72 protein-coding genes and 1 tRNA gene are annotated in these 82611 nt (G+C 65.9%); 38 read left to right on the top strand and 35 right to left on the bottom strand.

Features of this window, described 5'->3' with window-relative positions:
* Positions 1–506 precede the first annotated feature (506 nt).
* Positions 507–3299 (bottom strand): ATP-dependent DNA helicase, encoded by a 2793-nt coding sequence (locus FHS48_RS08730; RefSeq protein ID WP_184263176.1) that lies wholly within the window; start codon positions 3297–3299, stop codon positions 507–509.
* 254 nt (positions 3300–3553) lie between these two features.
* On the opposite strand from FHS48_RS08730, the gene FHS48_RS08735 reads away from it, so the two are divergent.
* Positions 3554–5509 (top strand): methyl-accepting chemotaxis protein, encoded by a 1956-nt coding sequence (locus tag FHS48_RS08735; RefSeq protein ID WP_184263177.1) that lies wholly within the window; start codon positions 3554–3556, stop codon positions 5507–5509.
* Between the two features lie 43 nt (positions 5510–5552).
* Here FHS48_RS08735 and FHS48_RS20430 read toward each other — a convergent pair whose 3' ends face one another.
* Positions 5553–5801, bottom strand: coding sequence for a DUF2798 domain-containing protein (locus FHS48_RS20430; protein ID WP_184263178.1), 249 nt, complete (start codon positions 5799–5801; stop codon positions 5553–5555).
* Between the two features lie 220 nt (positions 5802–6021).
* Here FHS48_RS20430 and FHS48_RS08745 point away from each other — a divergent pair, with 220 nt between their 5' ends.
* The 3 genes from FHS48_RS08745 to FHS48_RS08755 all read left to right on the top strand — a co-directional run bounded on the left by FHS48_RS08745 (position 6022) and on the right by FHS48_RS08755 (position 9409).
* Positions 6022–7122, top strand: coding sequence for a hypothetical protein (locus FHS48_RS08745; RefSeq protein ID WP_184263179.1), 1101 nt, complete (start codon positions 6022–6024; stop codon positions 7120–7122).
* Positions 7123–7176: 54 nt separating this feature from the next.
* Positions 7177–7341: a hypothetical protein gene (locus FHS48_RS08750; RefSeq protein ID WP_221443432.1), complete on the top strand. Its 165-nt coding sequence runs from the start codon at positions 7177–7179 to the stop codon at positions 7339–7341.
* 103 nt (positions 7342–7444) lie between these two features.
* Positions 7445–9409 carry an asparagine synthase-related protein gene (locus FHS48_RS08755; protein WP_184263181.1) on the top strand — a complete coding sequence of 655 codons (1965 nt, stop codon included), beginning with the start codon at positions 7445–7447 and terminating at the stop codon, positions 9407–9409.
* Between the two features lie 38 nt (positions 9410–9447).
* On the opposite strand, the gene FHS48_RS08760 is transcribed toward FHS48_RS08755, so the two are convergent.
* From FHS48_RS08760 to FHS48_RS08770, 3 genes are read right to left on the bottom strand one after another with little or no spacing between them, the layout of a single operon-like run.
* Positions 9448–10362: a sulfotransferase domain-containing protein gene (locus tag FHS48_RS08760; RefSeq protein WP_311769112.1), complete on the bottom strand. Its 915-nt coding sequence runs from the start codon at positions 10360–10362 to the stop codon at positions 9448–9450.
* Positions 10352–11314, bottom strand: coding sequence for a hypothetical protein (locus FHS48_RS08765; RefSeq protein ID WP_184263183.1), 963 nt, complete (start codon positions 11312–11314; stop codon positions 10352–10354). Before FHS48_RS08765 ends, FHS48_RS08760 begins: the two co-directional genes overlap by 11 nt.
* Positions 11311–11607, bottom strand: a complete 297-nt coding sequence (locus FHS48_RS08770) for a PqqD family protein (RefSeq protein WP_184263184.1) — start codon at positions 11605–11607, stop codon at positions 11311–11313. Before FHS48_RS08770 ends, FHS48_RS08765 begins: the two co-directional genes overlap by 4 nt.
* A 174-nt stretch (positions 11608–11781) precedes the next feature.
* On the opposite strand from FHS48_RS08770, the gene FHS48_RS08775 reads away from it, so the two are divergent.
* A complete protein-coding gene (locus FHS48_RS08775; RefSeq protein WP_184263185.1) occupies positions 11782–12264 on the top strand; it encodes a four-helix bundle copper-binding protein in 483 nt (160 codons plus the stop codon).
* A gap of 67 nt (positions 12265–12331) precedes the next feature.
* On the opposite strand, the gene FHS48_RS08780 is transcribed toward FHS48_RS08775, so the two are convergent.
* Complete coding sequence (locus FHS48_RS08780; protein WP_311769113.1) at positions 12332–13264, bottom strand: uracil-DNA glycosylase; 933 nt, start codon at positions 13262–13264, stop codon at positions 12332–12334.
* 284 nt (positions 13265–13548) lie between these two features.
* Here FHS48_RS08780 and FHS48_RS08785 point away from each other — a divergent pair, with 284 nt between their 5' ends.
* The 4 genes from FHS48_RS08785 (at position 13549) to FHS48_RS08800 (ending at position 18961) form a co-directional block, all read left to right on the top strand.
* A complete protein-coding gene (locus tag FHS48_RS08785; RefSeq protein WP_184263186.1) occupies positions 13549–15186 on the top strand; it encodes an electron transfer flavoprotein-ubiquinone oxidoreductase in 1638 nt (545 codons plus the stop codon).
* A 43-nt stretch (positions 15187–15229) separates the two neighbouring features.
* On the top strand, positions 15230–17116 hold the full coding sequence (locus FHS48_RS20435) for a tetratricopeptide repeat protein (protein WP_184263187.1): 1887 nt from the start codon (positions 15230–15232) through the stop codon (positions 17114–17116).
* Between the two features lie 76 nt (positions 17117–17192).
* Complete coding sequence (locus FHS48_RS08795) at positions 17193–18119, top strand: 4-(cytidine 5'-diphospho)-2-C-methyl-D-erythritol kinase (RefSeq protein WP_184263188.1); 927 nt, start codon at positions 17193–17195, stop codon at positions 18117–18119.
* A gap of 134 nt (positions 18120–18253) precedes the next feature.
* Positions 18254–18961, top strand: coding sequence for a hypothetical protein (locus tag FHS48_RS08800; RefSeq protein WP_184263189.1), 708 nt, complete (start codon positions 18254–18256; stop codon positions 18959–18961).
* On the opposite strand, the gene FHS48_RS08805 is transcribed toward FHS48_RS08800, so the two are convergent.
* The gene (locus tag FHS48_RS08805) at positions 18933–19175 is read right to left on the bottom strand and encodes a hypothetical protein (RefSeq protein ID WP_184263190.1); all 243 of its coding nucleotides are present in this window, start codon (positions 19173–19175) and stop codon (positions 18933–18935) included. The genes FHS48_RS08800 and FHS48_RS08805 overlap by 29 nt on opposite strands.
* Positions 19176–19200: 25 nt before the next feature.
* The gene (locus tag FHS48_RS08810; protein ID WP_184263191.1) at positions 19201–20079 is read right to left on the bottom strand and encodes a delta-class carbonic anhydrase; all 879 of its coding nucleotides are present in this window, start codon (positions 20077–20079) and stop codon (positions 19201–19203) included.
* A gap of 361 nt (positions 20080–20440) precedes the next feature.
* On the opposite strand from FHS48_RS08810, the gene FHS48_RS08815 reads away from it, so the two are divergent.
* A complete protein-coding gene (locus tag FHS48_RS08815) occupies positions 20441–20707 on the top strand; it encodes a tail fiber protein (RefSeq protein WP_184263192.1) in 267 nt (88 codons plus the stop codon).
* 43 nt (positions 20708–20750) lie between these two features.
* Here the strand turns inward: FHS48_RS08815 and FHS48_RS08820 are convergent, their stop codons facing one another.
* Positions 20751–21668, bottom strand: coding sequence for a cation diffusion facilitator family transporter (locus FHS48_RS08820; RefSeq protein WP_184263193.1), 918 nt, complete (start codon positions 21666–21668; stop codon positions 20751–20753).
* A gap of 59 nt (positions 21669–21727) precedes the next feature.
* A complete protein-coding gene (gene pdxH, locus FHS48_RS08825; RefSeq protein WP_184263194.1) occupies positions 21728–22330 on the bottom strand; it encodes a pyridoxamine 5'-phosphate oxidase in 603 nt (200 codons plus the stop codon).
* 270 nt (positions 22331–22600) lie between these two features.
* Between pdxH and FHS48_RS08830 the strand changes: the two genes are divergently transcribed.
* The gene (locus FHS48_RS08830) at positions 22601–23116 is read left to right on the top strand and encodes an RT0821/Lpp0805 family surface protein (protein ID WP_184263195.1); all 516 of its coding nucleotides are present in this window, start codon (positions 22601–22603) and stop codon (positions 23114–23116) included.
* 61 nt (positions 23117–23177) lie between these two features.
* Positions 23178–24104 (top strand): DnaJ C-terminal domain-containing protein, encoded by a 927-nt coding sequence (locus FHS48_RS08835; protein ID WP_184263196.1) that lies wholly within the window; start codon positions 23178–23180, stop codon positions 24102–24104.
* A gap of 81 nt (positions 24105–24185) precedes the next feature.
* Here the strand turns inward: FHS48_RS08835 and FHS48_RS08840 are convergent, their stop codons facing one another.
* Positions 24186–24755: a GNAT family N-acetyltransferase gene (locus tag FHS48_RS08840; RefSeq protein WP_184263197.1), complete on the bottom strand. Its 570-nt coding sequence runs from the start codon at positions 24753–24755 to the stop codon at positions 24186–24188.
* Between the two features lie 156 nt (positions 24756–24911).
* On the opposite strand from FHS48_RS08840, the gene FHS48_RS08845 reads away from it, so the two are divergent.
* From FHS48_RS08845 to FHS48_RS08865, 5 genes are all read left to right on the top strand, one after another.
* Positions 24912–24987: transfer RNA gene (locus FHS48_RS08845), tRNA-Glu, on the top strand.
* A gap of 404 nt (positions 24988–25391) precedes the next feature.
* Positions 25392–26498, top strand: a complete 1107-nt coding sequence (locus FHS48_RS08850; protein ID WP_184263198.1) for a hypothetical protein — start codon at positions 25392–25394, stop codon at positions 26496–26498.
* Between the two features lies 1 nt (position 26499).
* Positions 26500–27006: a hypothetical protein gene (locus FHS48_RS08855; RefSeq protein ID WP_184263199.1), complete on the top strand. Its 507-nt coding sequence runs from the start codon at positions 26500–26502 to the stop codon at positions 27004–27006.
* 225 nt (positions 27007–27231) lie between these two features.
* Complete coding sequence (locus tag FHS48_RS08860; protein ID WP_184263200.1) at positions 27232–27474, top strand: hypothetical protein; 243 nt, start codon at positions 27232–27234, stop codon at positions 27472–27474.
* Positions 27459–27725 (top strand): hypothetical protein, encoded by a 267-nt coding sequence (locus tag FHS48_RS08865; protein WP_184263201.1) that lies wholly within the window; start codon positions 27459–27461, stop codon positions 27723–27725. The genes FHS48_RS08860 and FHS48_RS08865 overlap by 16 nt, the downstream gene beginning before the upstream one ends.
* A 15-nt stretch (positions 27726–27740) precedes the next feature.
* On the opposite strand, the gene FHS48_RS08870 is transcribed toward FHS48_RS08865, so the two are convergent.
* Positions 27741–28319, bottom strand: a complete 579-nt coding sequence (locus tag FHS48_RS08870; RefSeq protein WP_184263202.1) for a pyridoxamine 5'-phosphate oxidase family protein — start codon at positions 28317–28319, stop codon at positions 27741–27743.
* A 44-nt stretch (positions 28320–28363) separates the two neighbouring features.
* Positions 28364–29311: a LysR family transcriptional regulator gene (locus FHS48_RS08875; protein WP_184263203.1), complete on the bottom strand. Its 948-nt coding sequence runs from the start codon at positions 29309–29311 to the stop codon at positions 28364–28366.
* 188 nt (positions 29312–29499) lie between these two features.
* On the opposite strand from FHS48_RS08875, the gene FHS48_RS08880 reads away from it, so the two are divergent.
* The 8 genes from FHS48_RS08880 (at position 29500) to FHS48_RS08915 (ending at position 36715) form a co-directional block, all read left to right on the top strand.
* Positions 29500–30486: a 2Fe-2S iron-sulfur cluster-binding protein gene (locus FHS48_RS08880; protein ID WP_184263204.1), complete on the top strand. Its 987-nt coding sequence runs from the start codon at positions 29500–29502 to the stop codon at positions 30484–30486.
* 260 nt (positions 30487–30746) lie between these two features.
* Positions 30747–31982, top strand: a complete 1236-nt coding sequence (locus FHS48_RS08885; protein WP_184263205.1) for an aromatic ring-hydroxylating dioxygenase subunit alpha — start codon at positions 30747–30749, stop codon at positions 31980–31982.
* Positions 31983–31984: 2 nt separating this feature from the next.
* Positions 31985–32470 carry an aromatic-ring-hydroxylating dioxygenase subunit beta gene (locus tag FHS48_RS08890; protein WP_184263206.1) on the top strand — a complete coding sequence of 162 codons (486 nt, stop codon included), beginning with the start codon at positions 31985–31987 and terminating at the stop codon, positions 32468–32470.
* Positions 32471–32480: 10 nt separating this feature from the next.
* A complete protein-coding gene (locus FHS48_RS08895) occupies positions 32481–32804 on the top strand; it encodes a non-heme iron oxygenase ferredoxin subunit (protein WP_184263207.1) in 324 nt (107 codons plus the stop codon).
* 47 nt (positions 32805–32851) lie between these two features.
* Positions 32852–34231 (top strand): MFS transporter, encoded by a 1380-nt coding sequence (locus FHS48_RS08900; protein ID WP_184263208.1) that lies wholly within the window; start codon positions 32852–32854, stop codon positions 34229–34231.
* 37 nt (positions 34232–34268) lie between these two features.
* Positions 34269–34979 (top strand): fumarylacetoacetate hydrolase family protein, encoded by a 711-nt coding sequence (locus FHS48_RS08905; RefSeq protein WP_184263209.1) that lies wholly within the window; start codon positions 34269–34271, stop codon positions 34977–34979.
* Positions 34980–34994: 15 nt separating this feature from the next.
* Positions 34995–35642 carry a maleylacetoacetate isomerase gene (maiA, locus tag FHS48_RS08910; RefSeq protein ID WP_184263210.1) on the top strand — a complete coding sequence of 216 codons (648 nt, stop codon included), beginning with the start codon at positions 34995–34997 and terminating at the stop codon, positions 35640–35642.
* Positions 35643–35671: 29 nt separating this feature from the next.
* Positions 35672–36715 carry a cupin domain-containing protein gene (locus FHS48_RS08915; protein ID WP_184263211.1) on the top strand — a complete coding sequence of 348 codons (1044 nt, stop codon included), beginning with the start codon at positions 35672–35674 and terminating at the stop codon, positions 36713–36715.
* Positions 36716–36748: 33 nt separating this feature from the next.
* Here the strand turns inward: FHS48_RS08915 and FHS48_RS08920 are convergent, their stop codons facing one another.
* Positions 36749–37585, bottom strand: coding sequence for an alpha/beta fold hydrolase (locus FHS48_RS08920; RefSeq protein WP_184263212.1), 837 nt, complete (start codon positions 37583–37585; stop codon positions 36749–36751).
* Positions 37586–37812: 227 nt separating this feature from the next.
* On the opposite strand from FHS48_RS08920, the gene FHS48_RS08925 reads away from it, so the two are divergent.
* Positions 37813–39243 (top strand): DUF945 family protein, encoded by a 1431-nt coding sequence (locus tag FHS48_RS08925; RefSeq protein ID WP_184263213.1) that lies wholly within the window; start codon positions 37813–37815, stop codon positions 39241–39243.
* 85 nt (positions 39244–39328) lie between these two features.
* On the opposite strand, the gene FHS48_RS08930 is transcribed toward FHS48_RS08925, so the two are convergent.
* On the bottom strand, positions 39329–40513 hold the full coding sequence (locus tag FHS48_RS08930; RefSeq protein ID WP_184263214.1) for an arabinose transporter: 1185 nt from the start codon (positions 40511–40513) through the stop codon (positions 39329–39331).
* Between the two features lie 200 nt (positions 40514–40713).
* Here FHS48_RS08930 and FHS48_RS08935 point away from each other — a divergent pair, with 200 nt between their 5' ends.
* From FHS48_RS08935 to FHS48_RS08945, 3 genes are all read left to right on the top strand, one after another.
* Positions 40714–41355: a TetR/AcrR family transcriptional regulator gene (locus FHS48_RS08935; protein WP_184263215.1), complete on the top strand. Its 642-nt coding sequence runs from the start codon at positions 40714–40716 to the stop codon at positions 41353–41355.
* A gap of 69 nt (positions 41356–41424) precedes the next feature.
* Positions 41425–42102: an RluA family pseudouridine synthase gene (locus tag FHS48_RS08940; RefSeq protein WP_184263216.1), complete on the top strand. Its 678-nt coding sequence runs from the start codon at positions 41425–41427 to the stop codon at positions 42100–42102.
* Positions 42103–42427: 325 nt separating this feature from the next.
* Entirely contained in the window at positions 42428–42691 is a 264-nt protein-coding gene (locus tag FHS48_RS08945) for a hypothetical protein (RefSeq protein WP_184263217.1), read from the top strand.
* A gap of 26 nt (positions 42692–42717) precedes the next feature.
* Here FHS48_RS08945 and FHS48_RS08950 read toward each other — a convergent pair whose 3' ends face one another.
* The 7 genes from FHS48_RS08950 to FHS48_RS08980 all read right to left on the bottom strand — a co-directional run bounded on the left by FHS48_RS08950 (position 42718) and on the right by FHS48_RS08980 (position 50819).
* The gene (locus FHS48_RS08950; protein ID WP_260402400.1) at positions 42718–43719 is read right to left on the bottom strand and encodes a lysine-2,3-aminomutase-like protein; all 1002 of its coding nucleotides are present in this window, start codon (positions 43717–43719) and stop codon (positions 42718–42720) included.
* 84 nt (positions 43720–43803) lie between these two features.
* Positions 43804–44214, bottom strand: coding sequence for a GtrA family protein (locus FHS48_RS08955; RefSeq protein WP_184263218.1), 411 nt, complete (start codon positions 44212–44214; stop codon positions 43804–43806).
* 84 nt (positions 44215–44298) lie between these two features.
* A complete protein-coding gene (locus FHS48_RS08960) occupies positions 44299–45291 on the bottom strand; it encodes a glycosyltransferase (protein WP_260402401.1) in 993 nt (330 codons plus the stop codon).
* Positions 45288–46682: a hypothetical protein gene (locus FHS48_RS08965; protein WP_184263219.1), complete on the bottom strand. Its 1395-nt coding sequence runs from the start codon at positions 46680–46682 to the stop codon at positions 45288–45290. Before FHS48_RS08965 ends, FHS48_RS08960 begins: the two co-directional genes overlap by 4 nt.
* A 391-nt stretch (positions 46683–47073) precedes the next feature.
* Positions 47074–49671, bottom strand: coding sequence for a DNA translocase FtsK (locus tag FHS48_RS08970; RefSeq protein ID WP_184263220.1), 2598 nt, complete (start codon positions 49669–49671; stop codon positions 47074–47076).
* Positions 49672–49761: 90 nt separating this feature from the next.
* The gene (locus FHS48_RS08975) at positions 49762–50214 is read right to left on the bottom strand and encodes a PAS domain-containing protein (protein WP_184263221.1); all 453 of its coding nucleotides are present in this window, start codon (positions 50212–50214) and stop codon (positions 49762–49764) included.
* 83 nt (positions 50215–50297) lie between these two features.
* On the bottom strand, positions 50298–50819 hold the full coding sequence (locus FHS48_RS08980) for an iron-sulfur cluster assembly scaffold protein (RefSeq protein WP_184263222.1): 522 nt from the start codon (positions 50817–50819) through the stop codon (positions 50298–50300).
* Positions 50820–50970: 151 nt separating this feature from the next.
* Between FHS48_RS08980 and FHS48_RS08985 the strand changes: the two genes are divergently transcribed.
* Both FHS48_RS08985 and FHS48_RS08990 read left to right on the top strand, forming a co-directional pair.
* Complete coding sequence (locus FHS48_RS08985) at positions 50971–51513, top strand: thioesterase family protein (RefSeq protein ID WP_184263223.1); 543 nt, start codon at positions 50971–50973, stop codon at positions 51511–51513.
* A gap of 276 nt (positions 51514–51789) precedes the next feature.
* Positions 51790–53763 carry a methyl-accepting chemotaxis protein gene (locus tag FHS48_RS08990; protein WP_184263224.1) on the top strand — a complete coding sequence of 658 codons (1974 nt, stop codon included), beginning with the start codon at positions 51790–51792 and terminating at the stop codon, positions 53761–53763.
* A gap of 95 nt (positions 53764–53858) precedes the next feature.
* On the opposite strand, the gene FHS48_RS08995 is transcribed toward FHS48_RS08990, so the two are convergent.
* Both FHS48_RS08995 and FHS48_RS09000 read right to left on the bottom strand, forming a co-directional pair.
* Positions 53859–55277, bottom strand: coding sequence for a malonyl-CoA decarboxylase (locus FHS48_RS08995; RefSeq protein WP_184263225.1), 1419 nt, complete (start codon positions 55275–55277; stop codon positions 53859–53861).
* Between the two features lie 415 nt (positions 55278–55692).
* The gene (locus FHS48_RS09000; protein ID WP_184263226.1) at positions 55693–57198 is read right to left on the bottom strand and encodes an NAD(P)H-hydrate dehydratase; all 1506 of its coding nucleotides are present in this window, start codon (positions 57196–57198) and stop codon (positions 55693–55695) included.
* Positions 57199–57701: 503 nt separating this feature from the next.
* On the opposite strand from FHS48_RS09000, the gene FHS48_RS09005 reads away from it, so the two are divergent.
* Entirely contained in the window at positions 57702–58967 is a 1266-nt protein-coding gene (locus FHS48_RS09005) for a D-amino acid dehydrogenase (RefSeq protein ID WP_184263227.1), read from the top strand.
* Positions 58968–59002: 35 nt separating this feature from the next.
* Entirely contained in the window at positions 59003–59569 is a 567-nt protein-coding gene (locus FHS48_RS09010) for a histidine phosphatase family protein (protein ID WP_184263228.1), read from the top strand.
* Between the two features lie 78 nt (positions 59570–59647).
* Here the strand turns inward: FHS48_RS09010 and FHS48_RS09015 are convergent, their stop codons facing one another.
* Positions 59648–61294, bottom strand: coding sequence for a DUF3369 domain-containing protein (locus FHS48_RS09015; protein ID WP_184263229.1), 1647 nt, complete (start codon positions 61292–61294; stop codon positions 59648–59650).
* Between the two features lie 137 nt (positions 61295–61431).
* Positions 61432–64203, bottom strand: coding sequence for a PAS-domain containing protein (locus tag FHS48_RS09020; protein WP_184263230.1), 2772 nt, complete (start codon positions 64201–64203; stop codon positions 61432–61434).
* A gap of 337 nt (positions 64204–64540) precedes the next feature.
* On the opposite strand from FHS48_RS09020, the gene FHS48_RS09025 reads away from it, so the two are divergent.
* Genes FHS48_RS09025 through FHS48_RS09035 form a run of 3 tightly spaced genes read left to right on the top strand, consistent with a single transcriptional unit; the run spans position 64541 to position 67678 of the window.
* Complete coding sequence (locus FHS48_RS09025; protein ID WP_184263231.1) at positions 64541–65242, top strand: extensin family protein; 702 nt, start codon at positions 64541–64543, stop codon at positions 65240–65242.
* Positions 65230–66741 (top strand): D-alanyl-D-alanine carboxypeptidase, encoded by a 1512-nt coding sequence (locus FHS48_RS09030; protein ID WP_184263232.1) that lies wholly within the window; start codon positions 65230–65232, stop codon positions 66739–66741. The genes FHS48_RS09025 and FHS48_RS09030 overlap by 13 nt, the downstream gene beginning before the upstream one ends.
* A gap of 52 nt (positions 66742–66793) precedes the next feature.
* Entirely contained in the window at positions 66794–67678 is an 885-nt protein-coding gene (locus FHS48_RS09035) for an AraC family transcriptional regulator (RefSeq protein WP_184263233.1), read from the top strand.
* Between the two features lie 72 nt (positions 67679–67750).
* Here FHS48_RS09035 and FHS48_RS09040 read toward each other — a convergent pair whose 3' ends face one another.
* The 8 genes from FHS48_RS09040 to FHS48_RS09075 form a co-directional block, all read right to left on the bottom strand.
* A complete protein-coding gene (locus tag FHS48_RS09040; RefSeq protein ID WP_184263234.1) occupies positions 67751–68104 on the bottom strand; it encodes a NirD/YgiW/YdeI family stress tolerance protein in 354 nt (117 codons plus the stop codon).
* 153 nt (positions 68105–68257) lie between these two features.
* Positions 68258–69466, bottom strand: a complete 1209-nt coding sequence (locus FHS48_RS09045) for a 6-phosphofructokinase (protein ID WP_184263235.1) — start codon at positions 69464–69466, stop codon at positions 68258–68260.
* Positions 69467–69618: 152 nt separating this feature from the next.
* Positions 69619–70164 (bottom strand): GNAT family N-acetyltransferase, encoded by a 546-nt coding sequence (locus tag FHS48_RS09050; protein ID WP_221443434.1) that lies wholly within the window; start codon positions 70162–70164, stop codon positions 69619–69621.
* Positions 70165–70185: 21 nt separating this feature from the next.
* Entirely contained in the window at positions 70186–70776 is a 591-nt protein-coding gene (locus FHS48_RS09055; RefSeq protein ID WP_184263236.1) for a GNAT family N-acetyltransferase, read from the bottom strand.
* Positions 70777–70888: 112 nt separating this feature from the next.
* Positions 70889–72652 (bottom strand): ABC transporter permease, encoded by a 1764-nt coding sequence (locus FHS48_RS09060; RefSeq protein ID WP_184263237.1) that lies wholly within the window; start codon positions 72650–72652, stop codon positions 70889–70891.
* 3 nt (positions 72653–72655) lie between these two features.
* Positions 72656–73678, bottom strand: a complete 1023-nt coding sequence (locus FHS48_RS09065; RefSeq protein ID WP_184263238.1) for a Fe(3+) ABC transporter substrate-binding protein — start codon at positions 73676–73678, stop codon at positions 72656–72658.
* A 194-nt stretch (positions 73679–73872) separates the two neighbouring features.
* Positions 73873–77109 (bottom strand): efflux RND transporter permease subunit, encoded by a 3237-nt coding sequence (locus FHS48_RS09070; protein ID WP_184263239.1) that lies wholly within the window; start codon positions 77107–77109, stop codon positions 73873–73875.
* Positions 77110–77254: 145 nt separating this feature from the next.
* The gene (locus tag FHS48_RS09075) at positions 77255–78469 is read right to left on the bottom strand and encodes an efflux RND transporter periplasmic adaptor subunit (RefSeq protein ID WP_184263240.1); all 1215 of its coding nucleotides are present in this window, start codon (positions 78467–78469) and stop codon (positions 77255–77257) included.
* Between the two features lie 212 nt (positions 78470–78681).
* On the opposite strand from FHS48_RS09075, the gene FHS48_RS09080 reads away from it, so the two are divergent.
* Positions 78682–79275, top strand: a complete 594-nt coding sequence (locus FHS48_RS09080; protein ID WP_184263241.1) for a TetR/AcrR family transcriptional regulator — start codon at positions 78682–78684, stop codon at positions 79273–79275.
* 89 nt (positions 79276–79364) lie between these two features.
* Here FHS48_RS09080 and FHS48_RS09085 read toward each other — a convergent pair whose 3' ends face one another.
* On the bottom strand, positions 79365–80711 hold the full coding sequence (locus FHS48_RS09085) for a solute carrier family 23 protein (RefSeq protein ID WP_221443435.1): 1347 nt from the start codon (positions 80709–80711) through the stop codon (positions 79365–79367).
* Positions 80712–80882: 171 nt separating this feature from the next.
* On the opposite strand from FHS48_RS09085, the gene cysS reads away from it, so the two are divergent.
* The gene (gene cysS, locus FHS48_RS09090) at positions 80883–82421 is read left to right on the top strand and encodes a cysteine--tRNA ligase (protein WP_184263242.1); all 1539 of its coding nucleotides are present in this window, start codon (positions 80883–80885) and stop codon (positions 82419–82421) included.
* Positions 82422–82611: the final 190 nt, after the last annotated feature.

Raw genomic sequence — 82611 nt, forward strand, 5'->3', positions numbered from 1 at the left:
GCACGTGAGGCAAGGGCGCGGATGCGCCCGCCCGCCGTCTGAGGGACAGATAACGGAGGGCCGAAGGCCCGACTGGGCCATTGAGGCCCCGTGCCCGCGTGGGCACGTGAGGCAAGGGCGCGGATGCGCCCGCCCGCCGTCTGAGGGACAGATAAATGAAGGGCCAAAGGCCCAACTGGCCCATTGAGGGCCCGTACCCGCGTGGGCACGTGAGGCAAGGGCGCGGATGCGCCCGCCCGCCGTCTGAGGGACAGATAAATGAAGGGCCGAAGGCCCGACTGGCCCATTGAGGGCCCGCGCGACCATTCGCGCGCAAGCCAAGCGGGCGGACGCCCGCGCCCGGCGTCTGAGGGGCCAAACATACAAGGGACAGATAACGGAGGGCCAACGGCCCGACTGGCCCATTGAGGGCCCGCGCGACCATTCGCGCGTAAGCCAAGCGGGCGGACGCCCGCGCCCGGCGTCTGAGGGGCTAAAACAAATAACAGCCCGGCTTTAGCCGGGCTTTAACCCACCCCGCTGCCGCGCACGTAATCGCCGAGGAAGGACCGCACCTCGGCCACCGCCGTTGCCAGCCCCACCCGCTGCACCGCCACCCCGGGCGGGAAGGCCCCGTGCAGGCGGGTCGGCATCATCGGGTCCAGCATCACGAACACCCCATGGTCCCCGGCGCGGCGCACCAGCCGCCCGAACGCCTGCTTCAGGCGCAGGCGGGTCAGCATGTCGTCATAGGCACGGCCATTGAAGGCCTCGCGCCGGGCGCGGTGCAGAATATCCGGGCGCGGCCACGGCACCCGGTCAAACACCAGCAGCCGCAGCGAATGGCCGGGCACATCCACCCCGTCCCGCATGGCATCGGTACCCAGCAGGCAGCCGTCGTGATCGGCCCGGAAGATATCGACCAGCGTCGCGCTGTCCATGCCGTCCACATGCTGGGCGTACAGCGGAATCCCCCGGTCTTCCAGCGGCGCGGCGATGCGGTCGCGCACCGCCCGCAGCCGGGAAATGGCGGTGAACAGCCCCAGTCCGCCGCCCCCGGCGGCCAGAAACAGCTCGCGGTAGGCGGCGGCAACCTGATCGAGGTCATCCTTCCGCACATCGGTCACCACCAACACCTTGGTCTGGGCCGGGTAATCAAACGGCGAGGCCATCGCCGCCCGCAGCGCCGGAACCGGCAGATGCGCCGCCCCGGTCCGCCCTTCCGCCGCCTTCCAGTCGGTTTCCGGATCCCCGGTGCCGTCGCGCAGGGTGGCCGAGGCCACCACCACGCCGTGGGTGCTGTCGGCCATCACCCCGGCCAGCGGCTTGGTCGGGTCAATCCAATGGCGGTGCATCCCGGTGTCGATATCGCGGCCCTCGATCCGGTCCACCGCGAACCAGTCCACATACTGTTCCGGCGTTTCCTGTTGCAGGGCTTCCAGCATCGAGCGCCACGCCAGCAGCGGCTGCACCGCCCGGCGGTCAAGGCTGCGGGACAGACTGTCCAGCCGCAGGCGGGTCGGGCCATCGGTTTCGCCCGCCGCGTCATCCAGCACCTTGCCGATCACCCGGATCAGCTCCCGCACCGGGGCCAGCAGCCCGTCGAAGGCGTGTTCCAGCTCGGCGGCGGTTTCCAGCAGGCCGGGCACCGGATGGGCGGTCTCGGTTTCCAGCGAATAGGGGGTCCCGGCATCCTTTGACCGGGCATAAACCTGCTGGCGGGCCAGCAGCAGGAACCGTTCGGTCGGGCCGTTGGGCGCGCCTTCGGTCAGGCGGTTCAGCCAGCCCGGCCCCGGCAGGCAGCGGGCCGCCGCCAGCGCCGCATCCAGTGCATCCAGCGCATCGACGTTGTCGGCCAGCACCTCTTCCGCCCGCCGCTTCAGCCCGCGGGCGCGGGAGCGGCCGGTTTCCTCCGACCCCAGCAGCCAGCGGCGCAGCTCCGCCGCCTCCTGCCCGGTCAGATGGGCGGAAAAGGCACTGTCAGCGGCATCAAACAGGTGGTGCCCTTCGTCAAACACATAGCGGGTGGCAATCTGCGGCCCTTCCTCCCCGCCGCCGACGGTGCCGCCATGGGCCAGCACCAGCATGACAAGGGCGTGATTGGCGACCACGATGCGGGCCCGGCGGGCCTTGCGGACCGAGCGTTCGATAAAGCAGCGGGTGTAATGCGGGCAGGCGGCGAACACACATTCGCCCCGGCGGTCGGTCAGGCCGATGGTCGGTCCCCGCCCGACCAGATCGGACAGCCAGCCGGGAAAATCGCCGCCGACCATGTCGCCGTCGCGGGTGGCCAGCGCCCAGCGCGCCATCAGGCCCAGCGGGATCGCCAGTGCCGGAGTGTGCGACAGGCGGTTGATCGATTCTTCCAGATTGAGCAGGCACAGGTAGTTTTCCCGGCCCTTGCGCACCACCACCTTCCGCGCCTTCTCCACCGGGTCGGGGTGCAGGCGCGACAGTTCGGCATCCAGCTGGCGCTGAAGGTTGCGGGTGTAGGTGGAAATCCACACCGCCCCCTCGTTCTTTTCCGCCCACACACTGGCCGGAGCGATGTAGCCCAGCGTCTTGCCGACCCCGGTCCCGGCCTCGGCCAGTACCACATGCGGTTCGCCTTCCACATGGCGGGGGGCGAAGGCGGCGGAACAGGCGGAGGCAAAATCCGCCTGCTGCGGCCGGTCCTCGGCGGCGGTGCCCAGAAGCTGGCCCAGCCGGGTCCGGGCCTCCGCCGGATCAACCGGGGCGGTGCCGGGCGGGCTTTCCGGCGCGTGTTCCGAAAATTCCGGCAGATGTTCCCACACCCGCATGCCCGACAGCACGCGGTGGCTGTGCGGCATTTCGCCCTGTTCGCCCCACGCAGCCAGCACCGATGGCCCCCACGGCCAGCCGCCCCGGGTCATCGCCCACGCCACGCCCCGGCCTTTGGCCTGCGACCACCGCGCTTCCTGCGGCAGTTCATGCAGCAGGCGGCGCACCACCTGCACCAGCGTCTGGGCACAGTCTTCCGGCGATACCGGCGCATCCAGCCCGCAGGCCGCCGCCAGACCGCCGACGGTCGGCAGGCAGAACCGGGCCGGACGCACAAAGGCGAACAGCTCCAGCACATCATAGGCCATGAACGGCGGCACCTTCAGCCGGGCCGCCACATTGGGCAGGTGGCAGACCATTGGCCGTTCGCCGCGCAGCCGGCGGGCCGCCTCCGGCAGGGGCAGGGTTTCCAGTTCCCCGTCCGGGGTCAGGATCACAGCCTGACGGGCGCCGGTGACCACAACGGGCACGGCGGGGATCAAAAGCTGGAAAGAGGGCGGCAGACCGGCGGATGACATGGCCGGACCATAGCCGGATTGAACCGCCTTGTCACGCCCCTGTGTTCCCGAGGCGTTCTTTTACCCGGAGGCAAGAGAACCGCGACCGTCATAAAACAGTCAAAAATATGTCATACACTTTATCATGGACGCTCAGATGCCCATTAGATACCACTCAGTCACATCGAGTCAATGAGACACCCTGATTCTTCATAAATCAGAAAATGACAGTTTCATGACTTCGTATCAAACGGGGGCCATCCGGGGGGATTGCCATGAAGTTCATTCAGACTCTCAAAATCAGTACGAAGATATATTTTATTCTTCTGATCACCCTGCTGTTGATCGCGTTCACCGTCGCGCTGTCACTCTACGGCCTGTCGCAGGCCGAAGACGCCCGCCGCGCTGCCGAGGCGCAGACCGCCCTTCAGGGCAGTGTCTACGAGATCCGCCTTGCCGTGCTGGAGGCCCGCCGCAGCGAAAAGGACCTGCTGCTGGGGTCCAATCCCGCCGACCATCAGCGGGCACAGGCCGCCGTGGCGGAGGCCCTGACCATCACCGGGCACCTGCTCGGCCAGCCGGAGGCCGCCCCGCTGCGCGACGGACTGACCACGGTCCGCGATGCCCTGACCCGCTACGGGCAGGGGCTGGACACCATCTTTGCCACCATGACCGACAACGGCCTGACCCACAGCAGTGGCCGTCAGGGCCTGCTGCGGGAGCGGGTACATGCGGTGGAAACCGTGATCACTGACAGCGGTGCCCTGCCGTTGCAGACCCTGATGCTGACCCTGCGCCGCCACGAGAAAGACTATCTGCTGCGCGGCGACACCGCCTATGTCGGGAAATTCGACCAGACGCTGGAGCAGTTCCGCAAGGCGGCAGACGCCTATGACCTGCCCGACGGGGACCGGGTGACCGCCCTGATGGCCGAATATGCCACCGCCTTCCACGCCCTTGTCAGCGCCGATCAGAAGAAGCGGGCGGACATCACGGCTCTGTCGGACGCGGTCAACGCCGTACAGGCCCCGCTGGATGCCATCACCGCCGCCACCGCGCAGGCCGCCGGGGCCGCCCGCGCCACCATGGACAGCCGCCGCCGGGAAACGGCCCTGACCGTTGCCGCCGCCCTGCTGGCCGGTCTGGCCGTCACCGCCGCCGTTGCCCTGCGCGTCGCCCGGATGATCAGCCGTCCGCTGCACCAGATGACGCAGGTGATGACTGCTCTGTCCGGCGGGGACCGCTCTGTCACCGTTCCCGCCCTGACCGGCCGCGACGAAATCGCCGAAATGGCCGGGGCGGTGGCGGTGTTCCGCAACAACCTGATCCATATGGAGGAACTGGAGGCCGCCGCCCGCCAGCGGACCGAGGCGGAACTGGAGCGCGCCCGCCGCCGCGACAGCCTGACCGCCGCCTTTGATGCGTCGGTGGTCGGGGTGCTGCGCATGGTGGCGGAAGCCGCTGACGGGGTTTCCGCCGCCTCCGGCAGCCTGACGGAATCGGCCCAGATCACCGGCAGCCGCAGCGCCGCCGTCTCCGGTGCCGCCCAGCAGACCGCCGCTTCGGTGCAGACCGTGGCCACCGCCGCCTCGGAACTGGATGCCACCATCGGCGAGGTCTCCCGCCAGTCCGCCGAAGCCGCCGCAGCGGTGCGGCAGGCGGGGATGCTGGTGCGCCAGACCGCCAGCGGCTATGAACGCCTGACGGCGGAATCCCTGCGCATCGGCTCGGTGGTTGACCTGATTAACGACATCGCTGCCCGGACCAACCTGCTGGCCCTGAACGCCACGGTGGAGGCCGCCCGCGCCGGAGACCTCGGCAAGGGGTTCGCCGTGGTGGCGAACGAAGTGAAGTCGCTGGCCAACCAGACCGCCCGCGCCACCCGCGACATTGCCACCGTGGTTGCCGCCATTCAGGCCGAGGCGGAAACCGGCCATGCCGCCATCGCCACGCTGGTGGAGACCATCAATCAGGTGGAAACACAGGCGCAGGCCATTGCCGGGGCGGTGGAGCAGCAGGCCGCCGCCACCCGCGAAATCTCCCGCACCATCGAGGATGTCGCCGCCGCCAATGACCATGTCAGCCGCAACATCACCGATGTCTCGGCCTGCGCCACCGACACCAACCGTCAGGCTGACAGTCTGGGGGACTCCGCCCGGCGGCTGCTGGACGAAACCGGCAGCCTGCGGAACGATATCGACCGCTTCCTGACGGGGATCCGGCAGGCGTGAGGGGGCAGGCCTGATCTGTACGGACCGGCAGCGGGGCGGATTCTCAGCCCCGCTGCGGCGGCGGTTCCACCAGCAGGGCAACCAGACGGCGCACCACCGGCATCACCAGCAGCATCACCGGAAACGCCACCGCCCATGACAGGCCCCAGGCCTGTGGCCAGCGGCTCAACACCTCCGGCACCAGCCCCAGCGCCATCACTGTGGACACCAGAGACACGATGCAGGTCATCAGCATCGACAGGAAAAACGGCATCAGAACAGCGGCGCTGTGGGCCGGGAGACGGCGGGCCATTGGTGTTTTCCTTTTATTTCAAAACCACGGATGGGACGGTCAGCAGTCCGTTGCGCCGCCAGCATAGCGCCTCACCCTTAAAATAAGCAATTCGTAATATTAAAGCCCGTCTATTGGTGTGCAAACGGAAAAAATCCTGACACCAGACGTTGGAACGCCAACGGCAGGATGCTAAGACTCGTCTTTCCGCCCTCCTGCCATCCAACCGTACAGCCCCGCCATGCCCCCTGCCCCGCCCGACCGCTCCGCCCTGTTGCCCCTGCTGGAAGCCCGGCTGGGGGATGTGCCGCTGGCGCTGTCCCTCGCCCGGCGCGGGGCGCTGCAACTGGCGGTTCTGGCCGCCGCCGCCGTCCGGCAGGGTGGCACGGCGGAGGAAACCCCCGTTCCCCTCCGGCTGCGCCTGACGCTCGGCCACACCACCGTGTGGTGTCAGGGCGGCAGCATCCGTCTGGGGCCGGATCCGGCGACAGCGCCCCCCTTGAATGGCACCGTCGCCCGCCTGACCGCCGACAAACCGGCGCTGAACCGTTGGCTGGCCGACCGGGGCTTTTCCACCCCGACCGGACAGGCCTTCGCCGCCGCCGACCGGGCCGCCGCGCTGGCATGGGCCAACCGCCGGACCGGGCCGGTCTGCATCAAGCCGCCCTCCGGCAGCCTCGGCTGGGGAGTTGCCCCCGGCCTGACCGGCGATCTGGCGGTCGGGGACGCCTTCGACACCGTCGCCGACCGCTGCGGGGCGGTGCTGGTGGAACAGCACGTCAGCAGCGGCCCGCCCTTGCCCGCCGGGGCCACCGTGCGGGTGATGTGGGTGGCCCCGGACCATGTCACCCTGCGCATGGATGTGCCCGCCGCCGTCACCGGCGACGGCCGCCGCCCGGTCTCCGCTCTGCTGGCGGAGCGCAATGCCAGCCGCGCCGCCCGCACCGGCCAGCCGCCGATCCTGCCCGATGCCGCCCTGCTGGCCCGGCTGGCGGATCAGGGCCACAGCCTGTCCTCCATCCCCGCCGCCGGGCAGCGGGTGGCGCTGCGCCATGTCTCCAACGCTTCGCAGGGGGGCGACAGCCACACTGCCCTGCCGGAGATCCATCCGTCCTACGCCGCCGAGGTGATCCGCCTGTTCCGCAGCCTGCCCGGCACCCGCGCCGGGGCCGCCGATCTGGCGCTGGCCGACCCCACCGCCCCCTGCCGCCCGGGCAATCACTGGATTCTGGACGTTAACCTGTCGCCCGGCATCGTCCAGTACCACTTCCCATGGAGCGGCCCGCCGCGTGACGTTGCGGCTGCGCTGGTACGCGAACTACAACTGGAAAACGAGGCCTGATCCGGGTATATTAAGCACAAATGCCTAGCAATATCAGCGTAAGGACATCCCATGATGGCATTCAACCCTGAGGATCCCCTGTACTCCCCCGGGGATGGCCGTCCTGCCCATGTACGCCCGCAATGGCAGACCCCCGAGATCTCCGTGCTGTCGTTGACCAAAACACTGGCAAAGGGATCAGAGGTCACTGAATCGACCACCACCAAAAACACCAGCTGAGCGGTCCCCATCTCTCCTTCAGCGCCCCCGGCCTGCTGAAGCAACCGGACTGTTTTGTCTGGAACAATCGTTTCAGCCACAGAAAAGAGAAAAGGGCGCCCCGATGCCTGTTGCAGGGTCTGCCGCCGTCGCGGGGTTTGATGCTGCGGCCTTCTCGCATGCCCTTGCCGCCGCCGGATATGCCGACACAGGCCTGACCGCCCCTTCTGCCGCGCACCGGACAACCGACCTGCCGGACTACCCGGCCCACTTCGCCGCCCTGTCTGCCGGGCAGATGGTCTCGCCGCCCCCGGCACCCTGGCTTGTGATTGCCCTGTCCGGCGGCCTGCACAACCGCGAAAGCCTGCAACGGTCCCTTCCGGCCCGCAGGCAACCTGCGCCCCTCCCCCTGACAGACGCCTCCCCCGACATTGATTTCGCCGTTCATGCCGTCCTCGCCTGGGGAGACGACGCCCCGGCACGGCTGGACGGCGACTTTGCGCTGATGGTCTGGAACCGCGCCAGCCGCCGCCTGCTGCTGGCCTGTGACCCCTCCGGCAGCCGGAGCCTGTTTTACAGCACCCCGGAGGCCACCCCCGGCGGCGGCCTGCTGTTCGCCAGTACCCTGCCGGTGATACGGTCCCTGCTGATGACGGCACGGGGCGGGCCGTCGCTGCCGGTTGATGTCCCGGTTGTTGCCGAAATGCTGGCCTTTCACTGGCCGACCGATGGCCGCACGGCGTTTCAGGGCGTCCGGCAGGTGCCCCCCGGCGGGCGGCTGATCTGGGATGGGGGCACAATCCGCGTTGACCGTCCCCGGGCGGTGGACTGGGACCACCGGCTGGACTTCCGCAGGGAGGAAGACTGCATCGGGGCGGGCCGGGCCCTGCTGGATCAGGCGGTGGAAAACAGCCTGCGCAACGCCGGGCGGAACGGGCATGGCATCGCCTGCCACCTGACCGCCGGACTGGACAGTGCCGGGGTGGTGGCCACGGCAGCCCGCCTGCGCGGAGCCAGCCCGCTGGATGTCCTGACCATCGTTCCCGCTGCCGCTGCCGTGGCCGCCGCCCCCGGCATTGCCGCCACCGGCGATGAATGGCCGGGGGTGCAGCCGGTTCTGCACCGCTATCCCAGCCTGCGGCCGCACCGGATTGAAAGCAGCATCCCCGACGGGGTCCAGATCCGCCCCCTGACCGAAAGCGGCGGGGTGCCGGTGCGGTTCTGGTTCGGCCTGCACTGGCACCGTTCGCAGGCCGATACCCTCCGCCGTCTGGGCCAGCCAGAGGTGCTGACCGGCAATGGCGGCAACATGACACTGTCGTGGTCACCGGATTTTTACCCCGAGGAGTGCCTGCGGCAGGGCGCACTGGGGCAGCTGTGGCGCTATGCCAGTGCCGAAGCCCGGCGCACCCCCGGCAGCAGCCTGTGGAAAATTCTCCGCCAGCAGGCGGTCTGGCCGCTGCTGCCCCCGGCCCTACAGGCCCTGTGGCATCGCCTCACCGGCTCTGGCCGGTCCGCGGGACCGGTTTCTTCCGGCCCTGCCTTTTCCCCCGCCTTCCCTGCCCCTCCGGTCTGGCGCCGCAATCTGTTCGCCGCCCTGCCCCCGGCAAACCGCAGCCGGGCACAGCGGCGGCTGATCGTGGAACAGGCCCTGTGGCGACGCTGCACCGCCGCAGACTTTCTGCCCGGCACAACCCTGCACGATCCGCTGTGGTCGTTTCCGCTGCTCGAATTCTGCATGGCGGTCCCGGACCGGTTCTATGGGCAGGACGGAAAACGGTCGCTGGCCCGGCGGGTTCTGGCAGACCGCCTGCCTGCGGAGACTCTCGCCGATGCGGTTTCCTGCACGCAGGGCAATGACTGGCACTATCACCAGACTCCCCGCCGGGACGACATCGCCGCCCTGCTGGAACGGTTCTCCCGCTCTGACACCGTCAGCAGCCTGCTTGATCTGCCCCGTCTGCGGGCAATCCTTGATGACTGGCCGGCAACCCCCGACCAGCGATGGCGGGCAAAAACCCTGTCCGCCCTGTCGGTGGCACTGGGGACCGGCGACTTCATCCTGTGGGCGGAAAACCCCAACCTGTAACGCGGCAGCCCGCATCAGAGGTCCGGACCGCCGCCGGATTACAGATAGCCCAGACGCTCCATCACCGGCCCGTGATCGGCCTCAATCCGGGCAACCTGCCGTGCGGTCAGCCCGTCCCGCCAGCCGCCGCTGGTCCCCTGCCGGAAAAAGACCGCCGCTTCCGGCGGACGCTCCCGGAAACCGGCCTGTACCTCCTGCCCGCGCAGGGTGGCGAACCGGGTGGCCTCGACCGCCCCGGCCACCGCCGCCTCGGAACAGGCTTCCCCTTCCGGCCCCAGCAACGGGATGACCCGCCGCAGCACCGCCGCCAGATCGGCCAGCATCTCCTCGTACCGGACGGTGATCACCGGATACAGCGTCTGATCCATCCAGCTGACGGCATGGCCGCTCCAGGTCCGCAACGGCTGAGAAACCTGTCTCTTCCCACCGCTGCGCCCGGCGGACAGCATCGCCTCCGGGTCGGCCATCAGGGCAATCACGCTGTCGATACTGTGCCCCTGATGGGCGGCAAACGAGACCGCAACATCCCGGGGATCGCGGACGATGTGGATCGCCGCCCGGGTCACGTCGGGGGGGAATAGCGGACCCGCGCCGGTTTCCGTCAGGCAGGCCTCATGCACTTTCCAGCACAGGCCATCCGGCAGGATGCCTGCCAGAACCCGGAACACCGCCGGACGCGCCGCCAGAATTTCATCCGGCAGCAGATCCCCGGAATCAATGGCCGCCGCCAGATCGAAATGAAAACGCGAGGAGGAAATCGCCTCCTCTTCCGCGCCGAAGACATTGATATCCACCGCAGCCCCGCCGCGCCTGAGACTGTCCAGCGCCAGACGCATCCAGGTATTTCCCGACTTGGGATAGGAGGCCAGCCAGAGGAACCGCGACAGCGGGCGGCCTGCCGGGGGCAGCGCCGGGGAGTGGGCCGGAGAAGGAAACAGAGCGTCACCCGGCACCGGAGGACCCTTCCCTGATGAAAGTGGCGCGCAGGTGATCCGGCAGGGCCGCCGCAAAGGCATCCAGCCGGGCAAGATCCGCCGGACGCCGCAGGGTCGCCAGCGCAACCCCCGATGCCAGCCGCACCAGATCATGGAACAGCCCGTCTTCCGGGCGCAGCCAGCCTGCAATCTCGGCGCGGTAGACAGACCGCCGCAGCACCAGCAGCCCGGTGCCGCCCCGCAACGGCGACAGCAGCGGCTGCCCCGGCTTTTTCTCTGTGGTCAGATGGATCGCCGCCGCCACCGGCAAGGGCCGGGGGCAGAACCGCGCCGCCAGATCACAGGAAAACTTCTCGATCTCTCCGGCCTGCCGCACCCGCTCCCCTGCCGTCAGGCCCAGCGCCGTCAGGCTGTCCTGCCACAGTTTTTGCCGGGGGTAGGACGGAACCGCCAGCGGTGGCCCGTCAGGGGGCAGCAGCACCGGGGTCACATCATCGGACAGCACCCGCAGGCCCTGTGCGGCCAGGGCCGCCGCCAGCGTTGACTTGCCCTGCCCGGACGGCCCGCAGAACAGGATGGCCTGACCGTCCAGCTCCACACAGCTGCCATGCAGCGGCAGGATGCGGCGCTGATGGCACAGAACCCCCAGCCCGCTGCCCAGCAGGAACAGGGCAATATCCGGTGCCCCGACATCGATCAGCGGGTCAACCGTCACCTCGGCCCCGCCACGGATCTGCATCCGCACCACGTCGGGGACCGTCACCCAGCCGGTGCCATCCGCCGCGATCCGCATGAAGGCCCGCTGAAACGGCAGCCCCTCCGGCACCGCCACCCGGCCAATGCGGATGGTGATATCGGGTGGCCGGTCGTCACCGGACCACGGCAGCAGGGCGGGTAACGGCACCGCCGACCGCACCCGCCAGCCGCACAGCGTCACATCACGGCCCATGTTCTGAGAGTCTGCCGTCACTCAGCCTGCTCCGGCTGAACCAGCAGCAATCCCAGATCAACCAGCCGGGTCAGTGCGGCCCGCGTCTCCCCGGCAATGATGGCCGGATCCCCGTCATAGGCCTCCAGCAGTCCGGCGATCAGCGTGCCCACCGGAACCGGCCGCTCCAGCCGCGCCCAGAGGGCGGCCGCCACCGGATTCAGGCTGAAATACTGCCCGGTCAGCGGATCCAACATCACCAGATCGTCATCAAGCACCGTACTCGGGACGTCCCCCCGGCGGACAAGAACAGAGGCGTCGGAAAGAGGCAACATCAGTAGATCCGAATAGAATGACGACGAACATTTTCAACCGAACATAACACTCCTGACGCCTGAAAAACAGGCGCAGATAAAAGAGGCCATAGCGATAAAACAGGATTATCCTGCCGTCCGCATAAAACCGGACCGTCCGACAGGAAGGGGGCGGCAGGACCATGGAGACCCGTTATGCAGTATGACCGCCGTACATTTTTCAAGGCCGCCGGCGCGGCGACTCTGGTGGCAACCGCCTCCGGGGCGGCACTGGCCAGCGGCACCCAGATGGACCACAGCAGCCATTCCGGCATGGACCACAGCCATATGCATGCCGCAGTGGCGGTCAACGCCGCCCTGCAGAAAACCGCCCTCGCCTGCATCGAAGCCGGGCAACTGTGCCTGAACCACTGCCTGAGCAGCTTTGCCGCCGGGGATCTGTCGATGGCCGGGTGTGCCCGCAGCGTCGATCAGATGCTGGCGGTCTGCGCCACACTGGCCAAACTGGCCAGCACCGGTTCGCCCCTGCTGCCCGCCATGGCCAAGGCCGTTGCCCTGCCGATGTGTCTGGAATGCGAGCAGGAATGCCGCAAGCACGCGGACAGGCACGCCGAGTGCAAAGCCTGCGCCGATGCCTGCAAAGCCTGCGCCGAGGAATGCAGGAAGCTGGCGGCCTGATTTTACCGCGACGCGGGCAAACGGACGGGAGCAGCGCCGGTTTTTCAGACGCTGCCCCCGCCCGACCTTACCCACCCGCGCTTTTGTGCGCCGCCATCTGCGCCAGTTTCTCCCGCACATCCAGCAGATCGCGCCATGCCATCCGCTTCTGCACCGGGGACCGCAGCAGATAGGCGGGGTGGAAGGTGGCAATCGCCGGAACCGGATGCGACAGGCCGGGGGTCTGATAGGCCCGCCAGCGGCCCCGCAGGCGGGTGATGCCTTCATTGACCGCGAACAGCGCCTTGGCCGACAGGCCGCCGACCAGCAGGATCACCTGCGGCTGCACCAGTTCAATATGCCGGATCAGGAACGGCAGACACACCGCCACCTCGGCATCAGTCGGCACCCGGTTGCCGGGGGGCCGCCACGGCAACACATTGGTGATATAGTAATCCGCACGCCCGGCAATGCCGATACTCTCCAGCATTTTATCCAGTAACTGGCCGCTTTCGCCGACGAAGGGTTTGCCCACCCGGTCCTCATCCCGGCCCGGCGCTTCGCCGATCACCATCAGCGGCGCTTTGGGGTTGCCGTCGGCAAACACGGTGGAGCTGGCGGTGATTTTCAGCGGGCAGCCGTCGAAGCCTTCCACCGCCGCCTTCAGCTGTTCCAACGTCGTGCAGGCCTGTGCGGTGTGGGTGGCGGTGCCCAGCGCCTGATGCGGGTCAGCGGCCAGCGCCGGGGCACTGGGCCGCACGGCGGCAGCGGGAAAGCTGACCGGGGGTGTCTGCACCTGCACCGCGCTGGCCCGGGGTTCCGGCGTGCCCGCCATAGCCGCCACCGGGGCGGACTGCCGGGCCGCCGCCTGTGCCGCGCTCTGGGCATAACGGTCCAGCGGGGCCTCGGCGATGCAGTCATCAACCCCGGCCTCCAGATACCACTGCAACAGCGCCACATCCCCGGCAAAGCCGAAGGCGGCGGCATCAAAGTCTGCGGCGGAAACGGAGGGATACGACACGGGGATCAGACATCCTGCACCGGAAAGGAACCATGCCGCCGTATTACCATAGGCGGCGGGGAGTCTGCCACCGGCCTTTCCGCCGTCCCGCCCCATGCAGGCCCCATGCAGGCCATCACCGGAGAAAATGGGACCCATAACGCTACGTCAGGCTTTTCTGGAAAGCGTCACGCAATTATGCTGGCGCGCGTGTATGCACTGCACACAGTCTGGGAAGGCCGGGCCAGGGCCTTCGTTGACACCGTAAGACGCACCCATAACCCTTGCGTGAAGAGAGAGAGAGTATGGAACGGGAGTCGATGGAATTTGATGTTGTGATCGTTGGCGGGGGGCCGTCCGGCCTCAGCGCGGCGATCCGCCTCAAACAACTGGCCCAGGCCGATGGCGCTGACGTTTCGGTCTGCGTGATCGAAAAGGGCTCCGAGATCGGGGCACATATCCTGTCGGGGGCGGTGATCGAGCCGCGCGCCCTGAACGAACTGATTCCGGACTGGAAGGAAAAGGGTGCGCCGCTGAACACCCCGGCCACCGATGACAACTTCCTGTTCCTGACCAAAACCAAGGCCTTCAAGCTGCCGACCCCGCCGCAGATGCACGGGGCGGGCAACTACATCGTCTCGCTGGGCAATGTCACCCGCTGGCTGGGCCAGCAGGCGGAAGAGCTGGGCGTGGAAATCTACCCCGGTTTCGCCGGGGCCGAGGTGCTGTACGACGATACCGGCGCGGTGCGCGGCGTCGCCACCGGAGACATGGGCCTGACCCGCGACGGCGAGCAGGGCCCGATGTACCAGCCGGGGATGGAACTGCTGGCCAAGCAGACCATTTTCGCCGAAGGCTGCCGGGGGTCCCTCGCCAAGCAGCTGACCGACAAATACGGCCTGCGCGACGGTGTTGACCCGCAGACCTACGGCATCGGCATCAAGGAACTGTGGGAAGTCGAGCCGTCGAAGCATCAGCCGGGCAAGGTGGTGCACACCATCGGCTGGCCGGTGAAGACCGATACCTACGGCGGGTCGTTCCTCTACCATCTGGAAAACAATCAGGTCGCCGTCGGCTTCGTGATCGGGCTGGATTATGCCAACCCGCACCTGTCGCCGTTCGATGAGTTCCAGCGCTTCAAGACCCACCCGGAAATCCGCAAGACCTTCGAAGGCGGCCGCCGCATTGCCTATGGTGCCCGCGCCCTGAACGAAGGCGGCTTCCAGTCGATCCCCAAGCTGACCTTCCCCGGTGGGGTGACCATCGGCTGTTCCGCCGGGTTCCTCAACGTGCCGAAGATCAAGGGCACCCACACCGCCATGAAGTCCGGCATGGTCGCCGCCGAAGCGATCTTCGAGGCCCTGAAGGCCGATGCCGCCGCCGGAAAGGAAGTCACCGCCTACACCGACATGATGAAGAAGTCGTGGGTGTGGCCGGAACTGCACGAAGTGCGCAACATCCGCCCGTCGTTCCATAAGGGCCTGCTGTTCGGCCTCGGCTATTCCGCCCTGTCGACCTATGTCTTCAAGGGCAAGGAGCCGTGGACCTTCCGCAACCACGACGACCACACCTGCCTGCGTCCGGCGTCGGAAATGCCGAAGATCGAGTATCCGAAGCCCGATGGCGTCGTCAGCTTCGACAAGCTGTCGTCGGTGTTCCTGTCGTCCACCAACCACGAGGAAGACCAGCCCTGCCACCTGACCCTGAAGAACAAGGATGTTCCGGTCGGGGTCAACCTGAAGGTGTTCGACGGCCCGGAACAGCGGTTCTGTCCGGCTGGCGTGTATGAATATGTTGACGATGCCGCGACGAACGGTAAACGTCTTCAGATCAACGCGCAGAACTGCGTGCACTGTAAGACCTGCGATATCAAGGATCCGACCCAGAACATCAACTGGGTGGTCCCGCAGGGGGGCGAAGGGCCGAACTACCCCAATATGTAAGGCCTGCCCTGTCCGTACTTTAAAGAAGAGGTTGACTGGTCGAGTGAGCGCGCATCTGTCCTTCCGTCGCCGGGGCACTGCCCCCACCCTCCCTCGGCCCACCTCTGCCGATCGCCGGATCCAGCGGGGTAACACCCCGCTGGCTGGTCTCCCGCTGTCACGGCTGGCGCTGGTTCTGGCGCTGGCCGTGATGCCCGCCGCCTGCGGCGGGGCCGTGGGCAGCGAACCCGCCCCGGGGGCAGGATCCGACGCCAGCCCGGTGATTTCCTCCCCGGTGCAGGTGGCTGCCGCCGACGGGGTGCGGGGCACCGCCCCGGCCTATACCTCGGTCTATGGCCGCTATCTGGCCGGGCGTCAGGCCCAGTTTAACGACGACTCTGCCGGGGCTGCCGCCAATTACGTCGCCGCCCTGCAAAAGGACCCTGATAATCCGCTGCTGATCCGCCGCGCCTGGTTCTTCCTGCTGGTGGAAGGCCGGATGCCGGAAGCGATGGCGCTGGCCCGCAAGGCAATGGTGCTGGACCCGGAGTCCACCGTCTCGCCGCTGGTGGTGGCGGTCGGGCTGGCCGATGAAGGCAAGTGGACCGATGCCCTGATCACCCTGAAGGATCTGGAGCCGGTCGGCCTGAACAGCTTCCTGCTGCCGCTGACCCGGGCGTGGATCCTACAGGGGCAGGACAAGGCCGAAGCGGCGGTGAAGGCCATGGACAGCATGAAGGACCAGCCGCATCTGGCCCCGCTGTACCACTTCCACGCCGGGATGATTTACGACCTGTCCAACCGCCCGGGACAGGCGTGGCCGGAATACGAAAAGGTGCTGAACGACGAAGGCAGCATCACCCTGCGCGCCGTGCAGGTGGGCGCTGACTTCCTGCGCCGCCACAACCGGCTGCCGGAGGCCGAGGCCCTGTTTGCCCGCTACCGCGCCACCCATCCGGGTTCGGCACTGGTGGAAGCGGCGTGGGCCGACTTCAAGAATGGCAAGGAAAAGCCGCTGCGCAGCACCCGCGATGGTCTGGCGGAAGCGATGTACGGCTCAGCCACCTCGGTGGCGGAAGCCCAGTCTTATGACACCGCGCAGGCGTTCGCCCGGCTGGCGCTGATGCTGCGCCCGGATTTCCCCTACGCCGATATGCTGGTCGGCGACCTGCTGGCCCGTCAGGGCCGCTTCGCCGATGCCGCCGCCCAGTATGCCGCCGTGCCGAAGACGGCGCAGACGTGGTTCCCGGTGCGCCTGAAGCTGGCCGAGATTTATCAGGAACTGAACCGCACCGAAGAGGCGCGGAAGATCCTGACCGATCTGGCCACCCAGTACCCCCATGCCGCCGACCCGCTGAGCGATATGGGCGAGCTGGAACGCCGCCTGAAGCACTGGGATGCCGCCGCCGCCGCCTACCGCAAGGCGATCGAGCGCCTCGGCACCCCGGCGCGCGCCCACTGGCCGGTGTGGTACAGCCTGGGCATCGCGCTGGAACGCGGCAAGCGCTGGCCGGAAGCCGAACAGGCCTTCAAGACCGCCCTGTCGCTGGAAAAAGACCAGCCGAACGTCCTGAATTACCTTGGGTATTCGTGGATTGACCGGGGGATGAACCTTCAGGAAGGCAAGGCGCTGATCGAACGCGCCGTCGCCCAGCGCCCCAACGACGGTTATATCGTCGACAGTCTGGGCTGGGCCCTGTACCTGCTGGGCGACTACCCCGGCGCGGTGCGGGAACTGGAACGCGCCATCACCCTGAAACCGGCTGACCCGACCATCAACGATCATCTGGGCGATGCCCTGTGGCAGGTGGGCCGGGAAAACGAGGCCCGCTTCCAGTGGCAGCGGGCGCTGGACCTGAAGCCGGAACCGGAGGATCTGGAGGCGATCACCGCCAAGATCAAGGCCGGACGCCTGCTGAAGACCGAGACCAGCAAAAAAGCCAAGCCCTGATCCGTCCCTCCCTCTTACACCCTGCTCCCCGGCCCCGCCCCCACGGCGGGCCGGGACCGGAACAGGAGTCCCTGTCATGACTGCATCCGCCCCCCTTATCCGCGTTGCCGCGCCGGCAAAGGTCAACCTGACCCTGCATGTGACCGGCAAACGGGACGATGGCTATCACCTGCTGGACAGTCTGGTGGTGTTCGCCGGGGTCTTCGACCGGGTGACGGTGGAACCTGCCGACAGCCTGAGCCTGACCGTGATCGGCCCGCAGGCGATCGGGCTGGGGGCGGTGCCGCCGCAGGATAATATCGTGCTGAAGGCGGCGCAGGCGCTGGCCGCTGCCACCGGCACCACCACCGGGGCAAAGATCACGCTGGAAAAGGCCCTGCCGGTGGCGGGGGGCATCGGCGGCGGCAGCGCTGACGCCGCCGCCACCCTGCGGGCGCTGATGGCCCTGTGGGATGTGACCCTGCCGCGCGAGGCGCTGATGGCGCTGGCAACCGGGCTGGGGGCTGATGTGCCGGTATGCCTGCGCGGCCGCCCGGCAGACATGAGCGGCATCGGCGAACAGCTGCGCGATGCGGTGCCGCTGCCGGGCTGCTGGCTGGTGCTGGTCAACCCGGGGGCCCAACTGTCCACCCCATCGGTGTTCCGCGCCCGCAGCGGGGCGTTCAGCGCCGCAATGCCGCTGGAAACGCCGCCGCGCGATCTCGATGATCTGGTGACAGGGCTGAAAACCCGCCGCAACGACCTGACCGCCGCCGCCATTTCGCTGGCCCCGGAGGTCGGGCTGTGTCTGGCGGCGCTGACCGCGCAGCCGGGCTGCCGCCTGAGCCGGATGTCCGGCAGCGGCGCCACCTGCTGGGGCCTGTTCGCCACCGAATACGATGCCCGCACCGCCGCCCGCGCCCTGCGCCAGCAGCAGCCGGGCTGGTGGATTGAACCGGCCCCGGTCCTGCCCGCCAGTGCCGACCCCTTTGCTCTGGCGGCGGAACCGGTGCTGCGCCGCTGAACGGTCAGCCCTCCCCTCCTCCGCATCCGCCCCCTGTCGGTGCGGGCGGGCTTATACCGAAGGTCCAGCTCGACACCCCCGCAGGGGCGGTCTACACCTCCTGCATGTCAGAATACACACGGATCCCGCCGAGAATGCTGTGGCCGTTTCTCCGGTGCCTTGCCGTCAGCACCGGTCTGGCGGTTATCGCCGCACACCCCGGCGCTGCGGCGGATGCCGTACCAAAGGCGGCGGAATCCACCCGGCCCCCGCTGACCATCGCCTACAGCAACGGGGCCAAGGGCCGCTTTCTGCAACCGGCGACCCCGGATGAAGACCGGGTCCTGCGCCAGATTCAGGCCGCCGGGGACGCGGTGCTGACTCCGCTGCCGGTCATCCGGGCTCCGGCGGCCTTTCTGGGCCGGAGCACCGATTGCCTGCTGGGGTCACCATGGCAGATCCCCGCCGATACCCCACAGGCCTTTCTGGTCAGTCCGGCGCTGATGACCGCCCGCTTTTCCTTTTTCCGCCACACAGACCCGGCCCCCGCCCCGGACCGGCCGCTGCGGCTTGCCATCAACCGCGAAATCGCCGCACACCTCCGCCTGCCGGACTCCCTGAGCACGGCAGAGGTCATTCAGGTCAACGACATCAGCCAGTCGGTCAAACTGCTGCTGTCCCGCCGGGTTGACTACATCGTCGCCTATGACGGCAACATGCGTCTCCTGCCGGACGATGCCAGCAGACAGATCCGGCGGGCCGAGACCCTGCCCCCCGCCTTCGAGAAGCCGATTGCCATCACCTGCCACAACACGCCGCAGGCCGTCGCCTTCCTTACCCGCCTGACGGCGGCGGGGCGGTGACATCCGCCGCCAGCCAGTGCCCGGCGATGGCATGGCCGAGGGCGCGGTAGGCTTCCAGCGGGTCTTCATCAAAGAACTGGCCCGCGGTACTCTGATGCGGGAACGCCGGGTTCCCGGCGGCATAGGCATTCACCGATACGAGCAGGCCGTGGGTCAGGGCCTTCAGCGCCGGAAAAGAAACAGGCCCCCGGGAAGAGTCCCGGAGGCCTGACAAAAATCCGCACAGGGGACGGAAACGGTCAGCGGGTGATCCGCGACAGCAGGTCGGGGTCAATCACCAGAGTCCGGACGCCATGGGCGTGGTTTTCCTGAAACGGATTGTCCGCCAGCCATTTCCCCAGCGAGGTGATGTCCACCTTCAGCACCTTGGGGCGCACACTCCAGGTCACCTGAAAGGGGGACCCCGCCTTGTTATAACTGGGGCCGGTGGTTGACCCGGCATACTGGATCGGCTGGCCCAGCGTCGTCGGCAGGTTCGGCACCTGATTCAGGCCGTTGATGGTCTCGATCTTGGCCAGTTTGGTGAAATCCGCCGCCTGCGGATCGTTGACCAGCACCGCCACCACCGCCTCAACCCGCAGCTCGGGGTTTTTCACCGTCTCGCTGAGGCAGGTGGCAAGGGTCGGCCCCACCGTCGCCTGCGCGGTGGAATGGACGAAGTGGATCTCCACCGTATCGCCCGGCACCAGCTCGCCATGCTCGCTGGCCCCGATCTTGGTGCCGACCGGAGCCAGTTCGGCGGCACTCAGGGTGCCGTTATACCTGTACCCGGTGTCATTGCCCTGCCCGTCGCCGTTCCCGGCATAGGTGGTGAAATCCCCACCCTTGTGTTCCGCATTCTTGTGCAGGTGGATATCACACAGCGCCATTTCCGACGCCGGCGGGGCCAGCGTGAAAAGGCGGGGATTCCGGCCATCCAGCGCATCAAGATCGCGCGGGGCCTGCGGGCCATACCCGGCCCCCTTGGTCGCCGCCGTCAAGGCCGCCCGTTGGGCAGCAATCTCGCTGTCCGGAACCGGGCCTGCGGACTGCGAGGCCTGCGCAACCGTAGATATGGACAGAACTGCAAGAAAAGAACCAAAAACTGCCGCCGCCACGTTGGAACGCACAGACATCATGGCAGGATCCTCCCGATTGAAATTCCCTGATCTTCTTCCCCTGAAGCGCTTTTCCCCTGATCATTTCATCAAGGATGGCCTCAGGACTCTTTCTTTCGGAAGGGTATCTTCAATTGATCCGCCCCCATAGAGAGAATTCCGGAAAATTCCCTCTCTGGGTATTTAGGATTACTGATCGCCGTGGCCCTGAGACCTCCCATTCAGGAAAGAAGCCGGGATCGCCATACCAGACACCAACACCCATTGGTAAAAATTAAAACACTTCACCCTTTATGCGTTTGTTTTTTGACTCCGACCTCCGTATGATCCCCGTCAGCAGCATCCTTATGGGGAAGGGCACTCTCCAGATGGATCAGATACCATGAGCCCTGACAGCTATACCGGTTCGATCAGCACGTTCCTTGGCAAACCGTCGCAGCTTCCGCCGGAGTGGATGCCCTGCAACGGTCAGACTCTCCTGATTACTCAGGCCACCATGCTGTACAGCATCATCGGCAACCGCTACGGCGGGTCCCCGGCTTCGCAGACCTTCGCCCTGCCGTCTTTCAACGCCAACGGGCAGCCGGATGCGCAGGGCCGCCTTGTGGTGATCTGCGTCGGCGGGCAGTATCCGGTCCTCAACGCGTGATCCGCATCAGCGGATCCGGCCTGCCTGAGGGGGATTTTCTCCCTCAGGCCCCGGCGATCCGGTCATCCAGACGCGGCTCGCGGATGCCGTCGGGGTCGAGGTGAATGATCACCTCCGCCTTGGGGAAGGCGGCACAGATCGACCGTTCCACCTGATCGGCGATGACGTGGGCCTTGCGCAGCGGCAGGCTGCCATCCACCTCCAGATGCACCTGAATGAAATCCTGCAAGCCGCTGGAGCGGGTGCGCAGGTCATGCGCGCCGATCACCTGCGGGTGGCCGGTGGCCAACGCCATAATCCGTTCGCGGTCGGCATCGGGGAATTCGCGGTCCATCAACATGTTGAAGGACTCCCGCCCGATCTCCCACGCGCCCTTCAGCAGCAGCAGGGCGATGCCAAGGCCGAACACCGGGTCAATCCACGACCAGCCCAGCCATTTGCCCAGCCCCAGCGCCGCAATCACCGACAGGTTCATCAGCACGTCGCCGGTGTAATGCAGGCTGTCCGCCCCCACCGCCACCGATCCGGTGCGGCGCACCACATACTTCTGAAACTGCACCAGCCCGAGGGTCAGGGCGATGGACACCACCATCACCACCACCCCGGCCAGCTCCGCCTGCGGAATTTGCGGATCGCGGAAGCGGTCGATGATTTCCGACAGCAGGAACCCGGCGGACCCGGTGACAATCGCCGCCTGCACCATCCCGGCCAGCGCCTCCGCCTTGCCATGGCCGAAGCGGTGATCGGCATCGGCGGGCTGCACCGCATGGCGGACCGCCAGCAGATTGACCAGCGATGCCAGACAATCCAGCGTGGAATCGGCGAGGCTGGACAGCATCGCCACCGACCCGGTCATCGCCCAGGCCACGGCCTTGATCGTCACCAGCGTGACCGCCACCCCGACCGCCACCAGCGTGGCGGCGGTCATCAGGCGGACGGATCGGGGATCGACGGCGGACATCGGCGGATCCTTTCCCGGCAGACGCGGTTACGGGTACAGGCGGTTATGGATACAGGCGGTTATGGATACAGGCGCTCGGTGGACCAGCCGCCGTCGGCCTGCCGGGTGTAGACCACGCGGTCATGCAGGCGGAACGGCCGGTCTTTCCAGAACTCGATCCGCTGCGGCACCACCCGGAAGCCGGACCAGTGCGGCGGGCGCGGAATGCTGCCGATGGCATAGCGGGCGGCGTATTCGGCCACCCGGGCTTCCAGCTCGAACCGGCCCTTCAGCGGGCGGGACTGCTGCGACGCCCACGCACCGATGCGGGAATCACGCGGGCGGGAGTTGAAATATTCATCGGCCTCAGCCGCCGACACCTGTTCCACCGCGCCTTCCACCCGGATCTGGGCGCGCAGGCTTTTCCAGTGCAGGCACAGGGCGGCGTGCGGATTGGCCAGAAGCTGCTGGCCCTTGCGGCTTTCAAAATTGGTGTAGAACACAAAGCCGCGCTCATCGAAGCCCTTGAGCAGCACCATGCGCGAGGTCGGGCGGCCATCCGGGGTGCAGCTGGCAATGTTCATGGCGTTGGGGTCGTTGGGCTCGGAGGCTTCCGCCACCTTCAGCCACTGCCCGAACTGGACAAAGGGATCAAGATCGGCATCAAGGGTCAGCGTGCTCATGACGGGGAGTCCTTCTGTACAGCAGACACACAGGGCGAAACAGCAGAAACAGGGCGAAGCCGGACCGGCGCAGGAACCTGCCGGTCTGCGCGTATAACCCCGATAACGGGGCAAAGCGGCACAACCCGACTCGCTGCCCCGGAGCATAGGCATTTCAGGCAAAATTTGCCATGGTTTCGCCACGGTTATCCATTGTAATACATGCGGTTGCGAGCCATCTGCACCTTGAAGCCCCAGTCCCGTCGTTTCGTCCGCTCAGGATTTCTGACCATGATCTCCGCCCCTGTCCGCGCTTCCGTCCGGGCCCCGCTGCGCAAGGCCGCCTTTGCGGTCTGCACCATCGCCCTTGCCCTGTCACTGACCGCCTGCGAAAGCGCCCGCAACGCCCCGAAACAGACCGCCGGCGGCCTGCTGGGCGGGGTTGGCGGTGCGGTGGTCGGGGCCCAGTTCGGCGGCGGCACCGGCAGGCTGGCAGCCACCGCCGCCGGGGCGGTTCTCGGGGCCTGGCTGGGGTCGGAAGTCGGCAAATCGCTGGATAGCGCCGACCGCGCCGCCCTGTCTCAGGCCCAGTCCAGCGCCTATGCCGCCCCGGTCGGCCAGCCGATCACCTGGAACAATCCGCAGTCCGGCCATTATGGCTCCGTCACCCCCACCCGCGACGGCACCGCCGCCGATGGTGCCTACTGCCGTGAATTTCAGAACACCGTGACTATTGATGGCAAGACCGAGCATGCCTATGGTACGGCGTGCCGTCAGCCCGACGGCAGCTGGAAGATTGTGCAGTAAGCCGCGCCGCCTGCCCTGACGGGCGGGGCCCGGCCCCGTCTGTCAGGAGAACGGAGTTTCCATGCGGGATCCCTATGAGGTTCTGGGCATCAGCCGGTCCGCCAGTGCCGAGGACATCAAGAAAACCTACCGCAAGCTGGCGCGCAGCCTGCACCCCGACCTTAACCCCGGGGATGCCAAGGCCGAGGAACGCTTCAAGGAAGTGACCGCCGCCTACGACCTGCTGTCGGACGAAACCCGGCGCGGCCGCTTCGACCGTGGGGAAATCAACCCCGACGGCACCGAGAAAATGCGCAACCCGTGGGGTAACGCCCGGGGTGGCCATGGCGGGCAGCGCGGCGGTTTCGGCTTCGACTCGATGTTTTCGGAAGACGACCTGTTTTCCGAGATGTTCCGCTCCGCCAGCCGCGGATCCGGCGGGCGGCAGCACAGCAGCCCGCGCAAGGGGGCCGATGTCCATTACTCCCTGACCGTCACCTTCGAGGAAGCGGCGCTGGGCGCGGCCCGCACCATCACCCTGACCAGCGGCAAGAAGATCAACGTCAAGGTGCCCCCGGCCTGCGAGGATGGCAAATCCCTGCGCCTGAAGGGCATGGGCAGCCCCGGCCAGCTCGGCGGGGCCGATGGCGATGCGCTGGTGGAAATCACCGTTGCCGCCCATCCGGTGTTCCGCCGCGACGGGCAGGACGTGATTGCCGACCTGCCGGTGACCCTGAAGGAAGCGGTGCTGGGGGCCAAAGTGGTGGTGCCGACCGTCGATGGCCGCGTCACCGTCTCCATCCCCGAAGGATCGAACAGCGGCACCACCCTGCGCCTGCGGGGCCGGGGCATTCCCGCCGCTGCCAACAGCGAAACCCAGCGCGGCGACCAGTTGGTGCGCCTGCGTATCACCCTGCCCGACCCGCAGGACCCGGACCTGAAAGCATTCCTGTCCGGCTGGGAAGAACCCGGCACCAATCCCCGCGCCAAGCTGGGGATTGAAGAGTAAAGACCCCGCCCTCCCCCTTCAGGTCTGCCGGTGTGGCACCTGACGGGGGACGGGCCCGGTCTTTTACACGGTCTTGGGGGATCAGGCCCCCGGCACCGTCTCCGCGCCCGCGCCAAGGGCCTTCTGCATGAACACCACATCCAGCCAGCGCCCGAACTTCAGCCCGGCGGCGGTGAACTTCCCGACGTGCTGGAAGCCCAGCGCGGTATGCAGGCCAATCGATCCGACATTCCCGGAATCGCCGATCACCGCCACAATCTGGCGGTAGCCCCGGGCCTCGCACTCCGCCAGCAGCGCCGTCAGCAGCAGACGGCCAACGCCCTGCCCCTGCCGACCGGGGGCAATGTAGATGGAATCCTCGACCATAAACCGATAAGCGGAGCGTTCGCGGTACGGCCCGACATAGGCATACCCGGCCACGCTGCCATCAGCCGAATCCACCGCCACCAGATAGGGGTAGCCGCCGCCGAGAACCTTGGCGCGGCGGGCGGTCATCTCCGCCAGCGTGGGGGGATCTTCTTCAAAGGTGCCGGTGCCGGTCAACACATGGTGCTGATAGATGGCCTGAAGGGCGGGCAGATCGGCCTCTTCCGACGGACGGACCACAAGCGACGGGCGGGCGACAGGGGGGCGACAGGGGGGGGTGCTCATAAAACAGGCTCCCATACCGGAAAAACCGGGTGATGCATAAGGTTTACCCTTCTACCCCGCCCCCGCCGCAGCGGCCAGAGGGGGCGCTGAAACTTTTCTGAAAAAAGGTCTTGCATCAACCCGTTGGAATGGGTAAAAACCCGCCGTGCCTGCGACGTCCCCATCGTCTAGAGGCCTAGGACACCGCCCTTTCACGGCGATAACCGGGGTTCGAATCCCCGTGGGGACGCCACTCTCTGCGTAGAGTGCCACACTGCAAAGCACCGCTGAAGATAAGCTTCAGCCCCAAACAAGGCCAGAGAGCCTTGTTTTTTCGTTTTTGGCGCTCAGGCTGGATACTCTCGAAAATCGCGCTTTCTTTGTTTCCAGTGAATGCTGGGACATTCTTTAAGTGAACCAGCCAATCCAGCTATCCAACGGATCACCCTCCGCAGAAAGCGCTTCAAAACCCTTCTCAAGACCCCAGAACCCCGCCTGACCTGCCATCTGCACCTCCCGGCATCGACACCAGAAGGCGAATCATACATTCAGCCGAAAGGCCAGTTTCCGGAGGCGTCCACATTTCCGTTGCACATAAAAGGTCGCGCGATATACCCTCTCGATAGTTTATTTGGAAAAACTGCTCGGGATAAGGGTATGTCCAAGCTTGACCTTGCTACTCGCATTATCAGTGAAGATCATGGTGTTTGGGCAATGTTCCCTGGGCGTGGGAAGAAGTTCCTAGATTCATTTAGAGCTAACTCGGTCGTCTTCCTTGATGTGCCGGGAATTTCACTGACGCCCGACGTGCTCGCAGACGACGAGCTTTTGAAAAAGCATATCGGCATGGCCCGATCTGTCCAGAGTTGGCATCAGAACAAGAAAGTAGACGCTGAGCCATCCCGCAACCCTGCCGATTACAACCCGCGACAGACTCGCAACCTTATCTCTGCGTTGGGAAATGTTCGAGCCCTGTTCGATACTGCCGAGGTTGGCGACCTCATCCTTGTCGCCAGCCGAGATATGTACGAACCAATCCTAGTGGGCGAAATTCGTACTCCCTTTGACCCGGAAGATGTCATTAATTTTCACATTTATGATCAAGAGACCATACCGGTCCGCCGAGTCAGGTGGCTGCCGATCAGAGTTCTGCGCACCACATTATCCAAGGATCTTTCCAATCTTCTAAGTAATCAACATGCGATCCTTACCGTGAGAAAGGGGTTGCGAGCGGAAATATACAACTTCTCTTATAATAGTTATGTTTACGACGGAGGGGGACGTTATCAATTTGATGGCCTTCGTTATTCAAAGAATGCGCTGGCCACTATTCCGGCAATACAGCTGATATCTTATTTTGTTGCGGCGTTCCATGCTCAGCAGATTGGGGAGCTTAATCAATTCAACGCCCTCTCCGTCTGTGAAGCGATCAACAATTATTTTGAGCAAGACACTCTTAACTATTTCCAGATGAACTTCAACTCGCCGGGCTGGTTTACCCTCGGCGCGAAGATCGCCGCATTGGGATTGTTCGTTGCGGCGGGGGTCGCAGCAACGGGAGCGCTTAGCTATGAAGAAGCGAAAAATGCCAATCTAAGCAACTCCTTCGCCATGCCCCAGAATGCATGCATGGTTACAGCCGAACAAAGCTATAGAGTTATTATGGATCAAATGGGAGCTGCCCGCTACAATGAGTTGATGTGCATGAATCAAGATGCGCAGGCTGGCGTCGGCCTCGCTACGAGCGTCATGGTAGATAAATAAAATGTCAGAGCGCAATAATAGTAATTTATTCAAAATTTCGACTATTATATCTACTGCTGTAGCAACGATTTTTTCATGCATTATTTCATCAACATTCACATACTATTTGACGTGGAAAATAGAAGAGCAAAAGCAGTTGGCAGAACAATATAAATCAATACATGACGATTATAGAATACAGTTCAATGCGCTCATTCTCACCTTGTCCAGCTTCAACAATGACGTTCTTGAAAAGGATGTCACGGACGAGATCCAGAAAAAAAAGACAATCGATGATATAAGAAAGACAATTCTTTCCGTCCACCAACTCGCCATAGACAAAGATCCAATAATTTCTTCTCCGGCAGCTCTTATGAGAGATGAGCTATCAGAACTATCGAAGCTGGTTCAGGCTGTAAAAGGGCGTCAGGACATTAAGCCTGTGCTTGTTGTTGGGCATAATATTTTGGAAGCAAATGCTTCTATAGAAATAGCCTACAAGCAGAAAACACTAATAAAACTGTGGTAGTGAGAGCATTTTCAGATTGAGTGTGCGTAACCTACGGCTTTGAAGAAATTTGCGCACTACTGTGGAGAGAAGTGCTCGACAAGCTTGCCAACCTGATCCCACAGCGCATCAATAGTGCGTTGTGGTTCTTTTGCCGCAGCAGGGCTTTGAGTTGGACACCTCCGGAAACTGGCCTTTGGGCTGACTGTGTGATTCACTTTCCGGCGCTGCTGCCGGGAGGTGAAGATGACGGGTCAGGCGGGTTTCTGGGATCTTGAGAACAGCCTTGAAGCGCTTTCAGCGGAAGGTGATCCGCTGGAAAAGCTGGATCGGACGGTCCCCTTCGAGCAGTTCCGCCCGTTGCTGCTGAAGGCCGTCCGGCGGTCTGATCCATCGAAGGGTGGCCGTCCGGGGTTCGATGGTGTGCTGAAGTTCAGGATACTGGTCTGTCGCTACACCAGACGGCCTTTCAGGTGCGGAACCGTCTGACATGGCTGCGGTTCTGCGGTCTGCGCCCCGGCGATGCGGTGCCCGACGTTAACACGCTGTGGGATTGCTGCGTGGCGCTGATCAAGGCGGGCCGGATCCCGGAGGAGTGGAAGGAGCAGCCCGCAAAGCTGCGCCAGAGAGACCGGAATGACCGCTGGACTACCAAATGGACACCTCTGAACGTGACTGACCTGATCCGCGATATCCGAAAATCTGGTGGAACGGACATACTGTGTCGCCGCCACAACTGACAAAGTAATGCCCCCCTACGGGTTCACCCACACCGCCGCCATCAGCGCCCCCTCCGGGCCATAACTGAAGCGGGCACGGCGGTTGTCCTGCCGCTGAAGCTGGAACCAGTCCAGCGCAGTAGCCTGCACCACAATCACCCCGAAGCAGGCACGGCCTGCCCCCTCTTCCGCCGCCCCAGGCATCGGCGCAGCGGCCCCGGCGAAGGCGCGTTCATCGCCCGGCGGGCCACCGGTGTAGGTGCTGCGGGTCCATGGCGGCAGCGTCGCCCAGGCCGCCGCCGCAGCCGGGCTGTCCGGGCCGTGCAGGGTGGCGGTGCCGATCAGGCGCAGTTGCAGGCGGGTCTGCGGGCAATACCCCAGCACGGTCACGCGTGGGGCGGCAGTCAGTTCCGCCCACTTCGGGCTGCGCACATCGGTATGGATGTCCAGCGTCCGCCGCGCCGGATCACAGGCCCGCAGCACCACCATCCGCGCCTGCGGGGCCCCCTCGGCATCCACCGTGCACAGGGTCACGCAGCGGAACCCCGACTGCGGATCCCCCGCCGCCTGCCGCAACGCCGCCCAACCGGCGGCCTCGATCTCTGACAGCATCATCGCGTCCTCTCCTTGCCCGCCAGAAGGGCTGTCCCACAGGCAGTTTACAGCGCCGTTGCGCCGTCCTCAGTCCTTCCCCCGTCCACCCCGTCCGGCCGGATGGCGACGATCTGCGCCCGCAGCCACTGGTTGGCGGCGTCGCGGTGGAATTTGGAATGCCAGAACAGGCCGATCGACACTTCCGGCAGGCTGACCGGGTGGGCGCACCACGACAGGCCGAACGGCCCGGCGATGCACTGGGCCAGCACCTGCGGCACCGTCGCCACCATATCCGTATTGCGCAGAATGTGCCCGACCGCGACAAAGTGCGGCACCTGAAGCCGCAGCCGCCGCGCCACCCCCATGCGCGCCAGCAGGTCATCGACAATACCGTGCCCGGTGCCCGCCGCCACCACCCCGACATGTTCGGCGGCCGTGAAGTCTTCCAGAGTCATCCCGCCGGGGTGGTCCAAGGGGTGGCCGTGCCGGTACAGGCACACGTAATGCTGCCCGAACAGCCGCCGCTGAAAGAACCCGGTCTGAAGGTCCGGCAGCAGGCCGATGGCCAGATGCACGTTCCCGGCCTCCATCTCGCGCGGCAGATCGATGCTCAGGTTGCGCACGGTGCTGACCGAAACCCCCGGTGCCACCGCCGCCAGCCGCGCCATCAAGGCCGGAAGGAAGTGGATTTCGCCGATATCGGTCATGGCAATCACAAAGTTCTGGCGACTGCGGGCCGGGTCGAACACCACCGACTGGTTGAGCGCACTGTGGATCGCCCCCAGCGCATAGCTGACCGGTTCGGCCAGTGCCTCGGCGTAGGGGGTCGGCACCATCCCCTGCTGGGTGCGGATGAACAGATCATCCCCCAGCAGCCGCCGCAGCCGGGCCAGACAGTTGCTGACCGCCGGCTGGGTCATGCCCAGCCGCTCCGCCGTCTGGCCGACCCGCCCGGTGTTCAGCAGGTCGTTGAACACCACCAGCAGGTTGAGGTCCACATTCTTCAGATCCATGACCAATATCAAGCCCTGTGATGGGAAACATCATAATCATAAATTACCAAAATTTTGGATTTAAAGTCATTCTTGGTTTCACACCAAAGACGGGCCGGTCAACGGCCCCCTGAAACGCAGGCCGGTCAACGGCCCGGCCCCCGCCACCGGGCGGCCATCATGAGGAAACACCCTCTGGGGAAACGACCATGGATCTCGTCATCCGTCCGCTGGGGCGCGTTCTCGACGCGCCGCCGGGGGCCAATCTGCTGGACGTTCTGCGCCAGAATGACATCCCGATTTCTTACAGCTGTATGGCCGGGCGCTGCGGCGTCTGCCGCTGCACGGTGGAGGACGGCCAGATCCTGTCTTCCGCCGCCGATGCCGCCCAGCCGGTGCTGTCCGGCGGCAGCCAGATTCTGGCCTGCCAGAGCACCCTGACCGCCGCCTGTACCATCACCATCCCGGAGCCGGATGAAGTGGTGGTCCACCCCGCCCGGGTGCTGAAGGCGACGGTGACGGAGATCCGGCAGGAAACCCACGACATCCGCACCATCCTGCTGAAGCCGTCCAAACCGCTCAGCCATGCGCCGGGGCAGTACGCCACCCTTCAGTTCACCCCGGACCATATCCGCCCCTATTCGATGGCGGGTATCGAGGGCGACGCCCTGCTGGAATTCCAGATCCGGCTGGTGCCGGGCGGGCGGGTCAGCCCCTATGTGTTTGAGACTCTGGCCGTCGGCGATGCGGTGCGGGTCAGCGGCCCGCTCGGGGCCTCCTACCTGCGCCGCCGTCACGACGGGCCGATGCTGTGCATCGCCGGGGGCACCGGTCTGGCCCCGGTGCTGTCGATCGTGCGCGGGGCGCTGGCGGCGGGCATGACCAACCCGGTCCACCTGTATTTCGGCGTGCGCACCGCCCACGACGTTTACGCCCTCGACCGCCTGAACGCCCTCGCCGCCGCCCATCCGCAGATCACCGTTCACACCGTAATTGCCCACGGCGAGGCCGGACCCGGCCAGCGCTCCGGGCTGGTGACGGCGGCGGTGGAGCAGGACTTCGCGGACCTGACCGGCTTCCGCGCCTACCTCTGCGGTGCCCCGGCAATGGTCGAGGCCGCGACGATGGTGGTCAAACGCCGGGGCATTCCCGCCGCCCACATCTACGCCGACGCCTTCTATTCCAGCGGTTTTTAAGGGGTTTTTAGGCCCCTCAGACGGCGGGCGGGGGCGTCCGCCCCCTTGCCTCACGCGCGAATGGTCGCGCGGGCGCTCAACGCGCCAGTCGCTACGCTTCGCTTTGTTTTCAGGCCCCTCAGACGGCGGGCGGGGGCGTCCGCCCCCTTGCCTTACGTGCCCACGCGGGCACGGGGCCTCAACGGCCCAGTCGGCCCGGCTTTGCCGGGCCTCCAGAGCCCCCCACCCCACAAAGGGGGCCACATAAACAGGAGGAAACGATGACCACCCCGTGGCAGGATGACGGCACCAGCCGCATCCCCTATTCCGTCTACACCAACCCCGATCTGCACCGGCGCGAACTCGACCGCTTCTTCTATTCCGGTCACTGGTGTTACGTCGGTCTGGAAGCCGAAATCCCCAACCCCGGCGATTTCCGCCGCAGCGTGATCGGTGAACGGTCGGTGCTGATGACCCGCAGCGCCGACGGTGCGGTCAACGTGGTGGAAAACGTCTGTGCCCACCGCGGCATGCGCTTCTGCCGCGAACGGCACGGCAACCGCAAGGATCTGCTCTGTCCCTATCATCAGTGGAGCTATGACCTGAAGGGCAATCTTCAGGGCGTGCCGTTCCGGCGCGGGGTCAAGCAGGATGGAAAAATCAACGGCGGCATGCCCGCCGATTTCCGCCCGGAGCAGCACGGCCTGACCCAGCTGAAAGTCGCCGTCCGCAACGGCGTGGTGTTCGCCAGCTTCGACCCGGAGGTGGAACCGCTGGAAGACTTCCTCGGCCCGGTGATCCTCGGGTACTTCGACCGGGTGTTCGATGGCCGCCCGCTGGAAATCCTCGGCTACCGCCGCCAGCGCATTCCCGGCAACTGGAAGCTGATGCAGGAAAACATCAAGGACCCCTATCACCCCGGCCTGCTGCACACCTGGTTTTCCACCTTCGGCCTGTGGCGGGCCGATAACCGGTCGCAGCTGAAGATGGATGCCCACAAACGCCACGCCGCGATGATTTCCACCCGCGGTCAGGGCGGCAAGGTCGCCGATGTGATCAGCAACGTTGACAGCTTCAAGGATAAAATGACCGTCAACGACCCGCGCCTGCTGGATATCGTCCACGAGCCATGGTGGGGCACCCCGACGGCGGTGATGACCACCATCTTCCCCAGCCTGATCATCCAGCAGCAGGTCAACAGCGTTTCCACCCGCCACATCCAGCCCAACGGCGAAGGCAGCTTCGACTTTGTGTGGACCCACTTCGGCTTTGCCGGTGACGACGCCGAGATGCGCCAGCGCCGCCTGATTCAGGCCAACCTGTTCGGCCCGGCCGGTTTTGTCTCCGCCGATGACGGCGAGGTGATCGAATGGTCGCAGGAAGGATTCACCCAGAACCCGGCCCGCAGCACGCTGGTGGAAATGGGGGGCCGCGATACCGACGACGCCGACCACATGGTCACCGAAACACTGATCCGGGGCATGTACGCCTACTGGCGTCAGCGGATGGGGGAATAACCATGGTTGATTTTGCCACTGTCTCCGCCCTGCTCGACCTGTACAGCGCCTATGCCGCCACCGTTGATTCCTCTGACTGGGACCACTGGCCGGACTTCTTTCTGGAAGACGGCACCTACCGCCTTCAGCCGCGCGAAAACTTCGATGCCGGGCTGCCGCTGTGCCTGCTGGCGCTGGAAAGCAAGGCGATGATCCGCGACCGCGTCTATGGGGTGAAGGAGACCATGTACCACGACCCCTATTACCAGCGGCACGTGGTCGGCATCCCCCGCATTCTCTCCGTCACCGCCACCCCGGCGGGCGAGGAGATCGAGGCCGAGGCCAATTACATCGTCTTCCGCACCAAGCGCGACGGCCTGACCGAGGTGTTCAACGCCGGGCGGTACCGCGACGTCATCCGCCGCACGGAAGACGGGCTGAAGTTCCGGTCCCGGCTGTGCGTCTACGACAGCGACCTGATCCCCAATTCCGTCATTTACCCGATCTGAGGACCGCGCCATGACCGCTGACACCGACCTGTGGCTGGATGTCGCCGCCGTTGACGACATCCCCGACGGCGATGCGCTGGGGGCCTGCGCCGCCGGGCACGCCCTGACCCTGTACCGGGTGGAGGGCGAGGTGTTCGCCACCGCCGACCTCTGTACCCACGGGGCCGCCCGCATGTGCGACGGCTTTCTGGAAGGCTACGAGACTGAATGCCCCCTGCATCAGGGCCGCTTCGACATCCGCAGCGGCAAGGCCCTGAATGCCCCGCTGACCGACGACATCCGCACCTACCCGGTCCGCTGCGACGGCGGGCGGGTTCTGGTGCGCTTCGAATAATCCAAGAAACAACAAGAACAACACCCCCCTCTGGAGAGGCAAACGCCATGACGACGTCCCCCCGGTCCACGCCTTCAGGCGGGATCAATATCGTGGAGCTGATGGACCGCGCCCCGGTCACCGGCTTCCACCTGAAAGTGCTGGCCCTGTGCGTGCTGGTCGCCATGCTCGACGGGTTTGACACCCAGGCCATCGCCTTTGTCGCCCCGGTGCTGGCGGCACAGTGGAACGTGCCGATGACCCAGTTCAGCGCCGCCTTCGGGGTCGGCCTGCTCGGCCTGACCATCGGCGCGCTGGTGTTCGGCCCGGTGGCTGACCGCATCGGCCGCAAGAAAGTGCTGCTGATCTGCACGGTCCTCTTCGGCGGCTTCGCACTGGCCACCGCCTGGGCGACCAACCTCAACAGCCTGCTGATCCTGCGGCTGCTGACCGGCATCGGGCTGGGCGGGGCCCTGCCCAACATCATCGCCATGACGGCGGAATACGCCCCCACCCGCCTGCGCGCCACCGCCGTCACCGTCATGTTCTGCGGCTTTCCGCTGGGGTCGGTGCTGGGCGGGTTCCTCGCCGCCAAGATGATCCCGCTGTGGGGCTGGGAAAGCGTGTTCGTGCTGGGCGGGGTGCTGCCGCTGCTGGCCCTGCCGCTGCTGGCCACCAGCCTGCCGGAATCGGTGCGCTTTCTGGTCACCCACAACCGCGCCCCCGACCGCGTCGCCGCCATCCTTGACCATGTGACCGCCACCCCCGGCAGCCACAGCCCGGCACAGACCTACTTCGTGCCGGAACAGACGGTCAGCGGCTTCACCGGCAAGCACCTGTTCACCGAAGGCCGGGCGTGGACCACCCTGCTGCTGTGGGTCGCCTTCTTCTGCAATCTTCTGGTGATGTACTTCCTCGTCAACTGGCTGCCGGCCCTGCTGAAACAGGGCGGATACCCGCTGGATGCCGCCATCTATGCCACCTCCACCCTCAACGGCGGCGGTGTGGTCGGCGGGATCGTTCTGGGCCGGATGATCGACCGCATGGGGCCCTATGTCATCCTTGGCTCCTGCTATGCCATGGCCGCCGCCTTCATCGGTGTTGTTGCCGGGGCCGGGGGCAACGCCGCCCTGCTGTATCCGGCGCTGTTCATGGTCGGTATCGGCGTGGTCGGGGCGCAGATCGGCCTGAACGCCGTCGCCTCCGGCCTGTATCCCACCGGCCTGCGCTCCACCGGGATCGGCTGGGCGCTGGGGGTCGGGCGGCTGGGCTCCATCCTCGGGCCGACCGTCGGCGGGCTGCTGCTGGCCCAGAACTGGGCCCCCAACGCCATCCTTCAGGTGTCGCTGTGGCCGTCGCTGCTGGCCTCCATCGCCGTGTTCCTGCTGGGCATCGTGGTGTCCCGCCGTGCCCGCGCACAGGCGCAGACGCAGGCCGCCACCGCCTGATCCTCTTTCCGCTTTCCTGCCATAAGGACTGAATCCGATGACCGATACCCTGCTGTTCCCCGCCCCGCCGCAGCCGTCGGCGGCGGTGGTCGGCCACACCGCCCGCTTCCCGGTCAACCGCATTTTCTGCGTCGGCCGCAACTACGCCGAACATGCCAAGGAAATGGGGGTCGAGGTGGACCGCGAGGCCCCGTTCTACTTCCTCAAGCACGCCGGGGCGCTGGTCGCCAGCGGCAGCGCCATCGCCTACCCGCCCGGTACCGCCAATTACCATTATGAAATGGAATTCGTCGTCGCCATCGGGGCCCCGGCCTGGCATGTGCCGGAAGACCGGGCGATGGAGGCGGTGTTCGGCTACGCCAGCGGCCTCGACATGACCCGCCGCGACCTTCAGCTCGATGCCCGCGCCAAGGGCCGCCCGTGGGATCTGGGCAAGGACTTTGAACAGTCCGCGGTGCTGTCGGCGATCCTGCCGAAGGAGCAGGCCGCCGCCCCCGGCCCGCAACGGATCAGCCTGAGCGTCAACGGCACCGTGCGGCAGGATGCGCATCTGGCCGATCTGGTGTGGTCGGTGCCGGAACTGATCGCCCATCTGTCACGCTATTACCATCTGGTGCCGGGCGACCTGATTTACACCGGCACCCCGGCCGGGGTTGGCCCGGTGGTGGCGGGCGATACCATCCACGGCAGCATCGACGGCCTGCCGGAGGTGACCCTGACCCTGCTGCCCGCCGAAGCCACAGCGTAACCGACGGGGGCCGCCATGCTGTTTCACGGTTACTTCCGCTCCTCCGCCGCGTGGCGGTGCCGCATCGCCTTCGGGCTGAAGGGCCTGTCCCCCGACTTTGTCCCGGTGCATCTGCGCCGGGACGGGGGGGAACAGACCAAACCCGCCTACCGCACCATCAACCCGCAGGGGCTGGTGCCGTCGCTGACGGTGGACGGTCAGGTACTGACCCAGTCCCTTGCCATCCTCGAATGGCTGGACGAAACCCACCCGCAGCCGCGCCTGCTGCCGGACGATCCCTTCGCCCGGGCCGAGGTGCGGGCCTTTGCCCTGACCATCGCCGCCGATATCCACCCGGTTAACAACCTGCGGATCCTCACCTACCTGAAAGGCCCGCTGGCCCAGCCGCAGGAGGCGGTGGACACCTGGGTCCGCCACTGGTGTCAGGACGGACTGGCCGCCTGCGAGGCGCTGGCGGTCCGCTCCGCCCGCCGGGGCCGTTTCACCTTCGGCGAGGCCCCGGGGCTGGCCGACATCTGCCTGATCCCGCAGCTTGGCGGGGCCCGGCGCTTCGGGCTGGACACCACGCAGTTCCCGCGCCTGACCGAGATTGAAGCCGCCTGCAACGCCCTGCCCGCCTTCACGGAGGCCCGGCCCGACCGTCAGCCCGACGCCGAGGCCTGAGCCCCCCTCTTTTGTCCGGAGACACTCTCATGTCCCAGCTTGGCACCATGGATGACCTGCCGCTTGAATACCGGCAGGCCCTGACCGCCCGTAACCTGATTCCGCTGTGGCCCGCCCTGCGCGCCGCCCTGCCGCACAACAGGCCGTTCCGCCGCACCCAGCCGGTGCTGTGGCGTTACGCCGACATCCGCCCGCAGCTTCTGGAAGCCGGACGCCTGACCCCGATCGAAAAGGCCGAGCGCCGGGTGCTGGTGCTGGCCAACCCCGGTCTGGGGCTGGAAAACATGCAGGCGACGCCGTCCATTTACATCGGCATGCAGCTGATCCTGCCCGGCGAGACCGCCCCCAACCACCGCCACACCCCGTCCGCCGTGCGGTTTGTGGTCGAAGGGGATGGCGGCTTCACCATTGTCGAAGGCGAGAAGTGCCCGATGGAGCCGGGCGACCTGATCCTGACCCCGTCCGGCCTGTGGCATGAACACGGCCATTCCGGCTCCGGCCCGGTGGTGTGGATGGATGCGCTGGACCTGCCGCTGGTCTACGCGCTGGAAGCCTCCTACGCCATCGAAGGGGTCTCGCAGCAGGTGCGCAACGAGGCCGACGCCTCGCAGACCCGCTACCGCCGCGCCGGGCTGGTGCCTTACACCGCCCTGCACCGCCCGCGCCGGGATTATCCGCTGGTGCGCTTCCCGTGGCGGGAGGTCAAGGCCGCCCTGTCCGACCTTGCCGCCGTCACCCCGCAGGGCGAGGCGGTGCGGCTGGCCTACGTCAACCCGGAAACCGGGGCCGAATGCATGCCGGTTCTGGGGTTCTCCGCCCTGATGCTGCGGCCGGGGGAAACCCTGCGCCTGCCGCGCCAGTCGGCTTCCAGCGTGATCCATGTCGTGGACGGCAACGGCACCGCGCAGGTGGATGGTACCGATCTGGCCTTCGGCCCGGCCGACACCGTCGCCATCCCCACCCATGCCGAGGTGCGGCTGGAAAACGCCTCGGCGCAGAAACCGGCGTGGCTGTTCGTGGTCGATGACGCCCCGATGCAGCGCAAGCTGGGGTTCTACGAACTGTTCGGCTGATCTTTATCCTGAAGAACGACGCCGGAGGGCTGATTACGGCACCATTGCCAGAAAGGCGGTGATCCGGGCCAGCACTCCGGCTTCGTCCTCGCGGTGCGGCATGTGGCCGTGGCCGGGCATCACCAGCGTTTCCGCCGGGCCGCTGACGCCGCCGCCGATGGTGCGGGCATGGTCCGGGCTGCCGTATTCATCATCGCCGCCATGGATCACCAGCGCCGGGCAGCGCACCGCCGCCAGCAGCGGCCGCAGCGACCAGTCGGCAAACCCGGCGGACAGCCAGGTATCGACCCACGCCGACAGCACCCAGGCCGCCCGGTCGCCGTGATAGCGCGCCAGCCGCTCCACCGCCCCCGGCCCGGCAAAGGCCGCCTTGGCAGCGGCAACCCCATCGCGGATGCGGTCATCATTATAGGCCTGCGCCGCAATGCTGATCAGCCCGGTACAGTCCGGGTGGCGGGCCGCCGTGCACACTGCCATGCCGCCGCCGACACTGTGGCCCATGGCGACAAACCGGCCGATCCCCAGCGCCGCCCGCAGCTGCGGCACCACCACCCCGGCCTCTTCCAGCACAAAGTTGCCGCTGACGGTATCGGTGCGGCGGTCGGCCTGCCCGAACCCCAGCCGGTCATAGGCAATCACCCGCCGCCCGGTGGCCCGGGCCAAGGCCTCCGGCAGGCCGCGCCACAGGGCAATGCAGCCGAGCGAGTCATGAAACAGCAGCACCGGGGCCGCCCCGGTTGCCCTTTCCGGGCTTTCCCCTTCCGGCAGCCATTCGGTCACCGCCACCTCTCCGGCGGCCTGCGGCAGCGCCACCGGCACCCGCAGGCTGCGGGTCTGGCAGGGGGAGAGGACAGAGGCGGTGTCAGTCATGGCAACGGATCCGGGACAGGGACAACGGGAAAGATCCACCGATACCAGCACAGTCCGGGGGGGCCTGACCACCCCTGACCCGCTGCTTCCCGGGATCGCAAAAAAATATAACCGGCCCGGGATTCCGTCACACTTTCGCCCGCCTGAGCCTGCTATACATCGCCGCGACGATGATTTTTACAGCCCATACGGGCAGAGCACACCGTTTGTGGGGCAGGAGAGAGTTTATGGTTTCAACACCCGTCAAGGCCGCCGGGGCCGCCGTTGTCGTTCTGGGGGCCGCCGCCGCCGGATGGATCGGGGCCAGCCATGTGATGGCCACCAAGACCGAGGCCGCCTTCCGCGCCTTTGCCGCCCGCCCGGCCACCGAAACCGGGATGGAAATCACAAAGCTGGAACACGCCACCGGCCTGCTGTCGGCCAAGGGGTCGTTTCTGGTCAGGCCGGTGATCGCCGGGTCCGCCATTCCGCCGGAAGACATGCCGGTCGGCGAGGTCACCTATACCCTGTCGCACCTGCTGCTGCCGGGGTCGGCGGCGCGGATCAGCTGGTCGGTCAGCCCGACCGGCGAAGCCGACAAAAACCTGACCGAACTGTTCGGCAAGCGGCTGGCCCTGAGCGGGGCCGGGACCGTCGGCTATAAGGGCGAGGTGAAAACCGATTACGGCCTGCCGGAGCTGAAGGCGAACAAGGATGGGAACAGCGCCGCCATCGCCGCATCCGGCGGCAGTCTGGAAACCGATGGCAAGGCGGTCCGCCTGACCCTGACCTTCCCCAGCACCGAAGTGCGGGGCGATGGCGAAGCCATTGACATCAAGGGCCTGTCCGTCACCGGCGATTACTCCGACATCGCGCTGGGCCTTGGCACCGGCACGGTGGCGCTGGATAAATTCAGCAGCACTGAAGCCCAGATCGAGGGCCTGAAGTACACCGCCGAGACGGTGCAGACCGGCCCGCTGATTGATATCCGCGTCGGCACTCGCCTGAAGAAGGCCAGCGCCAGCGGCCAGACCCTGTCTGATGCCGCGCTGGACCTGCACATCGGCGGCATGGAGCTGGCGACCCTGAAGCGGATGTCGGACCTGATGGAAAAGTCCGACTTCCTGCGCAACATCACCGCCGAGGAAGACGAAGCCTTCCGCAAGGATCTGCGGGCGGTGATCAATCAGGGCTTTACCGTCTCCATTCCGGTGCTGACCGGCACCGTCAGCGGCGACCAGATCAACGGCTCCGTCGCCGGGAAGATGGCGGTAACGCTGGGCAAGGCGGCTTCGGCCACCGGCCCGGTGTCGCTGGCCACCCTGCTGTCGTCCTCCGGCGAGGCTGCGGTTTCCAGCAAGGACCTGCCGAAGGAACAGGTGCAGATGGCGGTGGCCACCGGCTTTGCCGTCGCCACCCCGGATGGCCTGAAGGCCGACTACAGCCTGAAGGACGGCGTGCTGACGGTGAACACCCTGCCGCTGGCCGCCGAACAGGTGAAAATGGGCCTGCTGACCGCCGATGAAACCCTGAACGCCCTTCTGAACCAGCCGCTGTCTGAAAGCGGGCTGTTCAGCGATGACCTGTATGACGACGAAGCCGATTACCCGGATGAGGAAGAGCTGGAAGAGGAAACCCCGCCGGAAACCGATCCGGTGCCGGTGAAGCCGAAGAAGTAAAGCCAGACCCATGAGAAAACCCCGGACAGAGACACCTCAGTCCGGGGTTTTTTGGGGCCGGGGTTTTTCCTTGACCCGGAACCGGTTACGCCGGGCGGGGCTGCACCCACAGCCGCAGGGCCACCAGCGCCGACAGCGCCACCGCCACCGCCCCGGCGGCAAACACCGCCGTCAGCCCCCGGCTGTCCGCCAGCACCCCGGCCAGCGGGCCGGTGATCCCCAGTGCCAGATCGAGGAAGGCGACATAGGCCCCCATTGCCAGACTGCGCGTCTGCGGCGGGGCCCGGCGCACCGCCTCCACCCCGAAGCCGGGGAAGGCCAGCGAATAGCCGAACCCGGTCAGCGCCGCCCCCAGACAGGCGATCCCCGCAGTCTCCGCCCCCCAGATCACCAGCATCCCGGCGGCTTCGATCATCACGCTGACCAGCGCCACCCGTGCCCCGCCCAGCCGGTCCGGCAACGAGCCGAACAGCAGACGGGCGAGGATGAAAGCCCCCCCGAAGGCGGTGAACACCAGCCCGGCATCGCCCCAGCCCCGGGCGGTGAACAGCAGGGCGGCGAAGGCCGAAATCACCCCCAGCCCGATGCTGGACAGCGCCAGCCCCAGCCCCGGCACCCACACCGCGCCCAGCACCCGGTAAAACGGGGTCCGCCGCGCTGTCGAGGGGGCCACCGTCCGCATGCCGCCCAGCAGCAGCCCGGCAGCCAGCGGCAGGGCGATAGTCGCCAGCCCGACCCCGGTCAGGCCCCAGCGGGCCGACAGCGCCACCCCCAGCGGTGCCCCCAGCGCAAAGGCGCCATAGATGGCGATGCCGTTCCACACCATCACCTTCCCGGCATTCTGCGGGCCGACCAGCCCGACACCCCAGCCGAGCGCGCCGGTGATGATCAGGCTTTCGCCCACCGCCAGCACCACCCGGCCCAGCAGCAGCACCGCCACCGACAACGCCGGAGCATCCACAAACGGCAGGGACAGCACCGTCACCGCACCGGAGGCCGCCGCCGTCACCAGCCCGGCCCACACCGCCCGGCGGGTGCCGCGCAGATCGGCGAAGGTTCCGGCCCCGGCGCGGGACAGCAGCGCGGCGGCAAACTGTGCCCCCACCACCACGCCGACCACCACCGGCCCCATGCCCAGCACCGTCTTCAGGTGCAGGGGCAGCACCGGCAACTGCATACCGATCGTCAAAAATGCCAAAAACACAGCCACCGTCAGCGGCAGCAGGGTGGCGAACACCCGGCTGCCGGTGGCAGGAACAGATCCTGTCATCGCAGATATCCTTCAGAGAATGCGCCGGGTGCCCCGGCAGAGCGTCAGGGTGCGGGATCCACCATCATCGTGAGAAACTCCGGTGCCGATGACCCCAGCCCGTTGGCGTGCTATAAAACCTGACGGTTTCGTCGTGTTTGATCCTGCGCCCATCCGGGATCTGCGGCAATTCGCGTTCCCTGCCTGAAAGGTCCGCCGCCATGACCAGCCGCCGAAACCCGCAGATTTCCTCACGCCGGACCCCGAAGCAGGCCCGCTCCGCTGACCTTGTCGCCGCCATCCTCGAAGCAGCGGTTCAGGTTTTGCGCAGTGACGGTGCCACCCGGTTCACCTCCGCCCGGGTGGCGGAACGGGCCGGGGTCAGCGTCGGGTCGCTGTACCAGTATTTCCCCAACAAGGCGGCGATCCTGTTCCGGCTGCAAAGCGATGAATGGCGGCAGACCGCCAGCCTGTTGCAGGATATTCTGGCCGACACCACCCTGCCGCCACCGGACCGGCTGCGGCGGCTGGGCCATACCTTCCTGCAATCGGAATGCGATGAAGCCGCCATCCGCGGTGCCCTCAGCGATGCCGCCCCGCTGTACCGCGACACCCCGGAAGCGCAGGAGGCCCGCGCCGGAACCGCGCAGGCGATGCGGGCCTTCATCGCCGCCACCCGCCCGGATCTGCCGCCACCGCAGCAGGCGCTGCTGGCCGAGCTGCTGATCCATACCTTAAGCGGAGTCGGCAAACAGTTTTCCGCCCGGCCCCGAACGGCGGAGGAGATTGCCACCACCGCCGACATGCTGGGCGGAATGCTGGGCGCCGCCCTGCTGACCCCACCCCTGCCGCTTCCGGACTGACAGGCCTTCCCGTCCCGGCGGAAATAGGGTATCTGCGCGTGTTGCCCCCTTTTGCCGGACCGCCATCGCATGACCCCGCAGGAAATTCAGTCCCGAGTGCTGTACAAGGATCGCCTGATTCTGGTGATCAACAAGCCTGCCGGGCTGCCGGTGCATGCCGGGCCGGGCGGCGGCCCCAATCTGGAAGCCTCCTTCCACCACCTGTGTTTTGAACATCCGCGCGCCCCGGGGCTGGCCCACCGGCTGGACCGCGACACCTCCGGCTGCCTCGTGCTGGGCCGCCACCACAAGGGGCTGAAGCGGATGGGAAAACTGTTCCAGCAGGGCAAGGTTGGCAAGATCTACTGGGCGGTGTGCACCGCCGCGCCGGAGCAGGAGAGCGGCACCGTCAGCCTGCCCCTGCGCAAGATGACCCCCAACGGCGGCTGGCGGATGGTGGTTGACCCCAAGGAGGGGCAGGAGTCCATCACCGATTACCGCGTTCTTGGCCGCTCCCGCGATGGGATGGCGTGGATTGAATGCCGCCCGCGCACCGGCCGCACCCACCAGATCCGCGTTCACATGGCCGCCATCGGCGCGCCGCTGCTGGGCGATCCGCTGTACGGGCAGGCCGACCGCCGGGCCATGCACCTGCATTCCCGCAGCGTCACCATTCCGCTGTATGCCGAAAAACCGCCGATCACCGTTGATGCCCCGCCCCCGGCCCATATGGTGCAGGCCCTGCGCGCCTGCGGCTGGGACGGCTGAGGCAGGCCCCGCAGCCGCAGGCCTGCGGTTTCACCCCGATTGGAACCGGTGGAGGAAAACGGCCTCCCCTTTTTCAAAGCAAGGGGTTAGGAGGCAGGCCCTGAACCCGGTCTTGTGTCCGGGCAGATATACCCTTACGGAGGGTACTGCCTTTCACCCGTTTTTGGTGTAGGATTTGTGGCATCCGCTGTTAGAGCATTTTCCGATTGAGCAGGCTCCGATCAATCGAAGAAAATGCTCTATTTTTAAAAATTTAGAGCGTTTTCAACCGCAAAACCGGTGTCCACTTTTGCTGAAAACGCTCTAACGGCAAGGGAGGGATGCCATGCCGCTACAGGCCATTCTGGGAAAAGTGACCCTGCTGGAAAATCTCGGGCCGTTTGTGCTGGTCTGGGAATCCCTGAGCGTGGTCTGTCTGTGTGTGATGCAGGGGCTGGGGCTGCCGACGGATGTCAGCGCCGCCGGTGTCACCGCCGCCGTCATGGCCCCGGTGGCCGTTCTGGCCCTGTGGCAGCTGGAACGGACCTTTGTCGCCACCGGCATGGTCACCCTGAACGACCCGGACAACGTCGCCGCCCCGGCGGAATAATCTCCGGTGGGATTTCTGTCTGCCCGTCAGTACGTCAGCACATCCGGGCCGGTGCCGTCAGACCAGTCTTCCGGCCACGCCGGGCCCAGCGGCACCTTGCCCAGCCCGCCCGGCCGGTCGAGGATATAGGTCGGCAGACCAAGGCCGGACACCCGCCCGCGCAGGCTTTTCATCAGCGCCCGCCCCTCGTCCACCGGCAGCCGGAAATGGCTGGTCCCCGGCGCCAGATCGGGGTGGTGCAGGTAATAGGGTTTAATGCGGTTGCGGACAAAGGCGCGGAACAGGGCTTCCAGCGCCTCCGCCGTATCATTGACCCCGCGCAGCAGCACGCTCTGCGACACCAGCGGAATCCCGGCATCGGCCAGACGCCGCACCGCCGCCACCACCTCCGGCACGAATTCATCGGCATGGTTGGCGTGGACCGCCACCCATGGCACCAGCCGCTTGCCTGCGGTCAGGGCGGCGATCAGCTCCTCCGTCACCTTGGCCGGATCGTGGACCGGCAGGCGGCTGTGCCAGCGGATGATCTCCACCTGCGGCAGGGCATCCAGCGCCTCGGTGATGCGGCGGACCCGGCGCGGCGACAGCAGCAGCGGGTCCCCCCCGGTCAGGATCACTTCCCACACCTTCGGCTGGGCGGCGATATAGGCCAGCGCCGCCTCCAGCTGGGCCTCGGTCAGGGTCTCCCCACCCGGCCCCACCACCTCGCGGCGGAAGCAGAACCGGCAGTAGGCGGCACAGACATGCACCGGCTTCAGCAGCAGACGGTCAGGGTAGCGGTGGACAATCCCCGGCAACGGGCTTTTGGCGTCATCGCCGATCGGGTCCGGCACTTCATCCAGGGTGGTCAGCAGTTCCCGCGCATCGGGGCGGAACTGCCGCACCAGCGGGTCCTCCGCCCCGGCACCGGCCATCAGGCTTTCCAGAAACGGCGTGGTTTTGACCGCATAGCGGCGGGCCACCGCGTCCAGCTCGGACGCCGTGCCCATCCCGGAGTGTGCGGATGCGGTGGCGGGGTTCGTCATCATGCCCCGCCTCTATCCCGCCCGCCGGGGAAAATCAAGCCCACATGGAAAAGGGAAAACCGGGCAGACGGCACGCGGCCCTGCCCCTCAGGCCCGGCTTTCGGCGAAGATCACCAGCCGGCAGCCGAAAAACGTCAGGAACATCGACACCGCCGAGCCCACCGCCAAGGCCGGGACCGGCAGCGACAGAACCGGAATCATCGAGCGGACCAGCGCCGAGAAGATCGCAAAATTGACCAGCGCCCCCAGCCCCTGAAGCAGGAAATAGCCGATATAGCGGGATGACGTCACCGGGCTGCGGGAAAAGGTCAGGTTGCGGTTGAGCAGCCACGTCACCGTGACGGCCACCGGAAAGCTGACGGCCCGGGCCTCGATGCTGCCCCACCCGAAAATCTCATGGAGCAGCGACAGAGTCCCGGCATCGGTGAGGAAGCCGATGCCGCCGACCAGCCCGAACATCACAACCGCCTGATAGCGGCGAAACAGAGACACCATCATCCTGCGCATCCGCTCCCGGAGAGTGTTCACCTCAGCGCCCCCGGCCCCTGACAGAGGCAGGAACCGGACCGGCGGCACAGACGGTCAGAGCGGCCGGGTCTGCCCGGACACCATACCCGCATCGGCATCGGCGGGAAACACCCCTGTCCCCCGGTCGGCATGCATCAGGTACACCAGCCGCTTCTGGGTGATGTACACATGGGTGATGCTGTCCAGAATCAGGCCGGTGACGAAACTGATAGCCCCCAGCAGCATCAGGCCAGATGCGGCGATCGTGGTCGGCACCCGCTGAACCAGCCCGGTTTCCAGAAAGTGATACACCACCGGCAGACCAAGCCCCAGCGACAGCAGCACAAAGAAGGCGCTGAGGATGGAGAACATCATCATCGGCCGCACCAGCTTCATCAGCTTCAGCATCGCCCACAGGATGCGGGCGCCGTCACGGTAGGTCTTCAGCTTGCTGTGGCTGCCTTCGGCACGGTCGAAATAGTCGGTCGCCACCTCGGCCGTCGGCAGGGCCATCTGGATGGCATGCACCGACAGTTCCGTCTCGATCTCAAAGCCTGCCGACAGGGCCGGGAAGCTTTTGGCAAAGCGGCGGGAGAACACCCGATATCCCGAGAAGATATCGCTGAACTTCTCGCCGAACAGATGGCGCAGGACCAGATTGAACAGGCGGTTGCCGAGACGGTGGCCGTTGCGGTAGGCGTTGTCACTGTCGGTATGCCGGGTGCCGACCACCATATCCAGCCGGTCGCGGATCAGCAGGGTGATCATTTCCCGCGCCCGCGTCACGTCATAGGTGCCATCGCCGTCGGCCATGACATAGACATCGGCATCAATTTCGGCAAAGGCGCGGCGGACCGCGTGGCCCTTGCCCTGATGATGTTCCACAATCACCGGAACCCCGGCGGCCCGGGCAATCTCCCCGGTGTTGTCGGTGGAGTTATTGTCGATGACATAGACCTGCGCTTCCGGCAGGGCCTGCTGAAATGACCGGATAACCCCGGCAATCGCCAGCCCTTCGTTATAGCATGGCAACAAAACCGCAATTCTGGCCTGAACCGGCGCCATCATGCTTTTCCTTCACTCCCTGATGGTTCCGCCGTTTTTGCAATCAGGCGGCTCCCGGCACTCCACAGCCCGCAGAGGACCTGTGTCAGTACAAAACAATACACAACGAGTAAGCCCAGATTATACCGCGGGATACTGACGGAGACGATGGCATGGACCCCGGCCATCAGAAGAACCGGCAGCAGCAGAATTCCCAGACTGGCCCGGACCGGGCGGGACGACATCCACACCACCGGCAGGAAGAAAACCAGCGCCACCAGACCGAACAGATGCCCCACGAACAGACCACGCCACACCATCAGCAGGGTTACCGCAAAACTCTTTAACGGATCATTGAAGAAATGATCATGGAACAGATAGGCCTTGGCCTCGGCAACCGTCCCCTTACCCAGCGCGATCCGGTGCAGAATATCGCGGCCATAGACATAATATCCCTGCGGATCCCAGCTCAGATGCCCGGCGGTCTCCGCGCCGAACAGGGCTCGGGCGGCGTTATCCCCGAAATCGGGCAGATAATACAGGAAACCGGCAAAAAACTCCGTCCACGGCATCGCATTATAGGCAAAGCGGTGCGACAGGGTCGTCAGAAGATAGGAATCATCGCTCAGGCCCCAATATCCCAGCGATACTCCGTTGCGGATCAGCACCGGCAGCATCAGCACACCCCAGCCCGCCGCCAGCGCCGCCCAACACAGCCCCCAGTTCCGCCACCGCTGCACCCGGTCCCGCTGCCACAGCGCCATCAGGATAAAGACCGGCAGCATGGCTGGCACCAGCGCGCTCCACGCCGGTTTCACATGGACCAACGCCCCGACCGCCAGACCGACGACACCCCAGCGCCACACCATACCATTGCTGCGGACCGCCGCCAGCCACGCCAGAAAGAACAGCCCCAGTGCCGCCAGATAGGACGGTTCGCTCAGCACATCATGGCTGTAACTGCGCAGATCCCGCATCCCCAGCGCCAGAAGGATCACCAGAGACGGGCGTATCCACCCCCCGAACACCTGCCGGGCCAGCAGATACAGGCAGACCAGAAAGACCGCGATCTCCACCGTATAAATAATCTTCAGGGATGTCAGCGATCCGCAGGTCTGGCTGGCCGGATCTTTCAGCAGGCACAGCATGCCCGCCCGTGTCCCGCCATCCAGCGCCGCCGCCACCGACAGCTCAAAGGCCGTAAACAGGCCACCGGGGACCATTCCGGGAGCAGGAGAAACCCCCGGGTCATAGACCTGCGGACTGATCACCCCATACTCCAGCAGATTAAGGGCCATCGAGACATAGCGGCTGGAATCTTCCTGCATGCCGATGCCCTTGGTAAACACGTGGTACCCCATCGTCAGGCAGGCAAGCAGAACGACAATCCAGCCAACTCGATATCCACGGACCATTCATCCCCCCAGAAGCGGTTTTCAGTCAGGCCACTTTTTGATGAGAGCAGTTTCTGCGCAAGTGAATCCGGCTTCTCCCCGAAAACGCCCTGACTTTTAGGCTGGAGCATTTTCTTCTCTGAACCGGCCCCAACGTTTTCTGAAAACGCTGTCACGGCACACTTGGGCGGATCACGTCTAGGGTATTTTCCAATCAGGTGGAAGCCAATTCATCGAAGGAAATGGTCTTTTTTAAAAAATCAAAGCCTGCTCCGATTCATTGGGGTGTTTTCTGAATCAGTGGGCTGTGGTCCAGCGCACAGGCCCCCACATAGAAAGAGAGCGTCCCCACACAACCGGACCTTGCCGATCATGCGGAGAACGCTCCCGGACCCGCTCAGGGCTGGAGGAATTACTCGGCGTTGCCGCCCCGGTCCGCCAGATAACGGCTGGCCGCCACCAGAATATCGCGCTTGCCGACATGGTTGGCGGCGCTGATGATACCTTCGGCCTCCATCTTCTCGACAATGCGGGCGGCGCGGTTATAGCCGATCTGAAGATGCCGCTGGATGAAGCTGACCGAAACCTTCTGTTCGCGCAGCACCAGTGCCACCGCCTGATCATAGGGGTCGTCGTAGCCGCCTTCGCCCATGGCGGAGGCATCAAACACCGCGCCCCCGGCATCGTCATCGCCGTCGCTGTCGTCCTCTTCCTCGGTGATGGTGTGCAGGTAATCCGGCTCGCCACAGAAGTCCTTCAGGTGGCGCACCACCCGTTCCACTTCGGTATCGGAAACGAACGGCCCGTGGACGCGGGTAACCCGGCCCCCGGAGGCCATGTACAGCATATCCCCCTGCCCCAGCAGCTGTTCCGCCCCCTGTTCACCGAGGATGGTGCGGCTGTCGATCTTGCTGGTGACCTGGAAGGAAATCCGGGTCGGGAAGTTGGCCTTGATGGTGCCGGTGATGACATCGACACTCGGGCGCTGGGTGGCCATGATCAGGTGGATGCCCGCCGCGCGGGCCATCTGGGCCAGCCGCTGGATGGTGGCTTCAATTTCCTTACCCGCCACCAGCATCAGGTCGGCCATCTCATCGACCACCACCACGATGTAGGGCAGCTCGGTCAGGTCGATGATCTGGTCTTCAAAGGTCGGCTCGCCGGTTTCGCGGTCGAAGCCGGTCTGCACCTTGCGGGTCACCTGCTCGCCCCGGGCGGTCAGCTCAGCGGCGCGCTCGTTGTAGCCTTCAATGTTGCGCACCCCCAGCGCCGCCATGTTGCGGTAGCGGGTTTCCATTTCCTTGACCGCCCACTTCAGGGCGACCACCGCCTTCTTCGGGTCAGTCACCACCGGGGTCAGCAGGTGCGGGATGCCGTCATAGACGCTCAGTTCCAGCATCTTCGGGTCAACCATGATCAGGCGGCAGCGCTGCGGCGACAGCCGGTACAGCAGCGACAGGATCATGGTGTTGATGCCGACCGACTTGCCGGAGCCGGTGGTTCCGGCGATCAGCAGGTGCGGCATTTTGGCCAGATCGACCACCACCGGATCGCCGCCGATATCCTTGCCCAGCACCAGCGGCAGACGGCCGCCGTGTTCGCCATAGGCCGGGCTTTCCAGCATCTCGCGCAGATAGACCGTTTCACGGGTGGCGTTCGGCAGTTCCACACCGATGGCGGACCGGCCCGGCACCACGGCGACGCGGGCGGTCACCGCGCTCATCGAGCGGGCGATATCGTCAGACAGGTTGATGACGGTGGAGGACTTGGTGCCGGGCACCGGCTCAAATTCAAACAGGGTGACGACCGGACCGGCCTTCACTTCCATGATCTCGCCGCGCACCTTGAAGTTCTTCAGCACCGTTTCCAGCATCCGGGCCTGACCGGCCAGACCGCTTTCGTCGGCGTCGTCATCCTCGCGGCCCGGGGCCTGCTGCAACAGCGTCATCGGCGGGGCCGGATAGGCCTCTTCCTCCTCCGCCGTCTCCTCCGCCACAGCCTCATCGAGCGGGGCAGCCTCCGGGATCAGATCCTGATCCTGAGCGGAAAACGGATCCGCCGCAGAATAGTCTGCCCCCTCCACCGGGTCCGCTGCGTCAGCATCCCTCTCCGGCGTGGCACTGCCACCGAGATCCCCACCGAGGGCATCACCGAATTCCTCGGCGGTCACGGTTTCCGCCGCCGGGAACACCGCCTCGAAGCCAACGGAAAACTCAAGGTCTTCCACCGGCTCGCCGCTGAAATCCTCTTCCCCGGCAAAGCGGGCGATAGCCTCGGGATCGAATGGGGATACCGGGGGAACCGAGGCCGTCACCACGCCCGGATCCTCGCCCGCCACAGCGTCGTACAGCACCGGGGCCGCCCCGGTCTGCTCCTCCGCCGGGGCTTCCTCGGCACCGGCGAACAGGGCGGAGACCAGCGCATCATCGGCAACAGCAACGGCCTGCGGCGGCTGGTAGAACGGAGCCACCGGCGGAACGGCAGCCTCAGAGAGGTCTTCTTCAGAGAAGTCCGGCTCAGACAGGTCCGGCCCGGCAGCGGCAAAGACCGGTACCTCAGCCCCCGGATCCATTTCCTGCCCGGCATCCGCCGGGAGGGGCAGCCCTTCGGCACCGTCCTCATCGGCATGGGCCACCGCCCACGCCGCATCGGCGGCCTGTGCCGTCAGGGTCTGGGCGGCGGTGCTGTCCGACAGAGCCTCTTCCCAGTCTTCCGGCTTTTCTTCCCGCACCCGGATCAGGGCTTCCTGCCATTCCACCCCGGCGACAAAGGCAAAAGCCGCCATCGCCGCCAGATGTTCGTCTTCCTGCGCGGTGCCGTAGGCCACGGTGCCTTCCGGGCGGCCCGGCATATATTCCACATCCCATTCCCATGCGCCGTCGGGCCAGACATGACGGGCAAGGCGGTAGGGCTTGGAATTGACCGCACACCACAGATTGAACTCGCCTGCCGTCAGCTTTTCCTTAAGGTCGGAAGGGGTGCCACGGCTGGTGAACTGTTCAACGGACATGCGCCCGGTACTCCATCTGCAAGATAACAGAAACTGTTACGGATTTCAGGAAAGAAGACACAGCCTTACGGCTGCTGGAACGCTACAGCCTTACGGCTGCTGGCCGGTCAGCCGGTAGGCGCTGACCAGCAGCTTGACCACCTCGCCGCGGTCATCGAACAGCGGCAGCACCAGACGTTCCCACTTCTGCACCTCGCCGTCGAAATCGGCCTCGTACAGGCGGGCCACCGGAATGCGTTCCCGCACCACCCGGTCGTATTCCTGTTTCAGGATATCGGCCTGTTCCTTCGGCAGGGCCGCCACCGACTTGCCGACGGTATCGGCATGGAAGGCGCTGGCGAAGGTCCGCCCGTAATAGGCGTAGACGAAATCATCGCCATCGACCGACACATCCAGCACCACCAGATTGTCCAGCCACGGGCGCAGCTCCACCGGCTCCAGATCCTGGGCCATGGGCAGATGTTCGCCTTCGCAGAGTTTCAACCAGCGCTGGTAAAGCTCTTTAAGCTGTTGATGGCGCAAAATCAGGACGAGACGGCTCATTGTGTCACTTGGCCCCACGGATGTTCCGGTTTGGTTTACACGACCAGTCTAGGCATGTTGTTTACGTCACCCCCACCCGGCCTTCAAGCGGTTCCTCCGGCGGCGGGGGAAAATTCATTCTCCGGCGTCGTCCCCGACCCCGTTTCCAGCCCCGTTTCCAGTCCTGTTTCAGGGGCCCTTTCCAGGGCTTCGACCGCCGCCTCGAACGGCAGCATCGCCGACCCGTGGCGCGACCGCACCATCTGGGCCGGGCGCAGAATCTCCAGATCAGCCCAGCGGCCACCGGGGAAGGTCACCTCCTCCCCCTTCAGCATCGCCCGGACCAGATCGCGGATCTGCCGCAACTCAACCACATCACAGCCGACCGCCGCTGTGATGACAATCGCTGACGCCGCCGCCGAAAGAGCGCAGGCGCGCACGGCGTAGCCGGTGGCCGCCACCCGCCCGGCATCATCCAGCAGCAGATCAAGGGTGATCTGACTGCCACACAGCGGGCTGCGGCGTTTGACGGTCACGGTGGGCGCGGGCAGGCGGCGGTCTTCCCTGACCTCCGTCCCCAACGCCTTCATCCGTGCCGAATACAGGTCAAGCAGGGCGTCATCCATAATCCTTAGCATCCTTTATCCCGGCCCCGCCGTCCAGTGGCAGTCCGGAGGGTTTCCCGACTTTCTGCCGGATATGGGCCGTTTACGGCGATGGCGCAATCCGCCTATTATGACGCATACGTCATCTTAATTTCGCATAGGGAAGACAGGAATGACCCTGTGGCTCCGCCTGCTATGGCTGCTGCTGACCGCCCCGTTCAGGCCCCGGCTGCTGATGGATGCCGCCTCGGTGCTGCATACCCGAGTGTGGCCGGTGGATGTGGACCTGAACATTCATATGACCAACGCCCGCTACAGCGCGGTGATGGATCTGGGGCGGATCGACCTGCTGATCCGCACCGGCCTGCTGCGGATACTCCTGCGGCACCGTCTGCGGGCGGTGGTCGGGGCCAGCATGCTGCGCTGGCGGAAAGGGCTGGCCCCGTTGCAGCCTTACCGGCTGGAAACCCGGCTGGTGGCGTGGGACGATAAATGGTTCTGGATGGAACAACGCTTCATCACCGCCACCGGGGTGCTGGCCTGTATCGGCATGGTCAAAACCTGTTTCACCGACCGCAGCGGCGTGGTGCCGCCGGATCGGGTGGCCGCTTTTCTGGGCATCCCCCCGGACCGGCGCCCGCCTCTGCCGGACTGGGCCACAGCGTGGGATCAGGTGGAGACCGGGGCACTGGACCGCCAGAGCGGCAAAGCCTGACGCCCCACCCCGGCGGGCCCTGTAACCACAGGCGCGCAAACGATATAGGCCTTTCGGCCCCTTGCGCAAAGAAGCCGACTCTCACATTGTGAACCGCACATGAGGCCTTCGCCGTACATCGGAATATGCATAACATTGCATACGGATGCAGCGGTGACCGCCGCACATCCGGGGTCGGGGGACCCCACACCACCCTCCTGCCCCGGGCCGGAGGGATCTTGAGAGGGGATATCCGGCACCGGATCACCGGGCCGGATCCGTGGAAGGCAGTCACTGATGAACGTTTATATCCAGCCGGACCGGTCCGGCCAGACGGGCGGCAGCATGATCACCCGGCTTCTGGCCGTGATCGCCGCCGCCATCCTGCTGATTTTTTCCGCCTTTGCCCTGTATATGGACCTGCACCAGCGCCAGCAGATCCGCGAGGACCTGAGCATCAGCCTGTCGCTGCTGGGCCAAAGCACCAGCGACAGCATCCGCAACTGGCTGGATGCCCGCGTCGCCCTGATCACCACCCTGTCCGATCTGGCCACCACCGACCCGGCGGCGGAGAAGATCCTGCCGGTCCTGAAGACCCAGGCTTTCACCGGTGCGTTCGAGAACGCCTTCGTCGGCACCGCCGACGGCACCTTCACCATGTGGCCGCTGACCAAACTGCCGGATGGGTTCGATGCCCGCACCCGGCCGTGGTATGTCAAGGTCCGGGATACCGGCACCACGGTGCTGATTCCGCCCTTCATGAACGTTGCCACCAAACAGCTGACCATGACCCTGTCTGCCCCGTTGAAGCCGGGCGGCACCTTCAACGGCGTCGCTGCCGGGAATTTCAATGTCAAGACCCTGTCGGCGATGATCGACGGTATCAAGCTCGGCGGCCTCGGCTATGCCTTCATCGCCGATGCGCAGGGCACCGTGCTGATCCACCCGCAGCCGGAGATGGTCACCAAAACCCTGAAGGACCTGTTCCCTGAGCAGACCCCGGCGATGGCGCCCGGCCTTCAGGAGGCCCAGTCCGCCGCCGGAGAGGCGCTGGTGGTGTTCACCCCGATCAAGGTGCCGGGGGCCGAATGGTCGCTGGTGCTGGTGGCTGACCGCGATCAGGCCTTTGCGCCGCTGCGGGCCTTCCGGCTGTCCGCCGTGATTGCCGGGGCCGCCGCCGCGCTGGTCCTGCTGCTGCTGCTGCATCAGGGGCTGACCCGCATCGTCGCCCGCCCGCTGGCGGCGATGACCACCACCATGCGCCAGCTTGCCGGGGGCCGCACCGATGTCAGCATTCCCGGCGCCGGGCGTCAGGATGAGATCGGCGCCATGGCTGCCGCCGTCAGCATCTTCCGCGATAACGCGGTGGAGCGGGAACGGCTGGAGCAGGAGCAGGAGGCCGCCCGCCGCGCCCAGAGCGAACGGACCGAACGGGTCGAACAGGCGATCTGTGAGTTTGACGCCCGGATTTCCGCCGGTCTCGGCAGTGTTGCCGTCTCCGCCCAGCGGATGGAGGAAACCGCCCGCTCCCTGACCGCCACGGCGGAACAGTCAGCGCAGGATGCCACCGCCGCCGCCGCCGCGACGGAAGAAGCCTCGGTCAACGTGCAGGGGGTGGCCCAGTCCACCGACCTGCTGGCCGCCAGCATCAGCAATATCTCCGACCGCGCCCAGCGCTCCCGCGATGTCGCCCAGCAGGCGATGTCCGCCGCCGAGCAGACCGACAGCACCGTGCAGTCTCTGGTGGAGGCCACCGAACGGATCAGTCAGATCGTCGGCCTGATCAACGACATCGCCAACCAGACCAACCTGCTGGCCCTGAACGCCACCATCGAGGCCGCCCGCGCCGGGGACGCCGGAAAAGGCTTTGCCGTGGTCGCCAACGAGGTGAAAAGTCTGGCCACCCAGACCGGGCGGGCCACCGACGACATCGGCCGCCAGATCGGCGAGATCCAGCGGGTGTCCGGCGAGGTGGTCGAGGCGATCCGGGGCATCGGGCAGGTGATCGGCACCATCAACAGCCTGTCCGGCGATATCGCGCTGGCGGTGGATGATCAGGGCCAGTCCACCCGCGAAATCGCCCAGAACGTCGCTGAAGCCGCCAAGGGCACGCAGGAGGTGTCCCGCAGCGTGATCGGGGTGACCGACGGGTCCCGCCAGACCGGCGAAAATGCCGAACAGGTTCTGTCCGCCGCCGGAGATCTGGCCCGGCAGTCCGATGCCCTGAAACAGGACGTGGAACGCTTCTTCAGCCACATCCGCAGCCTGTAACGCCCGACAGTAGAATGACTGATCAGGCCCGGCCCGGGGTTTCCCCGGTGCCGGGCCTGTCTTTTCCCGGGCCTTCTTGTACCGGGCTTACCCTGTCACCCCTTCAGCAGGGCCTTCACCGCCGGGGACAGCACCGCCGTGCCGCGTTCGGCATAGGTTTCGTGGTTTTTCTCGATCTCACCCAGCCGGTAGAGGTAATTGACCATCATCCCCGCCGACTGGGCCATGCCCTTGGCGGAGGTGTCGCCCAGCCAGTTCAGCCGGTCGATCCGCGCCCCGTTGGTCAGGTGGAAATGCGCCACCGGGTCCAGCGCCGTCGGGGCCGCGCCCTTGCGTCCGGGCCGCTTTTCCTGCGCCAGATAGCGGGCGGTCAGCCGCAGGATCACCGGTTGCAGGGCATCGGCCTGTCCGGCCTCGTGCCACCAGCGCACCCCGCCGATGGTCGCCGACAGCGGTGCCACATCCAGCACCGTCTTCAGCGACTTTGCCTCAGCGGGGGTCAGCAGCGGGGTGCCTCCTGCCTGTTCCGCCTGTTCCTGCTCCGCCAGCCAGCTGAGGAACCCCGGAACCGGCGACAGGGTGGCAAAGGTCTTCAGGCCGGGGAATTCCGCCAGCAGCACCTCCACCACCTTCTTGATCAGGAAGTTGCCGAAGCTGATCCCCGACAGCCCCTGCTGGGCATTGGAAATCGAATAGAAGATCGCCGTCGTCGCCTTGGACGGATCCCCCAACGGGGCCGAGACGTCCAGCAGGTCCTGAATATTCGCCGCCATCTCCGGCAGCAGGGCGACCTGCACGAAGATCAGCGGCTCATCCGGCATGCGGGGGTGGAAAAAGGCGAACAGGCGGCGGTCGGAATCGAGGCGGTTCTTCAGGTCATCCCAGCTGCGGATGGCGTGCACCGCCTCATAGGCCATCAACTTTTCAAGGATCGAGGCCGGACTGTCCCAGGTGATGCGCCGCAGCTCCAGAAAGCCGACATCAAACCAGCGGGTCAGCAGGTTACGCAGGTCTGTTTCCAGCGCCTTCAGCTCCGGATGCTGCCGCGACAGGGCCATCAGCTCCGCCCGCATATCAACCAGAAACTTCACCCCGTTGGGCAGGGCGTTGAACTGGGTCAGCAGGCGCAGGCGCGGGGCCTCCAGCGCCGTGCGCAGGGCTTCTTCCGCCGCCGGGCGCTTCTCCGCCGGGGCCTTGGCCATCGCCTGCACCGCCGCATCCACCGCCGCCCGGTCAACGTCGAACTCCGTCGCCATCACGGTCAGAAACCGCCGCCGCCCTTCCGGATCCAGCCGCAGGTAGGCCTTGCCCAGCGCCGCCGCCCGGGCCCGGGCCGAGACCTCGCCGCCCTTGCCTTCAAGGCAGGCATTCATCTGGTCCCGCACCCGGGTCAGGTCATCAGCGGGCAAGGCGGGCTGAATATTCTCCACCAGATCCGGGGCGCGGCTCGACACCAGCTCGTGCCACAGGGAACTCAGCCGATCAAACAGGCCGGGGGCGACATATTCGTTCATGGCAAAGTCTCCTTCCTGATCCGTCGCATACCATCGGGCGCGCGCATTTCCCCATAATGATAAGGCGTTTTCAGGGCAGAGGGCACTGCCTTCGCCGCAAAAAAGTTTGCCCCGCTCCCCGCTGGCTTTGCCAGCAGACTAAAGAATCAAGCGGGCTCCGCCCCCCGCTGGCTTCGCCAGCAGACTAAAAAAACTAGGCGGGCTCTGCCCGCTGGCCCGGAAGGAGGCGCGGCCTCCTTCACCTCCATTTTCTTTTCACAACAAAAAAGCGGGATCCAAGGGCCGTTGGACCCAAAAAACGGGATCCAAGGGGCAATGGCCCCAAAAAGCGGAATCCAAGGGCCGATGGCCCTTGGTGGGCGTGGGCAAAGCCCACAACCCCGCCTGACCGAACGGCCCGGTGCAAGGCCGCCCCCTACCGCAGGCGCTCCAGAATCTCCGGCAGAGCCTCGGCGATGTCTTCGGCAATCAGGCCGGAGCCAAGGCGACGCCCGGCCTCGGCATGCAGCCAGGCCCCGGCAGCGGCGGCGGAAAATCCCTCCAGCCCCTGCGCCAGAAGGCCACCGATGATCCCGGCCAGACTGTCGCCCGATCCGGCGGTGGCCAGATCCGGCCCGGCATTGGCGGTGATGCAGGCGGTGCCATCCGGGGCCGCCACCACGGTATCCGCCCCTTTCAGCAGCACCACCGCCCTGCTGCGGGCAGCGGCCTGTCTGGCCCGGTGCAGACGGGAGCCGTCCGCCTCGAACAGCCGCATGAATTCGCCGTCGTGCGGGGTCAACACCACCTGTCCGGCAGCGGCGGCAATGGCAGAGAACAGGGTGTCCGCCTCTCCGGCGAAGCTGGTCAGGGCATCGGCATCCAGCACGCAGTGCCGCCCGGCTTCCAGCGTTGCCAGCACCCGCCGACGCAGCTTTTTGCCGACACCGCCGCCGGGGCCGAGGACATAGACGGTCTTGCGCAGATCATCCAGCAGGGCGCGGTAACGGCCCCGCTCCGCCAGTGAGGCCACCAGCGTACCGGGGGCATCGGCGGCATAGACCGCCGCGCTGTCTTCCGGGGCCGCCACCGTCACCAGCCCGGCCCCGCTGCGGCGGGCGGCCCGGGCCACCAGACGGGCCGCCCCGGTCATTTCCGCCCCGCCCAACACCACCAGATGGCCGCGTGCATATTTATGATCCTGCCAGTCCGGCTGCGGCAGGGTCCACAGAGCCGGTCCGTTCAGGAACGTCTGCGGCGCAATCTCCGCCAGCACCGCGTCAGGAATCCCGATATCAGCCACCACCAGCGCCCCCCGGGCCTGCCGCCCCGGGTACAGGTAATGCCCCGGCTTCGGGCGGAAGAAGGTGACCGTCGCCACACACTGCGGGGCACAGCCCAGCACCGCCCCGGTATCGCCCTGTACACCGCTGGGCACATCCACCGCAATGCAGGGCAGGCCAAGGGCGTTGATGCGATTAATCACCACCGCCGCCACCCCATCCACCGGGCGGCTGAGCCCCGCCCCGTACAGGGCATCAATCACCAGCACCGCCCGGTCGAGCAAAGCCGGATCCAGCGGTTCCACCGCGCCGGTCCAGCGGTCGGCCATCACCGCCGCATCGCCGGACAGCGCCGCCCGGTCCCCCGACAGCGCCAGCCGCACCGGATAGCCACGCCGGGCCAGAATCCGCGCCGCCACGAAACCATCCCCGCCGTTGTTGCCCGGCCCGCACAGCACCACCACCGGGCCACGCTGCCCCGGCCGCCCACCGGGCAACCGCGCCAGCCAGCGCAGAGCCTCCTGCGCCACCGCCAGACCGGCGGCCTCCATCAGCGCCACACCGGACCGCCCCCCGGCGATGGTGCGCCGGTCAGCCTCATACATCTGTTCGACAGTCAGAACGGCGGCCCACGCCGCAGACGGGGGAAGAGTCAGCATGGAGAACCTCGTTATGTTATATTTTGCCCCTGACACGCCGGGCGCGGGCGTCCGCCCGCTTGGCTTTGGATATCTGTCCCTCACACGGCGGGCGGGCGCATCCGTCCGCTTGGCTTTGGTTATCTGCCCCTCACACGCCGGGCGCGGGCGTCCGCCCGCTTGGCTTACGCGCGAATGGTCGCGCGGGGCCTCAATGGCCCAGTCAGCCCGGCAGGCCGGGCTTTTTGTTACCTGTCCCTCAGACGCCGGGCGCGGACATCCGTCCGCTTGGCTTACGTGCCCACGCGGGCACGGGGCCTCAATGGCCCAGTTGGGCCTTTGGCCCTCCCTTATCTGTCCCTCACACGGCGGGCGGACGCATCCGCCCCCTTCCCTTCCGCTCTGTCGCTTTCTATAAAAAGCATAAGCCATGCGGAAAGACAGGAGACTTTTCCGTGACGGTTGACCGGCGGCAGCCCTGCCCCGGTGACTCCCCCCGCTGTCTCCCGATGCGGCTGCTGTCCATGAACGTTCTCGTCCTCGGTGCCGGGGTGGTTGGCACCACCACCGCCTACTTCCTTGCCCGCGCCGGGCATGCCGTCACCGTCATCGACCGGCAGCCGGGGGTGGCGCTGGAAACCAGCTTCGCCAACGGCGGCCAGATCTCCCCCAGCCATGCCATTCCGTGGGCCAACCCGGACACCCTCCCGCAGGCCCTGCGCTGGCTGGGCCGCGATGATGCGCCGCTGGTGTTCCGCCCGTTCCGCTACGATCCCGCCCTGTGGGCGTGGCTGCTGCGCTTCCTGCGCAACTGCACCCCCGGCCGCACCGCCATCAACATTGACCGCACGGTCCGCATCGCCCTGTACAGCCGCGACGTGCTGCGCGCCCTGCGTGCCGAAACCGGCATCCGCTACGATTCTCTGTCCAAGGGCATCCTGCACGTCTTCCGCAATCAGCAGGCCTTTGACGAACACTGCAAGGGGGCGGAGGTGATGTCCCGCGCCGGGCTGCCCCAGACCGTGATCGCCCGCGCCGGGCTGGCGACGGTTGAACCGGCCCTCAGCGCCGTCTCCGATGCCCTTGTCGGCGGCCTGCTGGCAACCGAGGACGAAAGCGGCGACGTTCACAAGTTTACCCGCGCCATTGCCGCACTGGCCGAGGGACTCGGCGTCACCTTCCGCTTCGGGGAAACCATCCTCGGGCTGGACCGAGACGGCGACCGCATCGGTGCCGTCGTCACCGACAAAGGCCGCCACACCGCCGATGCCGTGGTGCTGGCGCTGGGCAGCTTCAGCCCCGGTCTGGCCCGCACCCTGGGGTTCCGGCTGCCGATCTATCCGGCCAAGGGCTATTCGATCACCCTGCCGCTGGCCGGGCCGGAACAGGCCGATGCCCCCGGTGCCCCGATGGTGTCCGTTACCGATGATGAACGCAAGATCGTCAGCTCCCGCCTCGGCGACCGGCTGCGGGTGGCAGGCACCGCCGAGCTGGCGGGCTGGGACCCCACCCTGCGCCCGGCCCGGGCTGACCTGATCCGCCGCCATGCCGCCGACCTGTTTCCGCTGGCCGGGGATTACGCCACCGCCGTGCCGTGGTGCGGCCTGCGCCCGAAAACCCCGGATTCCGTGCCCTATATCGGCGCCAGCCCGCTGAAAAACCTGTGGCTGAACACCGGCCACGGCACGCTGGGCTGGACCATGGCCGCCGGGTCCGGTCATCTGCTGGCCGACCTGATCAGCGGCAAAGCCCCGGAAATCGACGTCAGCGGCTACCGCTTCGACCGCTGACCCCCTCCCTCAACCGGACGGGAGGAACACCGCCCTTGACCATCCTTCTGATCCGCCATGGCAGACCGGATATCCGCACCGACCAGTGCCGCACCGCCTCCGGATGGGCGGAGTGGGTGGAGCACTACGACCGCGCCGGTCTCGATCCGGCCTTGCCCCCACCCGCTGAAACCCTCGCGGTGATCCGGGACTGCCGGTATTCCGTCTGTAGTTCCCTGCCACGGTCGCAGGAGTCCGCCACCGCTCTTGGCGTGACGCCTGACCTCTACGATGCCGCCTTCCGGGAGCTGGAGATGCCGCGCCCCGGCTGGCGGACCCCAAAGCTGCCGCTGACAGTCTGGCTGTTTCTGTTCCGGCTGCTGTGGCTGCTGGGGTATTCGGCCCGCTGCGAGTCCGTCAGCGACGGCAAAGCAAGGGCCCAGACCTGCGCCGATCGGCTGGCCGCCCTCGCCGCCACCCATGGCACAGTTGCTTTTGTCGGGCATGGTGCCCTGATCTGGCTGATCGCCAGACATCTGAAAGCCACGGGCTGGACCGGCCCCCGGAAGGCCCCCCGACAGCACTGGGGCTTCGGCGTTTACCGTCGCCCGCCCCAGCCCTGACAGATATGGCGCGACAGACATGGGCGCGGGCGGAAGCGCACCACGGTACGCCCCGCGCCTGCGCAGGTGTTCCGGGCGTTATGCGTCGTCTTCGGTCGGATGGAAGCCCTGCTGGTCCATCACCGCCAGAAAAGCCTGAACCACCCGGGGATCAAACTGCAACCCTGACCCGTTGCGGATATAGGCCAGCGCCTGCCCCGGCGGCCACGGATCCTTATACGGGCGGCGGCTGACCAGCGCGTCGTAGACATCCACCACCGCGACAATCCGCGCTGACAGCGGAATCTCCTCGCCCTTCAGGCCGCGCGGATAGCCCTTGCCGTCCCAGCGTTCATGGTGGCCGGAGGCAATCTCCGCCCCCAGTGACAGATAGGAGGATCCCTCCACCAGACTGGCCGCCCGCTCCAGCAGGGCACCGCCGGCGGTGGCGTGGTCCTTCATCACCACCCATTCCTCTTCGGTCAGCTTGCCCGGCTTCTGAAGGATACTGTCGGGGGTCGAGACCTTGCCGACATCGTGCAGGATGCTGGCCAGACCGATCTGTTCCAGAAACAGGTCGTCGATGATGTCGCAGCAGCAGCCCTGCGCCCGCAGCTGGCGGGCGGTGCGGTTGGTCATATCCTCCACCCGCAGCACATGGTCGCCGGTATCGGTGTCCTTGTATTCGGCCAGATCGGCCAGCGCCAGCACGGTGGCCTCATGCGCCCGCCGCAGCTGATCGTACAGCCACAGATTATCGAACCCCACCGACACCTTGGCGCAGAACACCTCCAGAAGCTGTTCATCCATCGGGGTCAGCACCCGCCCGGTCTTCAGGTAGGCCACCGCTTCTCGGTTGTTGGGGGTGCGGATGTACAGCGCCACCGCTTCCTGCCCGTAGTGCGAGGCCTTGACCTGCAACACCCGGTTCAGTTCCTCCATCAGGTGGTCGCGGTCCACCGGCGGCAACGGCGGATCATTCTCCGGCCCACCCTCAAACTCGCCGGATCCGGCCAGCACGAACAGACCGTCCTCATCACTGCCATGCGGGCTGCCCGCCTTGGCCCACTGCACGCACAGAATACCGCTGACATCGGTGCCGAGCAGGGTCGACAGCTGCGTCAGCACTCCGGAGGCAAAGGACCGCATCGACCGCACCTGAAACAGCGAGGCCGAGGCATCAATGATGCGTTGCAGGCCCTGCCGGTTCATTTCCAGCGCCATAATGTCCTCGTAGGACCGCAGGCTGGAAATCACCGCCGTGAACAGCTTCTGCGCCGTCAGCTCGGTCTTGGCCTTATAATCGTTGATGTCGTAATTGATGATAACGTCGCGTTCCGGGGCCTGCCCCGGCTGACCGGTGCGCAGGATGATCCGCACCCGGGTGTTGGCGGCCTCCTCACGGATGTGGCGGACCAGCCGCAGCCCGGCGTCCTCGCTTTCCATCACCACGTCCAGCAGGATACAGGCAATATCATCGTGGCTGGCCAGCACCTGCTGGGCCTCGGCGGCGCTGTAGGCCGACAGCATCACCACCCCGCGCCCGCGGTAAGTGATATCCGCCATCACCATCGCCGTCATGGCATGGACTTCCGGTTCGTCATCGACCACCAGAATTTTCCAGCCCGGCTCCTGCCCGCCGGGGGCTGACGCCCCGCCCGCCCGCACCACCGCACGGGACGGATCCGCCGGGGACGCGGCAGAACCCGCCTCGTCCTCATCGGCAAACAGGAAATCGTCATCCATCACCACGGTACTCCTTACCCTGTTGCCATCCCTGCCAGCCGGGTTGATCCCAGCCTGCGCTTCGTCTGTTACCGTGTCATCCGGTTTTTCCCGGCTGCGTCTTCTTTTACGGCTGTTATATCAGACTTTTATCGTACTCACGCCGGTCCGGAGACCGGAACCCGGCACGGCAGACGCAGGGTGAAGCAGACGCCTTTCCCCTCTTCGCTGTCAACCGTGATCGTTCCTTTCAGGCTTTGAACAACAATGTTGTAGACAATGTTCATGCCCAATCCACTGCCCCCTTGCCCGCGCTTGGTGGTGAAAAAGGGGTCAAAAATCCGCGCGAGATTGGCCGCCGGAATCCCGGCTCCGTCATCGCAGTACCTCAATACCACAACTTCCCTGTCAGCGTCCCGCCGGACCTCCAGACGGATCCGGCCATGCTCGCGGCCATCAAAGCCATGCTGTAACGAATTGACCACCAGATTGGTCAGCACCTGCGCGAACGGCCCCGGGTAACTGTCCATCAGGATGCCGTCCGGACAGTCAAGATCCACCCGGTACGGGGTGCGCTTCAGCTTCGGCCCCAGACTGACCAAGACCTCCTGCATATAGGCCTTCAGATCAAACTGGCGGCGTTCCTCACAGGTCTGGTCAACCGCCACCTGCTTGAAGCTCTGGATCAGGTTGGCCGCCCGCAGGCTGTTGGACAGCAGCAGGGTGGTGGCGTTGTCGGCAACACCGAGGAAATCGGCAAAGTCCTGCTTGCGGATCCGCCCTTCATCAAACAGGCTGCGGATCGCCTTCACCTTCTCCTGCAAATGGGTGGTGGTGGTGACGACAATACCAACCGGAGTGTTGATCTCGTGCGCCACCCCGGCGACCAGCCCGCCGAGGGAGGCCATCTTTTCCGCTTCGATCAGGCTTTTCTGGGTGGATTTCAGGGTCCGCAGCGCCGATTCCGCCTCATCCCGCGCCCGCTCCAGATCGCCTTCCAGCCGCTTGCGCTCTGAAATATCGTTGGAGGCCACCAGAATCGCCGCCTGCCCCTGATAGGTCATCAGGCTGGCCGACAGCAGCGCCCACATCGGCTGCCCGTCGGCGTTTTTCAGCTCCACCTCAAAGTCCTTGATCGCCCCGGCATCGCCCAGCCGGGCCACCAGCCGTTTGCGGTCATCGGGATTGACATAGACCTCGGTGACGGAGCGCTGCGCCTGCGCCGGATCGGACGGATCAATGCCGAACACCTCGCGGGCGTATTCGTTGGCGAACAGATAGCGCTGCGAGGTCAGACCCGACACCACCATCGGCAGCGGCATCGCCTCGATCAGGTCCCGCACCTGCTCCTCGGCCCGGCGCTGGTCGGTGACATCGGTGAAAGTGCGGACAAAGCTGCCATCGGCCAGCGGCACATTGCGGCTTTCAAAAATCCGGCCATCGCGGCGGCGGATTTCATTCAGGCCGTGGCTGCGGCAGGCGGCCTCGCCAAGATACCGCTCCTGCACTTTGTCAAAATCGGTGCCGAGGTCGCCGCGCTCAAACATATAGCGCAGCAGCCGCGACAGGGTCGGCCGCCCGGCAAACAGGCTTTCCGGCAGGTCGAACATATCGCGGAAGCGGGCATTGTGCGCCACCAGCCGCTGGGCGGGATCGGCCATGAACAGGCCCTGATCCATGTTCTCCACCACCGCCTTCAGCAGTTCCCGCTCCCGCGCCAGATCCTCCTGACTGCGCAGCAGGGCCGCTTCGGCGGTCTTGCGTTCGGTGATATCCCCGGCGGAGCCGATAATCCGCCGCACCCGGCCGCTGTGCGGATCCCGCACCGCCGTGCCCCGTTGCAGCACCCAGCGGTAGGACTGCAAGCCCGCCGCCGCCGATCCGGTATGCTGCTCGCGGAAGCGGTATTCCAGACTCAGCCGGGGCCGCACCCCGCGCAGCAGTTCCCGCACCGCCGTGCGGAAGCGGGCGCGGTCGTCGGGGTGGATCCGCTCCAGCCATTCCGCCGCATTATAGACGCCGCCGTCCTCCGCCCCGATATCGAACAGTTCGCTGAGGCGGGGGGAGGCAATCACCGAGGCGGCGGGCACATCCCAGTCGTACACCCCTTCATTCAGGGCGATCACCGCCTGCGCGTAGCGTTCCTCGCTCTGGCGCAGGCGTTCGGTCACCTGCTTGGAGTCCGTGACATCGGCGACGCTGCCGGTCAGGCGGATCGCCCGCCCCGCCGCATCGCGCAGGGCCAGACCGTGCTGGCGCACCCACACCACCGCCCCGGCCCCGGTGCGCATCCGGTATTCGCAGGAAAACCGGTCGGTGTGGCCGCGCAGATGGTCAATATGGGCGCGGCGATAGACCGGCACGTCGTCCGGTACAATCCGTGATGACCAGTCTTCCGGCCGCACCACCCCGAACGGCAGATTGAACATCTCCCGCACCCGGTCGGAAAAGAACAGGGTGCCGCTGGCGATATCCCAGTCGTAAATCCCTTCGTTGGAGGACCGCAGCGCCAGCGCATAGCGTTCGCGGGCGCGTTCCAGCTCCTCCTCCTTCCGGCGCAGGGCGGTGATATCGCTGAAGGTGCGGACAAAGCCGCCATCGGGCAGCGGGCTGCCTTCCACCTGCAACACCTGCCCGGTTTCCAGCCGCAGTTCATAGTGGTGGCGGCGTTCGTGCGACCGCAGGGTCTTGTCCATCAGGGTCCGGACCAGCGCCTCGCGTTCGTCGTCATTCAGGCCGGAGGCCTCGGCCTCAATCTGCGTGGCGCGGAAGCGCAGGATATCTTCCCACAGGGTGCCGGGGCGGGTCATCGCCTCCGGCAGGCCCATCATGGTGCGCCAGCGGGCATTGCAGAAGGTCAGGCGGAAGTCGGCATCCACCGTCACCACGCCCTGTTCAACCGTGTCCAGTACCAGATCCAGCCGTGTCATGGCCCGGCAACCCCTTTCCCCCCGGAAGAAGCCTGTCCCGCATCCTGTTGTGCGGGTATTTTTTGTTTATCCGGCCCGACACCCCCCGGTGTCAGACCTCCCTGCTTTTAGTGCCAAAGCACTATATCCGCACCGGTCCTGTCCCGCCATAGGCTGACCGCCGGGTCTTGCATTTTTTGCAAAAGCATTACGCCTTCAGGATGTTCCGCCCCGAAGCATACAGGAGAGCCGGGAAATCGGCTTTTCGCTGATTTCTCCGCGCAGGCAGTTCCCAGCCGGGGCGGAAACGCGCTAGTCTGTCGCCGGACGGATCTAGGGGGACCCCCGTTACAGCATCATGCCAGCGTTCAGGCCAGAGATCAGGCAGCAGCCACACCACCGCAGGACCCAGACCCGCCGCGCCCCGCAGGCCGGGCTGCTGGCCGTGGCCTGCGCCCTGCTGCTGGCCGCCTGCGCCGCCCCCCCGGCCCCGACCGGCGGCGGTGGCCGGGTCAGCCGCCCGCTGAATGAACAGGGGGCAGCCTGCATGATCGGCCTGTCCTATTCCGGCAGCGCCTTCAACCGCATAAAAGATACCGACTCGGGCAATGCCTGCGGCATCGCTTCGGCGGTCTCGCTGGTGGCGGCACAGGCCATCCTGTCGAAACCGGCCCCGATGGACTGCGGACTGGCAATCCGTTACGCCCGCTTTGATGAGCAGGTGATCCAGCCGCTGGCGATGGAGCTGTTCGGCAAGCCGGTCGCCGTGGTCCACCACTACGGGTCGTACAACTGCCGGGGCCGGACCTCGGACAAAAGCCGCCTGTCGGAACACTCCTATGGCCGGGCGCTGGACCTCGGGGTGTTTGAACTGGACGGCGGCGACACCATCTCCGTCACCAAACACTGGAAGGGTGCCGGGGCCAAATCAGAGTTTCTGCAACGGGTGGCCCGGTCTGCCTGTGATTACTTCAGCGTGGTCCTGTCCCCCAATTCCGACAAAGACCATTACGACCATATTCATGTAGACATCGGACCCTGGAAAAAATGCGGCACCTGAGTTCTGCGGTTTTGGCCCGTTGCGGCACCCGTCTCCTGCTCTGTTCGGCACTGGCGCTGACGGCGCTGCTGCCCCTGACCGCGCCCGGCGCGCAGGCCGCCGACAAGGGCAAGGCCGCAGCAGCCCAACAGGGCGCACCCCAGCAGGCCGCCCCGCAACAGACCCCGGCACAGGGGGCCGGGGCGGACACCGCCACCCGGATGGGCACCACCGATCCGGCCACCGCCGGGACTGCGCTGTCGCCCGACCCGGCCAGCCTGCGCACCGGTTATGTGCTGATGGACGCCAAGACCGGACAGGTGCTGGCGGCGGAAAAAGCGCGGGAAACCTTCATCCCGGCCTCCGTCACCAAGCTGATCTCGATGGTCGGCATCCTGTCGATGGCACCGCCGGATTTCCGCTTCGCCACCACCCTCACCGCCACCGGGCCGGTGAAGAACGGCATCGTGCAGGGCGACCTGATTCTGGTCGGCGGCGGCGATGCCTCGCTGGATATCGACGCCTTCGAGGAACTGGTGCAGACCCTGAAAGATCAGGGCATCAAGGGCGTGAAGGGCAAGTTCCTCTACGATGCCAGCGCCCTGCCGACCATTCCGGTGCTGGAAGCGACCCAGCCGCCGGAGGTGCCCTATAACCCCGGCCTGTCCGGCCTTGGCGTCAGCTACAACCGCTTCCGCATCGGCTTTGACAAGCAGGGCAAGCCGGTGGGGCTGGAACAGCCGCTGTCGCTGTATACCGAAGCCCTGCCCGCGACGCTGGATAAAAGCGATACCGCGCTGGCGGTGCATAATGCCGCCCTGTATGCCGCCCGCACCTTTGTCTGGGTGGCGGAGCGCAACGGCCTGAAACTGGCGGCCCCGGAACCGGCAGGCAGCACCACCGGCAGCGTCACGCTGGCCCGCCACCTGTCGGAGCCGCTGGCGGCGATGGTCAAGGCCTCGGTCTATCATTCCAACAATGTGGCGCTGGAAACCATGGCGCTGGCGGTAACAGCAGGCAAAAGCCTTCAGGAAGCCGCCGACTCCCTGCGCAAGATCACCCAGACCGCCATCCCGAATGTGGCGTGGGGCGGTCTGGTGATGCCCAATGCCTCCGGCCTGTCGCCGGACGGGCGGATGACCCCCGGCCAGTGCGCGGCGCTGGCCCGCTTCGCCGGAACCGCCACCCTTGGCAACCAGCCGCTGAAGCCGTTCCTGCCCGGCCTGATGGATAATCCGTTCGGGATCCCCGACGGCTATCTCAACTCGCCCTCGCCGCTGCGCGGCAAAAGCGGCACCATGTTCTACGCCCGGGCGCTGGCCGGGGTGTTCACCGCCAAATCGGGGCGGGAGATGGCCTATTGCGTGATGAGTGACGATCAGGTCGCCCGCATCCGCTATGACGCCGTGCCGTTTGACAAACGCGAGGCTGACGCCACCAAGCTGCCCGCCCGCGACTGGCTGAAGTCGGCCCGCGCCAAGGAAGCCGGGCTGATCTCCGGCTGGATCGAGACCAACTGATCTCCGCAGGATCGGACGGGCCACCGCAGGACGGGCGGGGTAGAGTGTGGGCATGACACAGACACCACCCCATACCCTGACCCGCCTGCGCCGGATGCTCGACCGGCTGGAGCAGACCCCGGACGATCCGCCGGATCTGACCGCCCTGAGTGCCGTTGCAGCGCTGTCTCCCTATCATGTCCACCGGCTGTTCCGGGCCTGCTGCGGCGTAACCCCACACCGCTACGGCCAGTTGCTGCGCCTGAAACAGGCAGCCTGGCGGCTGGCGTTCCGGCCAAACAGCACCGTCACCGCCATTGCCCTTGATGCCGGATACGACACCCCGGATGCCTTTGCCCGCGCCTTCCGGCAGCGGTTCGGGCTGGCTCCGTCCCGCTTCCGGGCTGTGCCGGACTGGACCGCCGCTGCCCGCACCCTGACCCCGCTGACGCTGGCGCGCCACCGCCTTGGGAGGATCCCGATGCCCACCCTGTCGGATGTTACCGTCGTCACCACCGCCCCGGTTCCGGTGGCGGTGCTGGAACACCACGGCGATCCCGCCACACTGGGGGACACCATCCGCCGCTTTATCGACTGGCGGCGGGCGGTGCGCCTGCCCCCGGCGGTCAGCGCCACCTACACGGTGTTCCCCTGCGACCCCGCCGCCACCCCGCCGCAGGACTTCCGGCTGGATCTGTGCTGCGCCACCCCCGGCCCGGTGGCAGCCAATCCGCAGGGGGTGCGGGCCGGGCGGATCCCCGGCGGGCGGCGGGCCCGGCTGCGGGTCATCGGCGGCGACGACGCGCTGGAGGCCGCCGCCCTGTTCCTGTACCGCGACTGGCTGCCCGCCAGCGGAGAGACACCGGGGGACGCCCCCCTGTACTGCCAGCGGCTGCGCTTTTTCCCCGATGTGCCGGAGGCGGAGGCGGAACTCGACCTCTATCTGCCCCTGCGCTGACCGCACAGAAAAGCCCCCACCCCTTTCAGGGCGGGGGCTTTTCTGCGGCATCCTCGGGATCGCCCCGGGCGGTCAGGGCAGAACCAGCAGGCTGTCCACATCCACTTCCGGCGACTGAAGGTATTCAGCCTCCACCTCACCGCGCAGCTCGATCGGTGTGCTGTCCGACACCGGTTGCGCCGCGAACAGATGCCGGTCAATTTCCACCCGGATCTGGCCGGTGTCATCGGCAAACATGTATTTGTCGGAACTGAGCTGCTTCACCAGCCTGCCCCGCAGCACCACCGGCTGGTCATCACGGCCATCGGCCAGCACTGCCTTAACGGTCTGATGCACCGCTGTCGCCCCCGGCCCGGTGTATTGGGCAACGGCCGCCACCGGGATCATCATCGCCGCCACGGCGACCCCTGTCAGAACACGGATCATTCTGTGGTCCTCCCTCTTTTCGCGTTGTGTGAATGCAGAAATTCTATTCCTGCGTGGGTGAACCCAGCCTGAAACCACCGTTCAGGAACGCCATGAAAAAACCCGGCGGAGCCTGCGCCCCGCCGGGTTTTTCCTGTCGTATCGCCTCTGGCCTCAGCGGCCGAGGATCTTCGCCACCTTGTTCTGGCGCAGGCGGTAGGCATCCGGCATCCCGGAGCCCAGCAGCGGGCGCAGATACATGCGGAAGGCATCGGTGACATCGGTGCCGCAGGGCGAGATGAACTCGTCCGGCATCACCTTGGTCTTGCCCGCCACTTCCAGCAGGTCGGTCAGGTGGTAATCGACCGAATAGAAGCCGGTGCGGTGAATGGTGACGGAGCCGTCACGGTCGCCCCACATGGCGAACTGCACGGCCTTTTCGCCGACTTCACGGGCTTCGCGCTGGTCAACGTCGGACACACAGCCGACGAAGGAACGCTGCACATAGCCGAAGGTGTCGCCGCGCACGCGCTTGTAGCCAAGGCGCTTCTTGATCACATCAACCAGCATCTCGGCCAGACCGCCGCCGCCGAGCTGAATGTTGCCGTGGGCGTCGCGCTCGACCTCTTCGGCCAGCTTGGTGGCGATCGGCACATGGTTTTCGTCGGCGATGCCTTCTGACACCGCGATGACGCAGCGGCCATGCCTGTCCATGGTCGCCTTGACGGCGGTCAGGAACTTGTCGATGTCAAAGGCGCGTTCCGGCACATAGATCAGGTGCGGGCCGTCATCGGGGAACTTCTTGCCCAGCGCGGCGGCGGCGGTCAGGAATCCGGCATGCCGCCCCATCACCACACCGATATAAACGCCCGGAAGCGCCCAGTTATCCAGATTGGCGCCCATGAAGGCCTGCGCCACGAAGCGCGCCGCCGACGGGAACCCCGGGGTGTGGTCATTCACCATCAGGTCGTTGTCGATGGTCTTGGGGATGTGGATGCAGCGCAGGGCGTAATCGGCCTTGCGGGCTTCTTCCGACACGATCCGGACGGTGTCGGAGCTGTCGTTGCCGCCGATGTAGAAGAAATAGCCGATCTCGTGCGCCTTCAGGACCTTGAAGATTTCCTGACAGTACTGAAGATCCGGCTTATCGCGGGTGGAGCCCAGCGCCGACGACGGGGTGCCCGCCACCAGTTCCAGATTGTGGGTGGTTTCCTGCGTCAGATCGAGGAAATCTTCCTGCACGATGCCGCGCACACCGTGGAAAGCCCCGTAGACCTTCTCGATATTGCGGAACTTGCGGGATTCAAGGACCGCGCCAACCATCGACTGGTTGATAACCGCGGTGGGACCGCCACCTTGGGCGACCAGAACTTTGCCGTTCACGGGCAACTCCGTCTGTGCAGGGACTGCATGTCGTGGGCAGGCATCAACCGGGATGCCGCCGGTGCCGATGCTTTACCGAATTGTCATCCAAAAGGCCAGCATGGATATGCACGGGCTGCCCTGCGCCAGCCGCAGCCCGTGCCCCACCGCCTTCACTGCGGCCGGGGATCCGTCGCCAGCCGGGAATAGATCCGCAGGGAGAGAAAGGCCCCGTCCTTGACCTCGCAGTCCCGCGCCGTGCCTTCGTGGGTGAAGCCGCAACGCTCCAGCAGCGCCCAGGAGGCGCGGTTGGGCTCCTCCACCTCGGCCCGCAGACGGTGAAGGTCGGTGGTGGCAAAGACATGGGCGGTAAAGGTGCGCAGGGCTTCCGTCGCATAGCCCTGCCGCCAGAACTCCGGCAGCAGCCAGTATCCAATCTCGGCCCGGCGGTGCACGGCATCGCGGTCGTTGTAGCCGATGCAGCCGAGGAACCGCCCGTCGCCCCGCCGCTCCACCACCAGCCATTCGCCGGTGCCGTCGCGGACGAGGCTGTCATACCAGTCCATCTGCACCTGACAGGACTCATAGGTATCATAACTGATCCCATAATGGGCGATCACCTGCGGGTCTGACAGCCCGGCAAACACCGCCGCATGATCCGCCGCCACCACCGCCCGCAGGCGGATCCGGGGCCCTCCGGCCTTACTCTCTGTCACCATCGCCCCTGTCCATCCCCATGGTTACAGATCCTTCTTCATCAGGATCCACTCCCCGTCCGGGTCCGATCCCGGGAACGGGGTGAACGGGCGGCGCTCCCATTCCTCAAAGCCCAGCCGCTGATACAGCCGCCGGGCATCGGTGTTGAAGCTGCCGACCATCAGGGTCAGCCGGGCAAAGCCCTTGGCCCGCCCGGTTTCTTCGGCATGGGTCAGCAGCGCCTCGCCAATCCTGCGGCCCCGGTATTCGGGGAACACGGCAGCGGCAACAATATACCACGTTCCCCCGGCCACCACCTTCAGGGCATTCAGCGGCCGGGTCACCGGCGGGCTGTTTTCGATGTACCCGGCGGGAACGTCCACCGGCAGCGCCCAGCCGTTCAGGCCCCCGGCCACCTGCCCATCCACTTCGGCCACCGACCAGTTGCGGTAATGGGAAAAATGGTCGGTCCCGGTGGCGATCAGGGTGCGCCCGACCTCAAACGCCGACTGACCGGTGCGGGCCGACAGCCCCCACAGATGCGACGACAGCCGCCGGGTGGCGGCATCGTTGAACAGCGCCAGATGCGAACAGTCTTCCTGCCGCGCCGGACGGAGGGTGAAGGTGGGCTGCATGCCGGATTCCCTGCCAGAACAGACCGGCAGACCGCGCCCCGCCGGATAACGCGGGCGCGATCCTAATCAGAGGCAGAATATGTGTAAATCGTTATATGATGTATCATACCGGTCATCCCTGCCGGGACTGGCGGATCGACCGGCTGAGCAGGATCACCGGCAGCAGCCCGACCACCACGATCGACAGCGCCGCCAGCGCCGACTGTTCCAGCCGTTCATCGCTGGCGAACTGATAGACATGGGTGGCCAGCGTCTCGAAGTTGAAGGGCCGCAGCAGCAGGGTGGCGGGCAGTTCCTTCATGCAGTCGACGAACACCAGCAGCACCGCCGTCAGCAGGCTGCCGCGCACCAGCGGCACATGCACCTGCCGCAGCACCTGCGCCGGGCTGCGGCCCAGCGTGCGCGCCGCCATATCCAGACTGGGCCGCACCCGGCCCAGACCGGCTTCCACCGTGCCCTGCGACAGGGCAAGGAACCGCACCACATAGGCAAACATCAGCGCCCCGGTGGTGCCGGTCATCAGCAGGCCCAGCTTCCAGCCGGTGGCCTCCAGCATCACCCCATCCAGCCAGTTATCGAACCGGCTGAACGGAATCAGCACCCCGACTGCCAGCACCGCACCGGGCACCGCATACCCCAAGGAGGCCAGCCGCACCGTCCAGCGCAGGAACGGGGTATCCCGCCCCAGCCGCACCGCGTAGGCAAGGAACAGCCCGATCACCAACGCCACGGCGGCGGAGGTGAAAGACAGCGCCAGACTGTTGCGGGCCAGCGTGAAAAAGGCGGGGGTCCAGCTTTCGGAAAACCGCTGGACCGCAAACACCGTCAACTGCGCGGCAGGCAGCAGGAACCCCAGCCCCAGCGGCAGGAAACAGGCCAGCATGGCCCCGGCGGCTTTCCAGCCGGTCAGCACCACCGGGCGCACCGGCGTGCTGCGGGTGCCGCTTTCGTGGTAACGCCGCCCCTGCCGCCCGGCCCGTTCCAGCCACACCAGCAGCAGGATAAAGGTCAGCAGCACCAGCGCCACCTGCGCCCCGCCGCCACGGTTCTGCATGATCAGCCAGACGTTGAACACCCCGGCGGACAGGGTGCGCACCGCGAAGAAATCAACGGTGCCGAAATCGTTCAGCGCTTCCATCAGCACCAGTGCCAGCCCGACGGCGATGGAAGGCCGCGCCATCGGCAGCCCGACCCGCAGGAATGCCCGCACCGGCGAACAGCCCAGCGTCCGGCTGACTTCCAGCACCGCCTGCGACTGTTCCAGAAATGCCGAACGCGCCAGCAGGTAAACATAGGGATACAGCACCAGCGTCATCATGGCGATGGCCCCGCCCAGCGACCGCACCGGCGGGAACCAGTAATCGCGCGGGGTCTTCCAGCCGAACAGCGCCCGCAGGGTAATCTGCACCGGGCCGCCGTAATCCAGCAGATCGGTATAGACAAAGGCGATGACAAAGGCCGGGATCGCCAGCGGCGTCAGCAGCGCCCATTCAAACACCCGGGACCCGGGGAACCGGCACAGCGTGACCAGCCCCGCCGTGGCGGTGCCGATGACAAAGGTCCCCAGCCCCACCCCCAGCATCAGCCACAGGGTGGTCAGGATGTAATCGGGCAGCACCGTTTCCATCAGGTGCGGCCAGATATTCTCCGACGGGAAAAAGGCCATCCACACCACCGCCGCCACCGGCAGGCAGACCACCAGCGCCACCAGCAGGGTCCCGGCGGACCACAGATCAGGCCAGCGGCGACGGCGCGCCGGTACCGGCGCAGAGCCGGGGGCATCAGAATGCGGGAAACCCCGGCCGGAAGAGTCCCGGCCGGGGTTGACCTCGGCAGCCCCGGAAACCGGGGCTGATGGCACAGACAGATCGTTCAAAACTTACGGACCGGCGTTGAAATCGACTTCGTTGATCAGCTTCAGGGCCGCCGGGCGCAGCTCACCCACCTTGGCCAGCGCCAGAGTGTCCGCCTTGAAGGTGCCCCACGACTTGACCAGCTTGGACCATTCCACGCCCGGTTTCACCGGATATTCGTTGTTCAGGTCGGCATAAATGTGCTGGGCTTCGTCAGAGGACAGGAATTCCATCAGCTTCACCGCCGCATCCTTGTGCGGGGCGGACTTGGTCAGCGCCATGCCGGACACGTTCAGGTGGGTGCCGTTCCCGGCCTGATCGGGGAACACGATGTTAACCGCTTCGGCCCACGGCTTCTGTTCCGGGTCCGCCAGCATCGCTGCCATGTAATAGGTGTTGCCGACGGCAACATCACACAGGCCTTCCTTCACCGACTTGACCTGCGAGCGGTCGCTGCCCTGCGGCTTCTGGGCCAGATTGGCCTTCACGCCCTTCAGCCAGTCCTTGGTCTTTTCCGGGCCGACATGGGCCAGCACGGCGGCGGTCAGGGCGACGTTGTAATCATGGTCACCCGGACGGATGCAGATGCGGCCCTTCCACTTCGGGTCGGCAAGATCGGCGTAAGACTTGATCTCACCGTCCTTCACCCGGTCCTTGGAGACGTAGAACACCCGGGCGCGGCTGGTCAGGGCCCACCACTTGCCGTCTTCCGAGTGGAAGGAGGCCGGGATGTTCTTCTTCAGGGTCTCGGTCTGCACCGGCTGCACCAGATCCTTGGCAACCAGATCGGTCAGGCGGCCGACATCGACGGTCAGCACCAGATCAGCCGGGCTGTTGGCACCTTCGGCCTTCAGGCGTTCTTCGATGCTCTTACCGTCGAAGACGGTGTTGACCTTAATGCCGGTCTTGTCGGTGAACGCCTTCAGCAGCGGGTCGATCAGCGCGGGCTGACGGCTGGTGTAGACATTCACTTCCTCGGCAGCGAAGGCCGGGGCGGCGACAGCCAGCAGACCGGCGGCGACAAAGGCGGCGGAAGAACGGCGGATCATCGGAGACTCCTGTTTCCGGTGTCGATGAAGATGCGTTTAATCTATGCAAGTCGTTTGCATTTGCAAGTCAAACTGTCACTGTTTCCCTCTGAAAATACACAAAAAGCGGCCGGACCCGAAGATCCGACCGCTTTTCGCGAAATGCAAATTCTCATATACCGCCCTGAACGCCGTTCCTCACGGTGGCGCAGGGTTCAGCCGTGCCCCTGCCCCGCCGGGTGCGGCACCGGAGTCGCCTCCGCCCGCCCATCGCCGTTCCCCTCAAGGTGCGGGGCATGGGCCGCCCCGTGGTGCCGCAGCGGGCGGTTGCCCGCCATCGCCCGCACCAGAACGTAAAACACCGGGGTCAGGAAGATGCCGAACAGCGTCACCCCCAGCATGCCGGAGAACACCGCCACCCCCATGGCGTGGCGCATTTCCGCCCCGGCCCCGGTGGAAACCACCAGCGGCACCACCCCCATGATGAAGGCCAGCGAGGTCATCAGGATCGGCCGCAGCCGCAGCCGCGCCGCCTCGATGGCCGCACTCAGCGGGGTCCGCCCGGCGAATTCCAGCTCCCGCGCGAACTCAACGATCAGGATGGCGTTCTTCGCTGACAGGCCGACCAGCACGATCAGGCCGATCTGGGTGAAGATGTTGTTATCGCCCCCGGTCAGCCACAGCCCGGCCATGGCGGCAAACAGGCTCATCGGCACGATCATCAGGATTGCCAGCGGCAGGCTCAGGCTTTCGTACTGGGCCGCCAGCACCAGAAACACCAGCAGGATCGCCAGCGGAAACACGATCAGCGACGAATTCCCGGCGATGATCTGCTGATAGGTCAGGTCGGTCCATTCATAGGTGAAGCCCTTCGGCAGGGTTTCCGCCGCAATGCGTTCCACCGCCGCCTGCGCCTGCCCGGAGGAGAACCCCGGGGCCGGACCGCCGGAGATATCGGCCGCCAGGAAGCCGTTGTAGCGCATCGCCCGTTCCGGCCCGGCGGAGGGCTGCACGGTCATCACCGCCGACAGCGGCACCATCTCGCCGGACTGCGACCGCACCTTCAGCCGCCCGATATCGTCGGCATAGGCCCGGTACCGGGCATCGGCCTGCACCCGCACCGAATAGGTGCGGCCGAAGGCGTTGAAGTCATTCACATACAGGCTGCCGAGATAAATCTGCAACGTCTCAAAGATATCGGTCACCGACACCCCAAGCTGCTGGGCGCGGGTACGGTCAACATCGGCATACAGCTGCGGCACGTTGACCTGATAGGAGGTGAACAGGTTGGCCAGCTCCGGGGCCTGCATCGCCTTGCCAAGGAAGGCCTTCACCGCCCCGTCCAGCGCCGCATAGCCCTGCGAGGCCCGGTCCTCCACCTGCAACTTGAAGCCACCGGTGGTGCCCAGCCCCTGCACCGGCGGCGGCGGGAACATCACCACAAAGGCATCGGTCAGACCGGCGTACTTCATGTTCAGCCGCATGGCGATCGCCCCGGCGGACAGGTTGGCGTCGGTGCGGTCGGCAAACGGCTTCAGGCTGGCAAACACAATCCCGGAACTGGGGGAGTTGGTGAAGCCGTTGATCGACAGGCCGGGGAAGGAAATCGCATGTTCCACCCCCGGATCGTCCAGCGCGATCTGGCTCATCCGGCGGATCACATCTTCGGTGCGGTCCAGCGTCGCCCCGTCGGGCAACTGGGCGAAACCGATCAGATACTGCTTGTCCTGCATCGGCACAAAGCCCGGCGGCACCGCCTGAAACAGGCCGTAGGTCGCCCCGGTAAAGCCGAGGTAGATCACCATCATCACCGCCTTGCGGCCCATGGCCCAGGTCAGGCCGCCACCATAGGCCACGGTGCCCCGCCCGAAGGCACGGTTAAAGCCCCGGAACAGCCAGCCCAGCGCCGCATCCATCAGGCGGGTCAGCCGGTCCTTCGGCGCGTCGTGGCCCTTCAGCAGCAGCGCCGCCAGCGCCGGGGACAGGGTGAGGGAGTTAACAGCGGAAATGACGGTGGAGATGGCGATGGTCAGGGCAAACTGCTTGTAAAACTGCCCGGACAGCCCGGTGATGAAGGCCAGCGGCACGAACACGGCCACCAGCACCAGCGCAATGGCGATGATCGGCCCCGACACCTCGCGCATTGCCCGGTAGGTGGCCTTTTTCGGGTCCAGCCCAAGGGCGATGTTCCGTTCAACGTTTTCCACCACCACAATGGCGTCATCAACGACGATCCCGATCGCCAGCACCAGCCCGAACAGCGACAGCGCGTTGACCGACACCCCCAGCAGATGCATCACCGCAAAGGTGCCGACCACCGATACCGGCACCGCCAGCAGCGGAATGATCGAGGCCCGCCACGTCTGAAGGAACAGGATCACCACCAGCACCACCAGCACCACCGCTTCCAGCAGGGTGTGGACCACCGATTCAATCGAGGCGCGGACGAACTGGGTCGGGTCGTAGACAATGCTGTAGTCCACCCCTTCCGGCATATAGCCCTTCAGTTCCTCCATGGTGCTGCGGACGTTATCCGAAATCGACAGGGCATTGGAGCCCGGGGCCTGAAAAATCGGGATCGCCACCGCCGACTTGTTATCCAGCAGCGACCGCAGGGCGTAATCCGCCGCCCCCATCTCGATGCGGCCAAGATCACGCAGGCGGATCACCGCGCCGCCGGGATCGGTGCGGACAATGATATCGCCAAACTGTTCCTCATTGACCAGACGGCCCTGGGCGTTGACCGACATCTGCACATCCAGCCCCGGCAGCCCCGGCGACGCGCCGATCACCCCGGCGGCAGCCTGAATGTTCTGCTGGCGGATCGCCTGCACCACCTCGCCCGCCGACAGGCCATGTTCCGCCACCGCCTGCGGGTCCAGCCAGATGCGCATGGAATAGTCGCCGGACCCGAACAGCTGCACCTGCCCGACACCTTCGATCCGCGCCAGACGGTCCTTGACGTTCAGCACCGCGTAATTGCGCAGATAGGCCATATCGTAGCGGTCATTGGGCGAGAACAGATGCACCACCATCGTCAGATCGGGGGAGCTTTTGATGGTGGTCACCCCCAGCCGCCGGGTTTCCTCCGGCAGGCGTGGCTCGGCCTGCGCCACCCGGTTCTGCACCAGCTGCTGGGCTTTGTCCGGGTCAGTGCCAAGGCGGAAGGTGATGGTCAGGGTCATCACCCCGTCGGCGGTGGCCTGACTGCCCATGTAGAGCATGCCTTCCACCCCGTTGATCTGCTCTTCCAGCGGGGTGGCGACGGTTTCAGCAATCACCTTGGGGCTGGCCCCGGGGTACTGCGCCCGCACAACCACGGTGGGCGGCACCACTTCCGGGTATTCCGAGATCGGCAGGCCGCGCAGGGCCAATAGCCCGGCGACAAAAATCAGGATCGACAGCACCCCGGCAAACACCGGGCGGTCGATGAAAAACCGCGAGAAATTCATGAATCGGCCCCTCCCGGGGGCATGAAAAAAGCGCAGCCGTCCCCGCACGCGCCCGCCGGGACGGCACAGGGCCATTCCGGCAGGCACGGGAGACCGCGACAGCACAGCAGGGAGGATGAAAAAGGACGGGGAGTCCGGATCTTGCTTAACGGATTTCGGTCATTGCCACCGTCTGCGGGGCCACCACCGCGCCGGGGCGCACCCGTTGCAGGCCGCTGACGATAATCTGGTCGCCCGCTTTCAGGCCATCGGTCACCATCCGCAGGCCGTCAATCACCGGGCCCAGCACCACCGGGCGGTAGGCGGCACGGTTATCCGCCCCGACCACCATCACGAACTTCTTATCCTGATCGGTGCCGACCGCCCGTTCCGACACCAGCAACGCCTGTTCCGGCACCGGCTGGCCAAGGCTGAGGCGGGCGAACTGCCCCGGCATCAGCAGGCCGTCGGCATTATCAAACACCGCCCGCACCTGCACGGTGCCGCTGCGCGGATCAACGCTGTTGCCGACCATCTGCACATGGCCGTCCACCGGAGTGACACCCCGGCCCTGCACGGTCATCCGCACCGGGATCCGGTCCACCTGCAAGGTGCCGGTGGCGGGGTCCCGCACCTCGGTCAGGGATCGCAGCAGGGTGCGTTCGCTGGCATCGAAGGTGGCGTAAATCGGGCTGACCGACACCAGCGTGGTCAGCACCGGCGCCCCGGCCCCGGCCGGAACCAGATTGCCCACCGTCACTTCGGCCCGGCCCACCCGGCCGGACACCGGGGCGGTGATGCGGGTGTAGGACAGGTTCAGCTTCGCCGACTCCAGTGCCGCCTGTGCCGAACGGGCCGCTGCCTGAGCCTCGAAAAAGGCATTGGCGCGGGCGTCCACGTCGCGGGTCGGGATGCTGCCGGATTCCGACAGGGCTTTCGCCCGGTCATATTCCCGCTTGGTGTAGGTCAGCCGCGACTGGGCGGAAGCCAGCTGGGCCTCCGCGCCATCCACGGCGGTCTGATAGGGGGCGGGGTCGATGGTGACCAGCAGATCGCCCTTCTTCACCAGCCCGCCTTCGCGGAAGTGCACCGCCAGCACCTGCCCGGAGACCCGGGACCGGATCTCGACCCGGTCCACCGCCTCCAGACGGCCGGAAAAGTCTTCCCACGGCACCACGCTGCGGTGTTCCACCGCCGCCACCTGCACCGGCACCGCCGGTGGGGCCGCCGGGCCGTCACTGGCCTGCGCCGCCTGCTGCGGCGGCAGCATCAGGAACGATGCGCCCCCGGCCAGCACCGTCAGCACCACCCCGGCCAGCAGCACCGACCGGCCACTGAACAGGCCCCGGCCACTGCCCTTGGTCTCAAACTGATCTGTCATTGTCTGTCCGCTCCATTCGCCCGTGTCCGCCGCGCCCCGGCCTGTCCCCTGCCTGCCTGCATCAGGGGCCGGTAACAGGATACCGCCAAAGGGGTATCACACGGACACTTATGTACCGTTTGGTATGAATGTAGATCTGGACAGCCCGATGTCAAGGCATTACCTTACTGGAAGGTACAGAATTATTGTCCGGATGAGGAGGACTTTTTACCATGGCGCTCGGGCGGCCACGGGCCTTTGATATCGACACCGCGCTCAACCGGGCGCTGGAAGTGTTCTGGAGCAAGGGGTTCGACGGGGCATCGCTGACCGACCTGACCGAAGCCATGGGCATCAGCCGCCCCAGTCTGTACGCCGCCTTCGGCAACAAGGAAGACCTGTTCCGCAAGGCGCTGGACCGCTACAAGACCGAAAAGATGGCCTATATCAACGAGGCCCTTGCCGCCCCCACCGCCCGCACGCTGGCGGAACGGCTGCTGTTCGGTGCCGCCACCATGCTGACGGATCCGTCGCATCCGGTCGGCTGCCTGTCGGTAAAGGGGGCGATGACCTGCAAGGATGACTCCCTGATTGCCAGGGAGGAGCTGGACCAGCTCCGCTGTTCCTTCGAAACGGCAATCATCGAACGCCTGACCCGCGCCATCGCCGACGGCGACCTGCCGCCGGACAGCAACCCGCTGGTGCTTCAACGGTTTCTTGGCACCGTCGCCATGGGCATGTCGCTTCAGGCGTCACAGGGGGCCACCGCCGCCGACCTGATGGCAGTGGCCCGTATGGCCCTGACCGCCTGGCCCGCCCTGCGGTAAAGACCACAGGAGTCAAAAAAGCCCCGGATCTCGCCGGGGCTTCTTTGACGGAACTATCTTTACTCTTTCTGGCCTTACTCTTTCTGGCCTTACGCTTCGGTCTTCTGGAACAGCGACCCGCCCTTTTCGGCGGCATCGCGGCCCGGCAGCAGCAGATTCAGCAGCAGGCCGACCAGCGTCGCCAGCGCGATGTTGGAGATCTTGAAGGACTCGCCGACGGTCAGTTCGACGCCGCCGATGCCGATCACCAGAATCACCGAGGCGATGATCAGGTTGCGCTTGCGGCCGAAATCAAGGTGACGGTCCACCATCATCCGCAGGCCGGAGGAGGCGATGACGCCGAACAGCAGCATCGACACCCCGCCCATCACCGCGGTCGGGATGGTCTGGATCAGCGCCGACACGCTGCCGAGGAAGCCGAACAGCACCGCCAGCACCGCCGCCCCGCCGACAACCCACACCGACAGCACGCGGGTGATGGCGATGACGCCGATGTTCTCGCCATAGGTGGTCAGCGGCGGGCCGCCGAGGAACGCCCCCAGCATGGTGCCCAGACCGTCACCCAGCAGCGAGCGGTGCAGGCCCGGCTTGCGCAGGAAGTCCCGGCCGGTGACCTTCGACAGCACCATCTGGTGGCCGAGGTGTTCGGTAATGGTCACCAGCGCCACCGGGGCGATGATCAGGATCGCCGACAGCGACACGGTGAACGGCTGGTTGATGCCCGGCAGCACAAAGTCCGGCATGGCGAACAGCGGAGCGGCCAGCACGGTGCCGAAGTTAACCAGACCCAGCACCAGCGCCGCAACATAGCCGCTGACGATGCCGAACAGCACCGGCACCAGCGCCAGAACGCCCTTGAAGTACATGTTGCAGGCAATGGTGATGACCAGCGTGAACAGCGCCACGCCCAGATGCACCAGCGAATAGGCACCGGTGGCCGGATCGTTCATCGCCATCTTCACCGCCACCGGGGCCAGCGACAGGCCGATACACATGATCACCGGGCCGATGACGATCGGCGGCAGCAGGCGCATCAGCCAGTCAATGCCCGACGTGCGGATGAAGAAGGCCACCACCACAAACACCAGACCGGCGGTCATCGCCCCGACCATCGCCCCGGACACCCCGGCCAGCTGGGTGGCAACGATGATCGGGGTGATGAAGGCGAAGGACGACCCCAGATAGGCCGGAATCTGCGCCTTGGTCAGCACGATATACAGCAGGGTGCCGATCCCGCTGGACACCAGCGCCACCGACGGGTGCAGCCCGGTCAGGAACGGCACCAGAATGGTGGCGCCGAACATGGCGAACAGGTGCTGCGCCGACAGCGGCAGCCACGCCGCCGCCGCCGGACGGTCGTGAATATCATAGATAAAGTCGTGCTCGGACGGGCCCTGTCCCGTCCCACCCTGCGGTGCCGGAGTCTCAGCGGTCATTGTGCGTATACTTTCCCTGTTTTTCGCTGTGATACGTCATCACACAAAATCGCAACGATGTACGACGCCGGGCCGGAGAAGGCAAGCGGCGTCATCGCGCTTGCCGGGGGCGGCCCGGCGTGCAATTCTGTCTGCTCTCCGACTGTTACTTTATAACACAGACAGAAGACCATGACTGACCACACGCTGACTCTGTTCAATTCCTATGGCCGCGAGCTTCAGGCCTTCGCGCCGATTGATCCGAATGCCGTGCGGCTCTACAGCTGTGGTCCCACCGTCTACAACTATGCCCATATCGGCAATCTGCGCGCCTATGTGTTCGTTGATACCCTGCGCCGCACGCTGGCGTGGAAGGGGTACAACGTCACCCATGTCATCAACATCACCGATGTCGGCCATCTGACCTCCGACGCCGATGAAGGCGACGACAAGATGGAAAAGGCCGCCGCCCAGCAGCAGCGCACGGTGTGGGACATTGCCGAACACTACACCACCGCCTTCAAGACCGACCTGAGCCGCCTGAACATCCTGCCGCCGTCGCTGTGGTCGAAGGCCACCGACCACATTCAGGAAATGATCGCCTTCGCCGAGACGCTGGAACAGAACGGCGTCACCTACGCGCTGGACGACGGCCTGTATTTTGACACTTCGAAGGTGGCGGACTACGGCAAGCTCGGCCTGCTGGATCTGGACGGGCAGGAAGCGGGCAAGCGCGTCTCCGCCGGGGGCAAGCGCAATCCGTCGGACTTCGCGGTGTGGCGGCGCAGCCCGACCGACAAGCAGCGCCTGATGGAATGGCACGCCCCGTGGGGCGTCGGCGCGCCGGGCTGGCATCTGGAATGCTCGGTGATGTCGGCCAAATATCTGGGCGACCGCTTTGACATCCACACCGGCGGCATCGACCACCGGCAGGTGCACCACTGCAACGAAATCGCCCAGAATCAGGCCCACAGCGCCTGTGACCATCCGGGTGCCAACTGGTGGATGCACAACGAATTCCTCGTGCTGCGCAGCGACGGCGACGAGGGCGAGAAGATGTCCAAGTCCAAGGGCAACTTCCTGACCCTGCAATCCCTGATCGACCGTGGCATTCACCCGCTGGCCTACCGGCTGTTCCTGCTGACCGCCTCGTACCGCTCCAACCTCGAATTCTCGTGGGATGCGGTGGCGGCGGCACGCTCCAACCTGCGGCGGATGCTGCTGCGCGTCGCCCGCCTGCGGGAAGAGGTCGGGGCCGATGCCGAGCGCTGGCTGAAGATCGCGGCGGAAGCCAAATTCCAGAGCGGCGGACCGTTCACCTATCTGCGGCGGGAACTGGAAGCCGGACTGTCACCGAAGGCCGTCGGTTACATTGAGGCGCTGGACGCCGCCCTGTCCAACGACCTGCACACCCCGGACGCGCTGGTGACCCTCGGCCGCCTGCTGGATGACAAGAAGCTGGCTGCCGAGGAAGCCCTGCGGCTGGCCTGCCTGTTTGACCTGACCCTCGGGCTGGCCCTGACCACTGTCAGCGCCGCCGATCTGGCGATCCGTCCGCAGTCGGCCACCATCACCGACGCCGAGATCACCGCCCTGATCGAGCAGCGGACCGCCGCCCGCAAGGCCAAGGACTTTGCCGCCTCCGACGCCCTGCGCGACCAGCTTCTGGCGGCGGGCGTGGAAATCAAGGACACCCCGCAGGGCACCGACTGGGAATGGCGGGCGGTGTAACACCCCACCTCCCCCTTTCTCTCCTGCCGCATTCAGCACCCGCCCGGCCCCGGCCCGGCGGGTGTTTTCTTAGAGCATTTTCCGATTGAGTAGGCTCCGGTCAATCGAAGAAAATGCTCTCTTTTTAAAAAGTTAGAGCGTTTTCAACCGCAAAACCGGTGTCCACTTTTGCTGAAAACGCTTGTCTTAT

It is taken from the genome of Novispirillum itersonii, from assembly GCF_014205675.1.
GTDB lineage: Bacteria > Pseudomonadota > Alphaproteobacteria > Rhodospirillales > Rhodospirillaceae > Novispirillum > Novispirillum itersonii_A.

Excerpts from the sequence above, each read along its gene's own strand:
- FHS48_RS08870 (WP_184263202.1), bottom strand. The coding sequence starts at position 28,319 with ATGATGCTGTCAGAGATCGAGGCCGCCGGTTGGGCGGCGTTGCGGCAG.
- FHS48_RS08890 (WP_184263206.1), top strand. The coding sequence starts at position 31,985 with ATGGTTGATTTTGCCACTGTCTCCGCCCTGCTCGACCTGTACAGCGCC.
- FHS48_RS08930 (WP_184263214.1), bottom strand. The coding sequence starts at position 40,513 with ATGACAGGATCTGTTCCTGCCACCGGCAGCCGGGTGTTCGCCACCCTG.
- FHS48_RS09075 (WP_184263240.1), bottom strand. The coding sequence starts at position 78,469 with ATGACAGATCAGTTTGAGACCAAGGGCAGTGGCCGGGGCCTGTTCAGT.
- FHS48_RS08735 (WP_184263177.1), top strand. The coding sequence starts at position 3,554 with ATGAAGTTCATTCAGACTCTCAAAATCAGTACGAAGATATATTTTATT.
- FHS48_RS08960 (WP_260402401.1), bottom strand. The coding sequence starts at position 45,291 with ATGATGGCGCCGGTTCAGGCCAGAATTGCGGTTTTGTTGCCATGCTAT.
- FHS48_RS08885 (WP_184263205.1), top strand. The coding sequence starts at position 30,747 with ATGACCACCCCGTGGCAGGATGACGGCACCAGCCGCATCCCCTATTCC.
- FHS48_RS08750 (WP_221443432.1), top strand. The coding sequence starts at position 7,177 with ATGGCATTCAACCCTGAGGATCCCCTGTACTCCCCCGGGGATGGCCGT.
- FHS48_RS08840 (WP_184263197.1), bottom strand. The coding sequence starts at position 24,755 with ATGAGCACCCCCCCCTGTCGCCCCCCTGTCGCCCGCCCGTCGCTTGTG.
- FHS48_RS08810 (WP_184263191.1), bottom strand. The coding sequence starts at position 20,079 with ATGATGTCTGTGCGTTCCAACGTGGCGGCGGCAGTTTTTGGTTCTTTT.
- FHS48_RS08975 (WP_184263221.1), bottom strand. The coding sequence starts at position 50,214 with ATGAGCCGTCTCGTCCTGATTTTGCGCCATCAACAGCTTAAAGAGCTT.
- FHS48_RS08755 (WP_184263181.1), top strand. The coding sequence starts at position 7,445 with ATGCCTGTTGCAGGGTCTGCCGCCGTCGCGGGGTTTGATGCTGCGGCC.
- FHS48_RS08775 (WP_184263185.1), top strand. The coding sequence starts at position 11,782 with ATGCAGTATGACCGCCGTACATTTTTCAAGGCCGCCGGCGCGGCGACT.
- FHS48_RS08900 (WP_184263208.1), top strand. The coding sequence starts at position 32,852 with ATGACGACGTCCCCCCGGTCCACGCCTTCAGGCGGGATCAATATCGTG.
- FHS48_RS09000 (WP_184263226.1), bottom strand. The coding sequence starts at position 57,198 with ATGCTGACTCTTCCCCCGTCTGCGGCGTGGGCCGCCGTTCTGACTGTC.
- FHS48_RS09005 (WP_184263227.1), top strand. The coding sequence starts at position 57,702 with ATGAACGTTCTCGTCCTCGGTGCCGGGGTGGTTGGCACCACCACCGCC.
- FHS48_RS08860 (WP_184263200.1), top strand. The coding sequence starts at position 27,232 with ATGACGGGTCAGGCGGGTTTCTGGGATCTTGAGAACAGCCTTGAAGCG.
- FHS48_RS08905 (WP_184263209.1), top strand. The coding sequence starts at position 34,269 with ATGACCGATACCCTGCTGTTCCCCGCCCCGCCGCAGCCGTCGGCGGCG.
- FHS48_RS08880 (WP_184263204.1), top strand. The coding sequence starts at position 29,500 with ATGGATCTCGTCATCCGTCCGCTGGGGCGCGTTCTCGACGCGCCGCCG.
- FHS48_RS08955 (WP_184263218.1), bottom strand. The coding sequence starts at position 44,214 with ATGATGGTGTCTCTGTTTCGCCGCTATCAGGCGGTTGTGATGTTCGGG.
- FHS48_RS09070 (WP_184263239.1), bottom strand. The coding sequence starts at position 77,109 with ATGAATTTCTCGCGGTTTTTCATCGACCGCCCGGTGTTTGCCGGGGTG.
- FHS48_RS08920 (WP_184263212.1), bottom strand. The coding sequence starts at position 37,585 with ATGACTGACACCGCCTCTGTCCTCTCCCCCTGCCAGACCCGCAGCCTG.
- FHS48_RS09080 (WP_184263241.1), top strand. The coding sequence starts at position 78,682 with ATGGCGCTCGGGCGGCCACGGGCCTTTGATATCGACACCGCGCTCAAC.
- FHS48_RS09085 (WP_221443435.1), bottom strand. The coding sequence starts at position 80,711 with ATGACCGCTGAGACTCCGGCACCGCAGGGTGGGACGGGACAGGGCCCG.
- FHS48_RS08925 (WP_184263213.1), top strand. The coding sequence starts at position 37,813 with ATGGTTTCAACACCCGTCAAGGCCGCCGGGGCCGCCGTTGTCGTTCTG.
- FHS48_RS09025 (WP_184263231.1), top strand. The coding sequence starts at position 64,541 with ATGCCAGCGTTCAGGCCAGAGATCAGGCAGCAGCCACACCACCGCAGG.
- FHS48_RS08895 (WP_184263207.1), top strand. The coding sequence starts at position 32,481 with ATGACCGCTGACACCGACCTGTGGCTGGATGTCGCCGCCGTTGACGAC.
- FHS48_RS08945 (WP_184263217.1), top strand. The coding sequence starts at position 42,428 with ATGCCGCTACAGGCCATTCTGGGAAAAGTGACCCTGCTGGAAAATCTC.
- FHS48_RS08745 (WP_184263179.1), top strand. The coding sequence starts at position 6,022 with ATGCCCCCTGCCCCGCCCGACCGCTCCGCCCTGTTGCCCCTGCTGGAA.
- FHS48_RS09065 (WP_184263238.1), bottom strand. The coding sequence starts at position 73,678 with ATGATCCGCCGTTCTTCCGCCGCCTTTGTCGCCGCCGGTCTGCTGGCT.
- FHS48_RS08770 (WP_184263184.1), bottom strand. The coding sequence starts at position 11,607 with ATGTTGCCTCTTTCCGACGCCTCTGTTCTTGTCCGCCGGGGGGACGTC.
- cysS (WP_184263242.1), top strand. The coding sequence starts at position 80,883 with ATGACTGACCACACGCTGACTCTGTTCAATTCCTATGGCCGCGAGCTT.
- FHS48_RS08995 (WP_184263225.1), bottom strand. The coding sequence starts at position 55,277 with ATGAACGAATATGTCGCCCCCGGCCTGTTTGATCGGCTGAGTTCCCTG.
- FHS48_RS08855 (WP_184263199.1), top strand. The coding sequence starts at position 26,500 with ATGTCAGAGCGCAATAATAGTAATTTATTCAAAATTTCGACTATTATA.
- FHS48_RS20430 (WP_184263178.1), bottom strand. The coding sequence starts at position 5,801 with ATGGCCCGCCGTCTCCCGGCCCACAGCGCCGCTGTTCTGATGCCGTTT.
- FHS48_RS08915 (WP_184263211.1), top strand. The coding sequence starts at position 35,672 with ATGTCCCAGCTTGGCACCATGGATGACCTGCCGCTTGAATACCGGCAG.
- FHS48_RS08830 (WP_184263195.1), top strand. The coding sequence starts at position 22,601 with ATGATCTCCGCCCCTGTCCGCGCTTCCGTCCGGGCCCCGCTGCGCAAG.
- FHS48_RS08940 (WP_184263216.1), top strand. The coding sequence starts at position 41,425 with ATGACCCCGCAGGAAATTCAGTCCCGAGTGCTGTACAAGGATCGCCTG.
- maiA (WP_184263210.1), top strand. The coding sequence starts at position 34,995 with ATGCTGTTTCACGGTTACTTCCGCTCCTCCGCCGCGTGGCGGTGCCGC.
- FHS48_RS09020 (WP_184263230.1), bottom strand. The coding sequence starts at position 64,203 with ATGACACGGCTGGATCTGGTACTGGACACGGTTGAACAGGGCGTGGTG.
- FHS48_RS08875 (WP_184263203.1), bottom strand. The coding sequence starts at position 29,311 with ATGGATCTGAAGAATGTGGACCTCAACCTGCTGGTGGTGTTCAACGAC.
- pdxH (WP_184263194.1), bottom strand. The coding sequence starts at position 22,330 with ATGAGCACGCTGACCCTTGATGCCGATCTTGATCCCTTTGTCCAGTTC.
- FHS48_RS09040 (WP_184263234.1), bottom strand. The coding sequence starts at position 68,104 with ATGATCCGTGTTCTGACAGGGGTCGCCGTGGCGGCGATGATGATCCCG.
- FHS48_RS08730 (WP_184263176.1), bottom strand. The coding sequence starts at position 3,299 with ATGTCATCCGCCGGTCTGCCGCCCTCTTTCCAGCTTTTGATCCCCGCC.
- FHS48_RS08965 (WP_184263219.1), bottom strand. The coding sequence starts at position 46,682 with ATGGTCCGTGGATATCGAGTTGGCTGGATTGTCGTTCTGCTTGCCTGC.
- FHS48_RS09015 (WP_184263229.1), bottom strand. The coding sequence starts at position 61,294 with ATGGATGACGATTTCCTGTTTGCCGATGAGGACGAGGCGGGTTCTGCC.
- FHS48_RS08800 (WP_184263189.1), top strand. The coding sequence starts at position 18,254 with ATGCTGTGGCCGTTTCTCCGGTGCCTTGCCGTCAGCACCGGTCTGGCG.
- FHS48_RS08815 (WP_184263192.1), top strand. The coding sequence starts at position 20,441 with ATGAGCCCTGACAGCTATACCGGTTCGATCAGCACGTTCCTTGGCAAA.
- FHS48_RS08985 (WP_184263223.1), top strand. The coding sequence starts at position 50,971 with ATGACCCTGTGGCTCCGCCTGCTATGGCTGCTGCTGACCGCCCCGTTC.
- FHS48_RS08835 (WP_184263196.1), top strand. The coding sequence starts at position 23,178 with ATGCGGGATCCCTATGAGGTTCTGGGCATCAGCCGGTCCGCCAGTGCC.
- FHS48_RS08935 (WP_184263215.1), top strand. The coding sequence starts at position 40,714 with ATGACCAGCCGCCGAAACCCGCAGATTTCCTCACGCCGGACCCCGAAG.
- FHS48_RS08785 (WP_184263186.1), top strand. The coding sequence starts at position 13,549 with ATGGAACGGGAGTCGATGGAATTTGATGTTGTGATCGTTGGCGGGGGG.
- FHS48_RS09055 (WP_184263236.1), bottom strand. The coding sequence starts at position 70,776 with ATGCAGCCCACCTTCACCCTCCGTCCGGCGCGGCAGGAAGACTGTTCG.
- FHS48_RS08795 (WP_184263188.1), top strand. The coding sequence starts at position 17,193 with ATGACTGCATCCGCCCCCCTTATCCGCGTTGCCGCGCCGGCAAAGGTC.
- FHS48_RS08980 (WP_184263222.1), bottom strand. The coding sequence starts at position 50,819 with ATGGATGACGCCCTGCTTGACCTGTATTCGGCACGGATGAAGGCGTTG.
- FHS48_RS09050 (WP_221443434.1), bottom strand. The coding sequence starts at position 70,164 with ATGGTGACAGAGAGTAAGGCCGGAGGGCCCCGGATCCGCCTGCGGGCG.
- FHS48_RS08850 (WP_184263198.1), top strand. The coding sequence starts at position 25,392 with ATGTCCAAGCTTGACCTTGCTACTCGCATTATCAGTGAAGATCATGGT.
- FHS48_RS08990 (WP_184263224.1), top strand. The coding sequence starts at position 51,790 with ATGAACGTTTATATCCAGCCGGACCGGTCCGGCCAGACGGGCGGCAGC.
- FHS48_RS08820 (WP_184263193.1), bottom strand. The coding sequence starts at position 21,668 with ATGTCCGCCGTCGATCCCCGATCCGTCCGCCTGATGACCGCCGCCACG.
- FHS48_RS09035 (WP_184263233.1), top strand. The coding sequence starts at position 66,794 with ATGACACAGACACCACCCCATACCCTGACCCGCCTGCGCCGGATGCTC.
- FHS48_RS08970 (WP_184263220.1), bottom strand. The coding sequence starts at position 49,671 with ATGTCCGTTGAACAGTTCACCAGCCGTGGCACCCCTTCCGACCTTAAG.
- FHS48_RS09030 (WP_184263232.1), top strand. The coding sequence starts at position 65,230 with ATGCGGCACCTGAGTTCTGCGGTTTTGGCCCGTTGCGGCACCCGTCTC.
- FHS48_RS08950 (WP_260402400.1), bottom strand. The coding sequence starts at position 43,719 with ATGATGACGAACCCCGCCACCGCATCCGCACACTCCGGGATGGGCACG.